Raw genomic sequence first — 115,343 nt, 5'->3', positions numbered from 1 at the left:
AGACTACTGACCCTTTCCTGAATGGATTTAAAGAGTTCAGTACCTTGTTGCAGATCTTTACCAGGCAAGAAGATTAAAAACTCATCGCCAGCCAAACGCCCTAAAACATCATGCCTTCCAATAGAGCCATCAAGCAAACTAGCCAGAGAAACCAATACCTCATCGCCATTTTTATGGCCATAGGTATCGTTTAACTCTTTGAAATTATCAATATCGACAATCGCCAATAAGCCTTTATCCGCCTTCTGGCACAGCTTGTTCATAGACTGAGTTAGAGCGCTATAAATCCCTCGTCGGTTAAGCACATTCGTTAAACTGTCGTGGTCCGCCATAAATTGCAGCTCTTTATTAAGCTCACTTAACTGCTTCTCTTGGCTTCTTCTAACCAGCTCAACTTCTATCCAAGAAGCCATTAGTTGCAAGGCGTCTAGATCGAAGTCATGAAATTTACGAGGAAAAGGTAAAGGGCTAGAAAAGTTTAACGTCCCGTATAGCTCACCCTGAACATAGATGGGAATACCGATATAAGCTTCTAGACCAAAGGCTTGATAAGCCGGATGTACGGCTAACCTATCATCTTGACCAACATGCTCAATCGCAACGGCTTGATTTGCCGTACAGGTAATGGAGCAATAGGTGGCATCAAAATTGAATTTGTCCCCAGATTGTAAAGGGATCTCGACAGGCGTCACACAATATTGAATGACATAATCCTCTCCATCTATTTTGGAAAGGATGGCAATGTCTAAATCGAATCGCTCTAAGCCCATTCGAAGTAATTGCCTGATCTGTTCTTCAAAACCTAAATGGTGGTTATTGGTAATTTGATAAAGCTTGCGTATAACTTGTTCACTACTAGAGGGGGAAATCATTATTATGTACCTCTATTCGTTATTAAGCCTGATAAAGCAGCCTGCTTTATTCATCTAACAACTGATGTTTAAAAGCGTGTAAGACACTAAACATAGTTATAACACCCTGCCCTAATAAAAACAAAGGCGCACTAGGCGCCTTTGTTTAACTAGCTGATCTGTAAAGGCTTAACGTTTCTTCAAAGCACCAGCCGAGAAGGTAACAAACTCTTCTGCACTGGTTGGGTGAACCCCAACGGTAGCATCGAAGTCAGCTTTCGTGGCACCTGCTTTAATGGCAATGCCTAAACCTTGGATAATCTCACCCGCATAGTCACCCACCATGTGAGCACCAATGACTTTATCGTCGGCGTTATTGACCAAAAGCTTCATCAGTGAGCGAGTTTGCGCACCGGACAAAGTATGTTTCATGGCACGGAAATCCGTCTGATAAACACGGAAATCTAAACCACGGGCATCGGCTTCTTGTTCCGTTAAGCCCACTGTACCAATGGATGGCTGGCTAAACACGGCGGTAGGAATATTGTCGTAGTCAAAATCGACAGCTTTACCTTCAAACCAGAAATCGATTAATGCCATGGCTTCTTTAATCGCCACTGGGGTAAGCTGAATACGATCCGTCACATCCCCCAGAGCAAACACGCTTGGTGCACTGCTGACAAAGTTGCTATCAACGATGACAGCGCCGTTTTTACCCGTTTCAACGCCTGCTTTATCAAGCGCCAAAGAAGCAACATTTGGCACACGACCTGTAGCGTATAAAATCAGTCCGAACTCTTCAGAACTACCATCTTTAAAATGCACAATACGCTTACCAGCAGGGTCCGCTTTATCCGCCAATTCGATGGATGCTACGTCAGTGTTCAAACGAACATCAATTCCAGACTTCACATATTCTTCGCTGGCGAAAGCGCGTACGTCTTCATCAAAGCCACGTAGTAACTGGTCACCACGATAGGCCAATGAAGTATCAACCCCTAGTCCGTTCAAGATACCGGCAAACTCAACAGCAATATAACCACCGCCGACGACCAATGCTTTTTCAGGTAGCGAATCTAGATAGAACATTTCATTGGAGCTTACGACTAAATCAGAACCAGTAAACTCAGGAATGAATGGTTTAGCACCTACAGCGATCAAAATTCTTTCCGCTGTGTAGGTCTGCCCAGCCACTTCTACCGTGTGAGCATCGACAAATTTAGCGTAACCGGAAATAACTTCTACTCCAGCATTACCCAACAAGTTGCCATAAATAACGTTTAGACGTTCAATTTCTTTGGTTTTGTTGTCACGTAATACAGACCAGTCAAAACTAACGCCTTCGTGCTTCCAACCAAAACCAGCCGCTTCTGAAAAACCATGACCGTATTCAGAGCCATAGACAAATAACTTTTTCGGCACACAACCTATGTTGACACAAGTGCCACCCAAAGCACTGCCTTCTGCTACAGCAACTTTATAAGCTTTAGACGCCGCCACTCGACTTGCGCGAACACCACCAGAACCGGCACCAATTACAAAAAGATCATACTGATAAGCCATTTACAGCCCCTTCCTACGTCAGTGTTGTTAAATTCGATGCGCCAAGTGTAGCAGTACCGAACCTATAAGTTAAAAAGAAGCCGTGACTATTCTGCCCTGAAATGCTGAAAAACCATGAAAATGTGCATTTTAGTCAAAAAGTTAAACCCTCTCCGATTCATTAGCCTCTAAAATAGTGAGCACATGGGAACGCTTGTGGACATTTTTGGCAAAAACTTTATGCCCCCATAACACCAAGGTATGATTACAGAAACACTTTAGGAATCCTTACTATGAAATTTGTCTCATTCAATATCAATGGCTTACGTGCTCGCCCTCATCAGATAGAAGCGTTGGTTGAAAAGCACTCTCCAGATGTAATCGGCCTACAAGAAATTAAAGTGCACGATGATGCCTTCCCTCATGAAATCCCTGAGTCCGTGGGTTACCACGCTTACTATTACGGCCAGAAATCTCATTACGGTGTCGCTATTTTTAGTAAACAAGAAGCCACAAGTGTTGAGTATGGATTCCCGGGGGATGAAGAAGACGCCCAACGTCGTATGATCATTGCTACCTTTGATACGCCACAAGGCCCAGTAAAAGTACTGAATGGCTACTTCCCTCAAGGGGAAAGCCGTGACCACGAAACCAAGTTTCCAGCGAAACGAAAGTTTTATGCAGACCTTATGGAATACCTTGCGAACCATACTGCTGATGAAAAGATCATCGTCATGGGAGACATTAATATCTCACCAACAGATCTTGATATCGGTATTGGTGAGGCAAATGCTAAACGTTGGTTAAAAACCGGTAAATGTAGCTTCTTACCAGAGGAGCGTGAGTGGTTCAAAATCCTTTGCGACTGGGGACTAACAGACACCTACCGTCAGCTAAACCCAGAGAAAAATGATCGTTTTAGCTGGTTTGATTACCGCTCAAAAGGTTTTGATGACACCCCTAAGCGCGGGCTACGCATCGATGTCATCATGTCTTCAAATGGCTTAACGCCATATTTGGAAGATAGCGATGTGGACTACGAGCTTAGAGGCTTAGAAAAGCCATCTGACCATGCCCCAATTTGGACAAGTTTCAAGCTCGATTAAGCACTATTTAGCAGCGGCCTTTTTGATCATTTTTTGCACTATTTTTACAAAGGCCGCTGTTACTGATGTGAACCACTATTATTTACGCATACCCCCAGATTTATCCACAGACTATGTGGATGACTTCCATTCCCATTAGTGTCATCCTCGAACATTCTGGCAAGTCTTTTAAAAAAGCCAGTCATATTTACACCTTATCACTCAATTAGAGCACCTAGAATGAACAAACTTTTTCTGCTACTGGTTATCTCATGCTTGGCCAGTTACACCTCAATAGCCAACAGTGCTTCGGTATGGAAAGTCTCATCTGGGGAGCATAGTTTGTATTTAGGTGGCACACTTCACTTGCTGACCCAAGAAGACTACCCACTACCAAGTGAATATGAACAAGCCTACCAAGCCGCTGATACCATTCTTTTTGAAACAGATATGAGCGTAATTAATAGCCCCCAGTTTCAACAAAAAATTGGCGAGACTTTTAGATCGGACATTCCGTTACAGCATCAGCTAAGTTCGAACACTTACCAAGAACTGCTTGAATATCTTACTCAGAAAAACATCAACCCCATGACACTCCAGCACTACAAGGCTGCCCTAGTGAGTGTTTCCATCAGTATGTTTGAACTGGAATCCATGGGCTTTAACACCATAGGCGTGGACAATTACTACCATCAACAAGCCTTGCGAGATAATAAAAAAATCCATTGGTTAGAGTCCCCTCAGACCCAATTACTGACGCTCGCCAGCTTAGGTAATGAAGACCCAGACAAACTCATTCTATACAGTCTTTTAGATATTGAAGCCATGCCAGAAAACTTGGAGGCTATTCATGGCGCTTGGCGAGATGGGAACATGGAACGTCTTGCCGACTATACACTCGTCGATCTAAAAAAGGATTTCCCACAGATTCATCAGGGCTTATATGTCAGCCGCAACCAGAATTGGCTACCTCAAATCCTACAAATGCTTAAGGATGAACAAACAGAATTTATCTTAGTGGGCGTTTCCCATATGGCGGGTGAAGACGGATTGCTAAAACAACTTGCACAGCGGGGCTATCAGATCGAACAGTTAAGTGAACCGACAGCCCAGTAATGACCACTAGGGTCGCACACGCAAAAAACTAGCAAACCTTGGTACGCCATTATTGGTAAAACCGTGATAACGAAAGGTCACCCTACTCCCTATGGCTGGTGGAGACGAACGCTCTTTATCACTAAAGCCTGTGCCAATTTTGAACCTTATGCCGGAAGGCAACTCCACCAATAAAGACCCCATTTGCCCTTCATACTTGCCTTTACCCGGCAACACATCAAGGACTGTCGCTTCCGCATCCATATAGGGTTTTAGTTTAAGCAGGTGATCACTACGACCCTGACTGAATTGCGCTGATTTTAAATGCAGCATTAAGCCTTCCGCACCCTGTGCAACGTATTCATCAAGCAATTTAAATAACGTGGTTTTGTCTGTGACAGTAAATTGCTCTACCGGAATCACATGAGAAAGATTGGCTTGCTGGAGGATACGGGTATAACGGCTGACTCTTTGTTCAAACGTAAAGGTTCGATTCTTGTCTGGGGCATCAAACACCATGTAGTGGATCTTTCGCCATTCTTGATCAACAGGTGTCTGTTTAGAAACGGCGGATTGAATAAAAGCAAAGTCTTGGCGTTTTGACCATAATTCACCGTCTAACCAGATATTGGGTAACCCTCTGGTAAACCAAGCTGGCGCATGAATGGTTTTACCCGTTCTTGTCAGCAGCTCCGAACCTGTCCATATTGCTCGAATACCATCGTACTTTTCACTCACAAGATAATCGCTGACGACCACCTTGTCATCGTACACCTTTGCTAACTCCACTGGGTATTGACCATACAACACAGCCGAGAAAGCCATACTTAAAATACAGGCACACATGCGTAACATCATCATTCACTCCTTTGAATGTTTTAACCGCCATTGTCTATGTTTAGGCGCTTGTTATAGCGTACCCCCCTAACCTAGACACTAATTTTTTATAAATTGCATTTTTATCAGGTTTACCAACTGCTAATTTAATTTTATAAACAGATTCATACTCTCTGACAGCCTTAGCCTTAATGCCATTTCGAAGGTAACAGAGCTCTGCCCTTTAGGGGTTCTGTTAAGAGTTGAATGAGTTGCCCAACCACTGAAGCGGATTTAGTAGTGGTAACGACATGAAATGATTGTTATCGCTTGATCATCGACTGCGTAAACAAGTCTGTTAGTGTCGTCAATGCGGCGAGACCAAAAGCCAGATAAGTTCTCTTTTAAGGGCTCAGGTTTACCAATACCCTCAAAAGGAGAACGCTTCACATCATTAATAAGTTTGTTGATACGCTTAAGCGTTTTCTTATCTTGGGTTTGCCAATACAAATAGTCACCCCAAGCTTCATCAGTCCACGATTGTAAACGTTGACTACTACTCATCAATTAACTCTCGTGCGGTTGTTTTCCCGGCACGGTACTGTTCTATTGAGCGGTTTAAGTGTTCAGCATTTTGAGGAGAGCGTAGTAAATGTACTGTCTCCATAAGACTGTTGTAATAGTCTAAAGACATAACCACAGCATCTTCAGAGTCACGACGTGTAATGACCGTTGTATCTGCATCATTAACGACACCGTCTAAAACAGCTTTAAGACTATTTCTAGCTTCGGTAAAAGATACGATTCTCATAACAACCTCTACATGTACGTTTAATGGAACAAGTATAGTCTTCACACATATACATGTACAGTGAATTGAACAATTAGGGTCGGAGTACAATTAAAATAAAGATCATCAATTCTACGAAAGATTGCTGAGAAAGGGGCTAATTTTACTTTGGTCCCAATTACAAAAAGATACGTTATAATATAACATTATCTTTTTTTATACCTCCGGAGAGCAATATGTCTAACCCCATCCCCGTTACCGTACTCACGGGTTTTCTTGGTAGTGGCAAGACCACTTTGCTAAACCGCATACTGTCTGAAGATCACGGCCTGCGCATTGCGGTCATTGAAAATGAGTTTGGTGAAATCGGCATAGATCAAGATCTGGTCATCAATGCTGACGAAGAAATATTCGAGATGAATAACGGCTGCATTTGCTGCACGGTACGTGGCGATCTTATTCGTATTTTAAATGAATTAGCAGAACGCAAAGACAAATTCGATCGCGTCATTCTAGAAACTACTGGCATGGCAGATCCTGGCCCTGTGGCACAAACCTTTTTTGTTGACCCTTCCATCAGCGAACAATATGAACTGGATGGCATCATCACTCTAGTAGACGCCAAGCACGTCAGCACTCACCTTGACGAAAGTACCGACGAGGTCATGGCACAAGTGGCCTTCGCTGATCGCATCATATTAAACAAAGCGGATTTGGTCACAGAAGATGACATGCTTAGCCTGAAAAAGCGCCTAAAAGGCATGAACCAAATGGCAGGCTTCTATTCTGCAACCATGGCCGATGCACCGATTGCCGAATTACTGGACATTGGTGGATTCAACATTCAACGCGCCATGGACATGAAACCCAATTTCCTAGAGCCGGAATACCCATTTGAATGGGGTGGAATATGGCAACTGCCTGCTGGTAAATACCGCTTTAAGATGGCCAACGGCCCAGATCCAGACATGGCATTTTTGATCTCTGACGTTAAACATACAGCTGAAACGACTGTATTGGATTTAGCAGAAACCGTCTTTGTGGAATTCTCCAAATCTGGCGAGCCTATTTCGCATGGGCAAACACTAAGCGAAAGGAATCACTGCTACCGCCTACAGCTTGAAGGCCAAGATCACTATGAATTTCAATTAGAACTGGCCACGGCTCAAGACATCGCCGTGTTCTCTCAACACACGCCAGAAGAGTTTGAGTTAGCGCTTTTAGACAGAGACAACGCCGAGCACCTCCCTGTTGCAGAACACTATTTTAATGCCGAGCATGAACATAACGACGCGGTTTCCTCGATTTCTATCGAGTTAGCAGGCAGATTTGACGGTGACATCCTCAATGCTTGGATGGGGATGTTTCTGCAAGAAAAAGGCGTCGATGTGTATCGTATGAAAGGCGTACTTGCTATTCATGACGAAGAACATCGAATTGTCTATCAAGGCGTTCACATGCTATTTGGCGGACAACTTGGAAAACCCTGGGGAGATGAAACACCCACCAACCGCATGATCTTTATTGGCAAAAACCTTGATGAAGACTACATACGCGGCTCATTGGAAAGATGTTTGTATAAATAACATTTACACCCTTAGTAATATAAAATAGAGCATTGGGTGGAAGTAAAATCACTCAATGCTCTCTCCACCTCAAATGACCAAGACAACTTCAATTCTATGAAAGATATAAAAAATGTTTTCCGTAATCTCGAAAAACTATTAAGAGACGCCAGCTGGTTTGACGATGACTGGGAAATATACAACCGTGGCCCATACTTACAACTCTACAAATCAAATTGGCACAACCACAACCAAGGTGGCGTTCATTTCGAAACCTTCATTGAAGCACCACAAATCAAACAAAAGTCGTTTCCTATCTGCATGCACGCCGAAGAAGACTGCCCTTCACAACCAGAGTTTATTGAAAAATTTCTTGAATTAGAAAGCGGCCGTATAAAAAGCTGGAAAGGCTATCAAACCATCGGCAAGGGCTATCACATCTGCGAACGCACCATGCCACTTAACTTCAAAAACCTAGAACAACGTATCTTTGAAGAACTGAACCGACTACGCCAACTGTCAGACAGCATTGAACAAACACTTAACGATGTGAAAGGTGAACCAGAATGGTAAAGCGCCAGAAAAGTCCCTGCATCGACCTTTGTGATTTCTCTGGGCCCAAAGGCTGGTGCTTAGGTTGCGCTCGTACTCGTCCCGAGTGCAACCAATGGCAAAAAATGAAACCTTACGACAAAAACAAAATAGAAAAGGAACTGCAAAAACGCATGAACCAAATCAAAAAACAACAGGGAATTTTGGGGACAGAGTAACATTAAAACTCAGTATCTGGCTTTTTCCTTCCTCGATTCATCTGAGCTTGTCTATGGCCTATCAATAAAGCTTTCAACAAAAAAATGCTATCGCTCCCAGAAGAACGACTAGGAAAGGGCCTAATTTAAGTCTGACCTCAATTATCAATGTTGGAACGCAGTGACTAAAGCCAAACAGAATTTTCCATATTAAATTTCTTGTTATGGTGATTCTTCAATGTATTCAAAATACGTCGCAGAAAGATTTTTCGACAACTCTGGCCGCTCTATAATTTGACATAAATCTAGAATTGCTAACAACGATAACTTATTGGATTCAGTTAGTGCCCAAGACAAGTGCTCTGAAAGGTTGCGCCCTGATATTTCATCACCTGCAGTACGAGATGCTACTTGAAAAAATCCTCCATGAGTGTAGTCATTCATAGCTTTCCATTTACCAGCCTTATATCGCTTCAACGCACCATGCTGATAGCCTTCTGTTTTTTCAACATCTTCAATAAGAGAGCTTACAACTAAATCCAAATTTTTATTTGCAACAAACTTCTCAATATTTGAATCACTTGCACACCGAAGAAACCAAATCCCTCTTAATAGAGCTTCAAACTGGCAACGAAGAAGTGCGAATAAAGAGCCTAGCAAATTACATTTTGCTAAATTAATAATTGATTGATGATGCTCTAGACTCAAATGCAATAATCCCATCGCAATTCTATTCCTTGCATTTGATTTAAAATCTACGCCATCAAGCTCAACTTGATAGCATTTAGACCAATTTTCAGCAGCAGAAATCTTCACATATCACCATAACGCCTTATTCAGAGGCAATAAAATAGCTGGTTAAAGTTAGCGAGGAGCGAGCAAAAACCAGCTATTTTTTGCTCTGCTGAAACGATTTGTTACCTTCGTTTTGGATGCTTCTCATGAATATTCGGGGCGAAGTATAATTAAAAGAAAGATTATCACTTCTAGCTAATATTGCTAAGAAAGAGCTTAGTTTAACTCTGTCCCCAATTATCCATTACCAAGTGTACTTTATGGGATTAGATGCGCCTCTCTTGCGAAATTCATCTGGTGTGCGCTTACCTTTATATAGCTTTTGTAGTTCCAGTTGGGCTTCGTGTCCGACAAACCCATAGCGACCTTCAACACCCTCTTTTCCTGGGAAATTCTCAGGTATAGCTTCTAGCCACTCTTTTGCCACAAAAACCCCCACAATCAAACCCTGCACTGTAGCCAAAACAACTTCTGCTTGACTTGCCTTTTGTTTGCTCAAACGCCAAGCATAGCGAGTCGCTTCATAAAGTGAACTTTCTAAAGCACTACGGTTAACACTGATAAGCAAAGCCTTGTGTTGGAATCTAGCAGTTTCTGCCGAATACCTCTTTATAATCTCGGAGGAATGCATGGCCCCAAAATCACTATTTCCATGTCCGTCCACAATATTGGTTATACCTGGGTATGCATCTATCAAAGCCGCCTCCACTTCAAAAGCCGATTTTTCGCTCAAACCATGCCTATGAATAACATGGGCGACATCAAATCCTGCTAGGTTTATTGACCGGATTCTAGTAATTTTTTCAGACAATGAATCTCTCTCAAAATCTCCGCAAGCATGAGCAAACACACGATTCCCTTTACCTTTCCCTATATAAAAAGTTTCCCCATTTCTTGGGTCAATTAACCTATAAACATAATACTGAAGTTGCTCTGCCACTTCTGGTGGGAATGAATCAATCTGTAGGTTAGGCATGGATTCTCCTTGATGGAATAATTGAGGTCAGAATTAGTATACTTACATTTCCCTGCTTACCTTTCCAAAAGAACTAAAGATTAATTCTATTAATCTTCAGCGCTTCTTTCTCTACCTTTACCATGTTGGCTAGCACTTCCTGCAATTCGTCCATATTGCTGTACTGGGTCGTTGGGTCGTACTCACCTTGAAAGTAGTAGCCGGCTTCATTAAACACTTGGCCAAGCTGAAATTTGTCACCCTTTTCACCACGCCCGCAAATTATGTAAACATTAAGCTCCATGTACCCTCCAACAAACAACACAATTAATAAGAATCATTATTATACATAGTAAAGGTTCGTGAGGAACCATTTCTATACTGCTATGCAGAAGGGACACCAAGGAGTGCTAGGCAGGGAGTGAAATTTAACCCTGACCCGAAAAGAAGAAAGCCCCATACTCATGTGAGTATGGGGCTTTCGTGTTTGTTCGCTAGCGCGTAACGTTTGTGTTACTTGCTAAGTTGAACGATTAACTTGTTCATGCGGCTAACGAAGGTTGCTGGGTCTTCAAGCTGTCCGCCTTCAGACAAGGTCGCTTGTTCGAACAACAACCATGCCATGTCAGAGAAACGCTCTTCGTCGGTTTCAGCGTCCATTTTCGCCACGATTGGGTGATCAGGGTTCACTTCCAATGTTGGCTTAGACTCTGGCAAGCTTTGTCCAGCCTGCTCTAGCAAACGACGCATTTGCAGACCCATGTCATACTCACCTACAACTAGGCAAGCTGGAGAGTTCGTTAGACGGTCTGTGGTGTTAACACCCGTTACTTTCTCTTCCAACACAGTTTTCATGCGATCTAGTAGAGGTTTAAGCTGTTCAGCTTTCTCTTCTTTCTCTTTCTTCGCTTCTTCGTTTTCTTCTTCTGCAAGGTCTAGTTTGCCTTTAGTAACGTCTTGGAAAGACTTACCATCAAACTCTTGTAGAGAAGACATCATCCACTCATCAATACGATCGCTTAGCAACAAGACTTCGAAACCTTTCTTACGCAAGATTTCTAGGTGCGGGCTGTTTTTCGCCGTGTTGTGGTTTTCAGCGTAGATGTAGTAGATCTTATCCTGACCTTCAGCCATACGAGACACGTAGTCTGCCAAAGATACCGTTTGCTCAACTTTATCTGTATGAGTAGTACTAAAGCGCAACAAAGCAGAGATCTTATCTTTGTTACCCATGTCATCAGCAGGGCCTTCTTTCAGAACGCTACCGAATTCATCCCAGAAAGACTGGTAAGCTTCAGCATCGTTTTTCGCCATTTTAGACAACATGTCCAATACACGTTTAGTCAAAGCGGCGCGCATAGAGTCAACAGCACTGTCGTTCTGAAGAATCTCACGAGATACGTTCAAAGACAGGTCATTAGAATCCACCACACCTTTCACAAAACGCATGTAAGGAGGCAAGAAAGCTTCCGCTTCATCCATGATGAAGACACGTTGTACGTAAAGCTTAAGGCCACGTTGCATTTCACGATTCCACAAATCGTGTGGCGCTTTCGAAGGAATGTACAACAAGCTAGTGTACTCAAGTTTGCCTTCTACCTTGTTATGAGACCATTTTAATGGCGCTTGGTAGTCGTGAGAAACGTGCTTGTAAAACTCTTGGTATTCTTCGTCCGTTACTTCGTTACGTGGACGAGTCCATAAAGCTTTTGCAGAGTTAACCGCTTCGAACTCTGGTGCTTTTGTTTCATCAACTGGCTTAGGGTTACCTTCTTCATCCATCTCAGGGTAAACAACTTTTTCCATTTCAACCGGAATGGAAAGGTGATCTGAGTATTTGGTTACCAAAGAGCGTAGACGGTAGTTGTCGGCGAAGTCTGCTTCATCAGACTTCAAGTGTAAGGTAATGCGAGTACCGCGAGTGGCTTTTTCAATCGTCTCGATGGTAAATTCACCAGAACCGTCAGATACCCAACGAACCGCTTCATCCCCTGCTGCGCCAGCACGACGAGTTTCCACAGAAACTGTGTCAGCCACAATAAAAGCAGAGTAAAAACCAACACCGAATTGACCGATTAGTTGGCTGTCTTTTTTCTGGTCGCCACTTAGCTGTTCAAGGAAGGCTGAAGTACCAGACTTAGCAATGGTACCTAGGTTAGTGATGGCCTCTTCACGGCTCATACCAATACCGTTGTCATCGATGATGACGGTGTTGGCTTCTTTATCAAATTCAACACGCACTCGTAGATTCGGATCGTCAGACAACAAATCAGAGTTAGCGACGGACTCAAAGCGAAGCTTGTCTACTGCATCGGAGGCATTAGAGATAAGCTCTCTTAGAAAGATTTCTTTGTTGGAATACAAAGAATGGATCATCAAATGAAGCAGTTGCTTTACTTCCGTTTGAAACCCTAACGTTTCTTTTTGAGTATCAGTTGCCATGTTTTTGCTTTCTCCTAATTTGAATGAACCTTTGTATAAAACAAAGGGGTACTAAACACATGCAACATAGATAAAGCCTCTTGTTGTAATTTCAAGAGGCTAATACCTAATAAATTTAGGGTTATTTAAAACAAGGCAGGAGATAGCTTAGGAAGAGTAGGATTTACGTACTAGAGTCAGGCCATCGCCAATGGGGATTAACGAAAGCGTCACCTCTTGGTCTTGGTGAATCGTTTCATTCAGCTCTCGAACAATGCGGGTGTCTTTATCATCGAAAGATTCATCGGCCACATTCCCCCACCATAAGGTGTTGTCGATGACCATACAGCCGCCCTCTCGCAGCAATTGCTTACCCAGCTGATAATAGGCCAGTAGGTTTTGTTTATCCGCATCAATAAAAATAAAATCAAAGCTATTTGATTCAGCATCGAGCATGGCTTCTAAAACAGGCAAAGCCTTATCACAATGGGTTTCTACCTGATCAGCAACCCCAGCTTCTTGCAGATAGCGCTTGGCGATATCGAGCCACATTTGCTTTTTCTCTATAGCCACCAGCTTGGCATCTTTAGGCATGGCCAACGCCATAGACAAGGTGCTGTAGCCGGTAAAAACTCCAACCTCAAGCAACTTTTTAGCCCCTTGAAGTTGTATAAGGAAGGCTAACAACTGGCCCACTTCTGGCGACAGTTGCATTCTAGCCATATGATATTGAGCGGTCTCTCGGCGCAATGCCGTTAAAATGTCTGCCTCACGTACCGAGTTATTAATCAGGTAATCGTACATACGGTCATCGACTTTAATGGTGCGATTGACCGGTTTGTTTTCATCAGATACAGCTTTAGGAAAATTAGGAAGCATGAGATTTTATAACCAGACCTCGGCTAAGGGTTTTAAATGTTTTTGATCTAAATTCACGGCGATAAAGCACTGCGACAACAGTTACGCTTGCCGCCATACAGAAATACGGTCCCAAAAACCAACCACAAAAGGCCATGGCAAAATAATAGGCACGTAAACCATAGTTGAACTGATTCGCCGCTAGGCTACAAATCTGCGCCATATGGTTGGCATACAGCTCTCGCTCACTCTCTTCCACACCACGTTCGGTGGCCAAGGGGGCACTGCCAACGAGAACTGAACAAAAGTTGTATTGTCTGACCGACCAAGTGAAGGTGAAAAACGCGTAGGAGAAGATCACTACTAAGACGATGATTTTCAGCTCCCATTCTTGGGGACTAATGGGCGCCATTAAATAAAAATCTGAAATGATGCCAAGAGCTTTTTCGGAATAATTAAACGCCGTAAACAATCCCGCAATAATCAGCAAGCTACTGGAAGCGAAGAAAAGGCTACTACGCTCTAAGTTAGCCATCACCGATGCATCAGCAATTCGGTTATCGCGTCTTAGTAACCGAGACATCCAAGCCAAACGAAATTGGTGCAATACACTCACCAAGCATGACTTTCTTTTTGCGTTATATTGGGCATAAATGGCATAGCCCCACCAACAAGCAAAAAAGACAAATAAGGTTGCCAAATCCACGGGGTTTATTAACAAAAAGAACGAGTGATTAGCCATGATTTACTCAATTTTTAAGCGATCATTAAGGAAAACTAATTAGAGCATTTTTCTGGTTTTTTGTCCTTGCTTTAAGGCTAAAAAAATCACCATGGCATCATCAAAAAATAAGCGTATTTTTTAAAATAAAAGCTTGCATCAGCGCAATAAATCCGTAATATCACTCGCCGTCAACACGACATGCGGATGTGGTGGAATTGGTAGACACGCTGGATTTAGGTTCCAGTGCTTCACGGCGTGAGAGTTCGAGTCTCTCCATCCGCACCATTTAAATCTCCCCCCTATTTTTCTGTTCTAGTTTCTGTATTACCCCCCCACAAATTTAACTGCTTATTTTTTACTCTAAAACGCTTTCCGTTTTTTCGGCACAAAAAAAACCGAACCCATGGCTGAATTCGGTTTCTGTTTAGCACACTTAAAAATTACTTTTTAAGCGACCAAGATACGGTTTTGCCTGCGTAGAAAGGCACAATATTATGGCCACCTTTGAGTTCAATATTGCTCGGCACTACCCATTCTTTGCGCTCTAGGGTGACCTTTTCGGTATTACGCGGCAAGCCATAGAAGTCTGCGCCATAATGGCTAGCAAAACCTTCCAGCTTGTCCAGCGCATCTAGCTCATCAAACACTTGTGTGTATAGCTCTAGGGCAGACCACGCACTGTAGCAACCCGCACAACCACAATCCGATTCTTTACGGTCTTTAGTATGCGGCGCAGAGTCTGTTCCCAAGAAGAATCTTGGCGAGCCTGATTTCACCACAGCACGCAAAGCCTCTTGGTGGGTGCTGCGTTTTAGCACTGGCAAACAATAGTTGTGTGGGCGCATACCACCATCCAACATATCGTTACGGTTCAGCATTAGGTGTTGAGGTGTAATGGTCGCCGCCACCCCTTCACGCGCCCCGAGCACAAAGTCTGCGGCATCTTTGGTGGTAATGTGCTCAAACACGACTTTTAAATGGGGCACTTTGTTCACTATGTTGACCATGTGCTGATCGATAAACTCTTTTTCACGATCAAAAATATCCACATGCTTTTGCGTTACTTCACCGTGAATCAGCAACAACATGCCATGATCCGCTAACGCCTCAAACACTGGATAAAGACTTTCTAAGGAACTCACCCCTGAATCAGAGTTAGTGGTTGCGCCAGCTGGATACATTTTGGCCGCCAACACACCTGCCTGCTTCGCCGCTTTAATATCTTCCACACTGGTTTTGTCGGTTAGGTAGATTGTCATTACCGGCTCAAAATCACTGCCTTCAGGACGCGCCGCTAAAATACGGGACTTGTATTCCAACGCCAATTCCGCCGTGGTCACAGGAGGCACCAAGTTCGGCATGACGACAGCGCGACCAAAACAACGCGCGGTAGCTGGCACTGTCTCTAGCAACATATCTTGATCACGAAAATGTAAATGCCAGTCATCCGGCTTAGTGATTGTTATTTCATTCATTACTGCCCCACCTTTCACTATAAAAAGTCATTACAAAATTCAGAATAAATTTTAAATCAAAAAAAACCGCAATAAAGCGGTTTTTTATAAACTAACAATTAGCTGTCTTTACGTGGCGCTCTTGGGCGACGCTCACGGCTATCACGGTCACGTCCGCCGTTAGACGGGCGACGGTCACGTCCACCAGGACGACGATCACCAGAAGGACGTTTACGAGAAGGCGCAGCAGCACGTTTATTCATTTCGTCTGCATTTTCCAACACAGCGATTTCAGAACGCTGACCACAAATACGTGTTTTGCCTAGTTTACCAATCGCATCAGCGGTTAGGTTTGAAGGCAAATCTACCGTAGCGAAATCTTCATAGATCTCGATGTGACCAATGTAACGGCTTTCGATGTCCGCTTCATTGGCAATCGCACCTACGATATTGCCAGGCTTAACACCGTTGCTGTAACCCACTTGCACAACGTAACGAGTCATGCTCATGTTTGGATCATCTTTTAATGGCATGGCATCAGCTGTCACAGGACGCTGTTTACGCTGCTGGCGTTCACCACGATCAGGACGGTCGCCACGAGAAGGACGATCATCACGGTCACGACGCTCGCGACGTTCTTGACGAACTTCCATCTCAGACAATAGCAATGGGGTTTTACCCTGTGCCATGTGCGCTAGAGCGGCAGCCATTTTTAATGGATCAACATCGTTGTCTTTATGGTAGCTCTGCGCCAACTCAAGGAAGAAATCCAAGTTTTCGTTATCAAGCGTATCAGTAATGCGCTGTTTGAAACGAGAAACACGTTGCTCATTGATATCAGAAGCTGTTGGTAGCTCCATGCGCTCAATCGGCTGACGTGTAGCACGCTCAATGGCTTGCAACATGCGACGCTCACGGTGTGCAACAAACAAGATTGCAGTACCAGAACGACCCGCACGACCAGTACGACCGATACGGTGAACGTAAGACTCTGTGTCATACGGAATGTCGTAGTTTACAACGTGACTTACACGCTCAACATCCAAACCACGTGCAACAACATCGGTCGCTACCAAGATGTCAATTTGACCTTTCTTGATGCGATCAACCGTACGCTCACGTAAATTTTGGCTAATGTCGCCGTTTAGGGCTTCACAAGCATGACCACGGGCCGTTAGCTTCTCAGCCAATTCAACCGTTGCCGCTTTGGTACGAACAAAGATGATCATGCCATCGTGTTCGCTCATTTCAAGAATACGAGTTAGCGCGTCTAGCTTGTGCAGACCGCTTACTTGCCAGTATTTTTGAGAAATAGTGGTTGCCGTAGAAGTTTTCGTAACGATTTTAACTTCTTTAGGATTATTCAGGTGGCGATTAGCCACTTGGCGAATAATAGAAGGCATAGTTGCTGAGAACAAAGCGATTTGACGTTCAGCAGGAGTATGCTCAAGAATCCATTCAACATCATCAATGAAGCCCATGCGTAGCATTTCGTCTGCTTCATCAAGAACCAGTGCTTTAAGGCCATCTAGTTTTAGGGTTTTACGACGAATGTGGTCCATAACACGACCAGGCGTACCCACAACAACTTGAACACCGCGGCGCAATTGGCGCAATTGGGTGTCATAAGACATGCCGCCATAAATTGGCAGAACGTGGAAATCTGGAATGTTACGAGCATAACTTTGGAATGCTTCAGAAACCTGAATAGCAAGTTCACGAGTTGGAGCCAAAACAAGAAGTTGGGTTGTTCTATCTGTTGCATCGAGACGAGACAATAGCGGAAGCGCGAACGCCGCCGTTTTACCAGTACCCGTTTGCGCTTGCCCCAGAAGATCGTGACCTTCTAATAAATGTGGAATACTTTGCGCTTGGATAGCTGAAGGCTGTTCGTAACCTAGGTCGGAAACAGCTTTAAGAACAGGGGCAATTAAGCCCAACGAATCGAATGTAGGCTGAATATCAGCGTCTGACATGTAAATGTGTACCTTTTAATGGGATGGATAAGGCGCATCACCATTGATGTACCTTACAAGAAATACCGAGGATAAAACCTGAAGACGAAGTATATAACAGCCCATGCAAATAAGCTACCAAGAATGCAGGTAAAACTGTTTATTTAATAACCAAAAGTAAAACGCCACCACACAGATGATGTTTGGCTTATTTTTCTTTCTCAGCTTCCGGGTGAGAATCGATCATTATGGCCAACCATTGAGTTCGCGGATTCGCTTCCAGTGCGATTTTTACTATGATGGTCAATGGGATAGAAAGCAGCATGCCCACCGGACCAAACACCCAGCCCCATAAAATCAAAGATAAGAACACCACCAAGGTAGAAAGCCCTAATCCCCTGCCCATATAACGTGGCTCGATGACATTACCAATAATAAGATTGACGACGAAAAACCCTATGCCGGTTAAGCCAGCAGACAAGGCCCCCAGCTGAACAAATGCCAACATAATGGCGGGAACGGCTGCGATGAAGGAACCTATGTTTGGCACAAAGTTTAATAAAAACGCACAGACACCCCATAGCACAGGGAAATCCACCCCCAACAACCATAACCAAACCGTAATACACACACCGGTTAAAGCACTGACCGAGGTCTTGATAACAAGGTAACGATTCACGGACTGGATAAAAGACTGAAAGCCTTGCAAGGATTGAGATGCATCATTGAGGGCCAAAGACAGCTTTCTTGGTAACTCCACTGCTTCAAACAAAATGAACACGACGATCATCACTACCAATATCATATTGGTAAGGGCACTGCCTAAACCACGTAAGGCATTGGCGACCATCTGCATTAACACCGAAGGGTCTACATAACTTTTCACCTGATCATAGGAGATTTGCAGACCCAGTTGGTTAAGCATGGCTATCGCATTGGACATTTCAGTGGCCAAGCGAGCTCGATAGGTTGGAATCTGGCTAGAAAAGCTGTCTAAGGAAGCCCCTACCAATACCCCTAATGAACCGATGCCTATCATGATAAAGGCCACCACCAGCAGAATAGACAACCAAGTGGGCACGTGTCGACGGCGCAAACTGGCCATAACGGGGGCACAAACAATGGCAATAAAGATAGATAACATGAGTGGCACAACGATTTGCGACGCGGCTTTCAAACCGGCAATGATAATCACAAATGCGGCTACCCCAACTAACCAGTGGGTTCCTTTATGCTGCTCACTCATGCTGACACCTTATCCTATCGGGTAAATACTTTGGGCGTAATCCGCCAAGTCTTGTAACATAATTTGCTTACTTTGTGGTAAGTCCGGCGTTTGGGCTATGGCATTCAGCTCAGCAAAGTAAGCATCCATATGAATGGAGCCTCCACCATCTTTTTCAAGCAACCTTAGCTGTCGGTACTCTTCCCACTCTTCCCTTTGACTTTCGCTTAAATTCTCTGGGTAGTTTCTAGCAATATAGCGCATTAACATTTCAGGTAAACGTCGATCATCGAACGACATTTCCAATTCACCCAATAAGTTTGCAGGAGTACTACGAATGGTTTCCATACGCGCTTTGTCTTCACGACTAAAAAAGCCCCCCGCATAAAGCATAAGGTCAGGGTCTTTTAGGATAGGACGCTCTTCTTGGGTATAGACATCACTGACTTTAGCCGCAAGCCCCGAGTGTTTTTTGATGGTGCTTAAATTTTGACGACAGACATCACCATCAAGTTCTAAGCGCTTTACTACCTCTTCATCCTTTAGAAAAGTCGCCGGCGCAACCGCAGGACACTTATTGTAGTGAATGACTTTTAAAGGCAAGCGAGCCATGTCACCAAGGCTGTCTCGGCTGGCAAATACTCGCTGACGAATTTCTTCAGCACTTAGGTCAACCAAGGGCTGAGCATCCGCCATGAGATCATAAACGATCACCCCATTTTTATTGGTAGGGTGTGGAGCAATGGGTACCACAAAACCTGCATATTTCTTTGTTTGTCCAAACATGCCGCTAATGTGTAGAAAAGGCTTCATTCTGGCCACATCAATAAACTGCTGTAGCTCATGCTTTTGGCGCATTTTCATATAATACGCAAACAATTTTGGCTGCTTGGCTTTTATGAGCTTGGCAATTTCGATCGTGCCGTACACATCCGACAAGGCATCGTGGGCTTGCTCGTGGGCGATACCATTGGCTTGCGTTAATGCCTCAAGCTTCATAGACACTTGCCCGTCTTCATTTTTCGGCCAAACAATGCCTTCGGGGCGAATCGCATAGGTCATACGAACAAGATCGATAATGTCCCATCGTGAGCAGTTGTTCTGCCACTCTCTCGCATAAGGATCAATGAAATTACGGTAGAAGCCATATCTGACGACTTCATCATCAAAACGAATGGTGTTATAGCCAAGAGCACAGGTGCCAGGTTGTGATAATTCCGCCTCTATGGCTTGCATGAATTCGGCTTCACATAGGCCTTCTCGGTTTGCATCCTGTGGCGCAATACCAGTTAACAAACAAGCCTGAGGTTGCGGCAAGACATCTTCGGCGAGACGGCAGTAGAACATAATAGGCTCGCCGATAGGGTTAAAGTCCAAATCTGTACGAATACCGGCAAATTGCATGGGGCGATCACGGGCTGGGTCTACCCCGGTTGTTTCAAAATCAAACCAAAAAAATGATGTTGGAGCCACTGAGGTCACAAATAAGTCCTGTTAGCCGTTAAAGAAAAAGGTATTATACGCATCTTGGCGACTATTTGGCGATGTAAGGAGTCTTTCTATGCCAACCCCTGAGAACTGCCTATGCGGTAACGGCAGCCCTTATGAAATTTGCTGTGGCATGTACCACAATAACCCCGGCACAGCCCCTACAGCAGAAGCGCTTATGCGTTCGCGTTACTCTGCGTTTGCACTCGGGAATTTTGATTACATTGCTGCCACGCAAAAACTTGAAGATGAGCCGAATCAGACTGGCGAGGATGTTAAAGACAGCAACCAAAGTACTCAATGGATCAAACTTGAGATAAACGCCACAGAAAATGGCCTCGAAAAAGACAAAACCGGCATGGTTTCCTTTTCCGCCCATTTCAAGGAAGGCAAGCACATTGGTCGTTTAAGTGAGCGTTCATTGTTCAAAAAAGTGAAAGGACAATGGTTTTACATTTCTGGCGAACACGAAGTACAGAAGAATACGCCTCTCGTTAAAAATGCCGCCATGAATATAGGCCGAAACGATCCCTGTTTATGCGGTTCCGGCAAAAAATACAAAAAGTGCTGCGGATAGACTAGATTCGGCTGGGGAATGTTGACCTATTCCCCAGACACACTCTCTTTCAGCCGCCATTTTTCTTGTATTTCTTTAAGCTCTTCTTGGATAGAGAAAAACACCTTAACTAATGCAGGGTCAAAGTGACTACCGGAAGCTTCCTCTATATAGTTTAATGCTTCTTCAACACTCCAGCTTCGCTTATAACAACGCTCCATAGTTAAGGCATCATAGACATCTGCCATACCAACGATGCGTGCAGACAAAGGGTTTTCATCGCCTTTTAGGCCATGAGGGTAACCCGTACCATCCCATTTCTCATGATGACCCAGCGCCACCTCTGCTGCCAATTTAAATAGAGGTGAGGAACTTTTACAAAGAATACGATGACCAGTTATTGTATGGGTTCTCATTACCTCCCACTCTTCTTCACTTAATTTGTTGGGCGATTTAAGAATTGAATGTGGAATTGCCACCTTACCTGTGTCATGCATAGGCGCAGCTAATCTCAACAACTCAACCTCCTCCTCACTCCACCCAAGGGCTTTAGCAAGAGCTGCACTATAGTCAGCCATTCGCCACATATGAACACCGGTATCCGTATCATTGAAGTGGCCAATATCACCCAGCATATAAACTGCAGACTCAAGCGCTTGATCAAGTTGTTTGGTTCGCTTCTTTATTATCTTCTTATTATTCTGGTCATTCTCTGCCAGCTGAAGATGAGTCGCTACTCGAGATAAAGTTGTCATTGGTGAGATAGGTTTAGTAATAAAATCAACTGCGCCGACATCGAAGCCTTTAATTTCATGCTCCATGTCGGTTGCGGCCGTTAAAAAGATCACAGGAATATCTTTGGTTGATGCCTCACTTTTTAGATGCTCACACACTTCAAAACCACTCATCCCTGGCATCATGATATCGAGTAAAATGATATCTGGCGCACTTAAAGCAACAATTTTTAATGCGGACAAGCCATTCTTTGCCACTTGCACATGATAATGCTCAGCTAAAATATCCTTTAGTAAATCTATATTTTTAGGTACATCATCTACTATTAATACTTTCTTCTTACTAGATGAGTAACTTGAACCCTGCATGACATTGTTAACTAAATCATAACTATTTAAACTCATGACTAAACCACCTTTTTTAAATCATGCAGAGACTCGATAGCATCTAAAAAGTCGTAATCTGCAATATACACTAAAACTTGTTTCAGCAATTCTTCTTGTTTATTGTTTGTTATCCCGATAGATAACGCCTTTACCCTCTCCTCTGCTTGAATATCACCAGAAACAAGTAAAGACTCTATATATTCAATTTCACCCAAAAATTTTCGACTTTTTTCATCGTCACATTGACCGATTTGTTCTAACTCCTTTCTTTTCAAAAAGTCGATCGACGTCTCTATTAAAAGTTTGTTATCTAAAGGTTTGTACATGACTTCATCAAAGCATTTTTCTATGCGCTCACCTGAATCTGTATTCACCACATCAGCTGTCAGACAGATGATAGGTGGGGTAGTATCTTGTAGCTTTCCTCTAATGCGTTCAGTCGTTTCAAAACCGTCCATTTCAGGCATACGAATGTCCATGAGAATCAGATCATATTTTTTTGTTGTTGCTTTCTCAAAGGCTAGCTGACCGTTTTCCACCCAATCAACCTCAATACCTATCTTGCGGTATAAATCACAGACTATATTTGCGTTCGCACTATTATCTTCGGCCAATAGGATCTTTTTATTGCTTATTAAAAAATCACTTTTTCTTAGGTAACTTGGAATTAAATCCATCTGTTCATTATTAGATGAATACGCAATATTCTCCTCAATAAGCGCTTTGACTTCACTTGGCGTAATCAACATTGAACAAGATTCGGAAAGCGCTGCCTTTTTATCCTTACAATAGACTGCGCATATCTTAACCAATTGAGAAATGTTATCTGAATAGGCTTTAGACAATTCGAAAAAACGTTTATCACTCACTATTAGAGGGGGTTGATTATTTACATTGCAGTTAGAAATTGATGCGAGCAGATCTTCTTCGCTCAACCTTTGCCCTTGATTAAATCCTGCATCATTTAAAAATAATATGAGGTCGGCATCATCATTCATAAAGCTAACAGATTGATACGATATACATTCATTAAAGGCAGGGCGATAGGGTAAGCTAACTTTAAAAACTGTCCCTTTCTCTTCAATGCTTTCATAGCTTAGCTCTCCACCCAGTAATTCAACGAGTTGACGAGTAATGCTTAAACCCAACCCAGTACCACCATATAAACGAGTTGTACTACTATCAGCTTGTTTAAACGCTTCAAATACATCGACTCCCTTGGCGATACCTACACCAGTATCAGCTATTTCAATAATGAGACACTGGTTATGTTGCTTAGTTACTCGTAAATCCACTCGACCTGTAGGCGTGAACTTAATCGCGTTTCCGAGTAGATTAATAAGTATTTGTTGTAACCGATTATGATCGCCGATTAGTAGATCGCTTATTTCGAAACCTCGGGACACACAGAAGTGAAGCTTTTTGCTGGCAGCCATCTCAGCATTAACATGAAAGACATAATCCAGAACTTGATCCAAACTAAATTCCGATTCTTCAAGCTCAACGCCATCAGATTCCAGCTTCGAAAACTCTAAAATGCCATTTATGATGTGCAACAAACTATCTGCCGATGTTTGAATTTTTTTAACACGGTCACGGGCCTTAGGAGTAAGCTCCTCTTCCATTAATAAATAACTAAAGCCGATAATTGCATTCATAGGTGTTCGAATTTCATGACTCATTGTCGCCATAAATTCTGATTTAACCTTTACAGCTACTTGCGCCTCTTCCACCGCAGTTTCGAGCTTACGAGTAAGCTCAAGTGACTTATGATATGACTTAGTCCTTAAGCGTAACTGCTTGAATAGCATATATATGATGAACATTACTGTGATAGTAAGAATAGCAATAAGGCTTGCAAGCTTGATAAATAAGTCATAAGAACCTTCCCTTCGCTCAACCTTTTCTACTGAGCGCATTGCAAGAGAGCTTAAAACAATATCTTCCGTAAACTGTAGAACCTGATTGCTACCCTCAAGAATAGAGGTCACATTGACAATAGCTCCATCATTGAATAATAAAGCATCCATGTGGTTCAATTTGTCAGTGATATTTTGTGTCACTTCCTCAGAATTCGGCAGGCGTAAAAAGACTTGCCTCAGTTGACCATGCTTAATTACATTCAATCGACTATAGAGAATATCGAAGCGATTTTTCGCCTCTTCTAAGCGAACCTCGTCAGGCTGATCTTCCAGCAACTTTAAAGCATTGCGTAACTTCAGTGCTTCTCTATCTAGCTGATAAGAAGCCCAAAGGGCATCCTCTTCAACAGCAGACATTATTACTTTTTGCTTCTCTACAAGTTCGTAGAACGTACCCACGGCAGCTGCCATAAATATGACAGCTGCACTCACCATAATAGGGATAGGTGTACGCTTAAAAACGAGATGGCTGAATGAATCGCCTGAGAAAAACCACTTCATAAAGTGACTATTGGACAACTATGGACTTGATCTGCCAAACAGATCGATTATGTATTACTTCGTTATTTAGCTCTGGTTGGTCACTGAATGGATAAAGGATAAATAAAGGCCCCTTGTTACGAACTGACATAGGCTTACCATTAATATCCATTGCTAATAGAACATTGTATTTATCAGCATCTTCCGAAGGGACTATGGCACTATAATCATTCAAGGCTGTCACTTTTAATGAGCTACCTTGTATGCCTATTGCATTTAGTAAAGTCGATAGTAATGGCCCCTGATACAAATCGCTGCCCTCTGACCAGGGAGTCTCAGTTTGTAAATCACTTACACCAAGCGCCCGTAACATAGCTCTATCAAACTGAGCTGTATCTCCAACATTGGTATGACTAATTTTCCCAGATACTGTAAGGATAACTTTGCCTGATGGCTTAGCTAAGTTAGCAGCCATAACATTAGCGCTAGTTAGGACCAACATAATCAAAGCTAAGAAGTTGATTAGAAGATTTTTTTTCATAGGTGACTCCCAATTTATAATTATAGTTTTTTGGGAGTATATGAAATTGTAAGAATTTTTCCCTTACCTTATTACGAAATATTACAACTTAAAGACCAAGAGTAACAAAAATAAAATTGACATAATTATTTTTTATGTTTAATCCTACCTATCCTTACTCTTGGGAACGACATCAGGCGACGGAATGACCTTGTGAGGCAATCCAAACTTTGAACCAGTCATCATCACTCAATGTGATGGCAAGGCTAGCTGCGGCAAGCTTTAAGCGCTCAAGATTCCCTGAGCCCACCACTGGGCAAATTCCCGCAGGGTGGCGTAGTAACCAGGCTAACGCTAACTGATCAATACCCGTTTCATACTTATCTGCAAGTTCTGTTAGCACATTGCGCACTCTTAGGGAGGACTCATCGTTGGATGAGAACAAGCGGCCACCACCTAAAGGAGACCAAGCCATAGGTGTTACTGCATGCTGCTGCATATGATCCAGACAGCCATCATTAAAGTGTTTTAGCTCTAAAGCAGATAGCTCTACTTGATTCACCACCAAAGGCGCCTCGACACGGGATTGCAGCAAATCAAATTGTGCTGGGGAATAATTCGATACACCAAAGTGCTTAACCTTACCTAGGGTAAACAGCAAATCAAAAGCCTGAGCCACTTCATCCGCATCCATTAATGGGCTTGGACGATGCATCAACAAGGTATCAATGTATTCGCATTTTAAGCTGGCAAGGGATTGATCGACACTGGCGATAATATGCTCAGCACGATAATCGTAGCGGTGTACCTTAATATCGGGTTTGTGGGAACTAGGTAGCAAAATGCCACATTTGGTTACGATTTCTACTTTTTCGCGTAGAGAAGGCTTCAACGCCAGCGCCTGCCCAAAAAGCGCCTCACACTGATAGTCACCATAGATATCCGCATGGTCCATAGTGGTCACCCCTAACTCCACGCAAGACTCCACGAAACTGAGCAATTCAGCAGATGACATTTGCCATTCATTGGCTCGCCAAAAGCCTTGGGCGATACGTGAACCTTCAAAACCTAATGGGTGATATTGGTGTCTCATCATAACTATCCTTTTATTTATTTGCCGCCATTTTAATCAACAAAAGCACAAACGGAAACGATCTTGTCCTAGATTAAGCGCCTTCCCTCACTTGCCTCGAAAATTCCCTTAACGTTTAACACCTATGCAAGTAAACAAGTCGCCATAGGCAATATAAAATTGACTTTCATTTGATAATGATTATCATTTTGTTAATTCTATTTAACTAGGCTTCTAATATGACCCTTCTACGACAAATCACAGCATCTTCTCTTTTTTTGGCAATGCTTCAAATGCCTCTTCACGCGGCAGACCGCATTGCTGTTGCGGGGGGATCTATCACCGAGATCATCTATCGACTAGGCGAAGAGCAACGAATTGTTGGCGTCGATTCCACCAGCACGTACAAAAATGCTGACGAAACGCACCCATTACTAGGTTATGTAAGGAGCATTTCAGTTGAGGGGGTGTTATCTCTCAGCCCTGATTTACTGATTGGTGAAAACGATACAGGCCCAAGCAAAGCATTGGAACAAGTTGCTGCCGTTGGCTTAACAACAGCCATCATTGAAGAGGACGGTACCCTTGCTTCTATTCCAGAGAAAATCCGTCACGTTGCAAGGTTGTTAGGGGTTCAGGACAAAGGTGAAAACTTAGTCAATGAAATTCAGGTGGACATAGACGCCCTATCTTTTGCCAGCACTCAACTGAAGGCATCTTCTATTGAAAAACCTAAAGTACTGTTTTTATTAACACTGAGAAATGGCACGCCCATTGCGGCAGGCAGCCAAACATCCGCTAATACGACCATCTTAGAAGCGGGAGGGGAAAACGCCATAGCGAATGAAAAAGGCTGGGTAAAACTCTCTCCTGAAGCGGCATTAGCCTTTAACCCTGATGTGATCGTAGTTATGAATCATCATGACGCACCTTATGAAGCCGTCAAGAAACTGGCGCACTTTAAATACACAAACGCTGTGAAGAACAAGGCAGTTTACAGCATAGATGGGGGCTATCTATTAGGCTTTGGCCCTAGAACCCCCCAAGCCATTATTGAACTTGGCACCATGATTTACGCTGATTACCCATTACCGAATGACTATCAATTCCGGTATGACAACAACGCAAAAAATAGCAGTGAGCATGGTTCGTAATGGATACTCTTACCCTTAGTACGGAGCGCAGCTTAAGGCAAAATCTCGCCCACCCTATTTCTATTAGCTTGCTGGTGATTGGCTTTGTCTTGTCAATCAGTATTGGCGCTATGCCTCTGTCATTAGGGCAAATTGCGGATGACCTGCTGAGTTTCACCTCCCCTGCCAATTATTCATTGGGCACCAATGTTCTATTGGAAATTCGATTGCCACGTACTCTTCTTGCCATGGCGGTTGGCGCAGCGTTAGGAATATGCGGTGCCGCCATGCAGGCGCTATTCCGTAATCCGTTAGCGGACCCAGGGCTAATTGGTGTGGCTGGCGGGGGCGCTTTTGGAGCTGTAGTGATCATAGTGCTAGGCAATGCAATCGCACCTAATTTCATGGCTTATTTTGGCTCCTACGCCCTACCCATAGGCGCCATGCTTGGCTGTCTTGGGGTATGTGGAATTATATACAAACTCAGCAACCGCCAAGGCCAGTTCACTATTATTACCCTATTGCTGGCTGGGATCGCGGTAAATGCTATTGTCGGTTCATTAATCGGCATCCTGACGTTAATCAGTACGGATGCAGAGTTAAGAGAACTCACCTTCTGGACCATGGGTAGCCTTGGGGGCAATAGTTGGTCGTTAAGCCTGCCGGTGTTTGCCTTGATCCTCATCAGTTTGGTTGGACTTAATAGACTTGCTAAGCCCCTTAACCTTTACTTGCTTGGAGAAGCTCAAGCCCAGCACTTAGGCGTCCCTGTTGCTAAGCTCAAAAAACAAGTATTTCTATTTACCGCTATCGCCATAGGTGCTGCGGTTTCTATCAGTGGCATGATAGGTTTTGTCGGCTTTGTGATTCCCCACTTAGTTCGCATCCTTATTGGGCCAGACCACAAGTATCTTTTCCCGACCAGCATGTTGCTCGGTGCCAGTTTTCTAACCCTCACTGACATCATAGCTCGTGTGGCCATTAGCCCAGCCGAGTTACCCATAGGCTTGGTAACCAGCGCACTGGGCGGCCCTTTTTTCCTTTATGTGCTTTATAAGCAGACAAGTCGCTTGAGCAACTAGTCCATTAGGTAATGATTATGTCTATAAAAACTCACAATCTATCTATTATGTTTAATGGCAAACCTTGCCTTAAGAATATCAATCTATCCAGTGCTACTGACGAGCTAACCATCTTAATCGGCCCTAATGGCGCGGGGAAATCGACCCTATTAAAAGCCTGCAGCGGCGACATTGTCAGCTCACAGGGTCAGGTAACCATTAATGATAAGGGCATCGGGGAATATTCCGCGATGGAACTGGCCAAAACCCGTGCCGTGATGACTCAGTCTTATGAAATGGGCTTTAGTTTTTCCGTTCACGAAATTGTCGCCATGGGCTGCTATGCCTACGAAGGGCAAATATCCAAACAGGAAAAAAGGCAAATTGTTCATGAGGCTATGGGGTATTTGGGCATCTCACATTTAAGTGAGAACAACTTTATGACCCTTTCTGGTGGAGAAAAACAACGTACTCAGCTTGCCAGAGTGCTGGTACAACTCTGGTTCCCTTATGAGCAGGAAGAAGCACGCTTCCTGTTATTGGATGAGCCTACCTCAAGCCTAGACATTTTCCATCAATACCATGTGCTCACTTTGGCGAAAGAGCTTACCAAACGTAATATTGGCGTACTGGCTGTGGTACATGACCTATCTCTGGCCGCAAGCTTTGCGGATCAATTAATTCTGCTTAGCAAAGGGGAAGTTGTTGTACAGGGTGAAGCCAAAACTGTGCTGCAAAGGGATTATTTAAATCAAGTGTATGGGGTGAAAGCAGACTACCATCAGTTCTCAGCTCAAACAAAACCGACCATTGTGCTGGATACTCAGCAGTAATTTTCGTCAGCCTATTTTTGGATAGGACACCATGAACAAAAAAGGAGTGCCGAGGCACTCCTTTTTATGACGCTGAATTTATCCGTTTAGCTAGGTTGTCATTAAGTTAAGCAACCAATGTCGCTTCAGCAACATGACGCCAAGCTAAATTCTCCGGGCTCTTCTCAATCCGCTTACCAAAGAACTGAGCAACTTGACGACTTTGATCATCGTATAGTTCCAGTGATGTAATAATGCCATCAGAGGTTGGCTTTCTTACCAGCCAACCTTTCTTTACACCGCTCATTAGTAGATGCAAATTAAACTCTGGATCGAGAACATTCAGCCAATCCCCCATTTCCACTACCGAGTGAATTTCTCCTGAGTGAATTTGAATCCCCCCATTGTTGCCAACAAAGCACATGATGGGCACTTGCTCTTCCGCCAACCTGTTAAGGACGGCTTTCAATTTAGTCACATCAAAGGGTTGGGCATATTTTTCACCGACAATGTCAAATGCCTGCTCGCGGGTTACCGCGTATTTCTTCAGTAGCCCAACAAACTGATGAACATCTGTCATGTTCGACCAATCCTCTTGCAACGCTTGCTGATCAATGGCGGCAACATCCACCAAAGGCGCGGGCTCAGCGACTTCAACAAAATCAATCGCTGTAGATTGATCTGTATTTCTGTAGCGGCTTAATAATTGCTCATAAGCCTCGACATTACTGTTGTCTTGAAGATAGAGCTTTTGGATCGCAACACCGGATTCATCAAAGAACTGCAAGCTCAAACGCTCACCTGTTTGCAAACGTTCGCGCACAGCAAAGCCATGTTTCCAGCGTCTTAAAAACAACCGTAAATCAATACGGTTGTCCGAGGAAATTATTAAACCCATTCCCATTGGGCCACCGACTTTGACGTTTTCATAAATGCCTTTACGCTCATGCACAGCATAATCGTTGCGCATAAGGATCATCACATAACCTAGGCTCGGTAGATCTTTAAGCAGGGACGAGAAGTCCCCGTTTAAATACAAACTCTGCACACCCAGTTGGTTGCTAATCAACTCTGCCTCAGGGACGTTTAGCCCCTGAGCGACATCCCGTTGTCGAGCCTTTGGATGCTCTTTTTTAAAGGCTATGTACTTCTCTACCAAAGAAGACTTCGCACTTGGTCTATCAAATAATGCGTCTAACGACATGGTTACTCCACTTGGTGTTAATTAGAAAGTTGATGTCAGAGACAATTTGTAAGAGCGACCGCTTTCTAGGTATTGATCTGAGTCGTTAAGCACAACCTTGTTGGTCAAGTTATTGATACCAAAACGTACGCGAGTATTGTCAAATACTTGCTTGCTGACACCAAGATCGGCAACGAAATACGCGTCAATAACCTCAGTATTATCATCATCGGTAAACTGATCTCCAACATAACGAGCGGCAGCATCTAGGTCAAAACCTGCAAAGGCACCTTTGTGTTGGTAATTTAGCTTAGCAAGGTGATCAGCTCGATCCGTCAGTTCTTTACCTGTTGATTCATCTTCAGTATCTAGGTAGGTATAACTTAGGGTTAATTTACGGGCTGCATCATCACTGTATACCGACCAATTCACCTCTAGCCCTTGCAAAATAGCCGAGTCGACATTGTTGTACTGAACAGAAGTAAAGCCTGATGTCGTAGTCGACGTGGTGGAGATCAAATCTTCTACGTCCGAACGGAACAGGGTAATAGCACCCGATGAATTAGTTTGTTGGAAAGTTAAACCAACCTCCGCCGTTTTCGCAGTTTCAGGCGTTAGATCATCATTACCCTGGTATTGACGAGTTGGCCCTGCACTGACCACATAACTGGACGACCCTTGACTGATAGAAGGGGCTAGGTAACTTTTACCATAGCCAGCTTTAAAGCCAATGCTTGGAGTCAGTTTGGTCAAGACACTGATCTTAGGGCTGGTTTCGCTGCCATATTTACTATGAGAGTCATAAGCAACACCAAAGGTTAAGCTGGTATCTTCTGTAACTTGGAAAACATCCTGAGCCGTCACAGTAGTGGCATCAACTTTATCTTGGAAAGTAGTGGTATCATCACGGATAGCCTCCTCTTCGCGGTAGTTGATCCCTAAGCTCAAGTAGTTTTTATCATTCAGATAACCTTGCGTATCTAACGCCAAATCATCTTCATTGACTGTCCACACTTTCGTGCCTTCAATCACATCTGCTTCACCCGTTGTTAACGAGGCAGACGTATCAAAGCCTTTTATGTTAGTGAAGTATTCTGCCGTGAAAATCTTATTTTCAATATCTGTGGTATCGCCTTCTTCACCAGTACTCCTAAATTCTTTTGAACGCTCGTCAGACGAAATGGCGCCCAGTTCAAAACGATCACCATTGTCCAGATCAACCCCCAATTCAACTTGGTAATTATCAACATCTTTGGAAGACTGCAGACTGGCCAAATTATCTTCATCAAGAATTTCATCCGTTGAAGTGGCCTCGCCAGAAATCAAAAGATCAATATTGTCAGTCACAGCACCCGAGGCAGAAAGACTTAAGCCTTGGCCATCACCACCATTTGCATCATCCATTATCTCACTGTAAAGGGAAACCGAGCCGGTCCATTCCGCTGTCGCTTTTTTGGTAATGATATTGATCACACCCGCTAGAGCATCAGCACCGTATAGACTAGACGCTGGACCACGAATAATTTCGACACGCTCAATATTCGCGACCGGTACTAGCCCGTAACGATAAGCAGGCTCAGAAGGAACACTTCGGTCCGTATTTGGAATACGCTTACCATTTACCAAAATCAGCACTTGTTCAGAACTAAAACCTCGAACTTGAGGCGCCAAGGCTGGGTTATTACCCGTTTTCACTAACTGCACACTCGGGGACATATTGATGATATCGGTAATGTCACTCGCCCCACTGGCTTGTATGTCTTCCGCTGTTATCACACTTACCGAGCCCGAATAGCTGCTCTCATCCACTGGCGCCTTAGCGGAAACAATAATGGAATCTAGCTCTAAAGGCGTATTCTCTGCGGCAAACGCGGCACTAGTCGCACCTAAACAAGAGCAAATAAGGACAACCAATTCTTTTTTCTTAAACTGCATATCTAAAACCTAAGTTAGTTGGAATGAAAAGTTCGACCCGTCCATGTAATCTATTTGCAAATAATAATGATTATCATAACCATTATCAACAATATCTTTATATAGATTTTCTTTTGTATGAATTTTTTTGAAAATGACATCCCACTTCTTCCTAGGTATACTAATCCGCATTCAAGACGGACCTCTTCATTAAGAGCGAAGCGACCACCACTACACGGAATACTTCTACACCTAATAAAAAGCTACTTAACTTTCTCTAACAAACTTCTAAAGCATATAAAAAACAACTTCTTAGTGATGGACAAACACATGAATTCAATAACACTTGGCCCCCTAAGCAGCGCCAATGGTGAAATCCAAATCCCTGGTTCAAAAAGCCTTTCGAACCGCATTTTACTTTTAGCCACCTTGGCAAAAGGCACTACTAAAATTACCAACTTGCTCGACAGTGATGATATTCGCCATATGTTAGACAGCTTGAAGCAACTGGGTGTGAACTACCGTCTTGAAGATGAAGGTACTACTTGTTACCTAGATGGATTAGCAGGCCCAATCCAAGCGGATAAAGGCGATTTATTCTTGGGCAACGCTGGTACCGCCATGCGTCCATTAACCGCAGCCCTATGCTTGGGCCAAGGTGAATTTCACCTACACGGTGAGCCGCGCATGCACGAACGCCCAATTGGTGACCTAGTCGATGCTCTACAACACCTAGGCGTTGATGTTCGTTATGAAGGTGAAACCGGCTACCCGCCGCTACGCATTCACGCCAATGGTTTAAAAGGCGGCGAAGTTTCTATTAAAGGTAATATTTCCAGCCAGTTCTTAACGGCTATCTTGATGAGTGCGCCGCTAGCTCAAGGTGACCTAACCATTAAAGTAGAAGGTGAATTGGTTTCCAAACCCTACATAGACATTACTTTGCATGCCATGAAGCAGTTTGGCGTGGACGTTGAAAATCAAAATTACCAAGCTTTTGTGGTCAAAGGCGGCCAGACCTACCAAAGCCCAGGCGAAATCATGGTGGAAGGTGATGCTTCTTCAGCCTCTTACTTCCTAGCGGCTGCGGCCATTGCTGGTGGTAAAATCAAGGTTCATGGTATTGGCACAGACAGCGTGCAAGGCGATGTAAAATTCGCAGAAGTACTGGAAAAAATGGGTGCCAAAATCACTTACGGCCCAACTTGGGTTGAAGCTGAGCGTAACGAGCTAAAGGGGGTGGATTTAGATATGAATCACATTCCTGATGCCGCCATGACCATAGCCACCACAGCCCTATTTGCCGATGGCCCAACAACGATTCGTAATATTTACAACTGGCGTGTAAAAGAAACAGATCGTTTATATGCTATGGCCACTGAACTGAAGAAACTAGGCGCTGAGGTTATAGAAGGCGAAGACTACATCAGTGTCACTCCGGTTAAAAACCTACAACATGCTGCGATCGATACTTATAACGATCACCGAATTGCCATGTGTTTTTCACTGGTGGCTTTCTCGGATACACCTGTAACCATTAATGATCCGGGTTGTACTTCCAAAACCTTCCCCACTTACTTTGAGTTATTCCGCTCAGTAAGTCAGTAAACATCAAAAAGGCGTCCTATTTTATAGGGCGCCTTTTTCGTTCTTTGCCATCAACTGTTATCCAGCTTTTCCAAGCCATATATATCTTCGTTAATAGTATCTATCTTCTGCATCATCACCTGCTGAGCATCGGCAAGCCCTTGATTATAAAAAGCAGCAGAAAAATTTTCGCTAATAAAATCTAGGAAAAATTCCCCTTCGAATGTGCCGATCTGAGTATTCAATTCTTGATCAAGGTATTCCTTTAGCTGCTCGATCATTTTGGCTTTTACCCTAGGCTCCAATTCAATTTTGGCCATATTCGTTAGCTTCCTCGTCAGCAAGTAAGATTTCCGTCACCACATTAGTCGTCACGGAATTGGCGATAAAACATTTATCATGAGCCAGCTCATGCATTTCTTGCAACTCTTGTAATGAAGGTTGCAGGCCACTAGAAAAGTTCACTTGTGGACGTAAACGCACTTCTGTCATCGCTATTTTGCCCGCACTATTTTTAGTCATCACACCGATAGCATTATCCAAGTAATGATCCACTACAAAGCCTTTTTGGGCGGCAATGGATAAGAAAAACAGCATATGACAACTGGATAAAGACGCCACAAACGCCTCTTCTGGGTCTAAATTTTCCTCATTAGAGTAAGGCATTGGCACCACATGAGGTGAAGAGGACGCTGGCACGCTCAACCCACCATCAAACGACCATTGATGGGCACGACTGTATTTATTATCTGTATAAGCCTCATCACTACCACGCTGCCAAACCACTTTTGCATAATACTCAGACATAGCTTCCTCTATTCACTAATGACAATGACCTTATTGATTGCAAAATTCTTTGTTGTACCCCGCCCATGCTACCTCATAAAATACCCTAACTCATTACAGAAAAGGCTTTCTATATGTCATCATTTAACGAATCACCCGAAGCAATATCCCAGGCAACCGAAGGGTATGTGATGCAGCAAACCATGCTGCGCATTAAAGACCCAAAACCCTCTTTAGCGTTTTATCAAAATGTCTTGGGGATGAAACTACTAGGCAAATACGACTTCCCTACCATGAAATTCACCCTGTATTTTTTGGGTTATGAAGAAAACGTACCCGAAGAAGATGGTCCAGAAAAAACTAAGTGGGTGTTTAAACGCCCAGCCTTAGTTGAGCTCACCCATAACTGGGGCAGTGAAAACGACGACAGTTTTGCTGGTTACCATAATGGCAACGACGCGCCAAAAGGCTTTGGCCATATCGGCATCAGCGTTCCAAATGTCTATCAAGCTTGTGAACGCTTTGAAAAATATGGCGTGAATTTTGTTAAAAAACCTGACGACGGTTCAATGAAAGGCTTGGCTTTCATACAAGACCCAGACGGTTATTGGATTGAAATCTTTTCAGCTCAAGGCATTACAGAGATTATCCACTCCCAATAGTTCTCACCAACTATTTAAACGCGCAGCCTTCGGGTTGCGCTTACCTTTTCTACCGCCCCGCTTCAATTAAATGAATTTGGATGTTGTTTTGCATTCTCGCTAACGCGTTGAGGATCAAAAACTCACTGGAAAGCACACTTTATCTTCAAGAGATTTTCCGCGTCACACTGAAGTGTGACCTACGACTGATCATCAGAAAATATTGGAAATGTTGCGTCGACCAAGAGAAGGTTGTGGGTTTGCATTTACGTTGACGCGTTGAGGAACGAAACAGGCGCAAGTAAATGTGAAGCACAACCTTAATTATGCCACCACTCGGAACGAAAGCTCGGTCAAGAAGCTACTTTTTCTTCAAGAGATTTTCCGCGTCACACTGAAGTGTGACCTACGGTTGGTCATCAGGAAATGTTGCGTAGACCAAAAGAAGGTTGTGGGTTTACATTTACGCTGACGCGTTGAGGAACGAAACAGGCGCAAGTAAATGTGAAGCACAACCGATCGTCACCACAAGTGGCTAGCAAAGGTTCTGCGTAATCCCTTCAAGTTAATTTGGTTGTTGTTTTGGCATTTACGCTGACGCGTCGAGGAACGAGACAGGCGCAAGTAAATGTCAAACAACAACCAGCAATATCATGCGAACACAATCAACACAATGCTGGGTCCCAATCTTTCCAAACCACCTCTTTCCCTTGTCCTCGTATCATAGCGGCAATCTCTTGAACACTGCGCTCATCACTGATTTCAAACTGCTCAAGGGCTTGCTGTGCATCCTCAGCATAACCACCAGGTTGTGTTTTAGATTCTGCACTCATGGTGGTAAAGCCCATGTTCACCGCATGGTTACGAAACTCCGCCGACTCACGGGTGGACAAGCTCATTTCCACATCTGCATCAAACAAACGCCAAGCGGCGATCAATTGCACCAATTGACGATCAGAAATCACAGTTTTCGGCGTAATCCCTCCTTCACAAGGGCGAATACGTGGAAAGGCCACACTGTAACGACTGCGCCAATAGTTTTTTTGCAGATGCCTTAAATGATAAGCCATCATCACCGAATCTAAACGCCAATCATCTAAGCCCAACAAAACACCTAGCCCTATCTTATGAATGCCCGCTTTTCCTAGGCGATCCGGAGCGTCCAGTCGGTAATTAAAGTTCCCTTTATTACCCCGCAAATGATGTTCTAAATAGGTTTTTTTCGAGTAAGTCTCTTGATACACCAGCACCGCATCCAAGCCCAAGCTTTGTAATCTGGCGTACTCCTCTGTTTCCAACGGCTGCACTTCCATTGAAAGCTGACTGAAGTGCGGTTTGATGTGGGGCAGCATTTTTTCAAAGTATGGCATAGAGACACGTTTTGTCTCACCAGTGACCAAAAGGATATGATCAAACCCCTTGCCTTTAATGGCCGCGATTTCCGCGGCTATTTGCCCTTCATTCAAAGTTAAGCGCTTAATGGCATTGCTCATGGAAAAGCCACAATAAGTACATTCATTGGCACAGGTATTCGACAGGTACAAAGGCGCAAACAAACTCATGGTGTTTCCAAACCTTTGCTTGGTAAGCTGTTCGCTCTTCAGCACCATTTGCAACAAAAAGGGTTCCGCTGCAGGAGAAATAAGCGCGGCAAAATCCGCCACACTGCGTTTTGGCTTAGCTAAAGCTTTTAACACATCCTGCTCAGTAATTTGAGATTGTTGCTCGACAATTTGCGACCAGTCGACATTCTCTAACCAAGCACTAAACTGCCCCGCCATCGCAGGGCTTTGTACCGGTGCAAACTTATCTTTACGATCACTTCCAATGAGCTGACCTGTCACGATAGAGCTCCTAAAAACTCTGTTAGCGGACTAGAGGCTTGGGCTTTTACTTGTTTTTCCCCTAACCCCGCTTCATAGGCCATACGACCAGCGATCACCGCCATGCGAAATGCTTGTGCCATGGCTTTAGGGTCTTGCGCCACGGCCATGGCGGTATTCACTAACACTGCATCCGCTCCAATCTCTAACGCTAAAGCCGCATCGGAAGGGGCGCCAATACCCGCATCAACAATGACAGGAACATTACTCTGCTCAATGATAATTTCTAAAAAAGGTCGACTAGCTAAGCCCATGTTGGAGCCAATCGGTGAGCCCAGCGGCATCACACACTGGCAACCCACTTCTTCTAAGCGCTTACACAACACGGGGTCGGCATGCACATAGGGCATGACCACAAAGCCTTGCTTCACCAACTCTTCAGCGGCCAATAATGTTTCCATGCCATCTGGCATTAAATACCTAGGATCTGGGTGAATCTCTAATTTCACCCAATTGGTTTGCAAAGCTTCCCGAGCTAACTGAGCCGCAAAAATCGCCTCTTTGGCAGTACGTGCCCCAGAAGTGTTGGGTAACAGCTTTAAACCCTGATGCTGTAAAGGCTGCAAAATATTATCACTGTTGTTCTGTAGATCCATGCGCCGCAACGACAAGGTCACCAGCTCACTTTCACTGGCCACCAGCGACGTCATCATGGTCTCAGCACTGGCGTATTTTCCCGTGCCAGTGAATAAGCGTGAACCAAACTCGTGATCGGCAATGACTAAATTGCTCATGGTTAGCCTCCTGCTATGGATTCAAAAATGTAAACTTGGCTGCCACTCGCCAATTCGGTGTGCGCCCAGCGACTTTTTGGCACGACTTGTTGATCTACCGCGATGGCAATGCCCTGCTGATCACGGCCTAAACCCTCTAAAAGGTCCTGTAAAGTGCGTCCGACAAACTCATGCTCTTGATCATTTAAGCGAATCGTTAACCTCTCTGTCATACTTGCTTCCTTGTGTTAGCGGCAAAACTGGCTTGTAAATCCAAGAGGGTCTGATCTGGGTCATCCGCCAAAGTTATAGCCGTCACCACGGCCACACTGTCGACCCCAGTTTTGACGACATCCGCAAAACGCTGTTGACTGATTCCACCAATGGCTACGGTTGGCACCTTGCCAGCCAGCTTTATCACCTGATTTTTGAGCTTCTCTAAGCCCTGAGGCTTAGATGGCATCATTTTGGTTTGGGTAGGAAAAACATGCCCAAGGGCTATGTAGCTAGGCTGAATCGCCAAGGCTCTTTGCATTTCGTGCTCATCATGGGTACTTATGCCTAGGCGCAATCCTGCTTGGCGAATACCCTGAAGATCCGCGTCATACAGGTCTTCTTGACCCAGATGGACACCATAGGCTCCAAGCTCGATAGCATGCTGCCAAAAGTCATTAATGAAAACTTGAGCTTGGTACTTTTTGCCCAAAGCAATAGCTTGCGTAATTTGTGCCTTAAGCTGCAAAGGGTCGGGTTCCTTGATACGTAATTGTGTCAGTTTAACCCCTTGCTTTAGCACCCTTTCTAGCCAGTCGACCGTATCTACTACGGGATACAAGCCCATTTTCTGCATGTCCATGGGTGCAAAACCCATGGACGCCTCTTGAGCGGTGGATTCATCAATCATCCAGCATGCCTCCTGCTTGAGTTAAATACACTTCGCTGCCGAGTTTACGAAACTGGTGTGACATATCCTGCATACCTTGCTCTGCCTCACTTAGGGCTTTCAATTCGAGCGTCTGCTCTTCCATCTCTAAGCCTTTGGCATAGTCACGGACTTCTTGGGTAATTTTCATGGAACAGAACTTAGGGCCACACATGGAGCAAAAATGCGCCACTTTGCCAGAAGCTTGAGGCAAGGTTTCATCGTGGTAAGCTCGGGCGGTATGAGGGTCTAAAGATAAGTTGAATTGGTCTTCCCAACGGAACTCAAAACGCGCTTTAGATAAGGCGTTATCACGCACTTGAGCACCTGGGTGGCCTTTTGCCAAATCCGCTGCGTGGGCAGCAATCTTATAGGTAATAAGCCCTTGCTTGACGTCTTCTTTATTAGGCAAGCCCAAATGCTCTTTGGGGGTGACATAGCACAACATGGCACAGCCATACCAACCTATCTGCGCCGCCCCTATGCCAGAAGTAATGTGGTCGTAGCCTGGAGCAATGTCTTGGGTAAGAGGCCCTAAGGTATAAAAAGGCGCTTCGTGACAATGTTCCAATTGCTGATGCATATTCTCTTCAATTAACTGCATAGGCACATGCCCAGGGCCTTCAATCATCACCTGCACATCGTATTCCCATGCTACTTTGGTTAACTCGCCCAAAGTGCGTAACTCGGACATTTGCGCTTCGTCGTTGGCATCCATAATAGAGCCCGGGCGTAAGCCGTCTCCCAGTGACAGAGCCACATCATATTGAGCACAAATCTCACAGATTTCACGAAAACGCGTGTATAAAAAGCTTTCTTGATGGTGTGCCAAACACCATTTGGCCATGATAGAGCCGCCACGAGAAACAATACCAGTAAGCCTTTTTGCTGTCATCGGCACAAAACGCAGCAACACCCCAGCATGAATGGTGAAGTAGTCTACCCCCTGCTCTGCTTGCTCGATTAAGGTGTCACGAAAAACTTCCCAGTTCAGGTCTTCCGCCACGCCATCAACTTTTTCTAAGGCCTGATAGATAGGCACAGTACCAATAGGAACTGGGGAATTACGTAAAATCCACTCGCGGGTTTCGTGAATGTTTTTGCCCGTGGACAAATCCATCACGGTGTCAGCCCCCCAGCGAGTCGACCAGACCAGTTTTTCCACCTCTTCCTCGATAGAGGAAGTCACTGCCGAATTACCTATGTTAGCGTTTACCTTCACCAAGAAATTACGCCCAATGATCATGGGCTCAGATTCTGGGTGATTAATATTGTTTGGAATGATGGCGCGGCCACGAGCGACCTCATCACGGACAAATTCTGGCGTAATACGCTGTTGTAAATTAGCGCCAAAACTCTGACCCGGATGCTGTTTTAGCAGTAATTCGCTGTTAATAGCATCGATGTTTTGGTTTTCACGAATGGCGATGTATTCCATTTCTGGGGTAATGATACCCTGTCGCGCGTAATGCATTTGGGTAACACACTTCCCCGCAGAGGCTTTACGAATAGCCGTTTTCTGTTTGAAACGTAACGCTTCTAACTCTGGGTCATCTAAACGAGACTTAGCAAACTCGGATGATACTTGTGGTAATACTTGGGTATCCTTGCGCTTTTCTATCCAGTTTTTTCGTATAGGGTTCAAGCCTTTGTAGACATCAATGTGTTCTTCTAGGTCCGCGTATGGGCCAGAGCAATCGTAAACATAGATGGCCTCATTGGATTCGAACGTTAGATTATTAGGGTCCGTACCAACGGGTGTGTCAGTAACATTGATTTTACGCATAGGCACGCGAATCGATGCATCCGAACCTTCAATGTAAATGCGTTCTGAAGCAGGAAAAGGTGAACCCTGTAGGGATTCAATGACGGCTTTAGCTTGTAAGCGTGAGGCTTCACGGCTTAATTTGTTCGGTTTTTTTATTTCTGTAATGTTCGACATGAGCATTTCCCTTAAAAATGGAGAATTGCTTGTCTGAGGTGCTGTTTAAAGAATTAAACACAATACTGTGCTAATGCTTCAAAACATGAGCAACGCAAAGTATGGGTGATTTCAAAGAGGTATAGCATAGAATCAGCATCATACTGTGCGGTAGCTCATTCGATGCAGATAAGAAAAGTAACGCTTTCTTGTTTCCTACGCGGGGTATAAGCCCGATCAGGTTCTGCGGATCCCGTACTTAATTGTACGATCTCAGCCAAATGGCACTCCGACAAGTGGCCCTGAGTATACTCACTAAAAAACGGATGTAAACTCCCAACTTGCCGAAATGCGATGAAGCCTAGTTAAGCGTCTTGCATGCCTAAGGCCAATTTATAGAGATGATTTTTCTTTTCGCCAGTGAGTTTAGCCGCCATCGCCGCCGCTTGTTTAACGGGTAGATCTTCGAGCAAAATAGACAACACACGCTTGGCCTCAAGCTCAGATTCATCATCTGCTTCTGGGACATAACTTAGCATTACTACAAACTCACCTTTTAGCTGATTTGCATCCGCATCGAATTTCGCCAAGATTTCTTCTGCCGTACCCGACAAAAAAGTCTCGAAGGTTTTGGTTACTTCTCGGGCCAATACCAATCTCGCGCTGTCACCATAAACTTTGGCCACATCAGCGATGGAGTCATAAACCCTATGGGTAGACTCATAAAAAACCACGGTCCCCGCTTGGCTCTTCCATGACTCATAAAGATCACAACGTGCTTTCGATTTTGCTGGCACAAAGCCTGCGAAAAAGAATTGATCGGTCGGCAAGCCAGAGGCACACAAAGCGGCCACTAGCGCACAAGCACCTGGCACTGGTGTGACGGTTAAGCCTTGAGCTCGTAAATGGGCCACCAAATGATAACCAGGATCAGAAATCAGTGGTGTGCCAGCATCGGATACTAGGGCGACGTTCTTGCCATCCATTAATAGGCTGGCCACGTATTCTGCTTTGTCTTTTTCATTATGATCATGAAGAGAAAATAGCTTGGCATCGATGGCGAAATGGTTAAGTAAGCGACGGCTATGACGTGTATCCTCAGCACCAATATAGTCCACTTCGCGTAAGGTCTGTTCTGCACGCTTACTGAAGTCGTCAAGATTTCCTATAGGGGTTGCAACTATGTATAAGGTGCCTCTCACATCATCTGAACTATGTGCTACCATATTGCCTCTTTGTCTCTTTTAGTATTTGTCGATTATGATCATCTTTACGCCGCGCATCATACCATTAACCTTATGTACTTTTCTGCTAAGTGCATGCGGATCCGTGAATTTAAATACCACGCCCAGCAGTCAAGTGACTCGTATCCAAGCCACACCGGCACAACAAACAGCGACACAACTTGAAAGTATTTATCATCCAAATGCGGCGAGCAAAACTCCGCCAGCCATCAGCGAAGCCTTTCAATCTGCTCAGGTGGCCTATCACAATGGTAATTACCAACAAGCCTTGGCCTTACTTGAAAACGGACCACTTAAAACTAAATCCAACCTAGAGTTTGATGCAAATTTATTGGCAGCCCTAAGTACAGCCAAACTTGATGACAAGGCGCTCAGTTTTAGCTTTATCACCCAAGCAGAACAACTACCAGAAGTTAGCCATCCTGATAAGCACAACCAATTGCAAGAAACCATCGCCACGGTGCTTGAGCATTTTGAGAACTGGATAGATGTTATCGATATACGCATGGCATTAAGCCGTCACTTACCTTTAGATCAAGGTGACTACAATCAACAGCAATTATGGCTGGCCATTCAAAACTTAACGGAAAATGAAGTGGAGCAGCTTTATGCTCGACAAAATTTTGAGCTACACGAGTGGTTGAACGTTAGTAGTATCTTACGCAATACCAATTTGACCCTAGATCAGCAGGTAGCAGCCTACCAAGAGTGGTCGGAGCAAAACCCCGAACATCCAGCAGCGCTTACACCGCCCCAAGATTTTCAGGTCCTAGCTTCCATGAATGAGCTAGAACCTAAAAAAATTGTCTTGTTGCTGCCCACGACCGGCCCGCTGAAACAAGCCTCTAAAGCCATTAGTGATGGTTTCTTCTCGGCTTTCTATCACAAAAAAGATCAGCGCCCGGAAGTCTTTATCGTGAACACCAATGCTTATGAAAGTATCGAAGAGGCGCTAGAGCAAGCCTACACCCATACGCCAGATGTGATCATAGGCCCCTTACAGAAAAACCATGTAGCCAGATTGAGCTACCTAGATTTACCCTACCCTGTGATCGCTCTTAACCAACTGGACATTAATCAGAAAAATCAAAATCTCTTCCACTTCTCTCTAAGTTCGGAAGACGACATTAAGCAGCTGATTGTCTTTGCTAAGCAGCAAGGGGCGGAGAACGCAGCGATTTTAAGCACCCAGGACACCTGGGCGTTGAAGCAAGCGGACGAATTTGCCCAAGCCGCCGAAAAAGAACACTTAACACTCTTATCTAATCAAAGTTATGGCAGTACATCCAAAGAGCGTCAACAAGCCGTACAAAAGCTGCTTTTGGTAGATGAAAGCTACCAACGAAAGCAGCTAATTGAGCGTTGGACAGGAGAACAGGTAGAAACCACCACCCGTTCACGCAAAGATTTAGATTATATCTTCTATGTGGGCAAACTAAGCGATGCGAAGCAAATCCGACCTCTAGTCGACTTCTATTTTGCCGATGCCATCCCTATGTTGTCGACTAACAGCTTAAACGACAACCCTCCTAGGGCTTCCGACAACACCAGTGATATCGAGCGCATTTTATTTACCGAGATTCCAGCTCTCACCAGCAAACAAAGCCAGACATCAAACCTACCAAGTCACCCTGGCTCAAACATTTTACGTCGCTTACAAGCCTTAGGTGCGGACGCGTATTTGTTAGCTAATCGCTATTCTTTATTCACCCAGCTGGCAAATACCAAGATGTCAGCCAATACTGGCATTATCAGCATGGACGACATGGGTATTTTCCATAAGCGCCCAGAAATCATGACTTACCGAAAAGGACGTTTGGTAAATGTGCAAGATTACGAGTATTTTTCCCAGTACGAACAAGCGCAAACAAGCCAAGAATAATGGCGAAAAAGCCGAGCAATTTGCGCAACAGTATTTAACCGAGCAAGGGCTAACGTTTGTTGAGAACAACTTTTTCTGCAAACTGGGCGAGATAGATCTTATTTTTCTGGATCAGCAAACTTATGTGTTTGTGGAAGTGCGCTATCGAACCAAAACGGCCCATGGCAGTGCCGCCGAAAGCTTAAACCCAAATAAATTGGCTAAAATCACCAAAAGTGCCACCTTTTGGCTACAAAAAAATAACAAGTTAGCTAACCCCTGTCGCTTTGATGCGGTATTATTTGATCATAAAATTGACCGACAACATTTAACCTGGCTAAAAGCAGTACTTTAACCATTATGGATTTTCAAGAAGCAATATATACCCAGTTCGCCCACAGTTTTGAAGCCCAACAACAAGCTTTAGAAAGTCTTCCTCCCTATATTGAGCACGCTGCTAGAGTTATCTTCACCAGCATAGCAGGTGGTGGCAAGGTGGTTTGTATCGGCAATAGCACTGGCTCACATCTGTCCCAGTACTTCAGCACCTTGATGTTAGATAGATTAGACCGCGAACGTCCAGGTTTGCCTGCTATCAATCTAAATGGCGATGGCGCAGCGCTGCTCTCTATCGGCCATAATGACAGCTACCATGACGTGTTTTCCAAGCAAATAACCGCCATTGGCAATGCGGGGGATGTGTTGTTTGTTATCGCTAACCGAGGCAACACCTCCCCTATCATTCAAGCGATACAAGCCGCCCACGAACGTAAAATGAGCATAGTGGCACTGACAAGCCCAGAAGCCAAAAATGTCTCCTCACTTACCTCCCGAGATGACACAGAGATCAAGATCAACCTACTGGGCACAGCACGCGTACACGAATGCCAGTTAACCGTGATACACACCCTAGTGGATTTACTAGAACGTCAATTATTCGGTTACGAAGACTAAAAAAGGCCCTCTAGTATGCTAGAGGGCCTTTGTTGAATCATCATTTATCAAGCTGAAACCACTACTTCACAACTTTTAGAGTGAAGCCTTTCTTTGGGGGTTGTGGGTCAACTGGATCGGGCGCTGGCTCAAATTCCTCTTCTGGAAACACGAAACCGTCACCATTTTCTTTCGCGTACAAAGCAAGTGCCGCGGCAATAGGCACATAAACCTGCATAGGCTTACCACCAAAACGCGCTTCAAAAGACACCGCCTCTTTGTCCATGATCAGATGTCGAACTGCAGACATACTAAGGTTCAATACGATTTGTCCATCCTTGACAAACTCCATAGGCAACACAGCTTGTTCATGGGTTGCATCCACTAATAAATATGGCGTCATGTCGTTGTCCGATACCCATGAATAGGCAGCGTTTAGTAAATAGGATCTTTTGGCTAGCATGTCGATTCACCTTTTCTTATAGCAAAAAAGGAGCCTGGGCTCCTTTTACACACCTTTCACAAGGCATCATTGATATTAATCTAAGCGCATTTCTTCTTCTGCTTCAGAAAGACTTTCTTGGAAAGACTCACGAGCAAATACTAGATCCATGTATTTGTATAGAGAAGCGGCTTGTTCTTTAGGAATATCCACACCTAGAACAGGCAGACGCCATAAGATTGGCGCTAGGCAACAGTCAACAATCGTGAACTCGTCGCTCATGAAGTAAGGCTTTTCTTCAAAAATAGGTGAAACATTGATTAAGCTTTCACGCAATTCTTTCTGAGCTTGAGCAACGGCTTCTTTGTCTTTGCTGCTCAAGATTAGGTCGACTAGATCAGCCCAATCACGCTGAATACGGTACATGTAAAGACGGCTTTCAGCACGCGCTACAGGGTAAACAGGTAGCAATGGTGGATGAGGGAAACGCTCATCAAGGTATTCCATCATTACGTTTGGCTCGTAAAGTACCAAATCACGGTCAACCAATGCTGGCAACTCGTTGTACGGATTAACATCAGCCAATTCCGCTGGCTTATTAAACGGATCCACATCAATGATATCAACGGTCACTGCTTTTTCAGCCAATACAATACGAACTCTGTGGCTGTAGTGATCTTCCCCGTCTGAGAAAAAAGTCATTGAGGAGCGCTTTGCAATAACACCCATGTCTAACCCCTATTTTAAAAACATCAAATACCTCATAAATGAGGCAAACTATAAAATGACGCCATAGCAATGGTCATCACCACTTTTAAGACTTAACACCAAAATCCATACGGTTACTGCTGCATCCTACAACATCACCGAATCATGGTTTTAGGCGCAACCATTACGCTGGAACAAATTTGCCGTCATTCTAACATATTTTCGCGTTAATTATTGGCTTGATTATATGCTTAAAAGCAGCTCATTGAGCCTATGCTGTTAACAACAAAAAAAACGCCTGGTGAAACACACCAAGCGTTTTAATAGTAACCCAAAAACGAATATTAACGTTTTGAGAACTGAGGACGACGACGTGCTTTGCGTAGACCAACTTTCTTACGTTCAACTTCACGCGAGTCACGAGTAACGAAACCTGCAGAACGTAGAGTACGACGTAGAGTCTCATCGTATTGCATCAATGCGCGTGTGATACCGTGACGGATCGCACCAGCTTGACCAGAGATACCACCACCTTTAACAGTGATGTAAACGTCAAATTTTTCAGTAGCGTCAACAAGTTCAAGAGGCTGACGAACAACCATTTGAGCCGTTTCACGACCGAAGTACTGAGAAAGTGTACGGTTATTGATAACTAGGTTACCAGAACCGGCTTTAAGGAAAACACGAGCGGTAGACGTTTTACGACGACCTGTACCGTAGTATTGAGTAGCTGACATAATGTTCTTCCGTATTAAATGTTAAGTTCTTGTGGCTGTTGAGCAGCATGTGGATGCTCAGTTCCAGCGTACACTTTCATTTTCTTGTGCATTGCACGGCCCAAAGGACCTTTTGGCAACATACCTTTAACGGCAAGTTCAAGAACACGCTCAGGAGCGTGATCAATCAGCTTCTCGAAATTCATAGAACGCAAGCCGCCTGGGTAACCAGTGTGGCGGTAGTATTGTTTTGCGGCTGCTTTGTTACCAGAAACGTGAATTTTCTCAGCGTTAACAACAACGATGTAATCACCAGTGTCAACGTGTGGAGTGTATTCAGCTTTATGCTTACCGCGTAGACGGCGTGCAATTTCGGTAGCCAAACGACCTAAAGTTTTGCCTTCAGCATCAACCACGAACCAGTCGCGGCGTACTTCAGCAGGTTTTGCTGTAAAAGTTTTCATCAAAAAACCCTATCAATACGCATGTAATTCAACATGCCATACCTATTATTATTGGTTATTAATGCATAAGACATTAATAACGTGCACTTACCTTCAAAAAGGCGAGCGAATTATACTGCACGACAGCAATAAAATAAAGCCCTAGCCAGATTTATGGACGATGTTCTAAAGACAAATATTCTTCGGATTGCATTTCCAGCAAACGGCTCACAGTTCGGTCATATTCAAAGGCCAAACGTGTGCCTGTATAAATGTCTGGAATGGCCACTTCTGCCGAAAAAATCACCTTCACATGGCGGTCATAAAATTCGTCCACCAAGTTAATGAAGCGTCTTGCTAAGTCATCTCTTGGCGCATCCATCTGTGGTAGATTGGAAATGATCACCGTCGTGTATAAGCGTGCAATCTCGATATAATCCACCTGGCTTCTGGGGCCATCACATAAAGCTTGGATATCAAACCAAGCCAAACTCTCGCAACTGCGTAGCAAAGGAATTTGGCGGCCTTCAATTTCAACCGCACCACCCTCTACTATATGAGAAGCATCCGAAATAAGACTCATAAAGCGTTCGTTAAGGGCTTTATCGGCGTCTTCATTTAATGGGTAGTGGTAAAGCTTGGCCTGCTTAAGAGTACGCAAACGGTAATCCACGCCACCATCCACATTCATCACCTTGGTATACTTGTTCACCAAGTCGATGGCTGGCAAAAAGCGCGCTCGCTGCAAACCATTTTTATACAAACCATCTGGCTCAATGTTCGATGTTGCCACGAGAGTCGTGCCGTTTTTAAACAGCTCTTCGAGTAGACCCGCCAGAATCATTGCATCCGTAATATCGGTGACAAAGAATTCATCAAAACATAACACCTGCGCCTTGTCTGAAATTTGCTTGCCGACGATTTCTAAAGGATTTTTCACATCATTCAGCTTGCGCAGCTCTTGATGAACCATCTGCATGAAGCGGTGAAAGTGTAAGCGTAATTTTTTCTCTGTTGGTAAGCAGTCAAAAAAAGTATCCATGAGATAGGTTTTACCACGACCCACACCACCCCAGAAATACAAGCCGATTTCGACACTTGGCTGCTTCTTTTTACGAAAGCGGGAAAAAAGTCCAGTGGATGGCGCTTCTTGCTGATTGGCGACTAATCGATCAAACAAATCCTGCAGGGCTTGCACCGCTTCTTCTTGGGCAGGATCGTAATTAAAGTCATCTCTTTCTAAGTCTTGTTTATAACGGCTAATTGGTGTCATCATTACTCTTTAAGATAATAAAATGAATTGGGAATATTCTAACAAATTGCTACTTAAACAACACCCACCACGCTATGATCCAAGATAATAAATCGGCTATAATGGCCTATCGTTTTTGGGAGTAAATTATGAACTTGGAAGAACTTAACATCATTATTTTTGTTACCGGCGCAATACTAGGCTGCATCGCAACTTTGGCGATAAAAAGTGCCACATCAAAAAACGCCAACAAAGTCAGCGCCTCCAGCAGCTCTGCCGCCACTATACAATCCCTGCAACAAGACCTTGATAAGAAACAAGTTATCATTGACGATTTCATTGCTGACAGCAGTAAGCAATTGCAAGCCACTGAAAAGCACTTACAGGCTTTACGTAAAGCATTAGCAAGTGGCGCCAGCCAAGTAAGTAGCGTAAGCATTGCTGAAACGGCCACTCAAACACCAAGCATTGAGTCGGAAGAAATTACCGATACTGCGCCACCACGTGACTACGCCCTAAAGGGTGACAGTGACGAAGGCATGTTAAGTGAAAAATTCGGTTTAGATGGCAACCTTGATAAAGAGCTTGAACCCAAACGTACTGTCTAACCTAACGAGATTTACATAAAAAAGGGAGCCTTGGCTCCCTTTTTTATGCTCGATCAGGCAGGGCTATCTATATCAATAAACTCTGCTTCTAATGCATGCTCATCACGCAAAAACTTAGCCACAGCTTGAGCCCCAAAACGCTCCGTCGCATGATGACCTGCGGCAATAAAATGAATACCCATTTCTCTTGCTAGATGTATCGTCTGCTCCGACACTTCACCAGTGATAAAAACGTCTGCATCTGCAGCAATAGCTTGATCAATATAGCCCTGAGCACCACCTGTACATAGAGCAACGCGCTTAATCAGCTTTGGTCCTGCTCGCTCAAATAAGACACTTCGTGAGACAGCCTTCTCGACCAAAGCTTGAAAGTCATCCATTGATAACGCCGAGGCCAACTCCCCAACTATTCCGATTGATTGCTCAATGGGTAAGCTTGGTTGAAGTGGCTGGCGCTCATAAACACCTAAAGCATTCGCTAAACCAGCATTGTTCCCCAACATTGGGTGTGCATCTAATGGCAGATGGTAACCATATAAATTAATGTCATTTTTAATAAGTGCCGATACGCGACGGTATTTCATACCGGTTATTTGAGGAGCCTCACCCTTCCAAAAATACCCATGATGAACAAATATGGCGTCTGCTTGATACTCAATAGCCGCATCAATAAGTGCCTGACAAGCCGTAACCCCTGTAACAACACGCTTAATTTCGTTTTTCCCTTCCACCTGCAAACCATTGGGCGCATAATCTTTAAAAAGGCTAGGACTTAACGTTTGATTAAGTATTTTTTCAAATTCACTGCGTAACACAAATACCCCCTATGACTCAAAAAACACACTGGCTAACACTTATTATCGCTATTCTAGGCGGCGCTTGTATAGGTCTATCGATTCTTCTTATCCAAACCTTACAATCAACAAGAGTCGACAACTATGCTGTGTCGGTAAAAAAAGCCGCTCCAGCCGTTGTCAGCATTTACACTCGCATTCTTGAGCGCAACGACTTTAACAAAAGCAGTAACACCACCCATAACCTGAACCTTGGTTCTGGTGTCATCATCACCAAGCAAGGCTTTATCCTTACCAACCATCATGTGGTGCAAAATGCGAAAAGCATCATAGTAAGACTGAATGACGGCAGACGATTGAGCGCCAACATTATTGGCTCTGATCCCTTCACCGATCTTGCAATTTTAAAGGTTCCTGCCGAGAACTTACCTCATATACAAATCGGCAGCAGCGAGCGAGTTAACGTTGGAGACCGCATTCTTGCCATAGGCAACCCATTCGACATCGGCCAAACGGTAACTGCCGGCATTATTAGCGCAAAAGGCAGAAATAGCATTGGTCTCAACACCTACGAGAATTTCTTACAAACAGATGCTGCCATCAACCCGGGCAATTCAGGAGGTGCTTTAGTCAATCTAAAAGGCCAACTAATAGGCATTAGCTCAGCAATCTACTCCAGCACGAACGGCTCACAAGGAATTGGTTTTGCTACGCCGGTAGATGATGCCATGGCGGTAATGACAGAGATCATAAAAACAGGGCAAGTGGTCCGAGGCTACCTTGGTATGGACGCCCAAAAGATTACCACACAACTTGCTGAGAGCCTGATCACTCCGGCACAACATGGTTTACTGGTGAGTAAAGTGAGCGCAAATAGCCCAGCTGAAAAAGCCGGCATTGAGGTTGGCGATATTATTATGAAGATAAATGATATGGAAAGCAGTGATCCGCACAAGGTAAAGAATTTAATTGCCTCTTACAAACCCGGTACGACCATCTCGATACTAGGCACAAGGGGCAACCAATCTTACAAGGCGAACATTACGCTAGAGAAACAACCAATGATCAAACACCTAGCCCAATATTAGGGCTAACCTTCCACCAATTGCTTTAGGCGAGCAAGACTGGTTTCGAAGTTTTTACCGGCAATATTATTTGCCAATAAAGCGATATATGGCCCAAGCAGACCCGCATTTAATTCACCTTCGATGACCCAACGCAATGATGTGACACCACCGCTTTCTTGCATATAAAACTGATTTTCGACGAGCGCTACCCCAGGCTTTGGCAAAACCTCAAAGGTTACTAACCCAGGCATCACCTCAAGCAAAGTCAGTCGACCTTGCTCAGCGGTATTAAGATAGGAAATAACCGCACTTTGCTCTGCTGCCAAAGTGCCATCTTGTGGTTCTATCTGTCCATTCTCAATATACATCCAGTTCGAAAGTTGTTGGCCTTGCAACATAACCTCAAGAACCTCTTCCGCTGAAGCAGAAACTTCAATGCTTCTTTCGACTCGATATTGGGAAGGCAGAAAAAAGCCAACCACCACCAGCAATAGAATCGCCACGGCTAAAAAGCGCGTGACTTTTCTAAGCTGGTATAAGGCTTGAGGGTGCGGCTTACTCACCCTCGTTAACCTTGCTGTCTAGAATACGGTATTCCGCAGACATAGCATGGGCCTCTAAAGACTCACCTCGCGCTAAAGGCGAAGCGATTTTAGCCAAGTCGCTGGCACCTTGAGGTGAGCAATTAATCAATGAGCTACGCTTTTGAAAATCATACACACCCAATGGAGATGAAAAGCGTGCCGTACCAGAGGTTGGTAATACATGGTTAGGACCAGCACAGTAATCCCCTAGCGCTTCTGGCGTATGCCTTCCCATAAAGATGGCACCCGCGTGGCGAATTTTCTCCACCCACTTTTCAGGCTCATCAATAGATAACTCAAGGTGCTCCGCTGCCACTAAGTTAGCAATATCCATAGCTTCATCCATGTCTTTCACATGAATAAAGGCACCACGGCCTTCTAAAGATACCTTGATGATCTGCTGACGGCTTTGGGTTTCAATCAAACGCTCCATCGAAGCCTTAACCTGCTGGATATAATCCGCATCTGGGGAGATCAAGATAGATTGTGCGTCTTCATCGTGTTCTGCTTGAGAGAATAGATCCATGGCAATCCAATCTGGATTCGTTTTGCCATCACACACCACAAGGATTTCGGATGGTCCAGCTATCATATCAATACCGACCGCACCGAAAACCTGACGCTTCGCGGTAGCCACATAGATATTGCCTGGACCAACAATCTTGTCGACCTTAGGAACCGTTTCAGTCCCATAAGCCAATGCAGCAACGGCTTGAGCACCACCAATGGTGAAGACGCGATCCACACCCGCAATATGCGCTGCCGCCAAAACTATGTCATTCACAAAACCATCTGGAGTGGGAACAACCATGATGATCTCACCAACACCTGCCACCTTGGCTGGCATCACGTTCATCAACACAGACGATGGATAAGCAGCCTTTCCGCCCGGTACATACACACCAACACGGTCTAATGGCGTTACTTTTTGACCAAGCACTGTGCCACTGTCTTCTTGATACTGCCAAGAAGGTTGTTTTTGACGCTCATGGTAATCATGTACACGCGCAGCAGCGGCCTCTAAGCTGGCCACTAACTCTGCACTAATGCGCTGTTTAGCTTGTGCCATCTCATCACGAGAGATCTCAAGCTCACTGGCATCATTAACCTGACGACGGTCAAAATGGTTAGTAAATTCAATGACCGCTTTATCACCTTCTTTACGAACCTGATTAACGATATTAAAAACCGCTTCCTGAACGCCTGCATCGGACACAGAGTCCCAAGCCAACAAGGCTTCTAATTCTTCACGAAAGCCTGCTTGTGTTGAGGAAAACTCTCGAATATTAAGTTTCAATTACGCCTCCTCATTATTTTCTACAGCCGTGCGCAACATCTCGATGATAGGTTCAATCTGTGCGTACTTGGTTTTATAGGCCGCTTTGTTTACCACCAAACGAGTACTAATCGGCGCAATCAATTCACGAGCCTCAAGACCGTTGGCTTTAAGTGTGTTACCCGTATCGACAATGTCTACAATTAAATCTGCCAAGCCCATGATAGGTGCTAATTCCATTGCCCCATACAGCTTGATTACATCGGCTTGAATACCATGCTCAGCAAAGTAAGCTTTAGCGGTTTTAGAGAATTTAGAGGCCACCTTTAAGCGACGATTAGGCAACGCCTGCCCAACCACACCAGCCGTCATTAAGCGGCACTTAGAAATTTTTAGATCCAACAGTTCATACAAGTTTTTTGTGTTGGCTTCCATTAACACGTCTTTACCAGACACACCAAAGTCAGCAATACCATGCTCAACGTAAGTCGGTACATCTGTAGCACGTAGAATCACCAACTTGATGTGCTCGTGATTAGTATCAAAAATCAGCTTACGACTTTTGTGAATATCTTCAGCCGGAACAATGTTGGCTTTTTCTAACAAGGGCAATGTTTCGCCCAAAATACGCCCTTTTGATAGGGCAATCGTTAATGTATTACTCATTTAATTTAACACCCGTGAAATTTTTGCCCCTAATGATCCGAATTTCTCTTCAATACATTCGTAACCACGGTCAATATGGTAGATTCTGTCAATCTTGGTATCCCCTTCCGCTACTAAGGCAGAAAGCACCAAACTGGCAGAAGCACGTAAATCTGTCGCCATCACAGGGGCACCTTTAAGGGCGTCACAGCCTCGAACAATGGCCGTGTTACCTGCCACTTCAATATCAGCACCCATGCGTAACATTTCATTTACATGCATGAAACGGTTTTCAAAAATATTTTCAATGACTCGACCTACACCCGTCGCCACAGCATTCAAAGCAACAAACTGAGCCTGCATGTCTGTTGGGAAAGCAGGATACGGTGCGGTGCTGATATTAACAGCCTGCGGACGACGACCTTCCATATCCACTTCGATCCAGTCTTCCCCACAAGTTACCTTGGCACCTGCTTCTTCAAGCTTAGCCAGTACTGCTTCAAGGGATTTTACATCCGTATCGATGACTTTAACCTTGCCACCTGTAATGGCTGCCGCCACCAAGAAAGTACCGGTTTCGATACGGTCCGGCATTACTGGATAAGTTGCGCCATGGAGTTTTTCGACACCATCGATATAAATTGTATCTGTACCATGGCCGGTAATTTTTGCGCCCATAGCAATCAAACATTCTGCTAGATCAACCACCTCAGGTTCACGAGCGGCATTTTCAAGAATGGTTTGCCCTTCAGCCAAAGTTGCAGCCATTAATAGGTTTTCTGTACCTGTTACGGTAACTTTATCGAAGAAGATACGAGCACCTTTCAAGCGGCCATCTACGCTGGCAATAATGTCGCCGCCTTCTACCACGATATTTGCTCCCATGGCTTCCAAACCACGCAAATGCAAATCCACTGGGCGACTACCGATCGCACAGCCGCCAGGTAGAGATACGATGGCTTTACCGAAATGGCTCACCAATGGGCCAAGCACCAGAATAGAAGCACGCATGGTTTTCACCAATTCATAAGGTGCTTCGCAGTTATTCAATGTTGACACGTCCAACTGAACGCTCATTTTCTCGTCAACAACAACACCACATCCCATTGAGCCAAGCAGTTCTAGCATGGTGGTAATGTCGTGCAAATGGGGTAGGTTCTGAATAGTAATTAAATCTTTCGTTAGCAAGGTCGCTGCAAGAATAGGCAACGCCGCATTTTTAGCGCCCGATGCACGCACAACGCCATTAAGTTTGACACCACCGGTAATAAGGAGCTTATCCATAATTTTATTCTCTTATAATTGCTTTTATAGCTGACTGTATTGGGCTGGTGTGTAAGTTTTCATTGTGACAGCATGAATGGCGCCACTGGCAATTGCTTCTTGTAGGTGAGCATAAACAAGCTGCTGCCTTTTTACGGTCATTAGTCCTTCAAACTCACTTGACACTACGACTACTTGGAAATTACAACCTTCCCCTTCTGCAATAACTTGGCAATCTTTAAGGGCGGTTTCCAGTAGCTGTTTTACTTCGTTTGCGTTCACAGTCGCTCCAACATAAATATTTTTCTCAATTCTTCTTATTCTACCTCAGTCAGCGCAACTACTTAACACCTGATGGGTCAACTGGAGACAAAAAAAGCGTTGTTTTACATAAATTTGAAGGAATATTGAGCTTTTATCGTCCTAGCAATAAAAAATCCGAACCCCACTGCTGGAATTCGGATTTTTCATTCAATATTTGAACAAATAAAGCGAGATTATTTCGACAAAGAATCTCGCCATGCATCTATGGCCGCATCAATATTGTTTTTGTTTTGCTGCATCATGACCGCAAACTGTTTACGGAAAGTTAAACCAAAATTGATATTCTCGATAATGATGTTATCCAGCAACCAAGCACCGGCTTTATTCTCTTCCATCAAGAAGGATATATTCAGCAGCACCCCAGACGCTTGTTGAAAAGTCACATCTACTTTCACAGGCCGCCCTTCCCGTTGAGGCCCTAAAGGTAAAACAGTGATTCGATCTGGATCCAGCTCTAATAAAGCGGTGCCATAGGTTTTTAACAACGTTGCTTTGGTTTCTTGTGAAAAGCGCTCCAGCTGAGCAGGTGTTGCACGACGATAATACTTACCCATCACATTGCGGGAAAGCTGATCAAAATCCACTATGTCGGCAAGAATTTTTTCAACCCTTTGATTTAACAATTCAGGATCTTTGGCCAACACGTCTCGGTCTGCGACAATGTCACTGCGAAAAGCATCAACCATTTGAATCACTTTTTCTCTGGCGCCTTCAGAATCAGCCCAAACGCTAGCACTTACCATAAGTGAAAAAGCCATCACAAGCTTACCCAAATTCTTTAACATAGCTTACTCCTCAGAATCGCCAGAATTGAACAGGAACTGGCTAATTAGGGTTTCTAACACCAAAGCAGACTGGGTATCGTATATTTCCCCGCCTTCAGTCAACACCTCTTCATCCGCACCTATGGTGATGCCAAGATATTTTTCACCCAACAAACCACTGGTTAAAATGGCCACTGAGCTATCTGTGGGAATATTGTCTACATCTGAACGAATATTCATGGTTACCAGCGCCATAAAGAGTTCTTTATCGAAGGTGATGGATTCCACATCCCCTACCGTCACGCCAGCGATACTGACTTTTGCACGATTAGAAAGTCCGGCAATATCATCAAAGCGCGCAACAACTTGATAGGTATCCTTATTATTTGAAAACCCCAAGCCACTGACCTGAACCGCCAGATAAACAAAGGCCGCCAATCCCAATACAATAAAACTTCCGACTAACAATTCCGTACGCTTACTTCTCATTTAAAAATCTCCAAACATAGCCGCCGTCAAAACAAAATCTAACGCCAAAATAGCCAATGATCCTAGCACCACTGTTCGCGTGGTCGCTTTACCAATCCCTTCAGATGTAGGAACGCATTCATACCCTTGATAAACTGCGATCCAAGTAACCGCAATGGCGAAGCAAACCGCTTTAATTAGGCCATTCACAATGTCAGTGTCAAAATGCACAGACTGCTGCATTAAGGACCAAAAAGCCCCGTCATGAACACCCAACCAAGCCACAGACACCACTAAACCACCAATGATGCCCACTGCAGAGAAAATCAAACTCAAAATTGGCATACAAATCACACCAGCAATAAACCGCGGGGCGATCACTCGACGAAGTGGGTCGACTCCCATCATTTCATAGCTAGAAAGCTGCTCTGTTGCTTTCATCAAACCAATCTCAGCCGTTAAGGAAGACCCTGCTCGACCAGCAAACAGTAAGGCTGTCACCACAGGCCCAAGCTCTCGCAACAAAGACAAGGCCAACAACTGCCCCACCGCATCCTCTGAGCCAAACTTCGCCAGTATGCTATAGCCCTGTAGCGACAACACCATACCAATGAAAGCCCCAGAGACAACCACAATCACTAGAGATAAGACGCCAACAGCATAAAGCTGCTTTATCAATAGGTTAATGGCTTCAGGCAACCTAACCGGCAGACGAAAGACACTTTGAAAAATAAAAATGCCCGCTTTGCCAACGGTTTCCAACCAATTTAGCGCACTGGCACCCAGCCCAATCACCTTGTTCATCGAGCATCTCCTAACGAGTTAGAAGCATCTGTACTTGCCTCCGGATAATGAAAAGGCACTGGACCATCCGGTTCCCCTTTAAGGAACTGCTGAACTCTTGGGTCATCTGATTCCAAAATCTGCACAGGACTGCCTTGTGCGACCACTCGCCCTCCCGCAAGAATGCAAACATGATCGGCAATCGATAAAGACTCCTCCACATCATGAGACACCAACACTGAGGTAATATCTCCCTGCTCATTTAACTTTCGTATTAGTTCTACCAAGACACCTTTAGAGATAGGGTCTTGGCCAGTAAAAGGTTCATCGTACATAACTAAGGCAGGATCTAAAGCAATAGCACGCGCCAAGGCCACGCGGCGGGCCATACCGCCAGAAAGTTCCGCTGGCATTAAACCTGCAGCACCCTTTAAACCAACGCTGTGCAGTTTTTCTAACACACGCTGTTTTATTTCGTTCGCACTTAGCTTGGTGTGCTCCTCCAATGGGAAAGCAACATTTTCAAACACAGACATGTCACTAAAGAGAGCACCACTTTGAAATAGCATGCCCATTTTTTTCCGCAACTCATACAAGTTTGATCGCGACAAAGTATGTACATTTTGACCATCCACTAAAATGCGTCCTTTATCTGGCGCCAACTGCGCCGCGATAAGACGTAGCAAAGTGGTTTTGCCGGTTCCACTCGGTCCCATCACCGCCGTTATTTTGCCCCGCGGAATTTGCAAACTTACATCATCGTAGATAACCCTATCGGCACGATAAAACTGCAACCCTTGCACTTCTATATACGCATCCATCTCAGATACACCTTAGATCCATGACTATTAGTGCCGAGATATTATCACTGCCCTGCCATAAATCCTATAAAACCCAGCAAGAACCCAATTTCTTGCAAAGATCAAGTCTTGAATTTACATGCCAAACCACATTAAATGTAACCTTCATTTATTCACGAGTTAATTCAACACCATGCTGCTGTTTTCTGCTGCTCTAATTGCCGGCTTAATCTTACTAGTTTTAAGTTCAGACAAATTTATCGAACACTCTGCACTGGTCGCAGAAAAACTCAACGTTAGCCCTATGATCATAGGGATCACGCTCGTTGCCCTGGGCACCTCCGCACCTGAAATGGTGGTATCCGCTATCGCCGCTATCGATAACGCTCCTGAAATCGCGATTGGTAACGTATTGGGTTCTAACATCGCCAATATTGCCTTGGTTTTTGGTGTCACCCTACTATTTTCCGCGATCCCAATTGCTAAGGGGCTATCTACTAAGGAAGTTCCTCTGGTACTTGCCATCACATTGCTGACTGGCGGGTTACTGCTTGATGGCATCCTAAGCTTTATTGATGGTGTCATTCTAATCATTGCTTTCGTTGTTATTTTGACCATTCTTTTAAAAGGCAGCAAAGACCTCGAAGAAGAACTGGCCAGTGAACTGCCTGAAGATGACGGCAGCCCTGTATTCAAGTCCGTCGTCATTGCATTTATTGGTCTTGCGGTATTAATTGGCAGCTCCAAGCTATTGGTTTGGGGCGCTATAGGCATTGCAACGGCTTTGGGTATCAGCGAACTGATTATTGGTTTAACCATAGTCGCCATTGGTACCAGCCTGCCTGAGCTGGCAGCGTCAGTAAGCAGCGTCAAAAAAGGCCATCATGACATTGCCATTGGTAACATCCTTGGATCAAATATATTCAACCTGGCGACGGTATTACCACTGCCAGCTCTTATTGCACCTGGCATAATTGATGACAATATATTGAACCGGGATTACCTTTGGGTTCTTGGCCTGACATGTGCACTTGCCGCTGCGGTATTCATATTCAATGGACGTAAAAACAAGAGCATTCCACGCTGGATCGGTATCCCTCTGCTGGCGTCATATGGTGTCTATTTATTTATGATGACAGTGGGCAACTAACTCAGATGAAAACCATCGAACGTACCGCCATTAAATACCTAATGCTGGCTATAGTTGTCATAGCTATAGCCGCGGTATTTTGGGGCGTAAATACTGGCCGGGTAGGCAACCTTGTAACAAGCGAATCACTCAGCACATCCCCAGACTACTTTATAACGAAAGTTAGAATTAAAGAATTTGATGCCAATGGAAAATTGATTGAGACCTTAAACGCTGAACAAACCCTTCATTATGTTAAAGATAAGAAAACGCTGCTTCAGCATCCCTATGTAGAGCGCCAAGCAGAATTGGGATCATGGAATGCCCAAGCAGACAAAGGCTCAATTGAAGATGGAAGTCGTGATATATTATTAACTGAAAACGCCAATGCCACAAAAAAACATATAAACTCTGCCGACATTACTTTGTCATCAGATACGATTCATTATTTGGACGAAGACGAGTCTTTAACCAGCTACGGTCATGCAAAGCTGTATTCCACACAAGGCACGACCACAGCAGAAACAATCATTGCCTATATCAACTCGGAAAAAGTTGTTATGACGCGTTCCGTAAGAGGACACTATGAACCTACTCCTAAAAATTAGCTCCATGTTCATGGCTGCTGCTATCAGCCAGCAAACATTAGCCCTTCCTGATGATACCCGCCAACCTCTTGACATACAGGCGGATGAAGCCTCTTTTGATCAGCAAACTGGGGAAGCCATTTACACAGGCAATGTGTTTATTACTCAAGGTTCAATCCAAATTGAAGCGGACTACCTAAAAATCAATACTGATTTAGCAACACAGCAATTTAATAAGCTTGAAGCTAAGGGTAAGCCTGCCAAATTCAGCCAGCAGATTGATCTCGAAGGCAACATGGTGATTAGCCAAGGCAACCAAATTCATTACTCAACGACTCTAGGCCGACTGGAGATCACTGGAGATGGCTACCTGAATCAAACCGACAACAAGGTTTCTGCCGATTATATCTTGTATATGGTGAACACTGGCGCCTTTGAAGCCAGCAAAAAAGGCACTGGTCGCGTCACTATGACATTACAACCTCAAACAGAAGAATAAAGAGAATGACATGGCACTTCTAGAAGCAAAACATCTCGCCAAGAGCTATAAAAAGCGCCAAGTGGTGAAAGATGTTTCTTTATCTGTTGAATCTGGTCAAGCCGTCGGTTTATTAGGCCCTAATGGCGCAGGCAAAACCACTTGCTTCTACATGATTGTGGGCATGGTGAGCAATGATGCTGGCGGTATTTTTATTGATGGTCAAGACATCACCAGTAATGCCATGCATACCCGTGCACAAAAAGGCATTGGCTACTTACCCCAAGAAGCCTCCATCTTTCGTAAAATGTCTGTAGAAGACAATATTTCCGCTATTTTGGAGACTCGCAAGGAGCTAAACAAAGCTCAGCAAGCAGAAAAGCTTGAAAGTTTGCTTGAAGAGTTTCATGTTACTCACATTCGCAAGAACCTCGGCATGGCCCTTTCCGGTGGCGAAAGACGCCGCGTAGAAATTGCTCGCGCTCTGGCAATGAATCCAAAGTTCATTTTATTAGATGAACCTTTCGCGGGTGTAGACCCGATTTCGGTGGGCGACATCAAGCTCATCATCAAGCATCTGCAAGACAGTGGCATAGGTGTTTTAATCACCGACCATAACGTACGAGAAACCCTAGACATCTGTGATAAAGCCTACATAGTCGGCAATGGTCATATCATTGCTTCTGGCGACGCGGAAACCGTTATCAATAATGAACAGGTGAAAAAGGTATATCTAGGCGACGATTTCCGCCTATAACCCCCTTATCATTATTGTTCAAAGAGAGTAGTATGCATAACTCGTTCCAATTCACCTATTTAGAAAGAGTTGCTTTATGAAGCAGTCTTTACAGCTTAAAATCGGTCAACAACTGACCATGACACCTCAGTTACAACAAGCCATACGCCTGTTGCAACTCTCTACTTTAGATTTGAAGCAAGAGATCCATGAATTTCTTGAATCCAATCCCCTGCTTGAAATTGACGACGATGAAAGCCCTATCGTCCAAACTACAACAAGCAGCGAAGAAAAAACGGATAAAAAAACCGAATCAGAAAACCCTGTTATCGAAGCTGAAGAAGCTCGCATTGAATCTGAATGGACGGATAGCATTCCTGAAGAGCTGTCTATTGATAGTAATTGGGATGACACCTATCAGAACTCGGCATCAATAGGCGAACAGAGTGGCTACGAAGGTGGCGACACAGATTTTGAAAGCCGCAATGCTCCTGATGAAAGCATTCAAGACCATCTCATTTGGCAGCTTAATCTAACCCACATGTCTGACCGGGACATTGAAATCGCTTACGCCATTATTGAATGTGTTAAATCTGATGGTTATCTGAGCATTACACCGGACGACATTTGGCAATCTCTAAGCCAAGAGCTTGAGGACCTAGAGTTTGATGAAGTCATTGCCGTGCAGCACAGACTTCAGCGCTTTGATCCGGTTGGTGTGTGTTCAATTGATTTAAGAGACTGTTTATTAGTACAACTGGAAGCTTTCCAGAATCACCCTCTTTATAAAAATACTCACAATCTAATTGATAATTACTTACCTCTATTAGGCAACCGCGACTTTACGCAGTTAATCCGTAAAACCAAGCTCAAGGAAGCCGCTTTAAAAGAGGTCATTGATTTAATTCAACAGCTTAATCCAAGACCTGGCTCTGTTATTGATCATGGCGATACCGATTATGTTATTCCTGATGTTTCGGTGAAAAAGGTGAATGATGTTTGGCAAGTGGAGCTCAATAACGACGCCCTGCCACCCGTCAAAATCAATGAAACTTATTCAGCCATGGCGAGCACAGCCGTCAACACGGAAGATGCCACCTACATTAAGACCTCTTTGCAAGAAGCAAAATGGTTCATAAAAAGTTTACAAAGCCGTAATGAAACTTTGTTAAAAGTAGCCAGCTGTATTGTAAACCGCCAAATTGACTTTTTTGAGCTTGGCGAAGAAGCCATGAAACCTATGGTATTGCATGATGTTGCAGAAGAAGTCGGCATGCATGAATCAACCATTTCCCGTGTGACAACGCAGAAATACATGCACACGCCAAAAGGTATTTTTGAGCTTAAATACTTTTTCTCCAGCCATGTAAATACAGCCTCAGGTGGTGAGTGCTCTTCAACCGCCATCCGAGCCATGATCAAGAAATTGGTGGCGGAAGAGCCACCTAAGAAACCACTGAGTGACAATAAGCTGGCGACAACGCTAGCGGACCAAGGCATTCAAGTAGCGCGAAGGACTGTCGCCAAATACCGAGAGGCGATGAACATCCCTCCTTCCAATGAACGAAAACGACTGATTTAAGACGGATGTGACCTTTATCATGCCATTGAAATCACTACTAAAAACTGAGTTGTGTTTTGCCAAACAAGACATAGTGAGTAAAAAAAGAGTTTTAGAGAACCTAGCCAGCATTGTTTCGGACCGCTTACACTGTGAAAACAGCGCTGTTTACGATGCTCTTTTAGGGCGTGAAAAACTAGGCAGTACAGGGGTTGGTAACGGTATCGCCATTCCTCATTGTCGTCTTGAGTCAGCTAACCATACGGCAGTTGTCGTCTTGTCCCTCAACGAAGCGATTGATTTTGACTCCATCGATAGAAAGCCTGTGGATTTGATTTTTGCCTTAATTGTACCGCCACATGAATGTGACCAGCATTTATCAACGCTGGCGAAAATTGCCGAAATGGCGCAATCTTCAGAAACCCTAGACAAACTTAGAGCGGCGAAGACTGACGAAGAATTGTTCAACACGTTCCACTCTTTATTATAAGGAACAGCCATGCTTGAAGAGACAGTTACCATTATAAATAAGTTAGGCTTGCATGCTCGTGCCGCCGGCAAGCTTATTGAAACAACGTCTAGATTTTCATGCGACATCACGATTGAAAAAGATGGCCGCAATGTAGACGGCAAAAGCATTATGGCCATGATGATGCTAGCGGCCAGTAAGGGCACTCAGATCAAGATTAAGACCAACGGTGAAGACGAAGCTGAAGCCTTAAAAAGCGTTATTGAATTAATCAATAATCGTTTTGACGAAGACGAGTAGACTCATGTCTGAGCAATCCATGTTAACTCATCTGCAAACGGTTTCGGACTCTCTTGAGTCCGGTGCCACCATGCAAATACGTTACCTTCTGAACGGGGCCCTACCCGCACAGGACGTTGCTCGCCTTTTAGAATCCTCCCCACCAAAAGAACGTAAACTCCTATGGGAGCTTATCGATTCCGAAAACGAAGGTGACGTCCTTCAATACCTAAGCGAAGACATAGGTGTCCAATTCCTAAAAGAGATGGATACAGAGCGCTTAGTGGCTGTCTCTGAACACTTTGAAAGTGATGACCTCGCCGATTTACTCCAACATCTACCAGAGACAGTTGTAAAAGAAGTTTTGGCCTCTATGACGGCCCAAGACAGAACTCGAGTCGAAACACTATTAAGCTACTCTGAAGACTCGGCCGGCGGCCTGATGAACACGGACACCATCACAATTCGTCCGAATATCACTCTGGATATTGTATTTCGCTATTTGCGACGTCATGAAGAACTGCCAGACATGACTGACAGCCTATTGGTGGTAAGCCGCTCCGATCGCTTACTCGGCTCTCTCCCCATCACCAAATTACTGGTGGCCGATACGGACTTAACCGTTCGCGATGTTATGGAAACAGAAGACGAAGTGATTTACGCCGACACACCTGTCAGCGAAGTTGCGCAACTGTTTGAAAAAATGGACTTGGTTTCTGCTCCCGTTGTTGATAAAAACACCCATAAGTTATTAGGTCGTATCACCATTGATGACGTGGTGGATGTTATTCGAGACGAAGCAGAGCACTCCATGTTGAGCATGGCAGGTCTTGATGATGATGAAGATACCTTCTCGCCTATACTTAAAACTACCAAGCGTCGTGCAGTTTGGTTAGGCATTAACCTGATCACAGCCTTCACTGCCTCTTATGTTATTGGCTTGTTTCAGGACACTCTCGACCAAGTTGTCGCCCTAGCGATCTTAATGCCGATTGTCGCCAGCATGGGGGGCATTGCTGGCTCCCAAGTACTCACCCTAGTAATACGGGGTATCGCTCTCAACCAAATTGGCTCCACCAACACCCGCTGGTTATTAAACCGTGAGCTCATTGTTGGTTTGATTAATGGCTTACTTTGGGCCACGGTTATTGCCGCCCTAACCGCCTTATGGTTTGACAACCTCAAAATTGCCTATATCATTGCGGGCGCAATTATTATAAATCTCTTGTTTGCTGCAACAACAGGCACTCTTTTGCCCATTTTACTTAAGAAAATGGGCATCGACCCAGCCTTAGCAGGCAGTGTTATTCTGACGACAGTGACTGATGTGGTGGGATTTTTATCTTTCCTCGGTCTCGCCACCATTTTTTTAATATAGGTTCCCATGACAGACTTTGATCAATTTGAAAACGAAGAAGATATCCCTAAAAGCAAAACCCAGATCAAGCGAGAAGTGGAAGCGCTACAAGATTTAGGCAAAACCTTACTTGGGTTGAGCAAAAACCAACTTAAAAAAGTGACCATGTCTGATACATTGCGTGAAGCCTTTGCTGAAGCCGACCGCATCAAACAGCGTGAAGCCATGAGACGTCACCTGCAATATATCGGCAAAATCATGCGTACCGAAGACCACGAGACCATTTCTCAGCAAGTGGCCTTATTTGACACAACCTCTGCCGCTTACAATAAGCTGTTTCATCAACTTGAACACAAACGTGATGCATTGATTGGTGAAAATTCAAAAGAAGAGCTATCAAAATATCTGGACGAACATCCAAATTTGGAAGAAATTCAGCTTTTACGTCAGCTGATCCGCCAATCTCAAAAAGAAGTCGAGAATGGCAACAAGAGCAACACCAACCGTAAAAAACTCTTTAAACTGATTCGTGAAATCGAAGAAACCAAGTTAGGTTTACGCGGTTAAATCCCCCTTCCAACAAAAATGCCCTAAAGATTCCTTTAGGGCATTTTTTACATTCTTCTATGACTCAGACAAGGCATTTTCCCTCGTACCTCGGTTAACACCTGACGATCAATACGATAAATAAAGTAACCGGGCTTCTCCTCTAGCATGGCTAAACACTCACCATTTGGAGAATACAGACTACTGTGGCCATAAGTCTGGCGTAATTCATTATGCCAACCACATTGGTTAACTCCTAATACATAGTATTGATTTTCGATCGCTCGAGCCGCCAGCAAGGTATTCCAATGGGCTTTACCCGTTACATAAGTGAAGGCAGCAGGAACAACCACCAGTTCAGCCCCTAGCACTGCAAGCTCACGGTATAATTCAGGGAAACGCAGATCATAACAAATGCTTAAGCCCAGTTTAAAGCCATCCACTTCAACAACTTGTAATTGAATTTCTCCAGGCTCAATAAAGCTAGACTCACGGTAGGAGGCGGCTTTATCGTCTACCTGAACGTCAAATAAATGAATCTTGTCATAGCATGTTATGAGTTCACCCTTTGGACCAAGCACCCAGCAACGCTGACGTACACGGCCCGACGCCACGATTTCTTCATCGGGTCTTGTTAGGCTTGGGTGAGAGCCAATCACGATATAGACAGAATGTTCTTTGGCCAATTCAGCAACCGCCTCTAAAAGCAAATATTGCTCCTGAGACGCCGCCATTTCGCGCATTCGTTTACCATTAAATAAAAATACATTTTCAGGTAACACAATAAGCCTAGCGCCATCTTTTACCGCAGCAAGCAGCAGGCTCGTCACATTATCAAGGTTTTCACGCCAATCCGCCACACTGGTTAACTGAATCGCCGCCACCACTAAACTGCTCATCAATCATTCCTTTTCTTAGATTGCGTCGGCTGATATTTAACTTGCGTCATCACCGGGTTATCAAAGGTTCCGGTTACGTCATAACGTACACTGGTTACTTTAGATATTTGACTGCCGAACAACCTATCTGTGATAAACAATAAGCCTGCAATTTGAGGTGTCCCCCACAGCAAACCCGCCAATGGCAAAGTACCAGAAATTGGGAAGCTCGCTGTCATTCGCTCATTGAGGGTTTCTTCTACAATATTAGCACTGCCCTCAACAAATAATTCGGCGGTAGGCGAGATAATGGTGACTGGTTTAGTAGTCGTTAATAAGCCTTTATATATGACCATATCACCCGTAAAACTATCGTAACTCAACCCTGGCTCATAAACGTCGGTAAAATCGAGGGATAATCGGCGACTCAAAGCCCCTACATTAAAAATCCCTAACACTTTTAAGAAGGCAGGTAACTCTTCAATCTGAGTAAAACTGCCATTGTCGGCCGCAAAGCCGATACGTCCTGACAGCGACGGCCGATCAAAATGAAAAGGATGACCTTGCCAACTTAGCACCACATTGATGTCATAATTTTTTGAGGTCACAAAAGGCTTATCCGAGAACTTTTGTGTCAGCTCGGCCAAATCCTTACCTTTAACCCCAAGGGTCAACTCAACATTGGATCGATCCTCTTGGTCTTGCCAAAACAAACTACCATCGAACTCACCGGTCTTAAGTTCGGAGCTAATTGAGGTTAACCTTACCCTATTCCCTTCTCGTTGTATCTTGGTACTCCAGTCACCATAAGGGCTATTATCAATATAGAGCTGGTCGATAGACAAGGTCATATTCGGAATTTGTGCTGACCGTACGAATGGCTCGTTATCACCCTCTTCCGTATCTTCTTTAGACAAATTCCAGCTGAGAAAGTCAAAATGTAAGTCTGGACCATAGTCTTTTTGTGTGAGTTCGAAGTTCATTTCATCTGAACTAAAACGTAAACCTTGATTTATGGGGTAACCAAGCTTGGCATTATGGAGAGTGTTGTCTTCGTTGATGACCAAGGCATCAATAATAATGTCCATCTGAGAAAGCCACTCAGGAATATCAAGGATAGAGGCCTCTTGATCCGTCACGGCCTCACCCTCTTCATGGTAAGCAATAAAGGCATCAACGATTTCTTGCCAAGCAGAAATATCTAGATACTTGACTTGGCCAATAACTTTTAAGCCATTAGGGATGTTTGAGTTAAAAGACTGATCCTTATTTAGCAACACCTCACCACCGACAAGCTCGCTATCACGGAGCAACAATCGGCTGCGAACCAAGCCGCCAAAATCATCATCAATGACCATGTCATCGTTATGCTGCATTAACTTAAAGCTATAGTTTACAGGCTGATCTGCCGACTTACCGATCGGTGTTGGAAAATCGATATTCGCGCCAACAAGATCACTGGTGATGGACATATCAAATTGATCTTGTTGGGATTTATTTATCGCCAATTGCCCCTGATAGGAAACTTTTCCGGTCAACTTTTGGGCGATTAGTTCTGGAAAAGGCACTATTGACCAATTAGCCACTGAACTCACATCGACTTGACCAGATAAATCCCCTTCAATAACAAGAGTTTCGTCATCAGCACTATTAGAGCTTAAGGTTAACTGCGAGATCCCCCCAAGGGTTGAGACATCAAACGTACTGTCATAAATCCCTTGCGAGGAGTCATAATTAAAACGTCCGGCCTGCACAGTCGTCGCGAGGTCAAGCTCCCCTAGATAAACATCATTCTTTGCAAAGTCTAGGGCCAACTTAACCCTAGGTGACACGTCTTCACTAAAAGGCACTGAGATATCTAGATCACCAGCGATTTCCCCCTGTATCTGCCACTCTTCAAAAGGCGATAAAATATCTTCAGCAAGAGGTGTATGCTGCAAATGGTCTAAGATAACAGGCGCTTGATCCTTAACATGCCCTTTAATATTCATCCAAGTGACCCCGTCTTTCACAAAAGGCACACTAAGAGCGATGTTCTGCACTTTGAGGTCACGCATCTTAGCGGAGGAAACATTAATGTGGATACCTTGTTGGTCTAGATCAAACTTACCAGTTACCTGTTCGGCCTTGGGCCAATTAGGATCAAAAGCAATTTGTAGATCCTTAGCCTCAATTTGCAAACGCACATGAGGTGAACTTCCCTCCACCAGCTCGCTGTGCACCATAAGATCAAGATTAGGCACTTTTCCCGGAGACTTGAATGCAGTATCTATCCAGTCAACTATGTCATCATCCAAAGCACCTTTCGGTAAATAAGTAAGTCGATCCTCTAAATCAAGGTTCTTTGAATTAAGGTCGAGCGCAAACCAATCGTTTGCTTCCGGCTTTATCTCTAAACGGAAACCGCCATTCACTTCCGCTTGATTACGCTTTAGATAAAGGTCACTACCATTAACAATAAAGTAATCACCTTGCTGCTGCCATGCCACATGGCCTTTGAGCTTTTCGGTAGGCCAAGCTTCGTCGTACAAGGTATCAAAGGCAATAACACTTTCTTTCCCCTGTAAATCTATATAGCCGTCTCTATCAGAAAGACTAAAAATAGCATCTATCTTGTTGGCTTGAGGGATTCCTAAATAGCCACTTATCGAGGCATCTTGAAGGTTACTTAAATACTGAAATGCCCATTCCTCCGTTTCTTTCCAAATGGTTAAACTGGCATTTTTCGCCGTACCATGAGGGGATAAACCAGATAGAATATCGGTAGCTGTCCACTCAGGCTGTAAAAACTGCAAACCTATTCTATTAGCAGCCGCCATATCAATTTGGTCAAACTTTAAAGTGCTACGCCCCGAAGTAGAAGACCAATCGAAGGATATATTGGTGGCCTGGTCCGTCAGCAATACATTATTAACATCGACTCTAATATGAGGTTTTTTGGCGCTATATTTCGCTTTTATAGACGGGGAAAGGCTGTATTCATCACCATTTTTAAAGGCTAGATCAAGCTGAGAGGACTCTAGCTGAATGGAGACATCTTTACCGACCAAGAAGTCCAGCCAAAGATCCCCACCCAATTGCACCTCCGCCAGTGTAGGAACTTGCTCAAATAGAGAAAGGCTAGAAGGTAATGGCGTTTTAGGAAGATGCAATGCCATCTGCATACGATAGTCATCAAACAAACTTAACGAGCTAGAAAGCTTAGCATCAATCGTAAAGGCTTCAGGGTTATCATCAAGGTACATTTCAGCCGTCAGCAATGATTGATTCTGCTGCTGGAATATATCCCCCTCGGGAATATTTATGGCATGTGTACCCAACTCTTCACTGTCAATTTGAATGGTCGCATTAAGAATGGATAGGTATTTCTGTGTCGCCAGATATCCCAACACCCGCTCAGCGCCGACACCCGCATTATCACTTTGTTTACTCAAAGCGCCTTTCAGCTGCCATTGTCCCTGCCGCTCCTGCAGAGCCACTACGGGTTTGACAAAACGTACGTAAGTGAATTGAGGCTTTAAGGTAAGCAGGGATTTGATACTGTCGAGCCTGACTCTAAGCTCATCAATAGATACTAACGTTTGGCCATTGTTTTCAATTAGTAAGCCTTCCACTGAAACGGTAGGATCAAGACCTTCAAGCTGGCCATCAATGCGTTTTAACGTGACCGGATAACCGGTAATTTGTGAAAGGTTGTTTTCTATTTGAGGTCGATAATAATCTAGATAAGGTAAGGCATGCTTAATGCCGTAAGTGAGCATAGCTAGAGTAGCCGTAAAAACCACGGCTAACCAAAAAATCACGATGATCAACTTGCGCAACAGCAACATCATCTAGCTCCGCTCTCCTACTATCTTAAGACTACATCGTATTGATCTTGCGTATATACCGAATCTACTTGGAAACGAATGGTTTTGCCAATAAAGGCCTCAAGCTCTGCCACGGACACGCTTTCTTCATCTAAAAAGCGCTCAACCACAGCCACCGACGCCAACACAGTGTAGGTTTGTGAATCATAGGCCCTATCGGCTCGTAAAATCTCTCGAAACACTTCGTAGCATACTGTTTCAGGGGTTTTTACTAAACCACTACCGCGACAAGAGCGACAAGGCTCACACAAGGTTTGCCCCAAACTTTCACGAGTACGCTTACGGGTCATTTCCACCAAGCCTAACTCTGAGACCCCAGTGATTTTTGTTTTTGCGTGGTCTTGATCAAGAACCTTTTCAAGCATGCGAAGAACTTGACGTTTATGTTCTTCGTCTTCCATATCAATAAAGTCGATGATGATAATTCCGCCAAGATTTCGCAACCTAAGCTGTCGACCAATGGCCGTCGCTGCCTCTAGATTCGTTTTGTAAATTGTTTCCTCTAGGTTACGACTCCCCACAAAGGCGCCTGTATTGACATCAATGGTGGTCATCGACTCGGTTTGCTCCACCAATAAATAACCACCGGACTTAAGCTGCACCTTGCGATCCAAAGCTTTATGGATTTCGTCTTCCACACTGTATAGATCGAAAATAGGACGCTCGCCTGGGTAATATTCAATACTATTGGTTAGCTCAGGAATAAAATCTTCCGCAAAAGTACGCAGCTTAGTGTAATTTTCTTTCGAGTCGATGCGTATTTTTTCAGTCGTTAAACTGACCAAATCTCGCATGGTGCGAAGATGTAATGGCAAATCTTCATAAATAACAGAAGGAGCCTTGGCCGTTTTAATGCGTTTTTTGACAGACTGCCATAGGCGCGTCAAAAACTTAATATCGGCCAGTATTTCTTCTTCTCCGGCACGCTCAGCGGCCGTTCGTAAAATATAGCCATTATTCTCATCCGCTTCTGTCAATGCATTGGATACTAGAGACTTCAAGCGCTCCCTTTCTGCCTCATCCTCTATACGTTGGCTCACTCCAACATGGGCTTGATCTGGCATATAGACAAGATAACGAGAAGGTATCGACAGGTGGGTTGTTAAACGAGCCCCCTTGGTACTAATAGGGTCCTTGGTGACTTGCACAACTAGAGATTGCCCTTCACGAAGGTAATCCCCTATTTGCTCGCTTGGATTTACCGCGTCTCGGTCAACCACTTCTGACACATGGATAAACGCCGCCCTCTCCAAGCCAATGTCCACAAAGGCAGCCTGCATGCCTGGCAATACCCTAACCACCTTGCCTTGATAAATATTACCGACAATGCCCTTACGGCTAGAACGTTCAATGTAGACTTCTTGCAACACGCCATTCTCTACAAGGGCAACGCGAATTTCCATGGGGGTGACATTAATTAATACATCTTCACTCATGGCACATTTCCTCTAGAGATTGAATTCCAAATTGGGTTAATAATTGTGAGGTTTCATACAAGGGCAAACCAACAACGGCAGAATAGGAACCAGACATGTGAGTCACAAACAAAGCACCTAAACCTTGGATGGCATAGGAGCCAGCTTTATCAACAGGTTCACCCGAACGCCAGTATTGCTCAATTTCAACATCCGATATTGAGCGGAAAGACACTTGCGTCACGATATTTTCAGCCACTAATTGATCTAGGTTCTGATCACACAGGCAAACAGACGTCATGACTTGGTGAGAACGACCAGATAGCTTGCGTAACATGATCTTGGCTTCAGCCAAATCTTGAGGCTTTCCTAAAATTTCACCCTCAATGACGACAGAAGTGTCTGAGGCAATAAATACTGTTTTTTGAGCCACGCCATTGGTTTGCTTGTAACGCTCTAATGAAGCCCTGGCTTTTTCCTTAGCCATACGTAATACATAAGCTTCGGCGGCTTCACCCTTTATAGGCGTTTCATCTATATCTGCTGGCAAGACATCAAAGGAAGGGACGATTAGAGACAGCAGTTCTTTTCTTCTAGGTGACGCTGAAGCTAAAACAATCATGTTTAATCCTAACGAATAGCGTAAATACGTCGCACACTGCGTAAAACAACAAATGACCAAGGCCAAAGTAAACCCGTGATGATGGCAGGCATAAAGATCATCAATGTAGGTTCTGCATGCCCTAAATAGTGATCAATCCAAAAATCCACCAACTGGTTCATACTCACAAGAGCAGCAACAAAAACCCCTTGTTGCCAACGGTGGTACATACGCAAACGTTTATAAAACAGCGCGCAGGCATAAGCGATGACCACATAAGTCAACGAGTGCTGACCGATTATCCCACCTTGCAGTAGATCAACCATCAACCCAAGAAACCAAGCAAGACCAGCCCCAAAGCGGAACGGTAGCGCGATCACCCAATACAAGATAACCAACAAGGCCCACTCTGGACGATACCAAATGAGTTGTTCAGGAAAGGTCATGGCTTCCAGCATTAAGGCAATCAGCAAGGTAATTGAAAAAACTAAAATAGGCTTCATTAACGTTCCTCTTGCTCTTGAGGAGGGTCAATCAACATGACATGACGACTCCGTCCTAGTTGCGCTAAAGGCACTACATCGATATCCGCATAGGCTTTACCCGGCACATGGGCCACACTGCGCACCACGCCCACTGGGTATCCACTTGGAAAACGTTCATCCAAACCCGATGTGGTTAAAATATCTCCCTTCTTAATATCCACCGAATGAGGGACGCTCAACAAGGTCATTTTCTTTAAATCACCTGTGCCCGATAAAATGCTTCGAAAGCCGGTACGAGACAGTTGTACAGGCACAAAATGACTGGCATCGGCGATTAGCAACACTCGGCTACTGTATGCTGCGGTTTCCACCACCTGCCCTAGCACACCGGTTGCATCTAACACCGCCTGACCTACATAAGCCCCTGAAGAAAAGCCCTTATCAATAAGAATTTTGTGACTATAAGCATTTTGGTCAAAGCCAATTACCTCAGCCATGACAATTTTCTCATCCACTCGCTGAGAAGCATCCAACAATTCTCGAAGACGCACATTTTCAGCTCGCAAAGCATTAAGCTTCTGCAATTGACTACGTAGCATAAGCACTTCGGCGTTGAGCTTATTGTTATCTTTAACCAAGCCTTCACGACTCGCTAAGTGCTCACTAGACCAATAGAAGATTTTTTGTGGGGTATTTACGACAACTTGAATAGGCGTCACGATTAGCGTGAGATAGGGTCTAATCGAGGAAAAAGCAGAATAACGAATGTCAGCAAAAATCATAACAATCGACAAAACCACCAGCACGAAGGTTCTCGTGCTGGAGATTTTGCCTTTGAAATAAAGCGAGTTTTTAATGACCTACTCCTCAGCCTTACTCGTTATCAGCCGTAAACAATTCTGAGGCATGCTTGTCCATCATTTCCAGCGCCATACCACCACCGCGAGCCACACAGGTTAGTGGATCATCAGCAACAATCACTGGTAATCCAGTTTCTTCACTAATTAGGCGGTCAATCTCGCGCAACAAAGCACCACCACCGGTAAGAACAAGACCTGTCTCACCAATATCTGCCGCCAACTCTGGTGGAGATTGCTCTAGCACACCTTTAACCGCTTGTACGATTTGTGCCAATGGCTCTTGCAAGGCTTCTAAAATTTCAGTGCTGTGCAAAGTGAAAGAGCGTGGAATACCTTCTGCTAGGTTACGGCCACGAACATCAATCTGTAGCTCTTCGCCTGTTTTGTAGGCCATACCAATTTCAGTTTTAATGCGCTCAGCAGTGGCATCACCAATTAAGCTGCCATACTGACGACGCACGTAAGTGGTAATGGCTTCATCAAAGCGGTCACCGCCCACACGGATGGATTCGGAAGTCACAATACCATTCAAAGAAATGATGGCGATTTCTGTGGTACCACCACCAATATCGATGACCATAGAACCCGATGCTTCAGCAACTGGTAAACCGGCACCAATCGCCGCCGCCATTGGCTCTTCAATAATGTAAACCTCACGAGCACCAGCACCTAATGCAGATTCCTTGATCGCACGACGTTCAACTTGGGTAGATTTACAAGGGACACAAACCAAAACGCGAGGGCTTGGCTTTAACATGCTGTTCTCATGAACACGAGAAATGAAGTATTGCAGCATTTTTTCAGTAACGTGAAAATCGGCAATAACACCGTCTTTCATTGGGCGAATGGCCGTTATATTTCCAGGCGTTCTACCTAACATACGTTTCGCATCAGTACCGACTGACGCCACCGTTTTTTGGTTGCCATTATGACGAATTGCCACCACAGAAGGCTCATCAAGCACAATGCCACGGTCACGGACATAAATAAGGGTATTGGCTGTCCCTAAATCGATTGACAAATCGCTTGAAAACATTCCCCTGATTTTCTTAAACATGAATTCTTTCACCCTGATAAATACGAAACGAACAGCTTGAAAATGTAACAATCGCGCGCTCATTGGGCAAGCTGAATACTGTAAATATGTGAAAACACTTGCTCTATTTTATTGTTTCTGCAAAATTTTTTAATTTATCGGCATCCTTAAGAGTTTTTCGAGCTGTTATCTTTCTCGGCAATCAACTAAACGTTACAATAGTCGGCATTTACGACCATCCAAAATCAGGTGAAACATGTCCATAGACAAACAAGACGTGCAAAAAATTGCTCATCTCGCCCGTCTCGCATTGAGCGAAGATGATGCCGAACAATACCAACATTCACTTTCTAGCGTATTGTCGCTGGTTGAACAGATGCAATCTGTCGACACCGATGGCGTCGAGCCTCTGTCCAACCCTCTTGAAAGCACCCAAAGATTACGTGACGACGTGGTCACTGAAGAAAATAGACGTGATGATTTTCTTGCTAATGCTCCGCTAAGCGAAGCCGGCCTATTTTTAGTACCTAAAGTCATCGATTAAGAAGAGCTTATTATGTTTCAACAAAACATCGCGACCTTAGCGCAGCAACTGCGTAACAAAGAGATTTCCAGCGTTGAGCTAACCCAACATTTTTTACAACGTATCAGCCAGCTTGACGAACAATTAAACAGCTTCATCACGGTCAGTGAGTCACAAGCCCTTGAACAAGCCAAAGCCGCCGACGCCATTTTAAGCCAAGGCCAAGGCAATGCCTTAACCGGCATACCAATTGCTCACAAAGATCTATTTTGTACTCAAGGCACTTTGACCACCTGTGGCTCCAAAATGCTGAACAACTTCATCCCACCTTATGAGTCCACCGTCACACAGCGTTTGGCTCAAGCTGGCACTGTCATGTTGGGCAAAACCAATATGGATGAGTTCGCCATGGGCTCTTCTAACGAGAACAGCTTTTATGGTGCAGTGAAAAACCCATGGAACCTTGAAACCGTTCCAGGTGGCTCATCTGGTGGTTCAGCCGCAGCAGTTGCCGCAGGTTTAGCCACTGCAGCAACCGGCACGGATACAGGTGGATCTATTCGCCAGCCTGCTTCTTTTTGTGGCATCACAGGTCTAAAACCAACTTATGGCCGCGTGTCTCGTTTTGGTATGATCGCGTACGCCTCAAGCCTTGACCAAGCAGGTCCGATGGCCAAAAGCGCGGAAGATTGCGCCCACATGCTACAAGCCATGGCGGGCTTTGATCAGAATGACTCAACCTGCTCAGAAACCGCCACAGAAGACTACGTAAGCAGCTTGAACGCCCCTTTAAGCGGCCTAAAAATCGGCTTACCCAAAGAGTACTTTGGTGATGGCCTAGACGCCAACGTTGCTAAAATCATCATGGATGCCGTAAAAGAGTTTGAAAAACTTGGAGCCACTGTAAAAGAAATCTCCCTGCCAAACTTGCAGCTGAGCATTCCAGCCTATTACGTCATTGCGCCTTCTGAAGCATCTTCCAACCTTTCGCGTTTTGATGGCGTCCGCTTTGGTCATCGCTGTGAGAACCCTAAAGACCTAATGGACATGTACACTCGTAGTCGCGCCGAAGGGTTTGGAACTGAGGTGCAAAAGCGCATTATGGTGGGCACTTACGCTTTGTCGGAAGGCTACTACGATGCCTACTACTTAAAAGCACAACGTATTCGCCGCTTAATCAAGCAAGATTTTGTTAGCGCATTGGAAGAAGTCGACGTCATCATGGGCCCTGTTGCACCAACCACGGCCTTTGGACTAGGCAGCAAAACCAGTGACCCGGTTGCCATGTACCTTGAGGATATTTACACCCTATCCGTCAACCTAGCCGGCATTCCTGCCATGTCTGTACCCGCTGGTTTCTCCAACAATATGCCTGTTGGACTACAAATTATGGGCAACTACTTTAGCGAAGCAAAGCTGCTAAACGTTGCTCATCAGTATCAACAAGTCACTGACTGGCACACACAAACACCTAACATGGCAAAAGGAGCATAACTATGAACTGGGAAGTCGTTATAGGCCTTGAGATTCATGCTCAACTTGCCACTAAATCGAAGTTATTTTCTGGAGCAGCCGTTGGTTTTGGCGCCGAGCCAAACACACAAACCACTCTTGTTGATCTTGGTATGCCCGGTGCATTGCCTGTTTTCAACAAAGAAGCGTTGCGCATGGCTGTTATGTTTGGTCACGCGATTAATGCTGAAATCGGTATGACATCTGTTTTTGCACGCAAAAACTATTTCTACCCAGATTTACCAAAAGGCTACCAAACCAGCCAAATGGACCACCCTATCGTTGGTATTGGCCACCTCGATGTAACCCTAGAAGACGGCACAACAACCCGTGTAGGTATCACTCGCGCCCACCTAGAAGAAGATGCGGGCAAATCCCTGCATGAAGACTTCCAAGGTATGACGGGCATAGATTTAAACCGCTCAAGCACGCCACTACTGGAAATCGTATCCGAGCCTGACATTCGCTCCGCAAAAGAAGCGGTTGCTTATGTTAAAATGATTCACTCTATTGTGACTTATTTGGGAATCTGTGATGGCAATATGGCTGAAGGCTCTATGCGCTGTGACATTAACCTATCTTTGCGTCCAAAGGGACAAAAGGAGTATGGCACTCGCACCGAGATAAAGAACGTCAACTCGTTCCGTTTCATTGAGAAAGCCATTTACACTGAAATTGAACGTCAAGCTGACATCCTTGAAGACGGCGGGCGCATTGTCCAAGAAACGCGTCTGTACGATCCTGAGCTTAACGAAACACGCAGTATGCGCTCGAAAGAAGACGCGAACGACTACCGCTACTTCCCTTGCCCAGACCTGCTTCCTATCGTGCTAACTCAAGAGTATGTAGACCAAATTAAGAGCACACTGCCAGAGCTACCAAACCAGAAAGCCGCTCGTTTCCAGTCTGAGCTTAACCTAAGTGAATATGATGCCAGTGTTCTGTCATCTTCTCGCCCTTTAGCGGATTACTTTGAGCAAGCCAACAATATTACTAAAGACGCCAAATTAACGGCCAACTGGGTAATGGGCGAACTGAGTAAACTGCTTAATCAGGCTCAGCTTGATATCAATGAATCACCGGTTTCTGCGGATGCCTTTGGCACCCTACTCGAACGCATAAAAGACAACACCATTAACGGCAAAACAGCCAAAGATGTGTTGCAAGCAATGTGGGACGGCGAAGGTTCAGCGGATGACATCATTGAAGCCAAAGGCTTGAAGCAAGTCACTGACACAGGCGCGATCGAAGAAATGATTCAAGCCATTTTGGACGCGAATACCGCTCAGGTTGAGCAGTATCGCAGTGCTGAATCGGATAAGCAGAAGAAAATGATTGGATTCTTTGTTGGCCAAGTAATGAAAGCTTCTCAGGGCAAAGCCAACCCTGCCATAGTTAACCCGATTCTAGCGAAAATGCTAAAAGGTTAATCTTTAGAACGCACAAAAAAGCACTGCCTGGGCAGTGCTTTTTTTGACTCGTTTTTCGACTAGACACCAACTACTTGGTCTCGCCCTAAGCGCTTAGCTTCATATAAATGATCATCTGCGATCCCAATGGCCTCTTCGAAGGTCTTACCCGCCAAACCGCAGACACCAATACTGCAAGTCAGCTTGATTTTTGCTTCCGTAAGCTCCAGCTCTCGCAAAGTCTGCAAAAAATCGTTCAATTCTTTTATTAACTCTTCTCCAGAGCAGTTTGCTATGACACAAAACTCTTCTCCACCAAAACGGCTGGCGAGATAATTGGGAAAAGCGACTTTAATTGCTTGCGCAACCGACTCAATAAGTACGTCTCCTACCACATGACCATAAGCATCATTCTTTGACTTAAAGTGATCGATATCTAGCATCACGACAGAGGCGCCTGCTTTTGCATTAGCAGATTTACGATAGAACTTTTCACCTTCTTCAAACAAATAACGGCGATTATACAACTTAGTGAGAGCATCTAGGTTAGCAAGATCACGAATGGTCTCCAGCATCTCTTGAGCTTCTAAGTTATGCACCACACGACAATGAAATTCTTCATGGTAAAAAGGCTTTTTCAAGAAGTCATTGGCACCACTTTTAATAAATTTCGCCGATAATGAGCTGTCCCCTTCGGCAGAAAGACCGATAATAACCAAGTCTTGGAATCGTGAGTTGTACCTCAGCATGCGCACCAATTCATAGCCATTAACCAATGGCATATTAAAGTCTGTGATGAGCATACGAATTTCATCATCTGCTTCTAATTGCGCCAAGGCTTCTTGACCGTTTTCTGCCTCAATAACTTGGAAACGATATTGCTCAAGCAGATGTTTAATGAAATGACGACTGGTAATGGAGTCTTCCGCAACGAGGACTTTTATGTCTTTATTCTTTTTTAAGCGTTCGATTACTTTAATGACATGATTAAAAGAGTAGCGACTGTCTTTGGTGATGTAGTCCAACACACCTTTGTTTAAGAGACTTAAGCGAAGCTTATCGTCGAAATTACCTGTCAGCACAACACAAGGCAACTTCTTGTCGAGCACTAGATCTACAATTTCACCGTTTTCAGCATCCGGTAGATTTAGATCGACAATTGCAGCATAAAAATCATCGTGTTTTGCTAGCTGTTCTTCAGCTTCTTTGTAGCAAGTGCACAACACGGGCAGAAATCCAGGTTTCTGACTAAGCAAATGCTTTAGTACCTTTAAAACTACAGGACTGTCTTCCACAACGAGAATTTTGTGTTCCATATGCTGACCGCCACAACCTTGATATGTAAATATTTGTATCGTATTGTCTCTAATTATCCCTTATACACAAAGAATACGATACTCTAAAATTTCCAATAGAGTAATGAAAACGTAAAAAATACTACAAATTTAACTGCTTGTTTTCAAAAGCCTCTTTAACTCACACTCAAAAATGAAGGATTGTTACAAATGGAATGCAGACCCGAGTGCGGCGCCTGTTGTATCGCCCCATCCATTAGCTCTGCAATTCCTGGCATGCCAAACGGCAAACCTGCCGGTGAGCGCTGCGTGCAATTATTAGACGATGCTCGTTGCGCTATTTTTGGCTCGGCTGAACGGCCTGATGTGTGTCGAGATTTTATGCCCGACATAGACATTTGTGGCAATACAAAACAACAAGCAATTGATACCATTAGTTTTTTAGAAGTTGCCACCCACTCCCCCTCTCTTTTATCAAAAGGAAGTATGAATGAGACAGAATAAACGCTTACTTGTCGCCATAGCGGCTACAGCTTTTTTAAGTGCCTGCTCCTCACCCAGCCCAAAGACCAACTTGCTTGTCCCCCCTAGCGAATCTCAAATTGAGACAAGCGTGAATCAACAAGTAGCTTTAATGCTCAATGCTTTTACTCCTGTGGCTGGACAAGCACTTCCTAACAATACCGTGCTAGAAGCCTATGAAGCACGAGATCATAATCCTATTTGGATCGAAAACAATGCCATCAACATGTCTATTTATAAGCTGGTTGATGTTTTGGAAAGCTCTTCAAGCCATGGCTTAAACCCAATTCACTACCACACAGACATCATTAAAGAATATTTAGCGATCAATCAGCCAAGCCAACAACAACTGGCGGAAATGGACGTTATTACCACCATTGCACTGGCCAGCTACGCACACGATTTGAGCAACGGTCGCTATGAGCCTCAATTAATTGATAGCAACTGGCAACTTGATGCCCCCAGCAATCACTGGAAAGACTTATTATTTTTAGAGTCTGCTACAGACATGGTTAATGCCCTACCTTTGCTGGCACCACGCAGCCCTCAATATCAAGTGTTACAAAAGTGGCTAGTGTATTACCAAGATCTAGCGAAAAAGGAATCGGACATACTGGTCAGCCCTGGCGTGCCACTATCCATCGGTGATGAAGGGCCTAGAGTCGCGCAATTAAGAGCAAGACTTGTACAACTTGGAGACATTCGTTTCTCAACCCGAAAAGTCGATGAAGAAGCATTTGATGAACGACTACAACAAGCTTTAATGAACTTCCAGCAACGGCACGGCCTTGTCGCCGATGGTGCCGCAGGTTCAAAAACCATTCAAATGCTCAATGTGCCTCTCACCAAAAGGGCTAACCAGATTGCCTACAACCTAGAAAGATGGCGCTGGCTTCCAAGTGAGTTAGAGGCTAATCGTGCTTGGGTTGACCTAACTAACTACAGCGTCGATCTTTTCTTTAATGGTGAACGCACCACCATGAAGGTGGTTATTGGTAAAGCTGAGCGTAAAACCCCTGTATTTAAAGGTTTGATGACTTATATGGTCACCAACCCAACGTGGCGAGTTCCACAGCGCATCGCCCGTGAGAATTTATTACCTAAGATCCAAAAAGATCCTGATTATCTGGTACGTTACGGCTATAAGGTTTATTCAAGCTGGAGCATAGGGGCAAAAGTCATAGACCCTGCCACCATTAATTGGCAAGAAATGCGCCCAGAAAATCTGTCTTATCGCTTCGAACAAGAAGCCGATGAAAGCAATGCTCTTGGCCAATATAAATTTATGTTTCCGAACAAAAATGAAATCTACCTTCACGACTCTCCTGCCAAACACCTATTCAGAGAAAGTTCTCGCGCCTTTAGCTCCGGCTGCATTCGCCTAGAAAAACCGGATGAATTTGCCCAAGCCCTTCTAAAAGGCAGTAAACAGGGTAAGTCTTTGGCCAGCACATTGAACAGCCAAGCCACTACGGTCATTTCACTTCCAACTTACTTGCCTGTGTACTTGGTGTATTTAACCGTGGTTCCGAACGCCAATGGCATGCCGGAATTTAGAGAGGATATTTACGAGCGCGATGAGCTCATGGAAGAAGCCATGGGCTACCACGTGTTTAAAACGACAGAATCTATCTAGTGATAACTCATGACAACCCCAAGTTAACTTGGGGTTGTCATAACACCCAACATTTAGTGAACAATAATGCAGACTGTAATCTCTTCCCTATCATGGTAAAGGTGTTTGATTTGGTACTGATAGCCAACACCCGCTTGAGTCAACAGGGCTTCAATCTTATCTAAGCACAGCATCACTTCTTGGTATCGCTTCTTCATTGGCAACTTCAGATTAAAAATAGCGCGACGAGTCCAACCACTTGCCAGCCAATGGGCCATCAACTCCGCCACTTTTATCGGCCTTTCCACCATATCGCAAACTAACCAATCCACCGTATAGGGGGGCTCATATTTAAAGCCATCGGCTTTTTCATGGTCAACTAACCCAGTGCTCATCAGCTCTTTCTGCATGGGGCCGTTATCAATGGCAATAACGTGAATGCCTTTTTTCACGAATTGATAAGTCCAGCCACCCGGAGCAGCCCCTAAATCGACTGCCGTCATGCCATCAATAAGATTGGCTTCACGCATACGCTCAGGCACAAACTGTAAAAAAGCTTCTTCAAGTTTAAGGGTTGAGCGACTTGGGCCAGCGGCAGGAAAACGAAGGCGTCGGATCCCCATAGGAAATTCGCTACGGCAATGAGCATAGGAGACGCCCAGATAGGCTTCCTCACCGCTTAATAGGAAAACATGGTGATGCACACCAACCGCTTTATTACGCATTACTCCCGATTTTTTCCACCCTTGTTTTAAGGGCTTGTCTAGTTTTTTGATTAAACCAGAAAGGGATTTGGCATCATTGGTATCGGCTGTTTCGATAATCACATCTTGCCCTAGAGGCAATTCTCTTGCCGCTTCAAGAAGTGATTCGACCCGTGCCCCTGGCGCTAACTCAATTACATCATTAACCGCTAAAATCTGACGCGCAAAAATTAACTTATTAAAATCTAGCAGGGCGATTAAGCGCTCACCAGCATCAGACTCTGAAAAGTTGTACACAACATATCCAGCATCCTGAACCACGCTAGCATAGCCATAAAAGCCTTTCGCACTAGAGATATCCGCAAGTTCAGCCGCACAATCTTTCTCAAAACCTTGACGACAATAAACCAAAATATTCTTCATTAAATTCCCTTCCCAGTTTTAAGCTAAACTGAGCCAGTATTATTACTTGTGTTGAGGCCAGCTTAAATCGGCCTCTTTAAAATGATCGTCAATAAAATCCGACAACTCTTGATTGAAAAGCTCGCCACCGAAGGGCGCACTCACATATTCTTTGCGCTTACCTTGCCACTCAAAACTTAAGCGATAAGCATGTAGATAACCTCGATCCGCAGGGTCACCAGCATAGCGTTTATCCCCATGTATCGGGGCGCTTAAACTCTTCAAGGCAACTCTTAACTGATGTGTCTTGCCTGTTAATGGGCGCAATAAAAACACCCTAACCCCTTGAAAATATGTGGAAAAAAACTGAGTTCTGGCAAGATTTTCCTTTCCGTTCGTGAGCCGCCACTGGCCTCTTCTACTAGGCACCATACCCCCAACAATTGAACCTTGCTTCTTCTTTGGCTTACGCTTAGAAAGTGCCACATAGCGTTTTTCTATTTCATGGGCTTCAAACATACCACCGAAGGTAGCCGCCGCTGCGCTGTTACAAGCCACAATCAACAAACCGGACGTCATTTTATCCAAGCGGTGGACCGGAAAGAAGGTCTGCTTTGGATACAAAGTCGCGAGACTCTGCATTACCCCATCTTCCAACGATTCACTATGAAAACTCATTCCTGCAGGCTTTGTAATCACCCAATAATCATCACAACGAAAAACAACTGAAATCACATGGGCCTCGCAACGCAAAATAAGGAAAAAATCCGGTAGCCAACAAGTTTATCCACAGACTTAGTGGACAACTCATATGTCAACTAGGAAAAGAAAAAAAACTCTCATTTGTGTTTTTGAACCTGTGCAAAACACTCGTCAGTACTGTTAAACATTAGGCTTGTCGCCATTTATTTTTTCAGCAAATCGATATCTGGTTGAGCAGGTGCAAGGCGCAACCCTATAAACTCGATTTTATTGTTTGGGCGGATTCTACAGAAAAGCCCACTCCTTTCCTAGGAATAGGCAGCCTTTAATCTAGTTTCCCTTTACTTGTAGATAGAAGAATTTGAAAGGACAACTATTGATTTATCGCTATAAAGAAACAGAGTCTTTCTTGCTTGAACTGGAAGCGCAAAGACAATGCTAGCCATCATGTATGAGCACAACCAAAAGAAAACAAAATGAGAAATTTAAATAGACCACCAGCAGAAGATGAGTGTTTAGAGGCAGACAACCAAGCTAAATTTACGTATCCTTCGCACCCAATAAGTGCACGACTAAAAGTATTGGCATAGATATTGATAGATACCAGATAATTCTAAAATACTTTAAATAAAGGGATTAATTTTCTGACCGAATGGATCATTTTCATGCATGGTCAATAATAAAACAACCTATTTGCACCGCATTAGTGCATGGGAAAGTTTATTAAGATATAGCCCACCATTCCGTTTTGAACTGGTGATTTAACTCGATAGTAAATGGGTTCTCCTATTTCTATCTAAAGCCTTAACTGTAGAGATAACACAGTGTCGCAAACGTTAGAACAGCATAGCCCCACAGCCAGACTTGAGCTCGTCGAGTTGACGAAACAATACCCTGGCTGTCTTGCGAATGATCGCATTAGCCTATCCCTCAAGCCTGGTGAGATCCATGCTTTATTAGGTGAGAACGGTGCAGGAAAGAGCACCCTAGTGAAATCCATTTATGGAGTTGTCTCGCCAGACACTGGAGACATTCTATGGAATGGTAAGCAGGTGGAAATTAAATCCCCTTCTACGGCAAGAGACCTAGGCATAGGCATGGTTTTTCAACATTTCTCATTATTTGAAACCCTGACCGTCAGCCAAAATATCGAATTATGTTTAAGTAAAAAGCAACTGTCTCAAATTGGCCACCTTGGCAACAAAATCACCGAGCTTTCAAAAGAATATGGGCTAGATGTTGACCCTGACCGATACGTACATTCTTTATCTATCGGGGAGAGACAACGTGTCGAGATAATGCGCTGCTTAGTCCAATCGGTAAAACTTCTCATTTTGGATGAGCCTACATCAGTATTAACGCCTCAAGAAGTCAGTGGTCTATTTGGCGTATTACGCACCCTTGCAAAAGAAGGCTGTAGTATTTTGTTTATCAGCCATAAACTTCACGAAGTCACTGAGATTTGTGATCAAGCCACCATATTACGTGGCGGCAAAGTGGTAGACACTTGCGCCCCTTCTGAAGAAACCCCTGCGTCCATCGCTAAAATGATGGTCGGCGACTTAGCTGAGCAAGATGCTGGTTACTCCAAAAAACAAGGAACAAAAACCGCTTTTGCGATCAACAATTTATCCCTTGCTGCCAAACAACCTTTTGGCACCGCTCTTAAAGACATTTGCCTAGACCTTAAGGCCGGTGAAATTTTGGGCATTGCAGGTGTCGCGGGGAATGGCCAAGATGAATTGATGGCGATTATCAGTGGTGAAGACTCTCGCAACGTTAAAGATTCACTCACCCTCGAATCCCTGTCTATTGGTCATTTAAGTGCCGGAGACCGCCGCCAATTGGGAATCGCTTATGTTCCCGAAGAACGTTTAGGCCGTGGCGCTGTTCCGGATATGAGCTTAACTGAGAATACATTGCTCACTCATAGCAAGGGCTTTGTAAAAAATGGGCTCGTGCAATGGCAGTCTTTAAAAGACTACGCCAACCGCTTAATTGATCAATACAAGGTTAAATGCCACGGTGAATTTTCCGAAGCCAAGAGCTTAAGTGGTGGTAACCTACAGAAATTCATTATGGGCCGCGAGATTGGCCAAAACCCTAAAGTACTGATTTGTGCTCACCCAACTTGGGGTGTCGATGTGGGGGCCGCCCTCACCATACATCAGGCATTATTAGAACTCAGAGATCAAGGCGCCGCTATCTTGTTGGTATCGGAAGACATTGACGAGCTTTTTTTATTGGCCGATCGTATGGCCGCGGTGTGTGATGGCTATTTATCGCCCTTAGTCCAAACCGAGCAAACCAGCATTGATCAAATAGGACAGTGGATGGCTGGCACCTTCATTAATTCAACCACGGAGGCTGTTGCATGATCCGCATCCAAGCTCGCACAGAACCGAGCACCTTCATGTCTTTTGCATCACCTTTGCTGGCCATTACTTTTACCTTGGTGTTCGGCTTCGTGCTTTTCACTGCCCTTGGTAAAGACCCCCTTAAAGCGATGCATTTATTGCTCATCGCGCCACTTTCTGACAGCTATAACATAGGTGAAATGTTCGTCAAAATGGGGCCTTTGCTACTTTGTGCAGTTGGCCTGTCTTTGTGTTATCGAGCCAATATGTGGAATATTGGCGCAGAAGGCCAGTTGTTAGCAGGCGCCTTAGGCGGCTCAGCGGTTGCGTTGTATTTCATTGACTCGGAATCCTTTATTGCTCTGCCGCTAACTCTGCTTGCTGGTATTCTTTCTGGCATGGCATGGGCCGCACTACCAACCTTTTTGAAATTACGCTTTAACTCGAACCTGATTCTCACCACCATCATGTTCAATTACATCGCCCTCTACCTGCTTATTTGGGCGGTAAATGGCCCCCTAAGAGACCCAGATGGTTTTGGATTTCCTGAATCGGCTATTTTTTCCGACAATACCTTGCTACCAACTTTGCTTGATAGCGGACGTATTCATTTAGGGGTTCTATTCGCCATAATCTGTGCATTGATTGCATGGTTTATTTTGAGCAAAACCCACCTAGGCTTCCAGATCCGCGTGTTTGGCGCAGATGAGCCCGCCGCACGTTATGCAGGCTTTAAAGGCAAAAACATCAGTTGGTTTGTAATGTTGTTTGCCGGCGCATTGGCTGGTCTTGCTGGGGTGGGCGAAGTCACAGGCCCGATTGGTCAGTTGGTTCCAAACGTTTCTCCCGGTTATGGCTACTCGGCCATTATTGTGGCTTATTTGGCTCGTTTACACCCATTAGGTGCCATTGTTGCAGCGGTTTTCCTTGCGGTGCTTTATATGGGTGGCGACTTGGCCCAAATTGAAATGGGCATACCGATTGCCGTGATTGGCATGTTCCAAGGTGTGTTGCTATTTTTCCTGTTGGCTTGTGATTTCTTCATCCGCAACCGCTTAACTTTTACTCATCAGAATGCTGCCTAGGAGCTTGTTGTGGACGCTGATTTAATTGTTCAAATATTGTTTGCTGCCATTAAAACTGGCACCCCATTGCTGTTTATCGCCTTAGGGGAAGTAATTTGTGAAAAGTCTGGCATTTTAAACCTAGGTCAAGAAGGCATGATGCTAATGGGCGCGGTGGTGGGCTTCCTTGCCGCCTACTCCACTGGTAATGCTGGCTTTGGTGTACTTGGCGCCATTGCCATGGGCAGTGTGATGAGCCTCATTTTTGCCGTCTTAGTACTGCAATTGGGAGCAAACCAAGTTGCTACCGGCCTAGCCCTTACTATTTTTGGTACAGGTTTGAGTGCTTTCATTGGTTCCGGTGTTGTTGGCCAAACCATTCAAGGTTTCCAACCTATCGCCATTCCTTATCTATCGGACATTCCTTATCTTGGTCGCATTTTGTTTAACCACGATATTATTGTTTACCTGTCTTTCGTATTAACGGGTGTTATTGCTTATGTGGCGAACAAAACACGCATTGGCTTGGTATTAAAAGCCGTGGGGGAAAACCCTCATGCAGCCAATGCCATTGGCATTAAGGTGTTAAGAGTTCGCTATCTTGCCATCATGTTTGGCGGCGGTATGGCAGGCCTAGCGGGCGCTTATATGTCTTTGGTGTACACCCCAATGTGGGTGGAAAACATGACCGCAGGACGCGGCTGGATCGCCCTAGCACTGGTGGTATTTGCTTCCTGGCGAATTGGTAACATCATGCTAGGGGCTTATCTGTTTGGTTTTGCCAGCATCATGCATCTGGTATTACAAGGTATTGGTTGGTCGATCTCTCCAAACCTACTTGCCATGCTGCCTTATGTGGCTACGGTAGTAGTAATGGTCATCATCAGCGCAGATCAGTTTAAAGAAAAACTATTAGCCCCAAGGTCTTTAGGCAAACCTTTTGACCCTAGACAAATGGCTTAATCGTATTATAACTAACCTTTCTCATTCATGAGAAAATCATCGCCTTCGGGCACCATAGGAGCGAAATATGAAATTGAAAAGTTTATTGCTTGGCATTGGTCTACTAGCGGGAGTGGGTGCGGCTCAAGCTGCTGATCCATTTAAAATTGGTTTTGTCTATGTTGGCCCAGTTGGCGATCTAGGCTGGAGCTACGAGCATGACCGTGGTCGCCAAGAGCTTGAAGAGTATTTTGGTGATAAAGTAGAAACGACGTTTGTTGAAAACGTGCCAGAAGGTGCCGATGCTCAGCGCGTTATCACGCAATTGGCAAAAGCAGGCAATGATCTAATTTTCACAACTTCTTTTGGTTTCATGAATCCTACGGTAAAAGTAGCGAAGCAGTTCCCTAAAGTAACGTTTGAACATGCAACAGGCTACAAGCGCTCTAAAAACCTAGGCACTTATGTACTACGTACTTATGAAGGTCGTTATGTATCGGGTGTCACAGCTGGCATGATGACAAAATCTGACACAATCGGTTACATCGGCTCTTTCCCGATTCCTGAAGTAATTCGTGATATCAATGCGACCTACATGGGCGCGAAAAGCGTTAACCCTAACGTGAAAATGAAAATTGTGTGGGTTAACTCTTGGTACGATCCAGGTAAAGAAACGGATGCGGCGAATGCTCTAATTGACCAAGGCGTTGATGTTCTGATGCAGCATACTGATAGCCCAGCACCACTTATTGCGGCAGAAAAACGCGGTATTCGTGGTATTGGTCAAGCGTCTGACCAAAGCCAATTTGCCCCTAACGCACACATCTTCTCTGTACGTGATGATTGGGCTCCGTACTACATCAAAACGGCTCAAGCGGTTATGGATGGCACTTGGAAGCCAGCGGATTTCTGGGGTGGCTTTGACGAAGAAATGCTAAGCCTTGCGTCGATTAACGACAACCTTCCAGCAGATGTTCGTAGCAAAATTGATGCGACATTTACAGCGATTAAGTCTGGTGAATTTAAGCCTTTCACAGGCCCTATCACTGATAACAAAGGCAACCTAGTAGTCGCGGATGGTTATTCTTTGAATGATCAAGAACTAGCACAAGTTAACTGGTACGTTGAAGGCATTACTGACGAAGTACCTCGTTAATTTCATCTGCTAAGCGTTAATTTTCTACCTTGAATAGACCTCCAACTTTTGGAGGTCTATTTTTACTTCTACGAATACAATCCTATTAACACTTTGTCCTTATCTGCATACTAAACGCGGCATGACAAACCATATCCATTTTTTTGAGGTCAGCCCATGGATTCTAAAGACACCCTTTTGCAATTATCCAAAACAATGCCAAAAACGGAGTTGCATCTACATATTGAAGGCACATTTGAAGCAGAACAAATGTTTGCTATTGCCCAGCGTAATCAGGTTCCACTTAAGTATCAAAGTGTTGAAGCATTAAAAGCTGCTTACCAGTTTACCAATTTACAGGATTTCCTAGACCTTTATTACCAAGGCATGTCCGTGCTGCTTCATGAAGTCGACTTCTATGATTTAACCATGGCTTACTTAACCAAGGTGCATGAAGAAAATGTTGTGCATGTTGAAATCTTTTTCGACCCCCAGGGTCACTTATCTCGTGGCGTGGCATTCGAAACACAAATTACGGGGATATATCGCGCCTTACAAGACGCTCAGCAACAATGGGGTATGAGTTTTAAACTCATTATGTCTTTCCTACGCCACCTTAGCGAAGAAAGCGCTTTCGAAACCCTCGAACTTGCCAAACCATTTCTAAACTGGATCGATGGTGTCGGACTAGACAGTTCTGAACTTGGCCATCCTCCAGAAAAATTTCTTCGAGTATTTGAAGCCTGCCAAGCATTAGGCTTAAAAGTCACTGCCCACGCGGGCGAAGAAGGGCCGCCAGAGTATGTCTGGCAAGCCATAGAACAAATTAAAGTGGACCGTATCGACCATGGTAACCGTGCTTTAGAAGACGAAAAATTAGTGGCAGTGATTAAAGAGCAGGAGCTAACGCTGACGGTCTGCCCACTTTCCAATTTAAAGCTGTGCGTTGTAAATGATATGACTGACCATCCCATTAAGGACATGTTGGCCCTAGGCTTAAAAGCGACAGTCAACTCGGATGACCCAGCGTATTTCGGTGGCTATATGCAAGCGAACTACAATGCCCTGATTAACGACTCAGACATTAACAAAGCCGAACTCTATCAACTCGCGGTTAATGGCATTACCGGCAGTTGGATGGACCAAGAACTTAAGTACCAACATTTGGACACACTTAAGTCCCTGTTCAGCTAAGCCCTAAGGCATCAAGGAAAATCAAATTAGTTATTTTTCTTGATGCCTGATCCACTCCCCTCTGTGATAAACTCTCTTTTTTTATATTTACGGATATTTCAATGACCACTCCTTTCTCTTCTGACGATACTTTTTTTCTGCTTAACAGTGCTGACCGCTATGACAAACTGGTCAACACTATTCGCCAAGGACAGTCTCTATGGACTTTAGCAGATCCAGAAGGTTGTTTAATTATTGATCTTGGCCAAGATAAGGTTTTACCGATTTGGCCAAGCCAGCAACACGCAGAAAGCTGGGGCAAAAATGAGTATGAAGGTTTTAATGGTTTAGAAATCACCGCTGAAAACTGGCAAGAAAAATGGCTGAGTGGCATGCAAAATGATGGTTATATGGTAGGCGCTGCCCCTAACCTTGCAGGTGAGTGTATTGTCTCATCTGCACAGGAACATGCGCTGGATATCTCGAGTAAATAGTCTACTCACCGTGAGTTTTACTAATTTCGTTGGCCTCTTTGTCAGATGCCAGTAGAATATGGCCATCAATTCACATACGATGGCCGATCATGGATTCCAGCGCACTCCCCATTCTGACGAACACTCTCATTACCACTTTCTCTCAACCAATCGATGGCATTCAAAGACTATTTCATGGCCGCGGAAAATGCGTTGTTGGGTTAGAGCAAATCACTGTTGACCACCTAGGTAGTAACCTATTGATCTCTTTGTTTAAAGAACCAAGCGACGATTTTTTACATGCCTTGCTAGAGACAGTTAAGCTCTGGGTTGATGACGCTATTTGGGGGCAACATCCTATCCAAGCCATCTTGTTACAGCATCGTAGCCGGGATAAAAGCCCAACGGAATGCCTATGGGGAGAGTACAGCGAACCCTGTATTGCAGAAGAAAAAGGCTTGAAGTTTAAGCTCGACCTAATGAAGAACCAAAATTGCGGACTCTTTCTAGATATGCTTAATGGTCGCCAATGGGTCAGAGTACAGAGCACAGACAAACGAGTGTTAAACTTGTTTTCCTACACCTGCGGATTTTCCGTAGCCGCTTTGGCTGGCGGTGCAGACTGTGTGATTAATTTTGACATGGCCAAGTCGGTATTAAATCGAGGTCGTGAGAATCATCAGTTAAATAACTTGCCCCTCGATAAGGTCAAGTTTTTTGCCCACGACATACTCAAATCTTGGGGTAAAATTCGTAAATATGCCCCCTATGATTTGATTATTATTGACCCACCGAGCTTTCAAAAAGGTAGCTTTGCCGTCACCAAAGATTATCAAAAAATCCTTCGTCGCTTACCTGACCTACTGAGTGAAGCAGGACAAGTGCTAGCCTGTGTTAACGATCCAAGCCTAAGCAGCCAGTTTCTGATCGATGAAATGGCCACGGCCGCACCTGAGCTAAGTTTCCAAGAGCGATTAGCCAACCCTGAAGTCTTCACTGATATTGACAGTGAACAAGCCCTTAAAGCTTTAACTTTTCAAAAACAATAATTTTGGAGCAAAGCATGCCAAAGACAAGCATTCAATTTGAATACGAGAAAGAGACCAAAAACAGCGTACGCTACAAAGAAGTGCCCGAAGATGGCAAAGCGCCTATCGTCGGCAGTTTATATGTCCAAAAATGGTATGCGGGGACCAGTAAAACCCTTGAAATTACCATAGAGAAAAAAGATTAGCCTAGCGCTACCGCGTGATAGTTCCTACAAAGGTTACTATCACGCTTCCCTTATGCATTTTGTTCTAACCACTGCATGACTTTCTTTTCAAACGAAGCGGGTTCTAGGGGTTTGGCAATAAAATCATCCATTCCGGACTCTAGACACGAGTCCCGATCGCCTGACATAGCCCCTGCTGTCATTGCTACAATAGGAATATGTTTGAGCTTATCTCCGATAGCTCCTTGACGAATAAGTTCTGTGGTTTCAAAACCATTCATCACCGGCATTTGACAATCCATTAAGATAAGATCGATTTCGTCTCCATCTGGTAACGATTGAATTAGGCTGATCGCATCCGCACCATTTTTCGCATTGTGAACCTGTATGGGGTATTTTTCTAACAGACCTTGGGCAACAAAGCGGTTAATCTCATTATCGTCCACCACCAGCACCTGATAGAACATCTGCTTATTATCAGCCTTGTGTTCAACATCGTTATCAATTGGAATCCAGCTTGGCGCTTCTTCCACCTTCAACATTTGACTATAAGAAGATAACAGTTCTATTGGCAGCACAGGGTGATCAAGATAACAAACATTAGTCAACCCAGATAATGAAGAAAGCGCCCCTTGATTTTCCGAGTTTACCAATAGCAACTTACATTTATGATGATCAACTGAGTGAGCAAACCAATCCATAAAGGATGCATCCACCATACTGCTTTCCAGTACTAGCATTTGTGGCAAGGCTTGTTCTTGCAAGTTATAAAGTTCCTGTAAGCGAGAACCTGTCGTCACTTCCGCTTTCCAAGCCTTAAACTGGCTAACTAAGATGGCATTTTCATTTTTGTCTTCTAGCAATATGTGACACTTAACTCCGAGCAGTAAAGGGCCTACAGCTTTGGGTTCAGTATGTTTATCTAAATCCGCCTGCAGAGACAAAGAGAATGTGCTGCCTTGATTCACCACACTATTCACCTGTATGTCACCGTCTAATAAGTGGGCCAGTTGCTTACATATGGACAAGCCTAACCCTGTCCCGCCAAACTTTTTAGCGATGGAATTATTTGCCTGAGTAAAGGGTTTAAAGAGTTTTTGCTGTTGATCTAATGAAATACCGATTCCCGTATCAGTGACCAGAATATCCATAATGACACGGTTATCATTCAAGCGGTTTCTGTAACTACTTAGCTTAACAGACACACTGCCTCGTTCAGTGAATTTAAAGGCGTTCCCTAATAGATTAATCAGAATTTGCTTAATTCGATAACTGTCGGAATTTAAGTGCTCGCATTGAGCCTTTGTACAATCTAAATATAAGGTTAAACCTTTTTCCTGTGCCTTCATGGACATACTGGAAACCACATCACTGACCGTTTCAATAATATTCATCGGTTCAATGGCAATATCCAGTTTGCCTGACTCCATTTTAGTCAGATCCAATAGGTCGTTGATTAACACAGTTAGCGTTGAGACACTACCTTTGGCCATATTCAGGTAGCCTAATTGCTTTTGCGATAACTGCTCGCGATTTAGCAACTCCAACATGCCACCAATGCCATTTAGGGGATTACGAATTTCATGGCTAATATTGGCAACAAAGGCACTCTTAGTTTCATTCGCTTTCATTGCTTCCTGAGTCGCCAACTCTAGTTGCTGGGTTCTTTCCTCAACCTGTTTCTCAAGGGAGTCATTAATAGCAACAATTTGCTGTTCATTTTTTCTAGATTCGGTAATGTCACGAATAAGAGCGGCGACTGTAGGGGCAATAGCGGAATTACTGGGTACAACAGGCGATAGATTAATACTAAGTATTTGAAGCGTATTAAAGCTGGCAGAAACTTGCACCTCTAGTGTGACAGAACGCTTCGCTGAAATAATATCCTTTAATAGGCTTTCAGAGATCGGCTGCTCTTCCCCTTCAGTTCGAATGAATTCGAATATTTTTTTCTTCTTAGCCTGGTCCTCGTTCAAGCCAAAGAGATAGGAAGCAGACTCATTCCAACTTAGAATTTTTCCAGACTTGTCGGTACTAATAATGGCATCGGAGGAGCCTGCAATAATGGCTTGATATCTCGACTTATCATCATGCAGAGATAATCGTCTATTAATCTGTCGCTGATAAGCATAAGTGATCCCAATGACCAGTAAGAAAATCACCAGCATTAGGTACAAGGTAGAGTGACTACTTCGGTTTACTTGAGCAGCGACATTGTCTTCATCCACTGCCGAAATAAGGTATATTGAACGGCCTTCTCTTGTTGATAAGACCTGCTTACTGGCAACTATGTAATAGCCTTTACCGCCCAACAGCTGAACATTCAAAACTTCACTTAGTAAGGGTAACCCAGTCTCTTGGGTCTGTTGCTGCCAGGTGATCTCTGGTTTGTCCAAATCGAAACCAAAGTTGAATTCCTCAAAAGGCGAATCTACAAAATGTCCTTTCGAATTTAGAATAAACAAAGATAGCGACGTACCTCTAAAGTCTTCGTGTAGTAGGTTGAGTAAATAGCTAGCATCTATGTTAATAATGATAAAACCATAATAATTTAAACTATCGTCATAAAGTGGCTTAGCGATACGATAAGTTGGCCAGATAGGGTTTTCGACAACGCCATACTCACGGTTTAGCGTAATATCTGAGATATAAATTTCATTAGGGGAAAGCCGAGAAATCTCTCTGAAATAATCTTCATCGCCTTTTTCTTGCAGCAAATCGAAGGATACCGAGCTAATGAGTTTGCCTCTTCGTTCAACCCGAACAAGTTCTCGGCCATGATTTTCTTTACCTATGAGCCTAATTTGACGTATTTCTGGATTGGATTGAGCAAATGCCAGAAAAATATCTTCCAACTGTTTTTTAGGTGAGTCATTCCCACTAATCACAACACTCGGCTTGACTTGCTGCCAAGCAATAAACTCATGAATTGTCGGTAAAGCCTGAAGAAAATTGATTTTGTTTCGACTCTGATTAAGTCTACGCTCAAAATTCGTCACACTGTTGTGATTCACTTGCTGTAGCACCTTGCTTTGTTCTTCTATGACCCCTTTTTCTATGTACCAAGAAAAAATAAAGAAGAAGGCAACACTACACAGCAAGGCGATAGCGAACGCACTGATTGGCAGAAGGCTTTTAGTGAAATTCACGCGAGCATTAAAATTGGCATTCAAAGTATTTCCTTCTGCGCTATCAATTTGTAAGTAAGTTCATAAAATCGTTAAAGGGCAATGGCTTACTAAATAAATACCCTTGCCCAGCTTTACAGCCCAGTTCTAACAACGCCAACTTTTGAGCTTCTTCCTCAACACCTTCCGCGATTAACTCAAGCTCCATTGAAAGCCCAAGAGAAATAATGGTCTTGACGATCTCATAGTCATGTTTGTTTTCTAACATATCAGCCACAAAAGACATGTCTATTTTCATGACATCTATGTCGAATTTTTTTAGGTAGGCCAGACTTGAGTAGCCTGTGCCAAAATCATCAATAGAAATATTAACGCCGACTCTTTTTAACTTAACTAGTTTATTTTGAGTATTATCGACGTTCTCCATTAGTGAGGTTTCGGTGATTTCTAACTCTAACAAGTTTGGTGGTAATTGGTATTTGAGCAATACAGACTCAACGTTTTGTGCCAAACCATCCCCACTGAATTGCGCCGCGGCCACATTGACAGAAATTGGAATCGCATAGCCTAGATCAAACCACTGTTTCGCAGCTTTACAGGCTTTTTCTAAAACTTGATTTCCTAGCGCCAAAATAAGCCCAGTTTCTTCAGCCAAGCCAATAAATTGACTAGGCGGAATAACGTTCCCTTCTTTATCAAACATTCGAGCCAAAGCTTCCACACCAATAATTTCATTCGTATCCAAGCAAAATTTCGGTTGATAAAAGAGTTCTATCTGGTGATTCTTTAACGCTTCTCGAAGCTGTTTCTCCAGTTGGTTGCGCTGAAGTAAGGCCACTTCCTGCTCACTTGAGAAAAAATTATAACGATTTCGGCCTTCCTGTTTGGCTCGATACATAGCAACGTCAGCATGACGCATAAGTTGCTCAGAGTTCGTGGCATCATCTGGGTAAAGGCTTACGCCCATACTAATGGAAATACTGTAAAACTGTTCTGCCAACTTAAATTGTTCATGCATGGCCAAAAGTAAAGATGACGCAAGGGATTTTATCTCTTGAATATCTTCCACCCCACTCACCAGCACAACAAACTCATCGCCACCCACTCGCGAGAGAGTGCAGTTCTCAGGCAAAAGTCCTGTTAACCTCTGTGCCATTAAGCAAATAAGCTCATCCCCATATTGATGTCCTAGGGAGTCATTAAGGTATTTAAAGTGATCAATATCGATGAGTAATACTGCAACCTTATGCTTTGTATCTATGGACGTCTGACAGGCCAGCACCAAACTTTCTTGTAAGGAGATCCTATTTGGTAAATCTGTTAAGGAATCGTGGCTGGCAACATGGCTCATCCTGTTGGCTAGGGCCATCGCGTTACTCACATCATGAAACACCATGATACCGCCAATAACTTCACCTTTTTCATTTCTGATAGGTGCAGCGGAATCTTCAATGGCATAACAACTACCACTTTTTGATACGATTTCACTGTTCAACACTAAAGAAACAATGCGTTGCTCTTTTAACGCTAGGTATAAGGGGTTACTTAATTCTTGCTTGGTATTCGAGTCTTGCAGTTTCATGACCCTCTCGACTTTGAGACCTATAGCATCTCTGAGTCGCCAGCCGACCATTCGTTCTGCAATGGTATTCATAAAGGTAACAAGGCCATTGTTATCCGTCGCGATGACAGCATCACCTATCGAATTTAGCGTCACCCTGAGGCGCTCTTTTTCAAAGAAAAGAGACCTTTTAGCTTGATTCTCCTGGGTAATATCAATGATGGTGATCAGGTGACTGTTAGTATAGTGCGGATCTACATTGTGAGACTGAAACACTTGATAGAAGAATTCTTCACCGTTCACTTGCAGTTGTACGGTAAAGTTTTGATCAATACCGGACTGCCCTCTCAGCTTAATTTGCTGGCTGAGTTCGATCGGTAATAAGTTATCAATATATAATGATGAGTTGGCGGATTTTCCCCACTCAGGAAAATAGCCATTGGAATAGAGATTATTCCAATTCTCATCCCAATATGTGATATGGACTGGGACTTGTTCCACTAGAGCCTTAAGCTGATCTTTACTCTGCTCGATCAGTTTCTGCTGCTCATGCAACTGCAGTTGATTTTTAACTCTTAGCTTACAAACTTTTGGATTAAAAGGTTTTTGGATAAAGTCTATGCCACCAACCTCTAATGAAAATAGCTCGAGCTCAGGCTCATCATGACCTGTTATAAAAATCACTGGAATATCGCGATATCTTGGGTCCTGCTTCATCAGGCGACACATCTGTAAACCATCCATATCAGGCATGTCGATATCAAGCAAAATTAAATCTGGAAGACTTTGATCAAGCAATTTAAAGGCATCCGCAGCACTTTCTGAAAAAAACACTGCGCCATATTCAGATACCAGCTCCATCAGCTCTAACGCATGCTGGGGTGTATCATCAACAATCAAAATTTCGTGGGCTGCGCGATTTGTATTAAAAAATAACAATTGAACACTCCTTGACATAAAAGATAGCTTTATCTCGTTCATTCGCTAACAACAACTACGAGTATAGCAAATCATCTGCTATAACAAGTAATTATCACCATTTTTGTAACATTTTTAACATTCTTAACATTTCCCTATGAATATTTTGGATTAGGTTTATGATGGTTAAATGGTATTTTTTTCGAGTGAAAATAAGGAGTAGCAAATGACACCCAAGCAGCCTAAATGGCATTTTTGGATGCCCTCCTTCATTCTTTTTTGCGGCATATTATTTTCATTTCATAGTGAAAAATCGGCTGAAGACAGAAATACTCACCTCATTCAAAACGCCATTGATCAACAGTTCAACACCCTCACCGAGGACATGATCGCAGGCATAAAACAATACGATTATGGATTAAGGGGGTTGTTAGCAGCGATAGAGTCTGTTGGCCATGAGAACTTTGATTACGATAAACAGCTTAAATATTTTAATAGTCGTGACTATGCCACAGAGTTTCCAGGTTCAAGAGGCTTCGGTTTAATAAAAAAAGTGGACCTTAAAGATCTGTCTAATTTTTTGCAATATGCCACGGAAGACAAGGGCGCCCCATTTACGTTAAAACAACTTGAACAACCCAAAGACCCTCTCTTTATCATTCAGTATATTGAGCCCGAAGCGAATAACAAAGAAGCGGTGGGGTTAGACATTGGTTCAGAAGAAACGAGACGTTACGCGGCACTAATGAGTGCCGCCTCACGTACCACACAATTAACGGGGCCCATTACTCTTGTACAGGCAAATGAGCTAACCAGCCATGGTTTCTTACTCTTACACCCTCTTTTCAGCAAAAATAAATCTTACGCTGAAAACACACTAGTAGGCTGGGTATACACCCCATTATTGATCAATGAGATTTTAGATTCTGTCCTGGCAGACAAAGCTGACTTTAGCATTAACATTGATGACACCAGCACCAGCCAGCCTGTACATTTTTATAACGCTATCCAATCTGAGCAAACTCAATTCATAGACTATAAAGTCACAAATACCGTGGATGTGTTTGGACGCCTTTGGTCTATTTCCATCACACCAACGGATAGTTTCATTAACTCTTTAAGTTTAGAAAGTCCTGCCTATATTTTCTGGCAAGTCATCATTCTGACCAGCCTTATAACGATCCTGGCTTTCTTTTTAAGCCACTTTTTCAATCAAAGATTACTGGAAATGCGCCAAAAACTGGCTTTTTCAGCTGTGGTAAATAATGCATCAGACAGCATTGTCGGCGTCGACAGTAACTTTGCTATTACTCATTGGAACAGTGCCGCCGATCATTTATTTAATTTTACTCATAGCCAAGCGCAGGGCAAACCGCTCACCAATTGGCTATCAAGCAACGTTTCAACCGAGAAATTAATTAATACCTTCAAAAGTGTCGCAAAAGGTGAAGTCATCCGAAGATTGGATTTTCGCTATAAATCTGATGCTTTTAGTGATGACCGCTTTTTATCCATGAGTATTTCACCCATTATTGAAAAAGGGGTTTTCAGCGGTGCCACGGTAAGCTTAAACGATCTAACAGAGCTGAATGACTTGCAACAAAAGCTCATTGAGGTCAATGTACAACTCGAGAAACGAGTGAGTGACTCCACGGAAGAGCTACAAAAACAATTGTTTTTCAAGAGCAGCATAATCAACAGTACCTACTCGGCCATCATTGCATGTGACACCGAAGGCAACATATCTCTCTTCAATAAAGTTGCCTCTTCACTGTTGGGCTACACCCAAAATGAAGTCATTGATCAAAAAAATATTTTGGACATCATTAACACCTCATCTTTAGAGGCCAACTTCGAAGATAAACTCCCGACAGACTTTTTTAGCCTTTTGATGAAAGAGTCCAATACTGATAAGCACATTTCGATTGATTGCTCGTTAAAGCGTAAATCTGGGGATGACTCAAAGGTAAACCTTGTTATTGCCCCCATCATGGCAAACAAAGAAATTGAAGGGTATGTTTTTATTGCCAATGATTTAACTGAAAAGCTAAGTCTGCAAAAGCATTTAGACCTTGTAGATGCCGCCGTGGACAATTCCCAGGATATTTTGCTATGGCTAAACACAGATGGAACGATTTTCAACAGCAACCCATTTGCCTCCATCGCTTTAGGGCTTAAGCCTTATGACCTACAAAGCATCGATTTAGCCGATATCATTTCAACAGGCATTACGGATTCTTGGCCAAAAATCCTACAGCGCATTTTAAAAGAAGGTCGAATCACCTTTGAAGCGAACTTCCACAGGTCGAATAATTCCTTGATCCCAGTCTTAATCTCTGCCTGTACAATCAATATAGAAGACACAAGCTACGTGTACTTAGCGGCAAAAAATATTTCCGAACGATTGCAAAATGAAAAAATAATAGAAGATGCGTTAGTAAGAGCAGATTCTGCGAATATGGCAAAAACGGAATTCATCGCTAATATGAGTCATGATTTACGAACACCACTAAATGCTGTCAATGGCTACATACAACTCATGGAATTGAGCAAAATCGATGAAATTCAACGTAAATATATCCATGATGCCAAAATATCTGTCAATGAAATCACGCAAATTGTTGACGACATATTAGACGTTACCTACGTAGAGAAAAATGCCTTAAAACTAGAAAACGTCGACTTTGAACTAGACGATATTCTTAATGAGGTTGGCAGCCAGCTCTACGCCAATGTAAACACCAAGCCTGTTGAAATTCATCTTAATGTCGACAAAAATGTTCCCTTCTCTTTCAACGGAGATCGTAATAAATTAAAACGAATTCTACTGAATCTTGGTGGCAACGCTGTAAAATTCACCTCCGCTGGCGAAATAATCATTAGCATTTCAGCCCAAGTAAACAGCAAGAACAATACGACTCAACTTTTTGTGTCGGTTAAAGACACAGGGATTGGGATACCGCCTGCCAAGTTAAATCATGTGTTTGAAACCTTCACACAAGCAGAACAGAATGCCTCAAAGCACTATGGTGGCATAGGCATTGGGCTGACTATATGCAATCAGTACATCAAATTGATGCATGGTAAAATCCAAGTTGAAAGTGAAGTTGGAGTAGGGTCATGCTTCTCTTTTGATGTCACATTGCAAAGGTCAAAAAACGCCCATAGCGTGACCATTAATGAGCAATTTCAACAAGCTATTAATGTTTTATTAGTTGATGATAATCCAACAAGCCTAGAAATTCTCAGCAACACAATCCAACAACTAGGATGGAAGATCACCACCGCTTCCAACGCCGATGACGCATTAGAAATTTTCAACCAGACTATTCAGAATGAACAGACTTTTGACTTAGCATTATTGGATTGGAAAATGCCGAATAAAGATGGCTGGGTGCTTGCGGATAGCATTCGAAAGGCCGCACCAAAAGATAAAACGCCACTACTCATCATGGTCACAGCACACAGCCAAAGCTTAATGGTCAAAGAATATGAGCGTTTCCCTAACTTGTTAAATGGTTTCTTGACCAAGCCCGTAACCCGTTCACAAATGATCGACGCATTTGTTGAAGCCATATCGGTAGCTAACCACCAAACCGTGGTCTCCTCCCCTTTTGGCTCAACCAAACCATTGGCCGATAAACGAATATTGGTAGTGGAAGACAACCCTACCAATCAATATGTGGCAAAAGAGCTGCTTTCTAATCAAGGTGCCAATATCACCATCGCCAACAATGGTGTTCAAGCTCTTGACGAGCTGGAAAACAGCCTGTTGCCATTTGATATCGTACTGATGGATATCAGAATGCCTGATATGGACGGTTATGAGACCACCAAGCGTATCCGCACCAATCACAAGTTTAAACAGCTGCCAATCGTTGCGATGACAGCAAATGTTATTACATCAGAAAAAGAAAAATGTATTGATGCAGGCATGAATGGTCATATCAGTAAACCTTTTGATTTGGAAAATCTCATCCATCAAATATTGACCGCTACACAGCCTAAGACCATTACAAAAACTCACACAGAGCTTAATGGTAAGCTTTATAATGTTAGTGAAGATACATTAGAGTATTGCAAAATCCACGATATCGATGTTCTGGGAGCGATGGAGCGATTCAACTACTCCACTAACATTTACCTGCGATCTCTGAACCTCTTTATCAATGATATTACCGAATATCAAACCCAGCTAAAAAGCCATGAGTTGACCAAAAGTCAATTAAAACTCATTTTCCACACACTAAAGAGTACAGCGGGCTCAGTTGGTTTCACGAAATTATCTGACGCCGCAAAAGAGCAGGAAGATAAAATCACTGATTGGTTAGACAATAACCCTTATACTCGTTATCAATCTGATTTGATTGATCTAATACATAACACACTAGAGTATATCGAAGCCCTTAAAACTAAGCTTTCAGTGACGGAAGTCGAAGACGTTACCTCAGATAAGGAAGAGTTTCTACCAACCTATAACCAGTTAAAAGCGGAAATAGATAGCTTTAATATGCATGCGATTGATAGTTTTCAAAAAATTCTTCCGCATTTAAACAAACTGTCACCAGAACTTGCTGATGAGCTCATTCGATTCTTGAATATCTTAAAATTTAAGGATGCTAAGGCAGTCATTAACCAATTTGACCAATTAATTTAAAAGGTTTGCAATGCCGTTATCCAGACTAACTGAACAAGCCGATATTGACTTAAGAGACTCTAAAGTCCTTGTTGTCGACGATAAACCAATCAACATTCAGACTATCTATAGTATTTTGAGTCCTGATTACATTATTTTAGCTGCAACCTCTGGCGAAGAAGCTCTTCAAGTCTGTCAAGACAATAAACCTGACTTAATTCTACTTGATGTTCTTATGCCTAACATGTCGGGCTTAGAACTCTGTAAACGATTGAAAGAAGACGAGCTCACTCAATCTATCCCTGTTATTTTTGTCACCTTTTTTAATCAACAGGAAGAAGAGGATGAATGCTGGCGATGCGGTGGTATTGATTTCATTACCAAGCCAGTACGACCCATGACGTTGAAGAATCGCGTTAAATTTCATCTCACCTTACAAAAGCAAAAAGACATGCTACAAAAGCTTGTTTTTATTGACGGTTTAACGGGTATCTATAATCGTCGTTATTTTGATGACCATATGGATAGTTTAAAGAGTAAAACGCTTCGTACAAACAACGATACAGCCATTCTTATGATAGATATTGATGAGTTCAAACTCTATAACGATAACTATGGTCATATCAAAGGCGACTCTGCCCTAAAAGCCGTAACAGCTTCCCTGAAGAAATCTCTATTACGGCCTTCTGATTATGTTTGTCGATATGGTGGTGAGGAGTTTATCGTTGTGCTACCCGACACCAACCTTGAGGGTGCGAAAGAGGTTGCCGAACGAATCAGAACCGATGTTTTCCAGTTGAAGATGGACCATGAGCACGCAAAACATAAATGCATCACGGTCAGTGTGGGCATCGCATCCATCATTAACTCGCACGAAAAAAATGTGAATCCGACAGAGATTGCGGACAACAAGCTATACGAAGCCAAAAAACTAGGACGAAACTGTATCGCATTTTAATATGGTCAAGCGGCTAGAGGCGTTCTAGCAGCATGGCCACATTTACTATTACTGAAATTTTAAGGCTTCTTCTAGCGATATTGGTTTTGAGTAAAGATAGCCTTGTAAAAAATCACAGCCAAAGTTTTTCAACTGAGTTGCCTGACTTTTTGTTTCAACACCTTCTGCGATCACGGCTATCCCCAACGTATGAGACATGGAAATAATAGCCTCGCACAGAGAGTCTGCCGACAAATCTACGCCTAGCTTTTGAACAAAGGATTTATCAATTTTCAGGTAATCAATATCGTAATTCATTATGTAAGCTAGCGATGAATAACCTGTACCAAAGTCATCTAAAGCTACCTGAATCCCCTGCTCTCTAAATTTCAACAAGGCTTTTTGGGTGTTATCATCTAAATCCATTAGTAAATTTTCAGTAATCTCTATCACCAAACCGTTATGACCAGGCCGTTTTGAGGAGGCGACTGGAGCGGTTAACAAGCTGGCACTGTTTGGGGTGTTTGCTGTTTTAAGATAAGATAGCTGTAGTGGCGAGACATTGACACTCACTTGAATCTGTTCACCATATTTTTGCTGTAGGACTTCCCAGCCTTTTTGCGCTTTTTTGATTACCCATTCGCCAATATCTATGATTTGTCTAGATTGCTCTGCAAAGGGTATAAAGCCATCTGGCGGTATCATTCCTTTTATTGGATGTTGCCAGCGAATAAGTGCTTCGAACTTAACGACTTGACCTGCAATGTTGACAATCGGTTGGTAGAGCAAAAAGAACTCTTCATTTTCAATGGCTTTGCGCAAGTCTTTAATGATTTCAATTTTTTCCATTAAAGTGCGCCTAAGCTCCCAATTAAAGCGTCGCACTGTGTCACGCCCACACTCTTTGGCATAATACATGGCTTGGTCAGCGGCACTCATTAGACTTTCCACATCATGGCCGTCTTCAGGATAATGAGCAATGCCGATACTTGCACTGACAACAACTTCATTATGAGGCAAGCATATAGGATGCTTAATAAGTTTTAATAAGCTATTACACAATTCAGCAACCTGGTTTTCATTTGACTCAAAATGCTCTATCAAAAGCATAAATTCATCACCACCAGGGCGAGATATTAAGCGACAATGTTCACTTGCTTCTTGCAACCTTCTAGCCAAGGTTCGAAGCACCTCATCGCCTGCTTCATGGCCAAGTGTGTCATTGATTTCTTTAAAATCATCCAAATCGACTAATATAACAGCCAAACGATTTTCTTTGGTATCAGCGTAATAAAGATGCTCTGACAAGGCTTGACTAAAAGCCGTTCTATTAGCAATGCCAGTTAAAGCATCTGTTAACGTTTGCTTAATAATCTGTGATTCTGCCTGAGACTTCCTATCCGACATTTCAACGAAACGGTCTTGTAAAAAGTCCATTTCTCTCACCCCTGTTGAAGATGGTGGTAAGAGCTTTTCTTTTCGGCCTAATTGAAATGTTAAATCTGCTAATTTGTTCAATGGCCTTAAAATCGTATTGAGGAAAAACAAACGGAAGAGCAACAAAATTAGCAGCACAGTGATAGTAAAAGCAATAAATATAGAGCGATGCTTGCCTTCAACCAAGGCGAGTGAGCTGTCGATTGATATGCCAGTTACAAAGGTTAGTTCTACGTCGCTGCCTAAGCCGAAAACCTTATGTTTTGAGTAAACTCTTCTTACTTGATCTTCGGAAGAGACAATTGTGTTAAATTCTTCAGGCATCTCACTGTTATCGCCGTGAGGAAACTCCGCTACTACCTGCCCATATCCATCCAAAACTAAGGCAACACTGTTTTCAGGCAACTGCAAACGGGTCAATAGGGTTTGCCACCACTCCAATGAAACAACAACCACTCCAGCACCAATAACGCGTTGGGTTTTCTCATCATGGACTGGGTAAGCAAAGTTGATTGTTAATGCCTCTGTTGCCCTGTCTCTTTGCACACCACTAGAGGTGAACTTATTCAGTGTTAGGGCATTTTTAATGTAGAGACGATCACTCACATCGATTGGCTTTTCAAGAGGTATACCATTACATGTTAATATGCCAAAAGCATTAGGTACGCCAACATTGATATAACGTTCATCAAGCTGAGTAACTTGGCGCACAAAGTCACGACATTGAATAGATTCAGGGTCTTGTAAGGGAGGCACTTCCACCATCTCTTTAAGAAATCGCTCCACCATAGCAATCTGATCTTCTTGAGCCGTGGCGGCCTGATAAGAAACCCTTTGAGCCGTGGCTAAAACATCATTTATCACTATATTTCGACTATAGTCGAAGCTTAAGTAGATAAACAGGTAGCAAGGCGCAATGACAAGTATCGATAACAGATATAATCTCGCCTTTAAGGTTTTTAGCATCACACCCTCAATCTTATGTTTAATAAGTTACTTTTTTAGCGGCCTAAGCAAGCGTCAAGAAAGTAGCACCTAGTTTCATCGTGAGATTATTTAACGTTATCAGTATAAGCGACTCGTAACACGATTTCGCCCCGATTTTTTCGATTCATACATTGCAAGATCTGCTCGTTTGAACGTCTGACTTTGGTCCATTGAATGAATCCAGTTTGACACCCCTAACGAAACCGTTATTGCTTTACCTATCTGGGGGATTTTTTCGCTCATTACCAACTGGCGAATATCTTCAGCAAGCCTTATGGCAGAATGGGGTTTATTATCTGGAACAATCACCACAAACTCCTCTCCACCAGAACGAAACAAAACACCACTAGGCTCAACTTTGTTCGAAACCATATCAGCTAGAGCTTTAAGAACTTCATCACCCGTATCGTGACCAAATTCATCATTAACACTCTTAAAATGATCAATATCGAAAAATATCACACTAAAAGGGTGCTTTTTTCTGACTAAGGTTGTCACTAACTCATCCATTGCTCGACGATTCATAAGGCCAGTTAAAGGATCTTTTTTCCTATCTTCATCGAACCGAGTTACCTTTTCATTTAATGAATCAATTTCTTTGCGTATCGACCTTTTCAATAAATAGGCCTCATAAAACCATGCTTTTACTTTAACTGCTTGATCTCTGTTATTGGTGCTCTCAGCTAACATACGCAACGGTCGTGCGATAAGATAAGCACAGACGACGACAAAAATAAGTATGACTATCTGTAATGGGATAGCATCCTTTAATACCAGCCATAGCTGATGGTCAAAGTCATTTAATATCGCAGCACGGGGAGTTTGTGCCACAACCCCCCAATCAGGCTCAGCAACATGCGCATAACCCGCCACCATAGAAACGCCTTTGCTGTTAACAACTTCCATAGCGCCCTTTTTTCCATCAATAACATTATTAATGACAGTGTTAGTGGTGATTTTTTCCCCTATCCTCTCTTTTAGAGGATGGTATATAAGCTCTTTTTGCGAGGAGACTACATAAACATAAGACCCATCATCATAATCATGCTGCGATAACAAACGATTTAGAAAAATATTATCCTGTAGGTAGATGGTACCAACCAAGTCTGCGATCCGATCATTTGAAGAGTTTCTTACTGGGTGAGAAATGAATATTAAAAGCTTACCTGTTGGCCCAACAACAGGACCAATAAGATGAGCCTTTCCATCATTAAAAATATCATGTTGAGAATGGCTAAGATGAGTCCCTTTCAAATCAAGCTCAGCGGGAACTACGGCCGTGATAGCACCTGAAACATTAATAAGCGATATCGAATTAAAACCATTACTCATGTCTAAAATAAATTTCAATCTTGACTGTAATGCCTTGGAATCCTCCCCTTCTTGTTCAGCTAAAGCGCTTAGAAACTCTGCACCGATTCGTAACTGTTCTTGACGGTTCGTAATAAATGACTGAGTCATGCGTGCTAACTTCTGGGCGTACACCCGGTTAGCTTCTTTAGAGATATTAACGAGTAGGTTTTGCTGAAGTTGGTAGGTAGAAGAGTAGCCATTAAGAATGGTAAATATGACGCCGGCAAGCGCTAGAGAAACAATAAGAAGCCTAATAGACAAAATAAATCTCAACATTTCTCTCCATTTGCCAAAAATGGCTGATCATTAACTGGATGTTTCCTTTAACCACACCACAAAATAATACACATAAACGCCGATATTTGCGAACCAGATTCGGTGAAACGCCCCCTTTTAACTTTCTTCCTGATGTCGATTTTTTGACTCGTTTACCTTAATACAGCGCAGAATATTTAGATTGTAAAAAACACCATTGATGTCGAAATAAACTCTTCATGTGAGATGGGAAAAGAGAGTAATGAAGTGAAAAAACTGAGGTATCCACGACGAAGGCATTTAGCTCGACACGGGCACATAGCCAACCGATAAGCTGGCTATGATGCACGAATAAAACATATCTATTTAGCTAAAATTGAGGGTGCGTATTGTTAGTCAAGAGCATCTAGATGGCACAAACAACGCCAGTACCTTTCAATCCACAGTAGCCATTAGGTTTTTTATGTAAGTATTGCTGGTGATATTCCTCAGCATAATAAAGAGCACTTTTAGTCTCTATTTCAGTTGTTATCATACCTAAGCCAGAAGCGATGAGCCCTTTCTGATATACATCTAAGCTTGCTTGAGCGATGTTTTTATCTTCATCACTGCAAACATAAATACTTGATCGATATTGGCTACCAATGTCATTGCCTTGCCTCATACCTTCCGTTGGATTGTGATTCTCCCAAAACACCTTAAGAATCGATTCTAGATTGGTGATTCGAGTATCGTAAACAACACGGACCACTTCTGTATGGCCCGTTTGCCCAGTACATACTTCTTCATAAGTTGGGTTTTTAGTGTGCCCGCCAGAGTAACCAACCGCTGTCAGCGTCACCCCTGAGGTATTCCAAAATTTTCTCTCGGCACCCCAAAAGCAACCCAAGCCTAAGATAATTTCGGCTTCATTCTCTGCTATATCCCTCGTGATCTCACCACCCTTTACTGCATGAATGGCACTGGTCAAAACAGCCTGGTCACGCCCAGCTAAAGCGTCGCTCTCACTGGGTATGGTGGATTTGGTTAATATAGATGCTATATCGTCTTGCATGAAATGATCTCCAGAAAGCAGTTAAGTGATAGTAACCTATTTAAGCTATTTTCGAAGCTTTCAAAAAAGGAATCAATTTTTAAATGCTTTAATGGCTACTTGCAAGCCTACGCTCCCGTCAGAAGTTAAGTCGCTTAAACTTAAAATATAAAAAACGATGTAAACCCTTGACTCTACAATCAATGTACCTATAATACGCACCTCGTTGTCGCGGGATGGAGCAGTCTGGTAGCTCGTCGGGCTCATAACCCGAAGGTCGTTGGTTCGAATCCGGCTCCCGCAACCAACGAAATGAACTTAAAATTTAGTAATTTGATTACTAATAAATATGTCGCGGGATGGAGCAGTCTGGTAGCTCGTCGGGCTCATAACCCGAAGGTCGTTGGTTCGAATCCGGCTCCCGCAACCAACTTAAGAACATTAAGTTTTTAGTTCATTTAGAAAGTTATTAGTTAATTTATTTGTCGCGGGATGGAGCAGTCTGGTAGCTCGTCGGGCTCATAACCCGAAGGTCGTTGGTTCGAATCCGGCTCCCGCAACCAATTCGTTAGTAGTCAGAATTGGACAATAACTTTCATATCACATTTCTTAAACCTATTTATAGGTTCTATGTCGCGGGATGGAGCAGTCTGGTAGCTCGTCGGGCTCATAACCCGAAGGTCGTTGGTTCGAATCCGGCTCCCGCAACCAATTTAAGAACATTAGTTAGTTCATAATTCCCCTTGTACTCATAACCCGAAGGTCGTTGGTTCATTCTCAAATCAAGAAATGGCTCCGCACCAATTTAAGAACATTAGTTAGTTCATTAATTTCATATTTTGCCCTGTACTCATAACCCGAAGGTCGTTGGTTCACTCTCAAATCAAGAAATGGCTCCCGCAACCAATTTAAGAACATTAGTTAGTTCATAATTTCCCCTGTACTTATAACCCGTAGGTCGTTGGTTCACTCTCGAATCAGTAAATGGCTCCCGCAATCAATTCGTTACTAGTGAGAATTGGGCAATAATTTTCATATCACATTTCTTAAACCTATTTATAGCTTCTATGTCGCGGAATGGAGCAGTCTAGTAGCTCGTCGGGCTCATAACCCAAAGATCGTTGATTCACTCTCGAATCAGTAAATTGCTCCCGTAAGCAATTTAGCAGCTATAAAACCGCTTGCAGATGCCATTGGGCTTTTCGGACTTTCTTTCTTTATTGAGTTTATTTGTGTCGTAGGCATAAGCCTAGAAGGTAGGGTTAGAATCTTTCAATACTCGAGTTTGAAAATCTATTCTCAAATATAAAATAGCCACATACAGAAAAATAGAGCATGAAAAATTAGACCTAGGTTGAATCTCAACCCAGGTCTATATTTACACTTCTATTAGATTTTAAAGCCAAGGCAAATATGATTTAAACCTTTCACCTTCTATCCAATAAACTAGCCATCTATATTAATGTTGTATTCCTCATTATTATAAATAACCTTAATACTATCGTTAATGTTCACAACATTGTCTAAATTCGAATCAAACGAAGATGATGCGCTAACAAATTCAGCAACCTCATCGCCATCCACTTCAACCGTACCATTTGAAACATTCACATGAGTTTGAAGAAAATCTTCAATCGTGCTCGTACTAGCATCTTTATCAGGGTGTCCAGCAATCGTAGCTAAAATATCGGTTAGATCTAAAGCATCTTCAACTGCGTTGAAGTCATTAATGATATCGATACTGTTTTTATTAAGTATGAAAACATCATTGCCTGAGCCGCCCGTCAGTTCATCAACCTGATCATCGAAGCCTCCAAACAATACATCACTACCGCCCGAGCCGATCAGTTCATCCGATGAATCGGTCCCAACCTGATAACTATCTGTGATAATCGAATTGTCCACTTGCTTCGTGACGGTAGTGGTAATGTCGAATTCTGCTATATCCACAAAGCTAATAATCGAAAGATCCTCAATGGAGGTTTGCCCACTTGTAATATCAAAACTATAACTACCGTCTTGATTGACGGGCACGTCTATACCAGACTGCTGGAGTGTGACGCCCATTGGAATACCAAATAGGTTTACCGTAGCATTTTCTACATTGGAGTTATCATGATTAATAGCCACATTGACCTCATAGGAGTACACAGGCAAACCAGAACTATCAGGAAGATTAGGCTGAAAACTGCTGAAAACATTTTTATCTCCGATAACCATCCCATCACTAAACATGATGTTTTCAAACGATTGAACTCGATTAAGTAGGTCATTCTCGTTCGCATCATACTGAGCTTTGGTGTAGTTCTTCAGTATTATTGCATCGGAACCGTCCCCTCCTGAAATAAGGTAATCAAGGTCGCCACCAATCACTATAAAGTCGTCCCCCGTCCCAGCATTAATTTCCTGCCCTGTAGACCCATCAATAGATAGGTAATCATTACCAGAACCTAAATCTATGTTGCTAGACGAATTACCAAAAATAGTTAGCGTATCATTGCCATCACCAGCGTCGATTGTGTTAGATACAGAACCACCCACTGCTAAATAATCATTTCCTTCTCCAAGCTGGATTGCCCCAGTGGAATTAACTGAAATGGTGATAATGTCATCACCTGCGCCAGCTAAAATTGAACTAGAGCTAGACCCTTTTATAAATAAAGTGTCGTTTCCGCCAGTTGCTAAACTCGTGTCATCCAATTCGATTTGAACCGATGAGTCACCAGAAATTTCAATGGAATCGTCGCCTGTTCCTGCATAGATAGTGTAATTACCACTTGCAGAACCTCCAATTGTTAGGAAGTCATCACCACCACTTTGACTATCGTTGTCATCCAATAGGACATCATTAGTGACATCTCCTTTAATTATGACACCATCACTACCGCTGCTGGTTGTTATCTTACCTGTTACATTACCACCAATAACAAGGCTGTCATCCCCACTCCCCATTGAAGTGGAACCCAGCATGTCTCCAGTCATAAACACTTTATCATTACCAGTACCTGCTAATAACTGACCCGTTGCGGTAACGGAACCATCAATTTGAATTTCATCATGTCCACTGCCACCTAACACCCTCCCATTAACCTTTGAACTTCCAGGAGTGGCACCATCTTGATACGCCTTACCAAAAATTAGCTGATCGTCGCCAGCTCCTAGGTTGAGAGTAATGTTACTATCCCCAACCTCTTCGTTAAGGTTGTCTCTGACATATACTTTATCGTCACCGTCCTTAGTAGAAAGTTGATCTGTGACAGACCCTTTTACAAACATACTGTCGCTGCTACTTGATAAATAATAAGCTTGGCTAGAATTCCCTAGAATATAATGATCATAATCAGCTGAACTTGAAGAGTTCTGCCAATTAGTTGATGAGTCGATGGCATGAGTGTCAGTCGAGATATAAACACCCTGTTCTAACGATACTGCTACATTAGGTAAAATGGTCGAGGCTGAAACTTCAATAGAAGCGGTTGCTGTGTTAAACCCGCCCGCACCATCTGTAACGGTATAGTCAAAGCTTGCCGTACCAATAAAGCCTGCTTCAGCGATAAACATAATATTGCCATCGGTATTCAAATAGGCATAGCCATTGCTAACATTATCAATACTGCTGATAGTTAACGCACTATTTTCATTATCTGAATCGTTCAACAACAAAGTTTCAGCATTAATAAGCAGAGACTTTTCATTCCCTACTTCTAATAAACCGCTGTGGCCTTGGCTAAGTAAACTTGAATCTAATGATGCATAATTGTTACCGCCATCAGAGCTGATCGAAGCTTGGAAAGTATGATTCACTCCTTCCCCAAACCAAATCATATCGATTTCATAATACCCATCTTCAGCGATATCGAACCCTTCATGGGTTGTCTCCACCGGTGTTTGAATATCACTGTTACTAGCAACATTTTGACTATCCACCAAAATTTGATAACTACCACTAGCATTAATTAAGAAGTTATAGTTACCAGCCTGTAAATAAATATAGCCCTTGAATTGCACGCCCCCGTAGCTATTATCTTGAGGATCTACATCCAACGAAGTTGAGTCATCACCAAGGAAGACTTGAAGATTCGTTCCTGTTGCGACACTTTCACTACTCGTAGAAGAGTAATTGATATCGGTTGCGTTAAAAGTCGCCGATGGATTGCTCTGTGATACAAATGAGATGAAGTCAGAAAAAGTATCCATCGCGTCATCTGTACCGTAATAAGTACCCACTAAGCCCGACCAACCTGAACTTAAAGTTGTTGAACTGTCATCAACTGCTGTTGGAGCATAGTTTTTCCCAACATTAATAACTAAATCCGCTGTTGCCTTACTGCCATCTCCGTCTTGGATAAGATAAGAGAATGTATCGATTGCATCCTCTGGAATACTCAAAAAATTTGCTGTCGCTTCATACTGATACGTACCATCAGCATTAATGACTAACGTTCCGTAGGTTCCATCAACGGTGAAAGAAGACACCACAGGCGTTAAAATGGTATCCCCCTCTATCGCAGCACCAATGACCGTCATACTTCCGTCTAAGCTGGCGACATCCGCACCGGACCCATTGTCATGAAACACGTTTCCTGAGGTCGTAGAGAAATCATACTCAGCACCAGCAGTTTGAGTATCGTCCGCTTGTACGATGACACTGTCAGAATCGTTTTTAGCAACAGGTACTGAATCAGAAAGATCGATACTGATTATAAAGGAGCGACCGTCGTCTAACGGAATGGTTACGGTATCGTCACGTACAGCACTGCCAGCATGATCGACAATAGGTGCTCTATAAACATACTGATTATCGACAAGTAATATTGTGCCACCTAATGCCGTAGTGACTTGATCCGTTCCTGTGGGAAAACTGAAACCTGAAGGCAGATTTGAAAGTATGTGCTCATTACCCTCAAGCACTGTAATGGCAACATCTTGTGATAAATCAACGGAATAAGATTTTGTAGCGCTAGACTTTACAGTATTTCCTGCAGGGTCCACCGAATCAACACTGACACTAACCATCGTTCCTTGCACAAGCTCTGACGCTGGAACAGTTAATTGCCAGTCACCATTGTCACCAACAACAGTTGTGTAAGAGTAATTATTTATCGCAATTGTAACCGTATCACCTTTGGAGATGTCTCCACCTAGTGCGGTACCAGTTACATCAATATTATGAGCTAACTCCAAAGCATCAATAACATTATCGTTTGTAATGGAGTTAATAGTAACAACACCGGCAGTTGCTTGCTGGTCCACAACATAAGTCTGACTATTAGACTGCTCAAATGGATTCCCAGCTGAGTCCGTACCCGAAACGGTGACAGATATCTCACGAGTAAGATCATTGGAATCAACCAAATCAGACCCTAGAACGTTCACTGTGTATAAATAATAATTTCCATCACTACTTAGTTGACCGGATACCTCACCAGAGCCAATTACGTCACCATCAACCCGAACGGTGATGGTATCACCAGGCAAAGCGTCCCCTTTTACAGCACCGGTAATGGCGACAAAATTTCCAGTAGCAGCTTCGTTGGCATTAATTATACTATCTGCAGTGATAGCATCTACATTGATGGTCGCGAAGGCTGATAAGTCAATTTCATGAGTCGAAGTGATTCGACTCTCAATTTGATTACCGACATTGTCAGTAGACGTAACAACTACCTCAAAACTAGGATCTGCTGCTAAGTCTGCTCCGCTAACATCAATAGACCAATCACCAGTAGCATCAACGGTTGTTTCATAATCAATATTATTGATAACAAGGGATACTTTATCTCCTGAACTGATATCGCCACCTGAGGCGGTACCGGAAACAGATATTGTAGATGTGCTCTCTTCAATATTAATAATGTCATCAGCTGTAATATCATCAACAGTTACAGTCCCTGCGACAGCAATGGTATCAAGAATGATGCCTGCATTTACTGTTACCTCGGCAGTGTTACCAGCCTTGTCTGTTACCATTGCGATGATGTTAATGTTACCGTCATCTAAACTCGTTAAATCCGTATCCGTAAACACCCATTTCCCATCAGTAAGCTCTGCTTGAGTCAAGGTTACTTTTTCTGATTTATCACCGTTAACGAATGTCACTGTGACACTTTGCGCATCCTCATCCACGCCTTGTACCGTGACGGTGGCAACATCTTTGGTGAGGGTATCCGCGACCACAATGCTAAGGGCATCTCCCTGGTTATCGGCCGACAAATCAACAACAACAGGCTTTTCGCTTACGGTAGAAATGTTCCCCGCTGCGTCCTTAACGCTTGCTTCGACGAGTTCACCTGCCTCAACTTCTACTGTGACTGCGCCCGTTGCTATTTCAGAGGCCGTAAAGCTTTGCTCCTGACCACTAACCGTGACGACCAAGGTGTCTTCTGAAGCATCGAAACCAAGCGGTAAGGTGATTTTAACCGTCGCTGTACCATCTGAACCCAGCTCGTCATAGTTGAAGATGCCATCATTGGACGTATCACCCACCAAACTCAAGGTAGGCGCACTTAAAGGCGTGACATCGACTTCCAAGCCAGCATTTAATGTTATCTCTGCTGTGTTGCCTGCCTTGTCTGTCACGGTCGCGATGATATTCACATCACCGTTACCTAACGCAGAAAGATCCGTGTCAGTGAATACCCATTCACTTCTGGCTGGGTCGGTTTGAGTCAAGGTTACTTTTTCTGATTTATCACCGTTAACGAATGTCACTGTGACACTTTGCGCATCATCATCCACGCCTTGTACCGTGACGGTGGCAACATCTTTGGTGAGGGTATCCGCGACCACAATGCTAAGGGCATCTCCCTGGTCATCAGCCGATAAATCAACAACTACAGGCTTTTCGCTTACGGTAGAAATGTTTCCCGCTGCGTCCTTAACGCTTGCTTCGACGAGTTCACCTGCCTCAACTTCTACTGTGACTGCGCCCGTTGCTATTTCAGAGGCCGTAAAGCTTTGTTCCTGACCACTAACCGTGACGACCAAGGTGTCTTCTGAAGCATCGAAACCAAGCGGTAAGGTGATTTTAACCGTCGCTGTACCATCTGAACCCAGCTCGTCATAGTTGAAGATGCCATCATTAGACGTATCACCCACTAAGCTCAAGGTAGGCGCACTTAAAGGCGTGACATCGACTTCCAAACCAGCATTCAATGTAACCTCTGCTGTGTTACCTGCCTTGTCTGTTACCGTAGCGATGATATTGACATCACCACTACCCAGCGAAGAAAGATCCGTGTCCGTGAACACCCATTTCCCTGCGGTAAGCTCGTTGTGAGTCAAGGTTACTTTTTCTGATTTATCACCGTTAACGAATGTCACTGTGACACTTTGCGCATCCTCATCCACGCCTTGTACCGTGACGGTGGCAACATCTTTGGTGATGGTATCCGCGACCACAATGCTAAGGGCATCTCCCTGGTTATCGGCCGACAAATCAACAACAACAGGCTTTTCGCTTACGGTAGAAATGTTCCCCGCTGCATCTTTAACGCTTGCTTCAACGAGTTCACCTGCCCCAACTTCTACCGTGACTGCGCCCGTTGCTATTTCAGAGGCCGTAAAGCTTTGCTCCTGACCACTAACCGTGACGACCAAGGTGTCTTCTGAAGCATCGAAACCAAGCGGTAAGGTGATTTTAACCGTCGCTGTACCATCTGAACCCAGCTCGTCATAGTTGAAGATGCCATCATTGGACGTATCACCCACCAAACTCAAGGTAGGCGCACTTAAAGGCGTGACATCGACTTCCAAGCCAGCATTTAATGTTATCTCTGCTGTGTTGCCTGCCTTGTCTGTCACGGTCGCGATGATATTCACATCACCGTTACCTAACGCAGAAAGATCCGTGTCAGTGAATACCCATTCACTTCTGGCTGGGTCGGTTTGAGTCAAGGTTACTTTTTCTGATTTATCACCGTTAACGAATGTCACTGTGACACTTTGCGCATCCTCATCCACGCCTTGTACCGTGACGGTGGCAACATCTTTGGTGAGGGTATCCGCGACCACAATGCTAAGGGCATCTCCCTGGTCATCAGCCGATAAATCAACAACTACAGGCTTTTCGCTTACGATAGAAATGTTTCCCGCTGCGTCCTTAACGCTTGCTTCGACGAGTTCACCTGCCTCAACTTCTACTGTGACTGCGCCCGTTGCTATTTCAGAGGCCGTAAAGCTTTGTTCCTGACCACTAACCG

100 protein-coding genes, 5 tRNA genes, 1 pseudogene and 1 riboswitch (1 of these 107 running past the window's edge) are annotated in these 115,343 nt (G+C 43.7%); of the genes and pseudogenes, 46 read left to right on the top strand and 60 right to left on the bottom strand.

Annotated features, from left to right (window positions below; all coding sequences use genetic code 11):
• Nucleotides 1–872, bottom strand: partial view of a GGDEF domain-containing protein gene (locus ACUM5Y_RS11335; protein ID WP_445976986.1) — the 5' portion only. Its footprint begins 181 nt before the window's first position; the window shows 872 of its 1,053 coding nt (coding positions 1–872); the start codon lies at nucleotides 870–872; its stop codon lies off the left edge, out of view.
• A gap of 168 nt (nucleotides 873–1,040) precedes the next feature.
• Nucleotides 1,041–2,414, bottom strand: coding sequence for a glutathione-disulfide reductase (gorA, locus tag ACUM5Y_RS11330; protein ID WP_445976985.1), 1,374 nt, complete (start codon nucleotides 2,412–2,414; stop codon nucleotides 1,041–1,043).
• A 272-nt stretch (nucleotides 2,415–2,686) separates the two neighbouring features.
• Between gorA and xthA the strand changes: the two genes are divergently transcribed.
• On the top strand, nucleotides 2,687–3,499 hold the full coding sequence (gene xthA / locus ACUM5Y_RS11325; RefSeq protein WP_445976984.1) for an exodeoxyribonuclease III: 813 nt from the start codon (nucleotides 2,687–2,689) through the stop codon (nucleotides 3,497–3,499).
• Between the two features lie 219 nt (nucleotides 3,500–3,718).
• Nucleotides 3,719–4,594 carry a TraB/GumN family protein gene (locus ACUM5Y_RS11320; protein ID WP_445976983.1) on the top strand — a complete coding sequence of 292 codons (876 nt, stop codon included), beginning with the start codon at nucleotides 3,719–3,721 and terminating at the stop codon, nucleotides 4,592–4,594.
• A 6-nt stretch (nucleotides 4,595–4,600) separates the two neighbouring features.
• On the opposite strand, the gene ACUM5Y_RS11315 is transcribed toward ACUM5Y_RS11320, so the two are convergent.
• The 3 genes from ACUM5Y_RS11315 to ACUM5Y_RS11305 all read right to left on the bottom strand — a co-directional run bounded on the left by ACUM5Y_RS11315 (nucleotide 4,601) and on the right by ACUM5Y_RS11305 (nucleotide 6,200).
• A complete protein-coding gene (locus ACUM5Y_RS11315) occupies nucleotides 4,601–5,434 on the bottom strand; it encodes a DNA ligase (RefSeq protein WP_445976982.1) in 834 nt (277 codons plus the stop codon).
• A 249-nt stretch (nucleotides 5,435–5,683) separates the two neighbouring features.
• Nucleotides 5,684–5,953, bottom strand: coding sequence for a Txe/YoeB family addiction module toxin (locus ACUM5Y_RS11310; protein WP_445976981.1), 270 nt, complete (start codon nucleotides 5,951–5,953; stop codon nucleotides 5,684–5,686).
• Nucleotides 5,946–6,200: a type II toxin-antitoxin system Phd/YefM family antitoxin gene (locus ACUM5Y_RS11305; protein WP_445976980.1), complete on the bottom strand. Its 255-nt coding sequence runs from the start codon at nucleotides 6,198–6,200 to the stop codon at nucleotides 5,946–5,948. The genes ACUM5Y_RS11310 and ACUM5Y_RS11305 overlap by 8 nt, the downstream gene beginning before the upstream one ends.
• Nucleotides 6,201–6,415: 215 nt before the next feature.
• Here ACUM5Y_RS11305 and ACUM5Y_RS11300 point away from each other — a divergent pair, with 215 nt between their 5' ends.
• The 4 genes and pseudogenes from ACUM5Y_RS11300 to ACUM5Y_RS11285 all read left to right on the top strand — a co-directional run bounded on the left by ACUM5Y_RS11300 (nucleotide 6,416) and on the right by ACUM5Y_RS11285 (nucleotide 8,582).
• The gene (locus tag ACUM5Y_RS11300; RefSeq protein ID WP_445976979.1) at nucleotides 6,416–7,765 is read left to right on the top strand and encodes a CobW family GTP-binding protein; all 1,350 of its coding nucleotides are present in this window, start codon (nucleotides 6,416–6,418) and stop codon (nucleotides 7,763–7,765) included.
• Between the two features lie 96 nt (nucleotides 7,766–7,861).
• Nucleotides 7,862–8,317 (top strand): hypothetical protein, encoded by a 456-nt coding sequence (locus ACUM5Y_RS11295; protein WP_445976978.1) that lies wholly within the window; start codon nucleotides 7,862–7,864, stop codon nucleotides 8,315–8,317.
• Nucleotides 8,311–8,409, top strand: a pseudogene (locus ACUM5Y_RS11290) (DUF1289 domain-containing protein); the annotation flags it as partial. The gene ACUM5Y_RS11295 and the pseudogene ACUM5Y_RS11290, both read left to right, overlap by 7 nt.
• A gap of 2 nt (nucleotides 8,410–8,411) precedes the next feature.
• Nucleotides 8,412–8,582, top strand: a complete 171-nt coding sequence (locus tag ACUM5Y_RS11285; RefSeq protein ID WP_445977271.1) for a hypothetical protein — start codon at nucleotides 8,412–8,414, stop codon at nucleotides 8,580–8,582.
• A 133-nt stretch (nucleotides 8,583–8,715) separates the two neighbouring features.
• Here ACUM5Y_RS11285 and ACUM5Y_RS11280 read toward each other — a convergent pair whose 3' ends face one another.
• The 6 genes from ACUM5Y_RS11280 to ACUM5Y_RS11255 all read right to left on the bottom strand — a co-directional run bounded on the left by ACUM5Y_RS11280 (nucleotide 8,716) and on the right by ACUM5Y_RS11255 (nucleotide 14,264).
• Entirely contained in the window at nucleotides 8,716–9,309 is a 594-nt protein-coding gene (locus tag ACUM5Y_RS11280; RefSeq protein ID WP_445976977.1) for a DUF6988 family protein, read from the bottom strand.
• A gap of 223 nt (nucleotides 9,310–9,532) precedes the next feature.
• A complete protein-coding gene (locus tag ACUM5Y_RS11275; protein ID WP_445976976.1) occupies nucleotides 9,533–10,264 on the bottom strand; it encodes an LEM-3-like GIY-YIG domain-containing protein in 732 nt (243 codons plus the stop codon).
• Nucleotides 10,265–10,337: 73 nt separating this feature from the next.
• Complete coding sequence (locus tag ACUM5Y_RS11270; RefSeq protein WP_445976975.1) at nucleotides 10,338–10,547, bottom strand: hypothetical protein; 210 nt, start codon at nucleotides 10,545–10,547, stop codon at nucleotides 10,338–10,340.
• 209 nt (nucleotides 10,548–10,756) lie between these two features.
• The gene (gene htpG / locus ACUM5Y_RS11265) at nucleotides 10,757–12,685 is read right to left on the bottom strand and encodes a molecular chaperone HtpG (RefSeq protein ID WP_445976974.1); all 1,929 of its coding nucleotides are present in this window, start codon (nucleotides 12,683–12,685) and stop codon (nucleotides 10,757–10,759) included.
• Nucleotides 12,686–12,832: 147 nt separating this feature from the next.
• On the bottom strand, nucleotides 12,833–13,543 hold the full coding sequence (locus ACUM5Y_RS11260) for an O-methyltransferase (protein WP_445976973.1): 711 nt from the start codon (nucleotides 13,541–13,543) through the stop codon (nucleotides 12,833–12,835).
• The gene (locus ACUM5Y_RS11255) at nucleotides 13,533–14,264 is read right to left on the bottom strand and encodes a DUF599 domain-containing protein (protein WP_445976972.1); all 732 of its coding nucleotides are present in this window, start codon (nucleotides 14,262–14,264) and stop codon (nucleotides 13,533–13,535) included. Before ACUM5Y_RS11255 ends, ACUM5Y_RS11260 begins: the two co-directional genes overlap by 11 nt.
• Before the next feature lie 182 nt (nucleotides 14,265–14,446).
• Between ACUM5Y_RS11255 and ACUM5Y_RS11250 the strand changes: the two genes are divergently transcribed.
• A tRNA-Leu gene (locus ACUM5Y_RS11250) sits at nucleotides 14,447–14,531 on the top strand.
• A 155-nt stretch (nucleotides 14,532–14,686) separates the two neighbouring features.
• On the opposite strand, the gene pyrC is transcribed toward ACUM5Y_RS11250, so the two are convergent.
• From pyrC to sbcB, 4 genes are all read right to left on the bottom strand, one after another.
• Entirely contained in the window at nucleotides 14,687–15,721 is a 1,035-nt protein-coding gene (gene pyrC, locus ACUM5Y_RS11245; RefSeq protein WP_445976971.1) for a dihydroorotase, read from the bottom strand.
• A 98-nt stretch (nucleotides 15,722–15,819) separates the two neighbouring features.
• Nucleotides 15,820–17,676: a DEAD/DEAH box helicase gene (locus tag ACUM5Y_RS11240; RefSeq protein ID WP_445976970.1), complete on the bottom strand. Its 1,857-nt coding sequence runs from the start codon at nucleotides 17,674–17,676 to the stop codon at nucleotides 15,820–15,822.
• Nucleotides 17,677–17,863: 187 nt separating this feature from the next.
• A complete protein-coding gene (locus ACUM5Y_RS11235; RefSeq protein WP_445976969.1) occupies nucleotides 17,864–18,901 on the bottom strand; it encodes an AI-2E family transporter in 1,038 nt (345 codons plus the stop codon).
• Nucleotides 18,902–18,910: 9 nt separating this feature from the next.
• Complete coding sequence (gene sbcB, locus ACUM5Y_RS11230; RefSeq protein WP_445976968.1) at nucleotides 18,911–20,362, bottom strand: exodeoxyribonuclease I; 1,452 nt, start codon at nucleotides 20,360–20,362, stop codon at nucleotides 18,911–18,913.
• Between the two features lie 79 nt (nucleotides 20,363–20,441).
• Here sbcB and ACUM5Y_RS11225 point away from each other — a divergent pair, with 79 nt between their 5' ends.
• A complete protein-coding gene (locus ACUM5Y_RS11225) occupies nucleotides 20,442–20,945 on the top strand; it encodes a YchJ family protein (RefSeq protein ID WP_445976967.1) in 504 nt (167 codons plus the stop codon).
• Nucleotides 20,946–20,971: 26 nt separating this feature from the next.
• Here the strand turns inward: ACUM5Y_RS11225 and ACUM5Y_RS11220 are convergent, their stop codons facing one another.
• The 4 genes from ACUM5Y_RS11220 to ACUM5Y_RS11205 all read right to left on the bottom strand — a co-directional run bounded on the left by ACUM5Y_RS11220 (nucleotide 20,972) and on the right by ACUM5Y_RS11205 (nucleotide 26,063).
• Nucleotides 20,972–22,063, bottom strand: coding sequence for an HD domain-containing phosphohydrolase (locus ACUM5Y_RS11220; protein ID WP_445976966.1), 1,092 nt, complete (start codon nucleotides 22,061–22,063; stop codon nucleotides 20,972–20,974).
• 2 nt (nucleotides 22,064–22,065) lie between these two features.
• Nucleotides 22,066–24,468: an ATP-binding protein gene (locus ACUM5Y_RS11215; protein ID WP_445976965.1), complete on the bottom strand. Its 2,403-nt coding sequence runs from the start codon at nucleotides 24,466–24,468 to the stop codon at nucleotides 22,066–22,068.
• A 7-nt stretch (nucleotides 24,469–24,475) separates the two neighbouring features.
• On the bottom strand, nucleotides 24,476–24,988 hold the full coding sequence (locus ACUM5Y_RS11210) for a putative pterin-binding protein (RefSeq protein ID WP_445976964.1): 513 nt from the start codon (nucleotides 24,986–24,988) through the stop codon (nucleotides 24,476–24,478).
• A gap of 172 nt (nucleotides 24,989–25,160) precedes the next feature.
• On the bottom strand, nucleotides 25,161–26,063 hold the full coding sequence (locus tag ACUM5Y_RS11205) for an aldo/keto reductase (protein WP_445976963.1): 903 nt from the start codon (nucleotides 26,061–26,063) through the stop codon (nucleotides 25,161–25,163).
• A gap of 215 nt (nucleotides 26,064–26,278) precedes the next feature.
• Here ACUM5Y_RS11205 and ACUM5Y_RS11200 point away from each other — a divergent pair, with 215 nt between their 5' ends.
• The 3 genes from ACUM5Y_RS11200 to ACUM5Y_RS11190 are packed head-to-tail and all read left to right on the top strand — an operon-like array spanning nucleotide 26,279 to nucleotide 29,066.
• On the top strand, nucleotides 26,279–27,193 hold the full coding sequence (locus ACUM5Y_RS11200) for a heme/hemin ABC transporter substrate-binding protein (protein WP_445976962.1): 915 nt from the start codon (nucleotides 26,279–26,281) through the stop codon (nucleotides 27,191–27,193).
• Entirely contained in the window at nucleotides 27,193–28,254 is a 1,062-nt protein-coding gene (locus tag ACUM5Y_RS11195; protein WP_445976961.1) for a FecCD family ABC transporter permease, read from the top strand. The genes ACUM5Y_RS11200 and ACUM5Y_RS11195 overlap by 1 nt, the downstream gene beginning before the upstream one ends.
• Nucleotides 28,255–28,271: 17 nt before the next feature.
• Nucleotides 28,272–29,066: a heme ABC transporter ATP-binding protein gene (locus ACUM5Y_RS11190; RefSeq protein ID WP_445976960.1), complete on the top strand. Its 795-nt coding sequence runs from the start codon at nucleotides 28,272–28,274 to the stop codon at nucleotides 29,064–29,066.
• A gap of 106 nt (nucleotides 29,067–29,172) precedes the next feature.
• On the opposite strand, the gene ACUM5Y_RS11185 is transcribed toward ACUM5Y_RS11190, so the two are convergent.
• Both ACUM5Y_RS11185 and ACUM5Y_RS11180 read right to left on the bottom strand, forming a co-directional pair.
• Nucleotides 29,173–30,249 (bottom strand): hemin-degrading factor, encoded by a 1,077-nt coding sequence (locus ACUM5Y_RS11185; protein WP_445976959.1) that lies wholly within the window; start codon nucleotides 30,247–30,249, stop codon nucleotides 29,173–29,175.
• 21 nt (nucleotides 30,250–30,270) lie between these two features.
• Nucleotides 30,271–32,163 (bottom strand): TonB-dependent receptor plug domain-containing protein, encoded by a 1,893-nt coding sequence (locus tag ACUM5Y_RS11180; protein ID WP_445976958.1) that lies wholly within the window; start codon nucleotides 32,161–32,163, stop codon nucleotides 30,271–30,273.
• A 309-nt stretch (nucleotides 32,164–32,472) separates the two neighbouring features.
• On the opposite strand from ACUM5Y_RS11180, the gene aroA reads away from it, so the two are divergent.
• Nucleotides 32,473–33,750: a 3-phosphoshikimate 1-carboxyvinyltransferase gene (gene aroA, locus ACUM5Y_RS11175; RefSeq protein ID WP_445976957.1), complete on the top strand. Its 1,278-nt coding sequence runs from the start codon at nucleotides 32,473–32,475 to the stop codon at nucleotides 33,748–33,750.
• Between the two features lie 50 nt (nucleotides 33,751–33,800).
• On the opposite strand, the gene ACUM5Y_RS11170 is transcribed toward aroA, so the two are convergent.
• Nucleotides 33,801–34,049: a DUF2164 domain-containing protein gene (locus tag ACUM5Y_RS11170; RefSeq protein WP_445976956.1), complete on the bottom strand. Its 249-nt coding sequence runs from the start codon at nucleotides 34,047–34,049 to the stop codon at nucleotides 33,801–33,803.
• Nucleotides 34,036–34,536, bottom strand: a complete 501-nt coding sequence (locus ACUM5Y_RS11165; RefSeq protein ID WP_445976955.1) for an OsmC family protein — start codon at nucleotides 34,534–34,536, stop codon at nucleotides 34,036–34,038. Before ACUM5Y_RS11165 ends, ACUM5Y_RS11170 begins: the two co-directional genes overlap by 14 nt.
• A 113-nt stretch (nucleotides 34,537–34,649) precedes the next feature.
• Here ACUM5Y_RS11165 and gloA point away from each other — a divergent pair, with 113 nt between their 5' ends.
• Entirely contained in the window at nucleotides 34,650–35,177 is a 528-nt protein-coding gene (gloA, locus tag ACUM5Y_RS11160; protein WP_445976954.1) for a lactoylglutathione lyase, read from the top strand.
• 644 nt (nucleotides 35,178–35,821) lie between these two features.
• Here the strand turns inward: gloA and thiH are convergent.
• The 6 genes from thiH to rsmI all read right to left on the bottom strand — a co-directional run bounded on the left by thiH (nucleotide 35,822) and on the right by rsmI (nucleotide 41,821).
• Nucleotides 35,822–37,000 carry a 2-iminoacetate synthase ThiH gene (gene thiH / locus ACUM5Y_RS11155; protein ID WP_445976953.1) on the bottom strand — a complete coding sequence of 393 codons (1,179 nt, stop codon included), beginning with the start codon at nucleotides 36,998–37,000 and terminating at the stop codon, nucleotides 35,822–35,824.
• Nucleotides 36,997–37,773: a thiazole synthase gene (locus tag ACUM5Y_RS11150; RefSeq protein ID WP_445976952.1), complete on the bottom strand. Its 777-nt coding sequence runs from the start codon at nucleotides 37,771–37,773 to the stop codon at nucleotides 36,997–36,999. Before ACUM5Y_RS11150 ends, thiH begins: the two co-directional genes overlap by 4 nt.
• 2 nt (nucleotides 37,774–37,775) lie before the next feature.
• Nucleotides 37,776–37,985, bottom strand: a complete 210-nt coding sequence (gene thiS / locus ACUM5Y_RS11145; RefSeq protein ID WP_445976951.1) for a sulfur carrier protein ThiS — start codon at nucleotides 37,983–37,985, stop codon at nucleotides 37,776–37,778.
• Nucleotides 37,982–38,656, bottom strand: a complete 675-nt coding sequence (thiE, locus tag ACUM5Y_RS11140) for a thiamine phosphate synthase (RefSeq protein WP_445976950.1) — start codon at nucleotides 38,654–38,656, stop codon at nucleotides 37,982–37,984. The genes thiS and thiE overlap by 4 nt, the downstream gene beginning before the upstream one ends.
• A complete protein-coding gene (gene thiC, locus ACUM5Y_RS11135; protein ID WP_445976949.1) occupies nucleotides 38,649–40,616 on the bottom strand; it encodes a phosphomethylpyrimidine synthase ThiC in 1,968 nt (655 codons plus the stop codon). Before thiC ends, thiE begins: the two co-directional genes overlap by 8 nt.
• Before the next feature lie 175 nt (nucleotides 40,617–40,791).
• Nucleotides 40,792–40,897: riboswitch (TPP riboswitch) on the bottom strand.
• Between the two features lie 63 nt (nucleotides 40,898–40,960).
• Nucleotides 40,961–41,821, bottom strand: a complete 861-nt coding sequence (gene rsmI / locus ACUM5Y_RS11130; protein ID WP_445976948.1) for a 16S rRNA (cytidine(1402)-2'-O)-methyltransferase — start codon at nucleotides 41,819–41,821, stop codon at nucleotides 40,961–40,963.
• Nucleotides 41,822–41,924: 103 nt separating this feature from the next.
• On the opposite strand from rsmI, the gene ACUM5Y_RS11125 reads away from it, so the two are divergent.
• Genes ACUM5Y_RS11125 through ACUM5Y_RS11115 form a run of 3 tightly spaced genes read left to right on the top strand, consistent with a single transcriptional unit; the run spans nucleotide 41,925 to nucleotide 44,654 of the window.
• Nucleotides 41,925–43,721 (top strand): penicillin-binding protein activator, encoded by a 1,797-nt coding sequence (locus ACUM5Y_RS11125; RefSeq protein WP_445976947.1) that lies wholly within the window; start codon nucleotides 41,925–41,927, stop codon nucleotides 43,719–43,721.
• The gene (locus ACUM5Y_RS11120; RefSeq protein WP_445976946.1) at nucleotides 43,663–44,055 is read left to right on the top strand and encodes a YraN family protein; all 393 of its coding nucleotides are present in this window, start codon (nucleotides 43,663–43,665) and stop codon (nucleotides 44,053–44,055) included. Before ACUM5Y_RS11125 ends, ACUM5Y_RS11120 begins: the two co-directional genes overlap by 59 nt.
• Before the next feature lie 5 nt (nucleotides 44,056–44,060).
• The gene (locus ACUM5Y_RS11115; RefSeq protein WP_445976945.1) at nucleotides 44,061–44,654 is read left to right on the top strand and encodes an SIS domain-containing protein; all 594 of its coding nucleotides are present in this window, start codon (nucleotides 44,061–44,063) and stop codon (nucleotides 44,652–44,654) included.
• 61 nt (nucleotides 44,655–44,715) lie between these two features.
• Here ACUM5Y_RS11115 and ACUM5Y_RS11110 read toward each other — a convergent pair whose 3' ends face one another.
• The 5 genes from ACUM5Y_RS11110 to zapE all read right to left on the bottom strand — a co-directional run bounded on the left by ACUM5Y_RS11110 (nucleotide 44,716) and on the right by zapE (nucleotide 48,215).
• The gene (locus ACUM5Y_RS11110) at nucleotides 44,716–45,096 is read right to left on the bottom strand and encodes a ClpXP protease specificity-enhancing factor (protein ID WP_445976944.1); all 381 of its coding nucleotides are present in this window, start codon (nucleotides 45,094–45,096) and stop codon (nucleotides 44,716–44,718) included.
• Nucleotides 45,097–45,171: 75 nt separating this feature from the next.
• On the bottom strand, nucleotides 45,172–45,804 hold the full coding sequence (locus tag ACUM5Y_RS11105; RefSeq protein ID WP_445976943.1) for a glutathione S-transferase N-terminal domain-containing protein: 633 nt from the start codon (nucleotides 45,802–45,804) through the stop codon (nucleotides 45,172–45,174).
• A 323-nt stretch (nucleotides 45,805–46,127) separates the two neighbouring features.
• Nucleotides 46,128–46,520 carry a 30S ribosomal protein S9 gene (rpsI, locus tag ACUM5Y_RS11100; protein WP_036159384.1) on the bottom strand — a complete coding sequence of 131 codons (393 nt, stop codon included), beginning with the start codon at nucleotides 46,518–46,520 and terminating at the stop codon, nucleotides 46,128–46,130.
• Between the two features lie 14 nt (nucleotides 46,521–46,534).
• Complete coding sequence (gene rplM / locus ACUM5Y_RS11095) at nucleotides 46,535–46,963, bottom strand: 50S ribosomal protein L13 (protein WP_445976942.1); 429 nt, start codon at nucleotides 46,961–46,963, stop codon at nucleotides 46,535–46,537.
• A gap of 151 nt (nucleotides 46,964–47,114) precedes the next feature.
• Entirely contained in the window at nucleotides 47,115–48,215 is a 1,101-nt protein-coding gene (zapE, locus tag ACUM5Y_RS11090; RefSeq protein WP_445976941.1) for a cell division protein ZapE, read from the bottom strand.
• A gap of 128 nt (nucleotides 48,216–48,343) precedes the next feature.
• On the opposite strand from zapE, the gene ACUM5Y_RS11085 reads away from it, so the two are divergent.
• Nucleotides 48,344–48,802, top strand: a complete 459-nt coding sequence (locus tag ACUM5Y_RS11085) for a Z-ring associated ZapG family protein (protein WP_445976940.1) — start codon at nucleotides 48,344–48,346, stop codon at nucleotides 48,800–48,802.
• Nucleotides 48,803–48,855: 53 nt separating this feature from the next.
• Here the strand turns inward: ACUM5Y_RS11085 and ACUM5Y_RS11080 are convergent, their stop codons facing one another.
• Nucleotides 48,856–49,617, bottom strand: a complete 762-nt coding sequence (locus ACUM5Y_RS11080; RefSeq protein WP_445976939.1) for a Nif3-like dinuclear metal center hexameric protein — start codon at nucleotides 49,615–49,617, stop codon at nucleotides 48,856–48,858.
• 11 nt (nucleotides 49,618–49,628) lie between these two features.
• Here ACUM5Y_RS11080 and ACUM5Y_RS11075 point away from each other — a divergent pair, with 11 nt between their 5' ends.
• Nucleotides 49,629–50,684 (top strand): S1C family serine protease, encoded by a 1,056-nt coding sequence (locus ACUM5Y_RS11075; protein ID WP_445976938.1) that lies wholly within the window; start codon nucleotides 49,629–49,631, stop codon nucleotides 50,682–50,684.
• 2 nt (nucleotides 50,685–50,686) lie between these two features.
• On the opposite strand, the gene ACUM5Y_RS11070 is transcribed toward ACUM5Y_RS11075, so the two are convergent.
• The 9 genes from ACUM5Y_RS11070 to ACUM5Y_RS11030 form a co-directional block, all read right to left on the bottom strand.
• Complete coding sequence (locus ACUM5Y_RS11070) at nucleotides 50,687–51,226, bottom strand: SRPBCC family protein (RefSeq protein WP_445976937.1); 540 nt, start codon at nucleotides 51,224–51,226, stop codon at nucleotides 50,687–50,689.
• Nucleotides 51,219–52,544 (bottom strand): histidinol dehydrogenase, encoded by a 1,326-nt coding sequence (gene hisD / locus ACUM5Y_RS11065; RefSeq protein ID WP_445976936.1) that lies wholly within the window; start codon nucleotides 52,542–52,544, stop codon nucleotides 51,219–51,221. The genes ACUM5Y_RS11070 and hisD overlap by 8 nt, the downstream gene beginning before the upstream one ends.
• Complete coding sequence (gene hisG, locus ACUM5Y_RS11060) at nucleotides 52,545–53,189, bottom strand: ATP phosphoribosyltransferase (protein WP_445976935.1); 645 nt, start codon at nucleotides 53,187–53,189, stop codon at nucleotides 52,545–52,547. It abuts the gene before it with no gap.
• On the bottom strand, nucleotides 53,190–54,452 hold the full coding sequence (gene murA / locus ACUM5Y_RS11055; RefSeq protein ID WP_445976934.1) for a UDP-N-acetylglucosamine 1-carboxyvinyltransferase: 1,263 nt from the start codon (nucleotides 54,450–54,452) through the stop codon (nucleotides 53,190–53,192).
• 24 nt (nucleotides 54,453–54,476) lie between these two features.
• The gene (locus tag ACUM5Y_RS11050; protein ID WP_445976933.1) at nucleotides 54,477–54,713 is read right to left on the bottom strand and encodes a BolA family protein; all 237 of its coding nucleotides are present in this window, start codon (nucleotides 54,711–54,713) and stop codon (nucleotides 54,477–54,479) included.
• Nucleotides 54,714–54,928: 215 nt separating this feature from the next.
• Nucleotides 54,929–55,540: an MlaC/ttg2D family ABC transporter substrate-binding protein gene (locus ACUM5Y_RS11045; RefSeq protein WP_445976932.1), complete on the bottom strand. Its 612-nt coding sequence runs from the start codon at nucleotides 55,538–55,540 to the stop codon at nucleotides 54,929–54,931.
• 3 nt (nucleotides 55,541–55,543) lie between these two features.
• Nucleotides 55,544–56,008, bottom strand: a complete 465-nt coding sequence (mlaD, locus tag ACUM5Y_RS11040) for an outer membrane lipid asymmetry maintenance protein MlaD (RefSeq protein ID WP_445976931.1) — start codon at nucleotides 56,006–56,008, stop codon at nucleotides 55,544–55,546.
• On the bottom strand, nucleotides 56,009–56,791 hold the full coding sequence (gene mlaE / locus ACUM5Y_RS11035) for a lipid asymmetry maintenance ABC transporter permease subunit MlaE (RefSeq protein ID WP_445976930.1): 783 nt from the start codon (nucleotides 56,789–56,791) through the stop codon (nucleotides 56,009–56,011). It lies immediately after the preceding gene.
• The gene (locus tag ACUM5Y_RS11030) at nucleotides 56,788–57,591 is read right to left on the bottom strand and encodes an ABC transporter ATP-binding protein (protein WP_445976929.1); all 804 of its coding nucleotides are present in this window, start codon (nucleotides 57,589–57,591) and stop codon (nucleotides 56,788–56,790) included. Before ACUM5Y_RS11030 ends, mlaE begins: the two co-directional genes overlap by 4 nt.
• 172 nt (nucleotides 57,592–57,763) lie before the next feature.
• On the opposite strand from ACUM5Y_RS11030, the gene ACUM5Y_RS11025 reads away from it, so the two are divergent.
• The 9 genes from ACUM5Y_RS11025 to yjgA all read left to right on the top strand — a co-directional run bounded on the left by ACUM5Y_RS11025 (nucleotide 57,764) and on the right by yjgA (nucleotide 64,733).
• Nucleotides 57,764–58,720 (top strand): calcium/sodium antiporter, encoded by a 957-nt coding sequence (locus ACUM5Y_RS11025; RefSeq protein WP_445976928.1) that lies wholly within the window; start codon nucleotides 57,764–57,766, stop codon nucleotides 58,718–58,720.
• Between the two features lie 5 nt (nucleotides 58,721–58,725).
• Entirely contained in the window at nucleotides 58,726–59,307 is a 582-nt protein-coding gene (lptC, locus tag ACUM5Y_RS11020; RefSeq protein ID WP_445976927.1) for an LPS export ABC transporter periplasmic protein LptC, read from the top strand.
• Entirely contained in the window at nucleotides 59,285–59,785 is a 501-nt protein-coding gene (gene lptA / locus ACUM5Y_RS11015) for a lipopolysaccharide transport periplasmic protein LptA (protein WP_445976926.1), read from the top strand. The genes lptC and lptA overlap by 23 nt, the downstream gene beginning before the upstream one ends.
• Nucleotides 59,786–59,795: 10 nt before the next feature.
• Nucleotides 59,796–60,521: an LPS export ABC transporter ATP-binding protein gene (gene lptB / locus ACUM5Y_RS11010; RefSeq protein WP_445976925.1), complete on the top strand. Its 726-nt coding sequence runs from the start codon at nucleotides 59,796–59,798 to the stop codon at nucleotides 60,519–60,521.
• 76 nt (nucleotides 60,522–60,597) lie between these two features.
• Complete coding sequence (locus tag ACUM5Y_RS11005; RefSeq protein WP_445976924.1) at nucleotides 60,598–62,082, top strand: RNA polymerase factor sigma-54; 1,485 nt, start codon at nucleotides 60,598–60,600, stop codon at nucleotides 62,080–62,082.
• Nucleotides 62,083–62,101: 19 nt separating this feature from the next.
• On the top strand, nucleotides 62,102–62,551 hold the full coding sequence (locus ACUM5Y_RS11000) for a PTS sugar transporter subunit IIA (RefSeq protein WP_445976923.1): 450 nt from the start codon (nucleotides 62,102–62,104) through the stop codon (nucleotides 62,549–62,551).
• A gap of 9 nt (nucleotides 62,552–62,560) precedes the next feature.
• Nucleotides 62,561–62,830: an HPr family phosphocarrier protein gene (locus ACUM5Y_RS10995; protein ID WP_445976922.1), complete on the top strand. Its 270-nt coding sequence runs from the start codon at nucleotides 62,561–62,563 to the stop codon at nucleotides 62,828–62,830.
• A gap of 4 nt (nucleotides 62,831–62,834) precedes the next feature.
• A complete protein-coding gene (gene mgtE / locus ACUM5Y_RS10990; protein WP_445976921.1) occupies nucleotides 62,835–64,187 on the top strand; it encodes a magnesium transporter in 1,353 nt (450 codons plus the stop codon).
• A gap of 6 nt (nucleotides 64,188–64,193) precedes the next feature.
• Nucleotides 64,194–64,733 carry a ribosome biogenesis factor YjgA gene (gene yjgA, locus ACUM5Y_RS10985; protein ID WP_445976920.1) on the top strand — a complete coding sequence of 180 codons (540 nt, stop codon included), beginning with the start codon at nucleotides 64,194–64,196 and terminating at the stop codon, nucleotides 64,731–64,733.
• 47 nt (nucleotides 64,734–64,780) lie between these two features.
• Here yjgA and ACUM5Y_RS10980 read toward each other — a convergent pair whose 3' ends face one another.
• The 7 genes from ACUM5Y_RS10980 to ACUM5Y_RS10950 all read right to left on the bottom strand — a co-directional run bounded on the left by ACUM5Y_RS10980 (nucleotide 64,781) and on the right by ACUM5Y_RS10950 (nucleotide 73,877).
• Entirely contained in the window at nucleotides 64,781–65,611 is an 831-nt protein-coding gene (locus tag ACUM5Y_RS10980) for a carbon-nitrogen hydrolase family protein (RefSeq protein WP_445976919.1), read from the bottom strand.
• Complete coding sequence (locus ACUM5Y_RS10975; protein WP_445976918.1) at nucleotides 65,611–69,423, bottom strand: YhdP family phospholipid transporter; 3,813 nt, start codon at nucleotides 69,421–69,423, stop codon at nucleotides 65,611–65,613. Before ACUM5Y_RS10975 ends, ACUM5Y_RS10980 begins: the two co-directional genes overlap by 1 nt.
• A 17-nt stretch (nucleotides 69,424–69,440) precedes the next feature.
• Entirely contained in the window at nucleotides 69,441–70,895 is a 1,455-nt protein-coding gene (rng, locus tag ACUM5Y_RS10970) for a ribonuclease G (RefSeq protein ID WP_445976917.1), read from the bottom strand.
• Nucleotides 70,888–71,496: a Maf family protein gene (locus ACUM5Y_RS10965; RefSeq protein ID WP_445976916.1), complete on the bottom strand. Its 609-nt coding sequence runs from the start codon at nucleotides 71,494–71,496 to the stop codon at nucleotides 70,888–70,890. The genes rng and ACUM5Y_RS10965 overlap by 8 nt, the downstream gene beginning before the upstream one ends.
• Before the next feature lie 8 nt (nucleotides 71,497–71,504).
• Entirely contained in the window at nucleotides 71,505–71,978 is a 474-nt protein-coding gene (gene mreD, locus ACUM5Y_RS10960; protein WP_445976915.1) for a rod shape-determining protein MreD, read from the bottom strand.
• Nucleotides 71,978–72,766 (bottom strand): rod shape-determining protein MreC, encoded by a 789-nt coding sequence (gene mreC, locus ACUM5Y_RS10955; protein WP_445976914.1) that lies wholly within the window; start codon nucleotides 72,764–72,766, stop codon nucleotides 71,978–71,980. The genes mreD and mreC overlap by 1 nt, the downstream gene beginning before the upstream one ends.
• A gap of 67 nt (nucleotides 72,767–72,833) precedes the next feature.
• Entirely contained in the window at nucleotides 72,834–73,877 is a 1,044-nt protein-coding gene (locus ACUM5Y_RS10950; protein WP_445976913.1) for a rod shape-determining protein, read from the bottom strand.
• A gap of 235 nt (nucleotides 73,878–74,112) precedes the next feature.
• On the opposite strand from ACUM5Y_RS10950, the gene gatC reads away from it, so the two are divergent.
• The 3 genes from gatC to gatB are packed head-to-tail and all read left to right on the top strand — an operon-like array spanning nucleotide 74,113 to nucleotide 77,321.
• Nucleotides 74,113–74,400: an Asp-tRNA(Asn)/Glu-tRNA(Gln) amidotransferase subunit GatC gene (gene gatC, locus ACUM5Y_RS10945; RefSeq protein ID WP_445976912.1), complete on the top strand. Its 288-nt coding sequence runs from the start codon at nucleotides 74,113–74,115 to the stop codon at nucleotides 74,398–74,400.
• 12 nt (nucleotides 74,401–74,412) lie between these two features.
• Nucleotides 74,413–75,873 (top strand): Asp-tRNA(Asn)/Glu-tRNA(Gln) amidotransferase subunit GatA, encoded by a 1,461-nt coding sequence (gene gatA, locus ACUM5Y_RS10940; RefSeq protein ID WP_445976911.1) that lies wholly within the window; start codon nucleotides 74,413–74,415, stop codon nucleotides 75,871–75,873.
• 2 nt (nucleotides 75,874–75,875) lie between these two features.
• Entirely contained in the window at nucleotides 75,876–77,321 is a 1,446-nt protein-coding gene (gene gatB, locus ACUM5Y_RS10935; protein WP_445976910.1) for an Asp-tRNA(Asn)/Glu-tRNA(Gln) amidotransferase subunit GatB, read from the top strand.
• A gap of 59 nt (nucleotides 77,322–77,380) precedes the next feature.
• Here gatB and ACUM5Y_RS10930 read toward each other — a convergent pair whose 3' ends face one another.
• The gene (locus tag ACUM5Y_RS10930) at nucleotides 77,381–78,616 is read right to left on the bottom strand and encodes a GGDEF domain-containing response regulator (RefSeq protein ID WP_445976909.1); all 1,236 of its coding nucleotides are present in this window, start codon (nucleotides 78,614–78,616) and stop codon (nucleotides 77,381–77,383) included.
• A 189-nt stretch (nucleotides 78,617–78,805) separates the two neighbouring features.
• Here ACUM5Y_RS10930 and ACUM5Y_RS10925 point away from each other — a divergent pair, with 189 nt between their 5' ends.
• Both ACUM5Y_RS10925 and ACUM5Y_RS10920 read left to right on the top strand, forming a co-directional pair.
• Nucleotides 78,806–79,099, top strand: coding sequence for a YkgJ family cysteine cluster protein (locus tag ACUM5Y_RS10925; protein ID WP_445976908.1), 294 nt, complete (start codon nucleotides 78,806–78,808; stop codon nucleotides 79,097–79,099).
• Nucleotides 79,086–80,753 carry a L,D-transpeptidase family protein gene (locus ACUM5Y_RS10920; protein WP_445976907.1) on the top strand — a complete coding sequence of 556 codons (1,668 nt, stop codon included), beginning with the start codon at nucleotides 79,086–79,088 and terminating at the stop codon, nucleotides 80,751–80,753. Before ACUM5Y_RS10925 ends, ACUM5Y_RS10920 begins: the two co-directional genes overlap by 14 nt.
• Nucleotides 80,754–80,806: 53 nt before the next feature.
• Here the strand turns inward: ACUM5Y_RS10920 and rlmM are convergent, their stop codons facing one another.
• Nucleotides 80,807–81,859, bottom strand: a complete 1,053-nt coding sequence (rlmM, locus tag ACUM5Y_RS10915; protein ID WP_445976906.1) for a 23S rRNA (cytidine(2498)-2'-O)-methyltransferase RlmM — start codon at nucleotides 81,857–81,859, stop codon at nucleotides 80,807–80,809.
• A gap of 42 nt (nucleotides 81,860–81,901) precedes the next feature.
• Nucleotides 81,902–82,537 (bottom strand): pseudouridine synthase, encoded by a 636-nt coding sequence (locus ACUM5Y_RS10910; protein ID WP_445977267.1) that lies wholly within the window; start codon nucleotides 82,535–82,537, stop codon nucleotides 81,902–81,904.
• Between the two features lie 827 nt (nucleotides 82,538–83,364).
• Here ACUM5Y_RS10910 and ACUM5Y_RS10905 point away from each other — a divergent pair.
• The 8 genes from ACUM5Y_RS10905 (at nucleotide 83,365) to ACUM5Y_RS10870 (ending at nucleotide 90,918) form a co-directional block, all read left to right on the top strand.
• On the top strand, nucleotides 83,365–84,918 hold the full coding sequence (locus ACUM5Y_RS10905) for an ABC transporter ATP-binding protein (RefSeq protein ID WP_445976905.1): 1,554 nt from the start codon (nucleotides 83,365–83,367) through the stop codon (nucleotides 84,916–84,918).
• Nucleotides 84,915–85,982, top strand: a complete 1,068-nt coding sequence (locus tag ACUM5Y_RS10900) for an ABC transporter permease (protein WP_445976904.1) — start codon at nucleotides 84,915–84,917, stop codon at nucleotides 85,980–85,982. The genes ACUM5Y_RS10905 and ACUM5Y_RS10900 overlap by 4 nt, the downstream gene beginning before the upstream one ends.
• Before the next feature lie 9 nt (nucleotides 85,983–85,991).
• Nucleotides 85,992–86,924, top strand: a complete 933-nt coding sequence (locus ACUM5Y_RS10895; RefSeq protein WP_445976903.1) for an ABC transporter permease — start codon at nucleotides 85,992–85,994, stop codon at nucleotides 86,922–86,924.
• 67 nt (nucleotides 86,925–86,991) lie between these two features.
• Nucleotides 86,992–88,059, top strand: a complete 1,068-nt coding sequence (locus ACUM5Y_RS10890; protein ID WP_445976902.1) for a BMP family ABC transporter substrate-binding protein — start codon at nucleotides 86,992–86,994, stop codon at nucleotides 88,057–88,059.
• 156 nt (nucleotides 88,060–88,215) lie between these two features.
• The gene (locus tag ACUM5Y_RS10885; protein ID WP_445976901.1) at nucleotides 88,216–89,232 is read left to right on the top strand and encodes an adenosine deaminase; all 1,017 of its coding nucleotides are present in this window, start codon (nucleotides 88,216–88,218) and stop codon (nucleotides 89,230–89,232) included.
• 101 nt (nucleotides 89,233–89,333) lie between these two features.
• A complete protein-coding gene (locus ACUM5Y_RS10880) occupies nucleotides 89,334–89,705 on the top strand; it encodes a DUF2750 domain-containing protein (protein ID WP_445976900.1) in 372 nt (123 codons plus the stop codon).
• 89 nt (nucleotides 89,706–89,794) lie between these two features.
• Nucleotides 89,795–90,733, top strand: coding sequence for a class I SAM-dependent methyltransferase (locus tag ACUM5Y_RS10875; RefSeq protein WP_445976899.1), 939 nt, complete (start codon nucleotides 89,795–89,797; stop codon nucleotides 90,731–90,733).
• Nucleotides 90,734–90,747: 14 nt separating this feature from the next.
• Nucleotides 90,748–90,918 carry a hypothetical protein gene (locus ACUM5Y_RS10870; protein ID WP_445976898.1) on the top strand — a complete coding sequence of 57 codons (171 nt, stop codon included), beginning with the start codon at nucleotides 90,748–90,750 and terminating at the stop codon, nucleotides 90,916–90,918.
• A 50-nt stretch (nucleotides 90,919–90,968) separates the two neighbouring features.
• Here the strand turns inward: ACUM5Y_RS10870 and ACUM5Y_RS10865 are convergent, their stop codons facing one another.
• Nucleotides 90,969–94,070, bottom strand: a complete 3,102-nt coding sequence (locus ACUM5Y_RS10865; RefSeq protein WP_445976897.1) for an ATP-binding protein — start codon at nucleotides 94,068–94,070, stop codon at nucleotides 90,969–90,971.
• Nucleotides 94,071–94,089: 19 nt separating this feature from the next.
• Nucleotides 94,090–96,525, bottom strand: a complete 2,436-nt coding sequence (locus tag ACUM5Y_RS10860) for a two-component system response regulator (RefSeq protein WP_445976896.1) — start codon at nucleotides 96,523–96,525, stop codon at nucleotides 94,090–94,092.
• Between the two features lie 205 nt (nucleotides 96,526–96,730).
• Here ACUM5Y_RS10860 and ACUM5Y_RS10855 point away from each other — a divergent pair, with 205 nt between their 5' ends.
• Together ACUM5Y_RS10855 and ACUM5Y_RS10850 are read left to right on the top strand one after the other, a co-directional pair.
• Nucleotides 96,731–101,161 (top strand): response regulator, encoded by a 4,431-nt coding sequence (locus ACUM5Y_RS10855; protein ID WP_445976895.1) that lies wholly within the window; start codon nucleotides 96,731–96,733, stop codon nucleotides 101,159–101,161.
• A 10-nt stretch (nucleotides 101,162–101,171) separates the two neighbouring features.
• Nucleotides 101,172–102,098: a diguanylate cyclase gene (locus tag ACUM5Y_RS10850; protein ID WP_445976894.1), complete on the top strand. Its 927-nt coding sequence runs from the start codon at nucleotides 101,172–101,174 to the stop codon at nucleotides 102,096–102,098.
• 48 nt (nucleotides 102,099–102,146) lie between these two features.
• Here the strand turns inward: ACUM5Y_RS10850 and ACUM5Y_RS10845 are convergent, their stop codons facing one another.
• The 3 genes from ACUM5Y_RS10845 to msrA form a co-directional block, all read right to left on the bottom strand.
• A complete protein-coding gene (locus ACUM5Y_RS10845) occupies nucleotides 102,147–104,378 on the bottom strand; it encodes a bifunctional diguanylate cyclase/phosphodiesterase (protein WP_445976893.1) in 2,232 nt (743 codons plus the stop codon).
• A gap of 201 nt (nucleotides 104,379–104,579) precedes the next feature.
• Nucleotides 104,580–106,130 (bottom strand): sensor domain-containing diguanylate cyclase, encoded by a 1,551-nt coding sequence (locus ACUM5Y_RS10840; protein ID WP_445976892.1) that lies wholly within the window; start codon nucleotides 106,128–106,130, stop codon nucleotides 104,580–104,582.
• Between the two features lie 385 nt (nucleotides 106,131–106,515).
• On the bottom strand, nucleotides 106,516–107,163 hold the full coding sequence (gene msrA, locus ACUM5Y_RS10835; protein ID WP_445976891.1) for a peptide-methionine (S)-S-oxide reductase MsrA: 648 nt from the start codon (nucleotides 107,161–107,163) through the stop codon (nucleotides 106,516–106,518).
• A gap of 209 nt (nucleotides 107,164–107,372) precedes the next feature.
• On the opposite strand from msrA, the gene ACUM5Y_RS10830 reads away from it, so the two are divergent.
• The 4 genes from ACUM5Y_RS10830 to ACUM5Y_RS10815 all read left to right on the top strand — a co-directional run bounded on the left by ACUM5Y_RS10830 (nucleotide 107,373) and on the right by ACUM5Y_RS10815 (nucleotide 107,853).
• Nucleotides 107,373–107,449 (top strand) — tRNA-Met (locus ACUM5Y_RS10830).
• Nucleotides 107,450–107,495: 46 nt separating this feature from the next.
• Nucleotides 107,496–107,572, top strand: a tRNA-Met gene (locus ACUM5Y_RS10825).
• Between the two features lie 56 nt (nucleotides 107,573–107,628).
• Nucleotides 107,629–107,705: transfer RNA gene (locus ACUM5Y_RS10820), tRNA-Met, on the top strand.
• Between the two features lie 71 nt (nucleotides 107,706–107,776).
• Nucleotides 107,777–107,853, top strand: a tRNA-Met gene (locus ACUM5Y_RS10815).
• Nucleotides 107,854–108,588: 735 nt separating this feature from the next.
• Here the strand turns inward: ACUM5Y_RS10815 and ACUM5Y_RS10810 are convergent.
• Nucleotides 108,589–115,343, bottom strand: a 6,755-nt coding sequence (locus ACUM5Y_RS10810) for an Ig-like domain-containing protein (RefSeq protein WP_445976890.1), incomplete at its 5' end; no start/stop codon positions are given.

The organism is Marinomonas dokdonensis (assembly GCF_052747885.1).
Note: the sequence above shows the minus strand (reverse complement) of the source record. Positions and strands in the feature narration are given on the sequence as shown.

Coding starts and splice junctions, on each gene's coding strand:
- gorA (WP_445976985.1), bottom strand. CDS start 2,414: ATGGCTTATCAGTATGATCTTTTTGTAATTGGTGCCGGTTCTGGTGGT.
- xthA (WP_445976984.1), top strand. CDS start 2,687: ATGAAATTTGTCTCATTCAATATCAATGGCTTACGTGCTCGCCCTCAT.
- ACUM5Y_RS11320 (WP_445976983.1), top strand. CDS start 3,719: ATGAACAAACTTTTTCTGCTACTGGTTATCTCATGCTTGGCCAGTTAC.
- ACUM5Y_RS11315 (WP_445976982.1), bottom strand. CDS start 5,434: ATGATGATGTTACGCATGTGTGCCTGTATTTTAAGTATGGCTTTCTCG.
- ACUM5Y_RS11310 (WP_445976981.1), bottom strand. CDS start 5,953: ATGAGTAGTAGTCAACGTTTACAATCGTGGACTGATGAAGCTTGGGGT.
- ACUM5Y_RS11305 (WP_445976980.1), bottom strand. CDS start 6,200: ATGAGAATCGTATCTTTTACCGAAGCTAGAAATAGTCTTAAAGCTGTT.
- ACUM5Y_RS11300 (WP_445976979.1), top strand. CDS start 6,416: ATGTCTAACCCCATCCCCGTTACCGTACTCACGGGTTTTCTTGGTAGT.
- ACUM5Y_RS11295 (WP_445976978.1), top strand. CDS start 7,862: ATGAAAGATATAAAAAATGTTTTCCGTAATCTCGAAAAACTATTAAGA.
- ACUM5Y_RS11285 (WP_445977271.1), top strand. CDS start 8,412: ATGGCAAAAAATGAAACCTTACGACAAAAACAAAATAGAAAAGGAACT.
- ACUM5Y_RS11275 (WP_445976976.1), bottom strand. CDS start 10,264: ATGCCTAACCTACAGATTGATTCATTCCCACCAGAAGTGGCAGAGCAA.
- ACUM5Y_RS11270 (WP_445976975.1), bottom strand. CDS start 10,547: ATGGAGCTTAATGTTTACATAATTTGCGGGCGTGGTGAAAAGGGTGAC.
- htpG (WP_445976974.1), bottom strand. CDS start 12,685: ATGGCAACTGATACTCAAAAAGAAACGTTAGGGTTTCAAACGGAAGTA.
- ACUM5Y_RS11260 (WP_445976973.1), bottom strand. CDS start 13,543: ATGCTTCCTAATTTTCCTAAAGCTGTATCTGATGAAAACAAACCGGTC.
- ACUM5Y_RS11255 (WP_445976972.1), bottom strand. CDS start 14,264: ATGGCTAATCACTCGTTCTTTTTGTTAATAAACCCCGTGGATTTGGCA.
- pyrC (WP_445976971.1), bottom strand. CDS start 15,721: ATGAATGAAATAACAATCACTAAGCCGGATGACTGGCATTTACATTTT.
- ACUM5Y_RS11240 (WP_445976970.1), bottom strand. CDS start 17,676: ATGTCAGACGCTGATATTCAGCCTACATTCGATTCGTTGGGCTTAATT.
- ACUM5Y_RS11235 (WP_445976969.1), bottom strand. CDS start 18,901: ATGAGTGAGCAGCATAAAGGAACCCACTGGTTAGTTGGGGTAGCCGCA.
- ACUM5Y_RS11225 (WP_445976967.1), top strand. CDS start 20,442: ATGCCAACCCCTGAGAACTGCCTATGCGGTAACGGCAGCCCTTATGAA.
- ACUM5Y_RS11220 (WP_445976966.1), bottom strand. CDS start 22,063: ATGAGTTTAAATAGTTATGATTTAGTTAACAATGTCATGCAGGGTTCA.
- ACUM5Y_RS11215 (WP_445976965.1), bottom strand. CDS start 24,468: ATGAAGTGGTTTTTCTCAGGCGATTCATTCAGCCATCTCGTTTTTAAG.
- ACUM5Y_RS11210 (WP_445976964.1), bottom strand. CDS start 24,988: ATGAAAAAAAATCTTCTAATCAACTTCTTAGCTTTGATTATGTTGGTC.
- ACUM5Y_RS11205 (WP_445976963.1), bottom strand. CDS start 26,063: ATGATGAGACACCAATATCACCCATTAGGTTTTGAAGGTTCACGTATC.
- ACUM5Y_RS11200 (WP_445976962.1), top strand. CDS start 26,279: ATGACCCTTCTACGACAAATCACAGCATCTTCTCTTTTTTTGGCAATG.
- ACUM5Y_RS11195 (WP_445976961.1), top strand. CDS start 27,193: ATGGATACTCTTACCCTTAGTACGGAGCGCAGCTTAAGGCAAAATCTC.
- ACUM5Y_RS11190 (WP_445976960.1), top strand. CDS start 28,272: ATGTCTATAAAAACTCACAATCTATCTATTATGTTTAATGGCAAACCT.
- ACUM5Y_RS11185 (WP_445976959.1), bottom strand. CDS start 30,249: ATGTCGTTAGACGCATTATTTGATAGACCAAGTGCGAAGTCTTCTTTG.
- ACUM5Y_RS11180 (WP_445976958.1), bottom strand. CDS start 32,163: ATGCAGTTTAAGAAAAAAGAATTGGTTGTCCTTATTTGCTCTTGTTTA.
- aroA (WP_445976957.1), top strand. CDS start 32,473: ATGAATTCAATAACACTTGGCCCCCTAAGCAGCGCCAATGGTGAAATC.
- ACUM5Y_RS11170 (WP_445976956.1), bottom strand. CDS start 34,049: ATGGCCAAAATTGAATTGGAGCCTAGGGTAAAAGCCAAAATGATCGAG.
- ACUM5Y_RS11165 (WP_445976955.1), bottom strand. CDS start 34,536: ATGTCTGAGTATTATGCAAAAGTGGTTTGGCAGCGTGGTAGTGATGAG.
- gloA (WP_445976954.1), top strand. CDS start 34,650: ATGTCATCATTTAACGAATCACCCGAAGCAATATCCCAGGCAACCGAA.
- ACUM5Y_RS11150 (WP_445976952.1), bottom strand. CDS start 37,773: ATGAGCAATTTAGTCATTGCCGATCACGAGTTTGGTTCACGCTTATTC.
- thiS (WP_445976951.1), bottom strand. CDS start 37,985: ATGACAGAGAGGTTAACGATTCGCTTAAATGATCAAGAGCATGAGTTT.
- thiE (WP_445976950.1), bottom strand. CDS start 38,656: ATGATTGATGAATCCACCGCTCAAGAGGCGTCCATGGGTTTTGCACCC.
- thiC (WP_445976949.1), bottom strand. CDS start 40,616: ATGTCGAACATTACAGAAATAAAAAAACCGAACAAATTAAGCCGTGAA.
- rsmI (WP_445976948.1), bottom strand. CDS start 41,821: ATGGTAGCACATAGTTCAGATGATGTGAGAGGCACCTTATACATAGTT.
- ACUM5Y_RS11120 (WP_445976946.1), top strand. CDS start 43,663: ATGTGCAAGATTACGAGTATTTTTCCCAGTACGAACAAGCGCAAACAA.
- ACUM5Y_RS11115 (WP_445976945.1), top strand. CDS start 44,061: ATGGATTTTCAAGAAGCAATATATACCCAGTTCGCCCACAGTTTTGAA.
- ACUM5Y_RS11110 (WP_445976944.1), bottom strand. CDS start 45,096: ATGCTAGCCAAAAGATCCTATTTACTAAACGCTGCCTATTCATGGGTA.
- ACUM5Y_RS11105 (WP_445976943.1), bottom strand. CDS start 45,804: ATGGGTGTTATTGCAAAGCGCTCCTCAATGACTTTTTTCTCAGACGGG.
- rpsI (WP_036159384.1), bottom strand. CDS start 46,520: ATGTCAGCTACTCAATACTACGGTACAGGTCGTCGTAAAACGTCTACC.
- rplM (WP_445976942.1), bottom strand. CDS start 46,963: ATGAAAACTTTTACAGCAAAACCTGCTGAAGTACGCCGCGACTGGTTC.
- zapE (WP_445976941.1), bottom strand. CDS start 48,215: ATGACACCAATTAGCCGTTATAAACAAGACTTAGAAAGAGATGACTTT.
- ACUM5Y_RS11085 (WP_445976940.1), top strand. CDS start 48,344: ATGAACTTGGAAGAACTTAACATCATTATTTTTGTTACCGGCGCAATA.
- ACUM5Y_RS11075 (WP_445976938.1), top strand. CDS start 49,629: ATGACTCAAAAAACACACTGGCTAACACTTATTATCGCTATTCTAGGC.
- hisG (WP_445976935.1), bottom strand. CDS start 53,189: ATGAGTAATACATTAACGATTGCCCTATCAAAAGGGCGTATTTTGGGC.
- murA (WP_445976934.1), bottom strand. CDS start 54,452: ATGGATAAGCTCCTTATTACCGGTGGTGTCAAACTTAATGGCGTTGTG.
- ACUM5Y_RS11045 (WP_445976932.1), bottom strand. CDS start 55,540: ATGTTAAAGAATTTGGGTAAGCTTGTGATGGCTTTTTCACTTATGGTA.
- mlaD (WP_445976931.1), bottom strand. CDS start 56,008: ATGAGAAGTAAGCGTACGGAATTGTTAGTCGGAAGTTTTATTGTATTG.
- mlaE (WP_445976930.1), bottom strand. CDS start 56,791: ATGAACAAGGTGATTGGGCTGGGTGCCAGTGCGCTAAATTGGTTGGAA.
- ACUM5Y_RS11030 (WP_445976929.1), bottom strand. CDS start 57,591: ATGGATGCGTATATAGAAGTGCAAGGGTTGCAGTTTTATCGTGCCGAT.
- ACUM5Y_RS11025 (WP_445976928.1), top strand. CDS start 57,764: ATGCTGCTGTTTTCTGCTGCTCTAATTGCCGGCTTAATCTTACTAGTT.
- lptC (WP_445976927.1), top strand. CDS start 58,726: ATGAAAACCATCGAACGTACCGCCATTAAATACCTAATGCTGGCTATA.
- lptA (WP_445976926.1), top strand. CDS start 59,285: ATGAACCTACTCCTAAAAATTAGCTCCATGTTCATGGCTGCTGCTATC.
- lptB (WP_445976925.1), top strand. CDS start 59,796: ATGGCACTTCTAGAAGCAAAACATCTCGCCAAGAGCTATAAAAAGCGC.
- ACUM5Y_RS11005 (WP_445976924.1), top strand. CDS start 60,598: ATGAAGCAGTCTTTACAGCTTAAAATCGGTCAACAACTGACCATGACA.
- ACUM5Y_RS11000 (WP_445976923.1), top strand. CDS start 62,102: ATGCCATTGAAATCACTACTAAAAACTGAGTTGTGTTTTGCCAAACAA.
- ACUM5Y_RS10995 (WP_445976922.1), top strand. CDS start 62,561: ATGCTTGAAGAGACAGTTACCATTATAAATAAGTTAGGCTTGCATGCT.
- mgtE (WP_445976921.1), top strand. CDS start 62,835: ATGTCTGAGCAATCCATGTTAACTCATCTGCAAACGGTTTCGGACTCT.
- yjgA (WP_445976920.1), top strand. CDS start 64,194: ATGACAGACTTTGATCAATTTGAAAACGAAGAAGATATCCCTAAAAGC.
- ACUM5Y_RS10980 (WP_445976919.1), bottom strand. CDS start 65,611: ATGAGCAGTTTAGTGGTGGCGGCGATTCAGTTAACCAGTGTGGCGGAT.
- ACUM5Y_RS10975 (WP_445976918.1), bottom strand. CDS start 69,423: ATGATGTTGCTGTTGCGCAAGTTGATCATCGTGATTTTTTGGTTAGCC.
- rng (WP_445976917.1), bottom strand. CDS start 70,895: ATGAGTGAAGATGTATTAATTAATGTCACCCCCATGGAAATTCGCGTT.
- ACUM5Y_RS10965 (WP_445976916.1), bottom strand. CDS start 71,496: ATGATTGTTTTAGCTTCAGCGTCACCTAGAAGAAAAGAACTGCTGTCT.
- mreD (WP_445976915.1), bottom strand. CDS start 71,978: ATGAAGCCTATTTTAGTTTTTTCAATTACCTTGCTGATTGCCTTAATG.
- ACUM5Y_RS10950 (WP_445976913.1), bottom strand. CDS start 73,877: ATGTTTAAGAAAATCAGGGGAATGTTTTCAAGCGATTTGTCAATCGAT.
- gatC (WP_445976912.1), top strand. CDS start 74,113: ATGTCCATAGACAAACAAGACGTGCAAAAAATTGCTCATCTCGCCCGT.
- gatA (WP_445976911.1), top strand. CDS start 74,413: ATGTTTCAACAAAACATCGCGACCTTAGCGCAGCAACTGCGTAACAAA.
- gatB (WP_445976910.1), top strand. CDS start 75,876: ATGAACTGGGAAGTCGTTATAGGCCTTGAGATTCATGCTCAACTTGCC.
- ACUM5Y_RS10930 (WP_445976909.1), bottom strand. CDS start 78,616: ATGGAACACAAAATTCTCGTTGTGGAAGACAGTCCTGTAGTTTTAAAG.
- ACUM5Y_RS10925 (WP_445976908.1), top strand. CDS start 78,806: ATGGAATGCAGACCCGAGTGCGGCGCCTGTTGTATCGCCCCATCCATT.
- ACUM5Y_RS10920 (WP_445976907.1), top strand. CDS start 79,086: ATGAGACAGAATAAACGCTTACTTGTCGCCATAGCGGCTACAGCTTTT.
- rlmM (WP_445976906.1), bottom strand. CDS start 81,859: ATGAAGAATATTTTGGTTTATTGTCGTCAAGGTTTTGAGAAAGATTGT.
- ACUM5Y_RS10900 (WP_445976904.1), top strand. CDS start 84,915: ATGATCCGCATCCAAGCTCGCACAGAACCGAGCACCTTCATGTCTTTT.
- ACUM5Y_RS10890 (WP_445976902.1), top strand. CDS start 86,992: ATGAAATTGAAAAGTTTATTGCTTGGCATTGGTCTACTAGCGGGAGTG.
- ACUM5Y_RS10885 (WP_445976901.1), top strand. CDS start 88,216: ATGGATTCTAAAGACACCCTTTTGCAATTATCCAAAACAATGCCAAAA.
- ACUM5Y_RS10880 (WP_445976900.1), top strand. CDS start 89,334: ATGACCACTCCTTTCTCTTCTGACGATACTTTTTTTCTGCTTAACAGT.
- ACUM5Y_RS10875 (WP_445976899.1), top strand. CDS start 89,795: ATGGATTCCAGCGCACTCCCCATTCTGACGAACACTCTCATTACCACT.
- ACUM5Y_RS10870 (WP_445976898.1), top strand. CDS start 90,748: ATGCCAAAGACAAGCATTCAATTTGAATACGAGAAAGAGACCAAAAAC.
- ACUM5Y_RS10855 (WP_445976895.1), top strand. CDS start 96,731: ATGACACCCAAGCAGCCTAAATGGCATTTTTGGATGCCCTCCTTCATT.
- ACUM5Y_RS10850 (WP_445976894.1), top strand. CDS start 101,172: ATGCCGTTATCCAGACTAACTGAACAAGCCGATATTGACTTAAGAGAC.
- ACUM5Y_RS10840 (WP_445976892.1), bottom strand. CDS start 106,130: ATGTTGAGATTTATTTTGTCTATTAGGCTTCTTATTGTTTCTCTAGCG.
- msrA (WP_445976891.1), bottom strand. CDS start 107,163: ATGCAAGACGATATAGCATCTATATTAACCAAATCCACCATACCCAGT.